The sequence below is a fragment of the Sphingomonas sp. PAMC 26617 genome (assembly GCF_000242835.1).
Lineage (GTDB): Bacteria > Pseudomonadota > Alphaproteobacteria > Sphingomonadales > Sphingomonadaceae > Sphingomonas.
Map to the genome: position 1 here is coordinate 1,856,726 of NZ_JH594425.1, position 109,667 is coordinate 1,966,392.

General features: G+C 67.3%; 120 protein-coding genes and 1 other RNA gene (1 of these 121 cut by a window edge). 69 read left to right on the top strand and 52 right to left on the bottom strand.

Annotated features, from left to right (window positions below):
* Window positions 1-621: 621 nt before the first annotated feature.
* Window positions 622-973: a transfer-messenger RNA gene (ssrA, locus tag RH91_RS21580) on the bottom strand.
* Window positions 974-1,031: 58 nt separating this feature from the next.
* Here ssrA and RH91_RS08135 point away from each other — a divergent pair.
* The gene (locus tag RH91_RS08135) at window positions 1,032-1,463 is read left to right on the top strand and encodes an RrF2 family transcriptional regulator (protein ID WP_010162171.1); all 432 of its coding nucleotides are present in this window, start codon (window positions 1,032-1,034) and stop codon (window positions 1,461-1,463) included.
* Between the two features lie 18 nt (window positions 1,464-1,481).
* Here the strand turns inward: RH91_RS08135 and mscL are convergent, their stop codons facing one another.
* Window positions 1,482-1,910: a large conductance mechanosensitive channel protein MscL gene (mscL, locus tag RH91_RS08140; protein ID WP_010162172.1), complete on the bottom strand. Its 429-nt coding sequence runs from the start codon at window positions 1,908-1,910 to the stop codon at window positions 1,482-1,484.
* A gap of 82 nt (window positions 1,911-1,992) precedes the next feature.
* Here mscL and RH91_RS08145 point away from each other — a divergent pair, with 82 nt between their 5' ends.
* Genes RH91_RS08145 through RH91_RS08160 form a run of 4 tightly spaced genes read left to right on the top strand, consistent with a single transcriptional unit; the run spans window position 1,993 to window position 4,709 of the window.
* Window positions 1,993-2,589 (top strand): LemA family protein, encoded by a 597-nt coding sequence (locus RH91_RS08145; RefSeq protein ID WP_010162173.1) that lies wholly within the window; start codon window positions 1,993-1,995, stop codon window positions 2,587-2,589.
* Window positions 2,590-2,614: 25 nt separating this feature from the next.
* Window positions 2,615-3,517 carry a TPM domain-containing protein gene (locus RH91_RS08150; protein WP_029623703.1) on the top strand — a complete coding sequence of 301 codons (903 nt, stop codon included), beginning with the start codon at window positions 2,615-2,617 and terminating at the stop codon, window positions 3,515-3,517.
* Window positions 3,517-4,200, top strand: a complete 684-nt coding sequence (locus RH91_RS08155) for a TPM domain-containing protein (RefSeq protein WP_010162176.1) — start codon at window positions 3,517-3,519, stop codon at window positions 4,198-4,200. Before RH91_RS08150 ends, RH91_RS08155 begins: the two co-directional genes overlap by 1 nt.
* Complete coding sequence (locus RH91_RS08160) at window positions 4,197-4,709, top strand: NUDIX hydrolase (RefSeq protein ID WP_010162177.1); 513 nt, start codon at window positions 4,197-4,199, stop codon at window positions 4,707-4,709. The genes RH91_RS08155 and RH91_RS08160 overlap by 4 nt, the downstream gene beginning before the upstream one ends.
* 116 nt (window positions 4,710-4,825) lie before the next feature.
* Here the strand turns inward: RH91_RS08160 and RH91_RS08165 are convergent, their stop codons facing one another.
* Window positions 4,826-5,107 (bottom strand): ETC complex I subunit, encoded by a 282-nt coding sequence (locus RH91_RS08165; RefSeq protein WP_010162178.1) that lies wholly within the window; start codon window positions 5,105-5,107, stop codon window positions 4,826-4,828.
* Between the two features lie 9 nt (window positions 5,108-5,116).
* Window positions 5,117-7,648 carry an ATP-dependent helicase HrpB gene (gene hrpB, locus RH91_RS08170; protein ID WP_010162179.1) on the bottom strand — a complete coding sequence of 844 codons (2,532 nt, stop codon included), beginning with the start codon at window positions 7,646-7,648 and terminating at the stop codon, window positions 5,117-5,119.
* Window positions 7,649-7,779: 131 nt separating this feature from the next.
* On the opposite strand from hrpB, the gene RH91_RS08175 reads away from it, so the two are divergent.
* The gene (locus tag RH91_RS08175; RefSeq protein WP_010162180.1) at window positions 7,780-8,754 is read left to right on the top strand and encodes a cation diffusion facilitator family transporter; all 975 of its coding nucleotides are present in this window, start codon (window positions 7,780-7,782) and stop codon (window positions 8,752-8,754) included.
* 58 nt (window positions 8,755-8,812) lie between these two features.
* Here the strand turns inward: RH91_RS08175 and RH91_RS08180 are convergent, their stop codons facing one another.
* Both RH91_RS08180 and RH91_RS08185 read right to left on the bottom strand, forming a co-directional pair.
* Window positions 8,813-8,965 carry a Flp family type IVb pilin gene (locus tag RH91_RS08180; RefSeq protein WP_010162181.1) on the bottom strand — a complete coding sequence of 51 codons (153 nt, stop codon included), beginning with the start codon at window positions 8,963-8,965 and terminating at the stop codon, window positions 8,813-8,815.
* Between the two features lie 107 nt (window positions 8,966-9,072).
* Window positions 9,073-10,089, bottom strand: coding sequence for a polyprenyl synthetase family protein (locus tag RH91_RS08185; protein WP_010162182.1), 1,017 nt, complete (start codon window positions 10,087-10,089; stop codon window positions 9,073-9,075).
* 105 nt (window positions 10,090-10,194) lie between these two features.
* Here RH91_RS08185 and RH91_RS08190 point away from each other — a divergent pair, with 105 nt between their 5' ends.
* From RH91_RS08190 to RH91_RS08195, 3 genes are all read left to right on the top strand, one after another.
* Window positions 10,195-10,479: a chorismate mutase gene (locus RH91_RS08190; RefSeq protein WP_010162183.1), complete on the top strand. Its 285-nt coding sequence runs from the start codon at window positions 10,195-10,197 to the stop codon at window positions 10,477-10,479.
* 555 nt (window positions 10,480-11,034) lie between these two features.
* A complete protein-coding gene (locus RH91_RS22325) occupies window positions 11,035-11,712 on the top strand; it encodes an energy transducer TonB family protein (protein ID WP_157136881.1) in 678 nt (225 codons plus the stop codon).
* A gap of 217 nt (window positions 11,713-11,929) precedes the next feature.
* Window positions 11,930-13,222, top strand: a complete 1,293-nt coding sequence (locus RH91_RS08195; protein WP_010162184.1) for a sugar MFS transporter — start codon at window positions 11,930-11,932, stop codon at window positions 13,220-13,222.
* A 49-nt stretch (window positions 13,223-13,271) separates the two neighbouring features.
* Here the strand turns inward: RH91_RS08195 and RH91_RS08200 are convergent, their stop codons facing one another.
* From RH91_RS08200 to RH91_RS08210, 3 genes are read right to left on the bottom strand one after another with little or no spacing between them, the layout of a single operon-like run.
* On the bottom strand, window positions 13,272-13,739 hold the full coding sequence (locus RH91_RS08200; RefSeq protein ID WP_010162185.1) for a RidA family protein: 468 nt from the start codon (window positions 13,737-13,739) through the stop codon (window positions 13,272-13,274).
* Window positions 13,740-13,764: 25 nt separating this feature from the next.
* The gene (locus RH91_RS08205; RefSeq protein WP_010162186.1) at window positions 13,765-14,385 is read right to left on the bottom strand and encodes a hypothetical protein; all 621 of its coding nucleotides are present in this window, start codon (window positions 14,383-14,385) and stop codon (window positions 13,765-13,767) included.
* Window positions 14,382-14,675 carry a DUF3572 domain-containing protein gene (locus tag RH91_RS08210; protein ID WP_010162187.1) on the bottom strand — a complete coding sequence of 98 codons (294 nt, stop codon included), beginning with the start codon at window positions 14,673-14,675 and terminating at the stop codon, window positions 14,382-14,384. The genes RH91_RS08205 and RH91_RS08210 overlap by 4 nt, the downstream gene beginning before the upstream one ends.
* 39 nt (window positions 14,676-14,714) lie before the next feature.
* On the opposite strand from RH91_RS08210, the gene RH91_RS08215 reads away from it, so the two are divergent.
* Entirely contained in the window at window positions 14,715-15,077 is a 363-nt protein-coding gene (locus RH91_RS08215) for a response regulator (RefSeq protein WP_010162188.1), read from the top strand.
* 217 nt (window positions 15,078-15,294) lie between these two features.
* Here the strand turns inward: RH91_RS08215 and rpmG are convergent, their stop codons facing one another.
* Complete coding sequence (gene rpmG, locus RH91_RS08220) at window positions 15,295-15,462, bottom strand: 50S ribosomal protein L33 (protein ID WP_010162189.1); 168 nt, start codon at window positions 15,460-15,462, stop codon at window positions 15,295-15,297.
* Window positions 15,463-15,647: 185 nt separating this feature from the next.
* Between rpmG and RH91_RS08225 the strand changes: the two genes are divergently transcribed.
* Together RH91_RS08225 and RH91_RS08230 are read left to right on the top strand one after the other, a co-directional pair.
* A complete protein-coding gene (locus RH91_RS08225; protein ID WP_232283438.1) occupies window positions 15,648-15,941 on the top strand; it encodes a hypothetical protein in 294 nt (97 codons plus the stop codon).
* 24 nt (window positions 15,942-15,965) lie between these two features.
* Window positions 15,966-16,514 (top strand): TMEM165/GDT1 family protein, encoded by a 549-nt coding sequence (locus RH91_RS08230; protein WP_232283439.1) that lies wholly within the window; start codon window positions 15,966-15,968, stop codon window positions 16,512-16,514.
* A gap of 107 nt (window positions 16,515-16,621) precedes the next feature.
* Here RH91_RS08230 and RH91_RS08235 read toward each other — a convergent pair whose 3' ends face one another.
* The gene (locus RH91_RS08235) at window positions 16,622-17,446 is read right to left on the bottom strand and encodes a metallophosphoesterase (protein WP_029623704.1); all 825 of its coding nucleotides are present in this window, start codon (window positions 17,444-17,446) and stop codon (window positions 16,622-16,624) included.
* Window positions 17,447-17,531: 85 nt separating this feature from the next.
* Between RH91_RS08235 and RH91_RS08240 the strand changes: the two genes are divergently transcribed.
* From RH91_RS08240 to pip, 3 genes are read left to right on the top strand one after another with little or no spacing between them, the layout of a single operon-like run.
* Window positions 17,532-19,121 (top strand): cisplatin damage response ATP-dependent DNA ligase, encoded by a 1,590-nt coding sequence (locus RH91_RS08240; protein WP_010162193.1) that lies wholly within the window; start codon window positions 17,532-17,534, stop codon window positions 19,119-19,121.
* Window positions 19,122-19,175: 54 nt separating this feature from the next.
* Window positions 19,176-20,471, top strand: a complete 1,296-nt coding sequence (locus tag RH91_RS08245) for a metal-dependent hydrolase family protein (protein WP_010162194.1) — start codon at window positions 19,176-19,178, stop codon at window positions 20,469-20,471.
* A 51-nt stretch (window positions 20,472-20,522) separates the two neighbouring features.
* The gene (gene pip, locus RH91_RS08250; protein WP_010162195.1) at window positions 20,523-21,476 is read left to right on the top strand and encodes a prolyl aminopeptidase; all 954 of its coding nucleotides are present in this window, start codon (window positions 20,523-20,525) and stop codon (window positions 21,474-21,476) included.
* A gap of 311 nt (window positions 21,477-21,787) precedes the next feature.
* On the opposite strand, the gene RH91_RS23460 is transcribed toward pip, so the two are convergent.
* Entirely contained in the window at window positions 21,788-22,612 is an 825-nt protein-coding gene (locus RH91_RS23460) for a cold-shock protein (protein WP_029623705.1), read from the bottom strand.
* Between the two features lie 395 nt (window positions 22,613-23,007).
* Between RH91_RS23460 and RH91_RS08260 the strand changes: the two genes are divergently transcribed.
* The 7 genes from RH91_RS08260 to RH91_RS08290 all read left to right on the top strand — a co-directional run bounded on the left by RH91_RS08260 (window position 23,008) and on the right by RH91_RS08290 (window position 29,506).
* Entirely contained in the window at window positions 23,008-23,628 is a 621-nt protein-coding gene (locus RH91_RS08260; RefSeq protein WP_010162198.1) for a ribonuclease D, read from the top strand.
* Window positions 23,621-24,256 (top strand): LPS export ABC transporter periplasmic protein LptC, encoded by a 636-nt coding sequence (lptC, locus tag RH91_RS08265; RefSeq protein ID WP_010162199.1) that lies wholly within the window; start codon window positions 23,621-23,623, stop codon window positions 24,254-24,256. The genes RH91_RS08260 and lptC overlap by 8 nt, the downstream gene beginning before the upstream one ends.
* A 5-nt stretch (window positions 24,257-24,261) precedes the next feature.
* A complete protein-coding gene (locus RH91_RS08270) occupies window positions 24,262-24,798 on the top strand; it encodes an LptA/OstA family protein (protein ID WP_010162200.1) in 537 nt (178 codons plus the stop codon).
* A gap of 228 nt (window positions 24,799-25,026) precedes the next feature.
* Entirely contained in the window at window positions 25,027-25,749 is a 723-nt protein-coding gene (gene lptB / locus RH91_RS08275) for an LPS export ABC transporter ATP-binding protein (protein WP_010162201.1), read from the top strand.
* A 25-nt stretch (window positions 25,750-25,774) separates the two neighbouring features.
* Window positions 25,775-27,280, top strand: a complete 1,506-nt coding sequence (gene rpoN, locus RH91_RS08280) for an RNA polymerase factor sigma-54 (protein ID WP_010162203.1) — start codon at window positions 25,775-25,777, stop codon at window positions 27,278-27,280.
* Window positions 27,281-27,440: 160 nt separating this feature from the next.
* Window positions 27,441-28,613: an acyltransferase family protein gene (locus RH91_RS21250; RefSeq protein ID WP_157136883.1), complete on the top strand. Its 1,173-nt coding sequence runs from the start codon at window positions 27,441-27,443 to the stop codon at window positions 28,611-28,613.
* Between the two features lie 266 nt (window positions 28,614-28,879).
* Window positions 28,880-29,506, top strand: coding sequence for a PEPxxWA-CTERM sorting domain-containing protein (locus RH91_RS08290; protein WP_037478639.1), 627 nt, complete (start codon window positions 28,880-28,882; stop codon window positions 29,504-29,506).
* A 111-nt stretch (window positions 29,507-29,617) separates the two neighbouring features.
* Here RH91_RS08290 and RH91_RS08295 read toward each other — a convergent pair whose 3' ends face one another.
* Complete coding sequence (locus RH91_RS08295) at window positions 29,618-29,935, bottom strand: hypothetical protein (protein ID WP_232283440.1); 318 nt, start codon at window positions 29,933-29,935, stop codon at window positions 29,618-29,620.
* Between the two features lie 181 nt (window positions 29,936-30,116).
* On the opposite strand from RH91_RS08295, the gene RH91_RS08300 reads away from it, so the two are divergent.
* A complete protein-coding gene (locus RH91_RS08300) occupies window positions 30,117-31,172 on the top strand; it encodes a lactonase family protein (protein ID WP_010162207.1) in 1,056 nt (351 codons plus the stop codon).
* A 111-nt stretch (window positions 31,173-31,283) separates the two neighbouring features.
* Here the strand turns inward: RH91_RS08300 and RH91_RS08305 are convergent, their stop codons facing one another.
* On the bottom strand, window positions 31,284-32,282 hold the full coding sequence (locus RH91_RS08305; RefSeq protein WP_029623708.1) for a ligase-associated DNA damage response exonuclease: 999 nt from the start codon (window positions 32,280-32,282) through the stop codon (window positions 31,284-31,286).
* Window positions 32,283-32,399: 117 nt separating this feature from the next.
* Between RH91_RS08305 and RH91_RS08310 the strand changes: the two genes are divergently transcribed.
* Window positions 32,400-32,819, top strand: a complete 420-nt coding sequence (locus RH91_RS08310) for a hypothetical protein (RefSeq protein WP_010162209.1) — start codon at window positions 32,400-32,402, stop codon at window positions 32,817-32,819.
* 179 nt (window positions 32,820-32,998) lie between these two features.
* Entirely contained in the window at window positions 32,999-33,307 is a 309-nt protein-coding gene (locus RH91_RS08315) for a hypothetical protein (RefSeq protein ID WP_010162210.1), read from the top strand.
* Here RH91_RS08315 and RH91_RS08320 read toward each other — a convergent pair.
* Complete coding sequence (locus RH91_RS08320) at window positions 33,304-33,993, bottom strand: TMEM175 family protein (protein ID WP_010162211.1); 690 nt, start codon at window positions 33,991-33,993, stop codon at window positions 33,304-33,306. The two genes, RH91_RS08315 and RH91_RS08320, sit on opposite strands and share 4 nt — an antisense overlap.
* Window positions 33,994-34,094: 101 nt before the next feature.
* Here RH91_RS08320 and hslV point away from each other — a divergent pair, with 101 nt between their 5' ends.
* Both hslV and hslU read left to right on the top strand, forming a co-directional pair.
* Entirely contained in the window at window positions 34,095-34,646 is a 552-nt protein-coding gene (gene hslV / locus RH91_RS08325) for an ATP-dependent protease subunit HslV (RefSeq protein WP_029623709.1), read from the top strand.
* 84 nt (window positions 34,647-34,730) lie between these two features.
* Window positions 34,731-36,029, top strand: a complete 1,299-nt coding sequence (gene hslU / locus RH91_RS08330; RefSeq protein WP_010162213.1) for an ATP-dependent protease ATPase subunit HslU — start codon at window positions 34,731-34,733, stop codon at window positions 36,027-36,029.
* A gap of 149 nt (window positions 36,030-36,178) precedes the next feature.
* Here the strand turns inward: hslU and RH91_RS08335 are convergent, their stop codons facing one another.
* The 8 genes from RH91_RS08335 to RH91_RS08370 form a co-directional block, all read right to left on the bottom strand.
* Window positions 36,179-36,556, bottom strand: a complete 378-nt coding sequence (locus RH91_RS08335; RefSeq protein ID WP_010162214.1) for a hypothetical protein — start codon at window positions 36,554-36,556, stop codon at window positions 36,179-36,181.
* Window positions 36,553-36,960, bottom strand: coding sequence for a hypothetical protein (locus RH91_RS08340; RefSeq protein ID WP_232283441.1), 408 nt, complete (start codon window positions 36,958-36,960; stop codon window positions 36,553-36,555). Before RH91_RS08340 ends, RH91_RS08335 begins: the two co-directional genes overlap by 4 nt.
* A 49-nt stretch (window positions 36,961-37,009) precedes the next feature.
* On the bottom strand, window positions 37,010-37,744 hold the full coding sequence (gloB, locus tag RH91_RS08345) for a hydroxyacylglutathione hydrolase (protein ID WP_010162216.1): 735 nt from the start codon (window positions 37,742-37,744) through the stop codon (window positions 37,010-37,012).
* Window positions 37,744-38,160: a VOC family protein gene (locus RH91_RS08350; RefSeq protein ID WP_010162217.1), complete on the bottom strand. Its 417-nt coding sequence runs from the start codon at window positions 38,158-38,160 to the stop codon at window positions 37,744-37,746. Before RH91_RS08350 ends, gloB begins: the two co-directional genes overlap by 1 nt.
* A gap of 313 nt (window positions 38,161-38,473) precedes the next feature.
* On the bottom strand, window positions 38,474-39,232 hold the full coding sequence (locus tag RH91_RS08355) for a tetratricopeptide repeat protein (protein ID WP_010162219.1): 759 nt from the start codon (window positions 39,230-39,232) through the stop codon (window positions 38,474-38,476).
* The gene (locus RH91_RS08360) at window positions 39,229-39,954 is read right to left on the bottom strand and encodes an alpha/beta fold hydrolase (RefSeq protein ID WP_010162220.1); all 726 of its coding nucleotides are present in this window, start codon (window positions 39,952-39,954) and stop codon (window positions 39,229-39,231) included. Before RH91_RS08360 ends, RH91_RS08355 begins: the two co-directional genes overlap by 4 nt.
* A 146-nt stretch (window positions 39,955-40,100) precedes the next feature.
* A complete protein-coding gene (locus RH91_RS08365) occupies window positions 40,101-40,343 on the bottom strand; it encodes a DUF6356 family protein (RefSeq protein WP_029623710.1) in 243 nt (80 codons plus the stop codon).
* Between the two features lie 11 nt (window positions 40,344-40,354).
* A complete protein-coding gene (locus RH91_RS08370; RefSeq protein WP_010162222.1) occupies window positions 40,355-41,761 on the bottom strand; it encodes a glutamate ligase domain-containing protein in 1,407 nt (468 codons plus the stop codon).
* A gap of 46 nt (window positions 41,762-41,807) precedes the next feature.
* Between RH91_RS08370 and RH91_RS08375 the strand changes: the two genes are divergently transcribed.
* The 4 genes from RH91_RS08375 to infC all read left to right on the top strand — a co-directional run bounded on the left by RH91_RS08375 (window position 41,808) and on the right by infC (window position 46,939).
* Window positions 41,808-42,623 (top strand): LD-carboxypeptidase, encoded by an 816-nt coding sequence (locus RH91_RS08375; protein WP_010162223.1) that lies wholly within the window; start codon window positions 41,808-41,810, stop codon window positions 42,621-42,623.
* Window positions 42,624-42,760: 137 nt separating this feature from the next.
* A complete protein-coding gene (locus tag RH91_RS08380; protein ID WP_010162224.1) occupies window positions 42,761-44,008 on the top strand; it encodes a methyl-accepting chemotaxis protein in 1,248 nt (415 codons plus the stop codon).
* Window positions 44,009-44,167: 159 nt separating this feature from the next.
* A complete protein-coding gene (gene thrS / locus RH91_RS08385) occupies window positions 44,168-46,174 on the top strand; it encodes a threonine--tRNA ligase (RefSeq protein ID WP_010162226.1) in 2,007 nt (668 codons plus the stop codon).
* A gap of 261 nt (window positions 46,175-46,435) precedes the next feature.
* Window positions 46,436-46,939, top strand: a complete 504-nt coding sequence (infC, locus tag RH91_RS08390) for a translation initiation factor IF-3 (RefSeq protein ID WP_232283442.1) — start codon at window positions 46,436-46,438, stop codon at window positions 46,937-46,939.
* Between the two features lie 127 nt (window positions 46,940-47,066).
* Here the strand turns inward: infC and RH91_RS08395 are convergent, their stop codons facing one another.
* Window positions 47,067-49,811 (bottom strand): [protein-PII] uridylyltransferase, encoded by a 2,745-nt coding sequence (locus RH91_RS08395; RefSeq protein ID WP_010162228.1) that lies wholly within the window; start codon window positions 49,809-49,811, stop codon window positions 47,067-47,069.
* 76 nt (window positions 49,812-49,887) lie between these two features.
* On the opposite strand from RH91_RS08395, the gene RH91_RS08400 reads away from it, so the two are divergent.
* The gene (locus RH91_RS08400) at window positions 49,888-50,775 is read left to right on the top strand and encodes an ion channel (protein ID WP_010162229.1); all 888 of its coding nucleotides are present in this window, start codon (window positions 49,888-49,890) and stop codon (window positions 50,773-50,775) included.
* 67 nt (window positions 50,776-50,842) lie between these two features.
* Entirely contained in the window at window positions 50,843-51,532 is a 690-nt protein-coding gene (locus tag RH91_RS08405) for a GNAT family N-acetyltransferase (RefSeq protein ID WP_010162230.1), read from the top strand.
* Window positions 51,533-51,706: 174 nt separating this feature from the next.
* On the opposite strand, the gene mutS is transcribed toward RH91_RS08405, so the two are convergent.
* Together mutS and RH91_RS08415 are read right to left on the bottom strand one after the other, a co-directional pair.
* Window positions 51,707-54,280 (bottom strand): DNA mismatch repair protein MutS, encoded by a 2,574-nt coding sequence (gene mutS, locus RH91_RS08410; protein WP_029623712.1) that lies wholly within the window; start codon window positions 54,278-54,280, stop codon window positions 51,707-51,709.
* A 257-nt stretch (window positions 54,281-54,537) separates the two neighbouring features.
* On the bottom strand, window positions 54,538-55,287 hold the full coding sequence (locus tag RH91_RS08415; protein ID WP_010162232.1) for an SDR family oxidoreductase: 750 nt from the start codon (window positions 55,285-55,287) through the stop codon (window positions 54,538-54,540).
* A 168-nt stretch (window positions 55,288-55,455) separates the two neighbouring features.
* Here RH91_RS08415 and RH91_RS08420 point away from each other — a divergent pair, with 168 nt between their 5' ends.
* Complete coding sequence (locus RH91_RS08420) at window positions 55,456-57,714, top strand: NADP-dependent malic enzyme (RefSeq protein WP_010162233.1); 2,259 nt, start codon at window positions 55,456-55,458, stop codon at window positions 57,712-57,714.
* 9 nt (window positions 57,715-57,723) lie between these two features.
* Here the strand turns inward: RH91_RS08420 and RH91_RS08425 are convergent, their stop codons facing one another.
* Complete coding sequence (locus RH91_RS08425; RefSeq protein ID WP_232283443.1) at window positions 57,724-59,271, bottom strand: hypothetical protein; 1,548 nt, start codon at window positions 59,269-59,271, stop codon at window positions 57,724-57,726.
* A gap of 311 nt (window positions 59,272-59,582) precedes the next feature.
* On the opposite strand from RH91_RS08425, the gene RH91_RS08430 reads away from it, so the two are divergent.
* Window positions 59,583-60,200, top strand: coding sequence for a retropepsin-like aspartic protease family protein (locus RH91_RS08430; protein WP_010162235.1), 618 nt, complete (start codon window positions 59,583-59,585; stop codon window positions 60,198-60,200).
* Between the two features lie 26 nt (window positions 60,201-60,226).
* Here RH91_RS08430 and RH91_RS08435 read toward each other — a convergent pair whose 3' ends face one another.
* The gene (locus RH91_RS08435; protein ID WP_010162236.1) at window positions 60,227-60,769 is read right to left on the bottom strand and encodes a CHAP domain-containing protein; all 543 of its coding nucleotides are present in this window, start codon (window positions 60,767-60,769) and stop codon (window positions 60,227-60,229) included.
* 214 nt (window positions 60,770-60,983) lie between these two features.
* Here RH91_RS08435 and RH91_RS08440 point away from each other — a divergent pair, with 214 nt between their 5' ends.
* Window positions 60,984-61,430 carry a hypothetical protein gene (locus RH91_RS08440; RefSeq protein WP_010162237.1) on the top strand — a complete coding sequence of 149 codons (447 nt, stop codon included), beginning with the start codon at window positions 60,984-60,986 and terminating at the stop codon, window positions 61,428-61,430.
* A 39-nt stretch (window positions 61,431-61,469) separates the two neighbouring features.
* Here RH91_RS08440 and RH91_RS08445 read toward each other — a convergent pair whose 3' ends face one another.
* Together RH91_RS08445 and RH91_RS08450 are read right to left on the bottom strand one after the other, a co-directional pair.
* Window positions 61,470-62,912: an MFS transporter gene (locus RH91_RS08445; RefSeq protein WP_010162238.1), complete on the bottom strand. Its 1,443-nt coding sequence runs from the start codon at window positions 62,910-62,912 to the stop codon at window positions 61,470-61,472.
* Window positions 62,909-63,742, bottom strand: coding sequence for an SDR family NAD(P)-dependent oxidoreductase (locus tag RH91_RS08450; RefSeq protein ID WP_010162239.1), 834 nt, complete (start codon window positions 63,740-63,742; stop codon window positions 62,909-62,911). The genes RH91_RS08445 and RH91_RS08450 overlap by 4 nt, the downstream gene beginning before the upstream one ends.
* Before the next feature lie 157 nt (window positions 63,743-63,899).
* On the opposite strand from RH91_RS08450, the gene RH91_RS08455 reads away from it, so the two are divergent.
* Both RH91_RS08455 and RH91_RS08460 read left to right on the top strand, forming a co-directional pair.
* Window positions 63,900-65,045 (top strand): acyl-CoA dehydrogenase family protein, encoded by a 1,146-nt coding sequence (locus RH91_RS08455; protein WP_010162240.1) that lies wholly within the window; start codon window positions 63,900-63,902, stop codon window positions 65,043-65,045.
* Window positions 65,046-65,258: 213 nt separating this feature from the next.
* On the top strand, window positions 65,259-66,047 hold the full coding sequence (locus RH91_RS08460) for an SDR family oxidoreductase (RefSeq protein WP_010162241.1): 789 nt from the start codon (window positions 65,259-65,261) through the stop codon (window positions 66,045-66,047).
* A 139-nt stretch (window positions 66,048-66,186) separates the two neighbouring features.
* Here RH91_RS08460 and msrB read toward each other — a convergent pair whose 3' ends face one another.
* The 4 genes from msrB to RH91_RS08480 form a co-directional block, all read right to left on the bottom strand.
* The gene (gene msrB / locus RH91_RS08465; RefSeq protein WP_010162242.1) at window positions 66,187-66,678 is read right to left on the bottom strand and encodes a peptide-methionine (R)-S-oxide reductase MsrB; all 492 of its coding nucleotides are present in this window, start codon (window positions 66,676-66,678) and stop codon (window positions 66,187-66,189) included.
* A 79-nt stretch (window positions 66,679-66,757) separates the two neighbouring features.
* On the bottom strand, window positions 66,758-68,005 hold the full coding sequence (locus RH91_RS08470) for a cytochrome P450 (protein WP_010162243.1): 1,248 nt from the start codon (window positions 68,003-68,005) through the stop codon (window positions 66,758-66,760).
* A 31-nt stretch (window positions 68,006-68,036) separates the two neighbouring features.
* On the bottom strand, window positions 68,037-69,296 hold the full coding sequence (locus RH91_RS08475; protein WP_010162244.1) for an ABC transporter permease: 1,260 nt from the start codon (window positions 69,294-69,296) through the stop codon (window positions 68,037-68,039).
* Entirely contained in the window at window positions 69,293-70,216 is a 924-nt protein-coding gene (locus RH91_RS08480; RefSeq protein ID WP_010162246.1) for an ABC transporter ATP-binding protein, read from the bottom strand. Before RH91_RS08480 ends, RH91_RS08475 begins: the two co-directional genes overlap by 4 nt.
* Before the next feature lie 36 nt (window positions 70,217-70,252).
* Here RH91_RS08480 and queG point away from each other — a divergent pair, with 36 nt between their 5' ends.
* A complete protein-coding gene (queG, locus tag RH91_RS08485) occupies window positions 70,253-71,452 on the top strand; it encodes a tRNA epoxyqueuosine(34) reductase QueG (protein WP_029623713.1) in 1,200 nt (399 codons plus the stop codon).
* Between the two features lie 476 nt (window positions 71,453-71,928).
* Here the strand turns inward: queG and RH91_RS08490 are convergent, their stop codons facing one another.
* The 3 genes from RH91_RS08490 to RH91_RS08500 are packed head-to-tail and all read right to left on the bottom strand — an operon-like array spanning window position 71,929 to window position 73,253.
* Window positions 71,929-72,294, bottom strand: coding sequence for a hypothetical protein (locus RH91_RS08490; RefSeq protein WP_010162248.1), 366 nt, complete (start codon window positions 72,292-72,294; stop codon window positions 71,929-71,931).
* The gene (locus RH91_RS08495; RefSeq protein ID WP_010162249.1) at window positions 72,291-72,971 is read right to left on the bottom strand and encodes an EI24 domain-containing protein; all 681 of its coding nucleotides are present in this window, start codon (window positions 72,969-72,971) and stop codon (window positions 72,291-72,293) included. The genes RH91_RS08490 and RH91_RS08495 overlap by 4 nt, the downstream gene beginning before the upstream one ends.
* Before the next feature lie 51 nt (window positions 72,972-73,022).
* Window positions 73,023-73,253 (bottom strand): hypothetical protein, encoded by a 231-nt coding sequence (locus RH91_RS08500; protein ID WP_442852543.1) that lies wholly within the window; start codon window positions 73,251-73,253, stop codon window positions 73,023-73,025.
* Window positions 73,254-73,405: 152 nt separating this feature from the next.
* Here RH91_RS08500 and crcB point away from each other — a divergent pair, with 152 nt between their 5' ends.
* The 6 genes from crcB (at window position 73,406) to RH91_RS08530 (ending at window position 77,295) form a co-directional block, all read left to right on the top strand.
* On the top strand, window positions 73,406-73,780 hold the full coding sequence (gene crcB / locus RH91_RS08505) for a fluoride efflux transporter CrcB (RefSeq protein WP_026046763.1): 375 nt from the start codon (window positions 73,406-73,408) through the stop codon (window positions 73,778-73,780).
* Window positions 73,777-74,898 carry an RluA family pseudouridine synthase gene (locus RH91_RS08510; RefSeq protein ID WP_010162252.1) on the top strand — a complete coding sequence of 374 codons (1,122 nt, stop codon included), beginning with the start codon at window positions 73,777-73,779 and terminating at the stop codon, window positions 74,896-74,898. The genes crcB and RH91_RS08510 overlap by 4 nt, the downstream gene beginning before the upstream one ends.
* Before the next feature lie 160 nt (window positions 74,899-75,058).
* Entirely contained in the window at window positions 75,059-75,658 is a 600-nt protein-coding gene (locus RH91_RS08515; RefSeq protein ID WP_037478647.1) for an FMN-binding negative transcriptional regulator, read from the top strand.
* A gap of 52 nt (window positions 75,659-75,710) precedes the next feature.
* A complete protein-coding gene (locus tag RH91_RS08520) occupies window positions 75,711-76,388 on the top strand; it encodes an HAD-IA family hydrolase (RefSeq protein ID WP_010162255.1) in 678 nt (225 codons plus the stop codon).
* Complete coding sequence (locus RH91_RS08525) at window positions 76,385-76,606, top strand: hypothetical protein (RefSeq protein ID WP_010162256.1); 222 nt, start codon at window positions 76,385-76,387, stop codon at window positions 76,604-76,606. The genes RH91_RS08520 and RH91_RS08525 overlap by 4 nt, the downstream gene beginning before the upstream one ends.
* Window positions 76,603-77,295, top strand: coding sequence for an ATP12 family chaperone protein (locus RH91_RS08530; protein WP_010162257.1), 693 nt, complete (start codon window positions 76,603-76,605; stop codon window positions 77,293-77,295). Before RH91_RS08525 ends, RH91_RS08530 begins: the two co-directional genes overlap by 4 nt.
* 152 nt (window positions 77,296-77,447) lie before the next feature.
* On the opposite strand, the gene gmk is transcribed toward RH91_RS08530, so the two are convergent.
* From gmk to RH91_RS08550, 4 genes are all read right to left on the bottom strand, one after another.
* Complete coding sequence (gene gmk, locus RH91_RS08535) at window positions 77,448-78,104, bottom strand: guanylate kinase (RefSeq protein ID WP_029623714.1); 657 nt, start codon at window positions 78,102-78,104, stop codon at window positions 77,448-77,450.
* Between the two features lie 47 nt (window positions 78,105-78,151).
* Complete coding sequence (locus tag RH91_RS08540) at window positions 78,152-78,373, bottom strand: hypothetical protein (RefSeq protein ID WP_010162259.1); 222 nt, start codon at window positions 78,371-78,373, stop codon at window positions 78,152-78,154.
* Window positions 78,374-78,458: 85 nt separating this feature from the next.
* Window positions 78,459-79,844 (bottom strand): class II fumarate hydratase, encoded by a 1,386-nt coding sequence (fumC, locus tag RH91_RS08545; protein WP_010162260.1) that lies wholly within the window; start codon window positions 79,842-79,844, stop codon window positions 78,459-78,461.
* 46 nt (window positions 79,845-79,890) lie between these two features.
* A complete protein-coding gene (locus tag RH91_RS08550) occupies window positions 79,891-80,373 on the bottom strand; it encodes an SspB family protein (protein WP_010162262.1) in 483 nt (160 codons plus the stop codon).
* 71 nt (window positions 80,374-80,444) lie between these two features.
* On the opposite strand from RH91_RS08550, the gene hisB reads away from it, so the two are divergent.
* The 9 genes from hisB (at window position 80,445) to RH91_RS08595 (ending at window position 86,398) form a co-directional block, all read left to right on the top strand.
* Window positions 80,445-81,032, top strand: a complete 588-nt coding sequence (gene hisB / locus RH91_RS08555; protein ID WP_010162263.1) for an imidazoleglycerol-phosphate dehydratase HisB — start codon at window positions 80,445-80,447, stop codon at window positions 81,030-81,032.
* Between the two features lies 1 nt (window position 81,033).
* Window positions 81,034-81,348 carry a YciI family protein gene (locus RH91_RS08560; RefSeq protein WP_010162264.1) on the top strand — a complete coding sequence of 105 codons (315 nt, stop codon included), beginning with the start codon at window positions 81,034-81,036 and terminating at the stop codon, window positions 81,346-81,348.
* The gene (gene hisH, locus RH91_RS08565; protein WP_010162265.1) at window positions 81,345-81,950 is read left to right on the top strand and encodes an imidazole glycerol phosphate synthase subunit HisH; all 606 of its coding nucleotides are present in this window, start codon (window positions 81,345-81,347) and stop codon (window positions 81,948-81,950) included. The genes RH91_RS08560 and hisH overlap by 4 nt, the downstream gene beginning before the upstream one ends.
* Window positions 81,947-82,681: a 1-(5-phosphoribosyl)-5-[(5-phosphoribosylamino)methylideneamino]imidazole-4-carboxamide isomerase gene (hisA, locus tag RH91_RS08570; protein ID WP_010162266.1), complete on the top strand. Its 735-nt coding sequence runs from the start codon at window positions 81,947-81,949 to the stop codon at window positions 82,679-82,681. The genes hisH and hisA overlap by 4 nt, the downstream gene beginning before the upstream one ends.
* A gap of 244 nt (window positions 82,682-82,925) precedes the next feature.
* Window positions 82,926-83,693, top strand: a complete 768-nt coding sequence (gene hisF / locus RH91_RS08575; protein WP_010162267.1) for an imidazole glycerol phosphate synthase subunit HisF — start codon at window positions 82,926-82,928, stop codon at window positions 83,691-83,693.
* Between the two features lie 143 nt (window positions 83,694-83,836).
* Window positions 83,837-84,010, top strand: a complete 174-nt coding sequence (locus RH91_RS08580) for a hypothetical protein (RefSeq protein ID WP_157136884.1) — start codon at window positions 83,837-83,839, stop codon at window positions 84,008-84,010.
* A 32-nt stretch (window positions 84,011-84,042) separates the two neighbouring features.
* Complete coding sequence (locus tag RH91_RS08585) at window positions 84,043-84,366, top strand: phosphoribosyl-ATP diphosphatase (protein WP_010162268.1); 324 nt, start codon at window positions 84,043-84,045, stop codon at window positions 84,364-84,366.
* Window positions 84,367-84,376: 10 nt separating this feature from the next.
* The gene (locus RH91_RS08590) at window positions 84,377-84,754 is read left to right on the top strand and encodes a histidine triad nucleotide-binding protein (RefSeq protein ID WP_010162270.1); all 378 of its coding nucleotides are present in this window, start codon (window positions 84,377-84,379) and stop codon (window positions 84,752-84,754) included.
* Window positions 84,755-84,844: 90 nt separating this feature from the next.
* Entirely contained in the window at window positions 84,845-86,398 is a 1,554-nt protein-coding gene (locus RH91_RS08595) for an amino acid permease (protein ID WP_010162271.1), read from the top strand.
* A gap of 239 nt (window positions 86,399-86,637) precedes the next feature.
* Here RH91_RS08595 and RH91_RS08600 read toward each other — a convergent pair whose 3' ends face one another.
* From RH91_RS08600 to RH91_RS08630, 7 genes are all read right to left on the bottom strand, one after another.
* A complete protein-coding gene (locus RH91_RS08600) occupies window positions 86,638-87,636 on the bottom strand; it encodes an adenosine kinase (protein WP_010162272.1) in 999 nt (332 codons plus the stop codon).
* A gap of 124 nt (window positions 87,637-87,760) precedes the next feature.
* The gene (locus tag RH91_RS08605) at window positions 87,761-88,327 is read right to left on the bottom strand and encodes a glycine zipper 2TM domain-containing protein (protein WP_029623717.1); all 567 of its coding nucleotides are present in this window, start codon (window positions 88,325-88,327) and stop codon (window positions 87,761-87,763) included.
* Window positions 88,328-88,443: 116 nt separating this feature from the next.
* On the bottom strand, window positions 88,444-88,872 hold the full coding sequence (locus RH91_RS08610) for an OsmC family protein (protein ID WP_010162274.1): 429 nt from the start codon (window positions 88,870-88,872) through the stop codon (window positions 88,444-88,446).
* A gap of 75 nt (window positions 88,873-88,947) precedes the next feature.
* A complete protein-coding gene (locus RH91_RS08615) occupies window positions 88,948-89,271 on the bottom strand; it encodes a glycine zipper 2TM domain-containing protein (protein WP_010162275.1) in 324 nt (107 codons plus the stop codon).
* A 170-nt stretch (window positions 89,272-89,441) separates the two neighbouring features.
* The gene (locus RH91_RS08620) at window positions 89,442-90,371 is read right to left on the bottom strand and encodes a bifunctional riboflavin kinase/FAD synthetase (protein ID WP_010162277.1); all 930 of its coding nucleotides are present in this window, start codon (window positions 90,369-90,371) and stop codon (window positions 89,442-89,444) included.
* A gap of 33 nt (window positions 90,372-90,404) precedes the next feature.
* On the bottom strand, window positions 90,405-91,580 hold the full coding sequence (locus RH91_RS08625) for a dipeptidase (protein WP_010162278.1): 1,176 nt from the start codon (window positions 91,578-91,580) through the stop codon (window positions 90,405-90,407).
* An 87-nt stretch (window positions 91,581-91,667) separates the two neighbouring features.
* Window positions 91,668-92,138 carry a dihydrofolate reductase gene (locus RH91_RS08630; protein WP_010162279.1) on the bottom strand — a complete coding sequence of 157 codons (471 nt, stop codon included), beginning with the start codon at window positions 92,136-92,138 and terminating at the stop codon, window positions 91,668-91,670.
* A gap of 220 nt (window positions 92,139-92,358) precedes the next feature.
* Here RH91_RS08630 and RH91_RS08635 point away from each other — a divergent pair, with 220 nt between their 5' ends.
* Window positions 92,359-93,003 (top strand): tetratricopeptide repeat protein, encoded by a 645-nt coding sequence (locus tag RH91_RS08635; RefSeq protein ID WP_010162281.1) that lies wholly within the window; start codon window positions 92,359-92,361, stop codon window positions 93,001-93,003.
* A 20-nt stretch (window positions 93,004-93,023) separates the two neighbouring features.
* Here the strand turns inward: RH91_RS08635 and RH91_RS08640 are convergent, their stop codons facing one another.
* On the bottom strand, window positions 93,024-93,827 hold the full coding sequence (locus RH91_RS08640; protein ID WP_010162282.1) for a DUF2189 domain-containing protein: 804 nt from the start codon (window positions 93,825-93,827) through the stop codon (window positions 93,024-93,026).
* 92 nt (window positions 93,828-93,919) lie between these two features.
* Entirely contained in the window at window positions 93,920-94,387 is a 468-nt protein-coding gene (locus RH91_RS08645; RefSeq protein WP_010162283.1) for a TspO/MBR family protein, read from the bottom strand.
* A 77-nt stretch (window positions 94,388-94,464) separates the two neighbouring features.
* Here RH91_RS08645 and RH91_RS08650 point away from each other — a divergent pair, with 77 nt between their 5' ends.
* From RH91_RS08650 to RH91_RS08665, 4 genes are all read left to right on the top strand, one after another.
* Window positions 94,465-95,445, top strand: coding sequence for an ATP-binding protein (locus RH91_RS08650; protein ID WP_010162285.1), 981 nt, complete (start codon window positions 94,465-94,467; stop codon window positions 95,443-95,445).
* Window positions 95,442-97,247: a magnesium chelatase subunit D gene (locus RH91_RS08655; protein ID WP_010162286.1), complete on the top strand. Its 1,806-nt coding sequence runs from the start codon at window positions 95,442-95,444 to the stop codon at window positions 97,245-97,247. Before RH91_RS08650 ends, RH91_RS08655 begins: the two co-directional genes overlap by 4 nt.
* A complete protein-coding gene (bchO, locus tag RH91_RS08660; protein WP_010162287.1) occupies window positions 97,244-98,116 on the top strand; it encodes an alpha/beta fold hydrolase BchO in 873 nt (290 codons plus the stop codon). Before RH91_RS08655 ends, bchO begins: the two co-directional genes overlap by 4 nt.
* A gap of 100 nt (window positions 98,117-98,216) precedes the next feature.
* Complete coding sequence (locus RH91_RS08665; protein WP_010162288.1) at window positions 98,217-98,408, top strand: hypothetical protein; 192 nt, start codon at window positions 98,217-98,219, stop codon at window positions 98,406-98,408.
* Here RH91_RS08665 and RH91_RS08670 read toward each other — a convergent pair.
* Window positions 98,355-99,065, bottom strand: a complete 711-nt coding sequence (locus RH91_RS08670; protein WP_232283444.1) for a hydratase — start codon at window positions 99,063-99,065, stop codon at window positions 98,355-98,357. The genes RH91_RS08665 and RH91_RS08670 overlap by 54 nt on opposite strands.
* 122 nt (window positions 99,066-99,187) lie before the next feature.
* Window positions 99,188-100,750: a 1-hydroxycarotenoid 3,4-desaturase CrtD gene (gene crtD, locus RH91_RS08675; RefSeq protein ID WP_010162290.1), complete on the bottom strand. Its 1,563-nt coding sequence runs from the start codon at window positions 100,748-100,750 to the stop codon at window positions 99,188-99,190.
* A gap of 80 nt (window positions 100,751-100,830) precedes the next feature.
* Here crtD and RH91_RS08680 point away from each other — a divergent pair, with 80 nt between their 5' ends.
* The 10 genes from RH91_RS08680 to pufC all read left to right on the top strand — a co-directional run.
* Window positions 100,831-101,970, top strand: coding sequence for a methyltransferase (locus RH91_RS08680; RefSeq protein WP_010162291.1), 1,140 nt, complete (start codon window positions 100,831-100,833; stop codon window positions 101,968-101,970).
* A gap of 72 nt (window positions 101,971-102,042) precedes the next feature.
* The gene (gene bchC, locus RH91_RS08685; RefSeq protein ID WP_010162293.1) at window positions 102,043-102,969 is read left to right on the top strand and encodes a chlorophyll synthesis pathway protein BchC; all 927 of its coding nucleotides are present in this window, start codon (window positions 102,043-102,045) and stop codon (window positions 102,967-102,969) included.
* Window positions 102,966-103,949 carry a chlorophyllide a reductase iron protein subunit X gene (locus RH91_RS08690; protein ID WP_010162294.1) on the top strand — a complete coding sequence of 328 codons (984 nt, stop codon included), beginning with the start codon at window positions 102,966-102,968 and terminating at the stop codon, window positions 103,947-103,949. The genes bchC and RH91_RS08690 overlap by 4 nt, the downstream gene beginning before the upstream one ends.
* Before the next feature lie 73 nt (window positions 103,950-104,022).
* Window positions 104,023-105,531: a chlorophyllide a reductase subunit Y gene (gene bchY, locus RH91_RS08695; RefSeq protein ID WP_051116680.1), complete on the top strand. Its 1,509-nt coding sequence runs from the start codon at window positions 104,023-104,025 to the stop codon at window positions 105,529-105,531.
* Window positions 105,532-105,664: 133 nt separating this feature from the next.
* A complete protein-coding gene (bchZ, locus tag RH91_RS08700; RefSeq protein ID WP_010162296.1) occupies window positions 105,665-107,110 on the top strand; it encodes a chlorophyllide a reductase subunit Z in 1,446 nt (481 codons plus the stop codon).
* A 124-nt stretch (window positions 107,111-107,234) separates the two neighbouring features.
* Window positions 107,235-107,396 carry a light-harvesting antenna LH1, beta subunit gene (gene pufB, locus RH91_RS21585; protein WP_010162297.1) on the top strand — a complete coding sequence of 54 codons (162 nt, stop codon included), beginning with the start codon at window positions 107,235-107,237 and terminating at the stop codon, window positions 107,394-107,396.
* Window positions 107,397-107,427: 31 nt separating this feature from the next.
* Entirely contained in the window at window positions 107,428-107,610 is a 183-nt protein-coding gene (gene pufA / locus RH91_RS08705; RefSeq protein ID WP_010162298.1) for a light-harvesting antenna LH1, alpha subunit, read from the top strand.
* 127 nt (window positions 107,611-107,737) lie between these two features.
* Window positions 107,738-108,577: a photosynthetic reaction center subunit L gene (gene pufL / locus RH91_RS08710; RefSeq protein WP_010162299.1), complete on the top strand. Its 840-nt coding sequence runs from the start codon at window positions 107,738-107,740 to the stop codon at window positions 108,575-108,577.
* 12 nt (window positions 108,578-108,589) lie between these two features.
* Entirely contained in the window at window positions 108,590-109,564 is a 975-nt protein-coding gene (gene pufM / locus RH91_RS08715) for a photosynthetic reaction center subunit M (RefSeq protein WP_010162300.1), read from the top strand.
* Window positions 109,561-109,667: the 5' portion of a photosynthetic reaction center cytochrome PufC gene (gene pufC, locus RH91_RS08720; protein WP_010162302.1), read on the top strand. It continues 991 nt past the right edge of the window; only the first 107 of its 1,098 coding nucleotides appear in the window; its start codon is at window positions 109,561-109,563; its stop codon lies beyond the right edge, outside the window. Before pufM ends, pufC begins: the two co-directional genes overlap by 4 nt.

Below are 109,667 nucleotides of genomic sequence, written 5' to 3' on the forward strand. Positions count from 1 at the left end.
CCGTCATGCCGGGTTCGTCCCGGCATCCACCGTGGCGCGCATCCTGCGGGCGACGGACGCGAACGCCGGTGGACCCCGGGACAGGCCCGGGGTGACGGGCGTGGGACGGCATTCCCACCGTCATGCCGGGTTCGTCCCGGCATCCACCGCGGCGCGCATCCTGCGGGCAGCGGACGCGAGCGCCGGTGGACCCCGAGAGGCCCGGGGTGACGGTTGTGGGACGGCATTCCCACCGTCATGCCGGGTTCGTCCCGGCATCCACCGTGGCGCGCATCCTGCGGGCGACGGACGCGGACGCCGGTGGACCCCGGGACAGGCCCGGGGTGACGGGCGTGGGACGGCATCCCCACCGTCATGCCTGGTTCGTCCCGGCATCCACCGTGGCGCGCATGCTGCGGGCTACGGACGCGACCGCCGGTGGACCCCGGGACAGGCCCGGGGTGACGGGAGTGGGACAGCATCCCAACCGTCATGCCGGGTTCGTCCCGGCATCCACCGTGGCGCGCATCCTGCGGGCGACGGACGCGGACGCCGGTGGACCCCGGGAGGCCCGGGATGACGGTCGCTTTTGACGATGAATAAGGTGGGGAGCTTCTGTTGCTCGGTGCTCCCCGTACCGCCGGTGTCCGCTTCTGTTGCCCGGTGCGGCCCGAACCGCGCTTAGCTTAGTAACCTAGACCGTGAGGCCTTGAGTTACGCTGCAATCGCGAGTGCTTCGTTATCGTTTGCACTTGTGGTTTTGAGCCTTTTGCAGGTTACTCAGCCCGGGAAAAAACAGCGCTTTTCGAAACACGTCGATCCTGCTTCGGCCCCGTCATGACCGGTCCTGGCTGAAAGCCGTCGGGCCGGTTGTGGTGGAGCCGCCGGGTACTGCCCCCGGGTCCGTTGTATCTATTGCACGCCGCACTTTATCGCCATAGCCGGGCGAACCCGGCAAATCCGATATAGGCATTGTGTCGCGAATGGGAAGCGCACAAAATTGGGTCAGCGCCTTTGACTCGCCACAAAAGCGGTGCATGGGGTAGTGTATCATGCTGACCCAACGTTCCCGCTATGCCCTGCGTGCGATGATGTTCCTCGCTGAAGCGCCCAAGGGCGGCCCGCCCATCCCGATGAACCGCATCGCCGCGAGTGCGAATGTACCGCGAAAGTTTCTCGAGCTGATCCTCGCGGATCTGCGCGAGGCGGGGTTCCTGCACAGCCATCGCGGCAAGATGGGCGGCTATTGCCTGTCGCGCCCGACGCATCTGATTTCGCTCGGCGAGATCATCCGCGTGATCGAGGGGCCACTCGCGTTGGTGCCGTGCGTCAGCCGCACCGCCTACCGCTCGTGCAACGACTGCAAGGATGAGGCAACGTGCGCGATCCGCCACGCGATGATGCGCGTGCGCGACGAGACCGCGCGGATCCTGGATGGAACGAGCCTTGCGGATTCGATCGCCGAGGATCTGGTCGCCGCCTGACGACGGCGACCCGGCGCCTTAACGCCGCTTCAATTCGTCGCGGATTTCACGCAGCAGCGTCACGTCGGCGGGTTCGACCGGCTCGACGGGAACTTCGGGCGGCTTGGGCATCAGCCGGTTCACCGCGCGCACGACCAGGAAGATGATGAACGCGACGATTACGAAATTGACCGCCGCGGTCAGGAACGCGCCGTAGCCGAACAGCGGTACGCCCGCCTTCTTGAGCGCGGCATAGTCCGACGATCCCGCAAGCGCCGCGGGCACCTTGCCGAGCACGAGGAAATAGCTCGAGAAGTCGAGCCCGCCGGTCAGCCGCCCGATCATCGGCATGATCACGTCGTCGGTCAGCGACGTCACGATCTTGCCGAACGCCGCGCCGATGATCACCGCGACGGCGAGATCGAGCACGTTCCCCCGGGCGATGAAAGCCTTGAACTCCTTGAACATCACACGTCCCCAACCGATTTCATTTCGCGTCGCCACCGTACCCCGCTATCATGGCGATGCAAGATCTGGAGGGATCCCCACAATGAACTACCGCACCCTGTTTGTCGCATCGGCTGGTCTGGCACTGTCGGCTTCGCTGTCCGGCTGCGGGCTCAACAGCGTCCCCACGCAGGAAGAAAACGCCAAGGCGAAGTGGGCCGATGTCGAGAATTACTACCAGCGTCGCGCCGACCTGATCCCCAACCTCGTCGCGACGGTGAAGGCTGCTGGCGCGCAGGAGAAAAGCATCCTGGTCGAAGTCACGCAGGCGCGGGCCGGGGCCAACGCGGTCAAGCTGACCGCCGACCAGCTCAACGATCCGGCGAAGGTCGCGGCGTATGAGAAGGCGCAGTCCAACGTCACGCTGTCGCTCCAGCGGCTTCAGGAAGCCTATCCCGAGCTCAAGAGCCAGGCGAATTACGCGACGCTGATGGATCAGCTCGAGGGCACCGAGAACCGCATCTCGACCGCGCGCCATGACTACAATGGCGCAGTGCAGAGCTACAACACCACGATCCGGACCTTCCCCGATGCGATCGGCGCGAAGGTGTTCTACGGCGCGAAGCCGCTGGTGCCGTTCAAGGCGACGACGCCGGGTGCCGAGGCTGCTCCGGCGGTGAATTTCGGCAACGGCAATTGATCGTGGGGCTCAGAGGGCCCGTTTGATGACCATCCTGAAATCGTTCCTGCTCGCGGTGGCGGTGCTGCTTGGCACCGCTGCCGCGGACGCGCAGACCTATCCCAAATTTACCGGGCTGGTGGTCGATGCGGCCAACGTCCTGCCGCCCGCGACCGAGGCGGACCTGAACGCCAAGCTCGAGGCGTTGCAGAAGGATACCAAGCGCCAGCTGGTAGTCGCAACGATCCCCAACCTCGAAGGACGCGAGCTCGAGGAATATGGCGTCGGCCTGGGCCGCGCCTGGGGCGTCGGGTTGAAGGACGCGAACAACGGCGCGATCCTGTTCATCGCACCCAACGAGCCCAAGGGGCATCGCGGCCCCCGGATAGAGGTCGGCTACGGGCTCGAACCGTTCCTCACCGATGCCTTCACCGGTCGCGTGATCCGTGAACAGATGATCCCCAAGCTTTCGCAATCGGGGGATATCCCCGGCGCGATGGAAGCGGGCACCGATGCGCTGATCAAGCAGCTGCGCGCCTCGCCAGAGGAAGCCAAGGCGGAAACCGACGCGGCCGCGGCGGCGTTCGACAAGACTCACCAAAGAGCGCGCAATGGCGGCGGCTTCCCGATCGGGCTGGTGTTCTGGGGCCTCGTGATCGGCTTCGTCCTGCTGACCGCGATGCGTCGGCGGGGCGGCGGTGGCGGCGGCGGGGATGTCGGCGGTGGCGAGCAACGCTATCGCAGCGGCATCGCGCCAGCGATCCTGTGGGGTGCGGCATTGAGCGACTGGGGCGGCCGCTCCGGTGCGGGATCCGGCGGCGGCTGGGGCGGTGGTGGCGGCGGCGACGGTGGCTCCGATGGCGGGTCCGACGGCAGCTGGGGCGGCGGCGGCTTTACCGGTGGCGGCGGTGGGTCGTTCGGCGGCGGCGGCGCATCGGGGGATTGGTGATGGCACGGACCCCGAAACTCACGCGCGAGGACCATGCGCGGGTACTGGCGGCGGTCCAGCACGCCGAGCATGGCACCGATGGCGAGATCGTGACAATCGTTACTGATCGCTCCGATTCCTACGACGATGCCGCATTGCAGGTCGCGCTCCTCGCGATGCTGCTGGTAGTGGCGCTTGCTTCGGTCGATCCGCTGCGGATCGAACTGTGGCTCAGCGGTTTCACGCAGGGGTGGGACGCAGCGCCCGACCCGCGATTGCTGCTCGCCGGGCTGCTGGTGGTGCAGACGCTGGTGTTCCTGCTGGTACGCTGGGCCTTGTCCTACCGGCCGTTGCGGTTCGCGCTGGTGCCCAAGGCGACACGGCGCAGGCGCGTTCGGCGGCGCGCGATCCAGTATTTCAAGGTCGGCGCGGAACGGCGGACCGAGGCACGCGTCGGCATCCTGCTCTACCTTTCACGCGACGAGCGGATGGCGGAGATCGTCGCCGACGAAGGCATCCATCGCGCGGTCCCGGCGGAGCGTTGGGGGGATGCGATGGCGGCGCTGGTGCATGAGACGCGCGCCGGGAACCCGGGGGCGGGGATGGCCGCCGCGGTCGAGCGGATCGGCGCGATCCTTGCCGAGAGCTTCCCCAAGACCGAAACCGACCGCAACGAACTTCCCGACAGGCTGATCGAATTATGACCGTGGAGACCGTCTGGGCGGGCAAGTACATCAAGGTCATCAAGGACGGCACCTGGGAATATGTCTCGCGCGCGCGCGGGATCGAGGCGGCGGTGATCCTCGCGATCGACGACGGGCATGTCCTGCTGGTCGAGCAATATCGCGTGCCGCTCGGCAAGGCGTGTCTCGAGCTGCCGGCGGGCCTGGTCGGCGACGAGGAAGCGGGCGAGAGCGTGCTTGATTCGGCGGGGCGGGAGCTGGAGGAAGAAACGGGCTATCGCGCCGAGACCGTCGACTCGCTCGGGTTTTTCCATTCGTCGCCGGGGATGGTGTCGGAAGGCTTCACGCTCGTTCGCGCGCGCGGGCTTCGCCAGATTGGCGATGGCGGCGGGGTCGAGGGCGAGAACATCACCGTCCACCGCGTTCCGGTCGCGAATATCGCGGCGTTTGTCGCGGCCAAGCGCGCGGCGGGGGTGGCGATCGACGTAAAGCTGTTGCTGCTGCTCGGCGCGGGGATGCTGGCGAACTAGCGTCCGTTAGCCTCAACCCGACCTTGGGCGGACAGGCCTACACGTCGTCCCGCATCGGTCGTCTGAACGTCCGAAGTCCTGAAGCACCCGGTACGACCGCCGAAGTAGCGCGCTGTTTACCGGAAGTTGTCCGCGTAGCTCTGCAGCTTCAAGGTCCGCTCGGGCGCGGCGGCGATCGTGAAGGCAAGACCCTCGCGCTCGGCATAGGCGACCGCGGCTTCCTGCGTCGGGAAGGTCAGGCGAAGCTGATCGCGCGTGTCGCCCGAACCGGCCCAGCCGGTCAGCGGGTCGGGCCGCTTGGGCTCGGCGGGCGCGAAATCGAGCACCCAGATCGTGGTGCGGGCACGCCCGGAGGACATGGCGTTCTTGGGGCGCTGATAGATTCGGGCGGTCGACATGGGGTCTCCTTATCGTGCTTCGCGCGCGCGCGCATCTGCGTTTTTCGTCCGGAGCGTCGCGGATGCCGCGGCGGGGTCGTCGGGCCACGGATGCCGTGGATAGCGCCCACGCATTTCGCGCGCGACATCGGCCCAGCTCCCCGCCCAGAAACCAGGCAAGTCGCGCGTCGTCTGGATCGGACGTCCGGCGGGCGAGGTGAGGCTCAGCACCAGCGGCACGCGCCCGCCGCCGACCATCGGATGCACCGCAAGCCCGAACAGCGCCTGCGGCCGCAGCTCGACGCGCGGGCCGCCCTCGGCGGCGTAATCGATCGCATGGCCGCTTCCCGCCGGGCTGTGGAAGTGCGTCGGCGCGAAGCGGTCGATCAGCGTCAGCGCGTCCCAGCCGATCACCCCGCGGAGCGCATCAGTCAGCGCGCCCGAGTCGATCGCATCGAGTCGTCGCTTGCCCTCGAGCAGCGGGACCAGCCATTCGTCCGCGCGCGCCAGCAGCGATGCGTCGTCGAGCGCAAGCGCCGCACCGCCGTGCGCCGCAGCGAAGGCGGCGCGATGCCGCAGCGCCTGCGTGGCGTCGCTCCACGGCAGGCGGTCGAGCCCGTGCAACGTGATCCCAGCGAGCAGCGCGGCGGCAATGGCCTCGGGGTCGGCGTTCGAATCGGGGCCGCTCGATAGCCGCAACGCGCCGAGCCGCCGCTCGCGCTTCGCCACGACGCCGCCGGTCGCGGGATCGAACGTCACGTCGCGGTGGACCGCAATCCGGTCTCCGAACAACGTCTCGATCGTGGGCAGGTCGATGACGGCGGCGGACAGGATACGCGCGCCCGAGGCGAGCCCCTGCGTTTCGGCGACCGCGAGCCATTCGGCGCGGGCGAGGCTCGAGGTCGGGTCGAGCTTGAACCCGCGACCTCCGACGGAGGCCCATGCCTCGCCGGATGAGTCGCGCCGGCGGGCGATCCGGTCGGGGAAGGCGAGTGCGATCGCGATGGCGGTTTCATGTTCGCGGTCGCCTGTGGGGGAGGGGGCTGTTTCGGAACGGTGCGTCTGCGGCGGCCCCTCTCCCCGACCCTCTCCCCGGGGGGGAGAGGGAGAAAGCGACGTCCAGCGCCTGGCCAGTTTGCGGCCTGCTTCCGCGCGTTGGCCGCGTTCGGTGTGCCAACGGCGTCGGCGGGTGGCGAGATCGACGTCGTTGCCGCCGAGCCCGCGCTCGCCCAGCAGCACCGCGACGTCCGCCGCGATTGTGGCGAGGCCGAGTGCCCCGGCGCGTACCAGCATATGCCCCAATCGGGGCGCGAGCGGCAGGCGCGCGATTGCCGTCCCGTGCGGCGTCGGACGGCCATCCGCGTCGATCGCGTCCAGCGCCAGCAGCCGTGCGCGCGCTTCCTGCACCGCCGCCTCGCTCGGCGGATCGAGCCATGCCAGCGCACGCGGATCGGTGAGCCCCCACAAGGCGCAGTCGAGCGTCAGCGCGGACAGGTCCGCCTCCAGGATCTCGGGCGGGTCGAACCGCGGCAGACCGGCGGTCGCGGCTTCCTCCCACAGGCGATAGGCGACGCCCGGCCCCTGCCGCGCGGCCCGCCCGGCACGCTGCGTCACCGCCGCCTGGCTCGCGCGCTCGGTGACGAGCCGGGTCATCCCCGCCGCGCGATCGTAGCGCGGGCGACGCGCGAGCCCCGAATCCACCACGACGCGGATGCCGTCGAGGGTCAGGCTGGTTTCGGCGATCGACGTCGCGAGCACGACCTTGCGCGCGCCATCGCGGTCGGGCGCGATCGCGGCGCGCTGCGCGGCGGGGTCTAGACTGCCGTGGAGCTTGTGGAGGATGATCCCCGCGCCAAGCCCGTCGAGCCGTTCGGCGGTGCGTTCGATCTCCGCGACGCCGGGCAGGAACGCGAGCACCCCACCGCTTTCCTCGCGAAGCGCGAGCCGGATCGCGGCGGCGACCGAGTCCTCGATCCGCTGCTCGCCCGCGCGGCCGAGATGGCGCAGCGTCAGCGGAAACATCCGCCCTTCGCTCTCGACAACGGGCGCGTCGCCCATCAGCCCCGAGAAGCGCGACCCGTCGAGCGTCGCCGACATCGCGAGCAGCCGCAGATCGGGGCGCAACCCGCCCTGCGCATCGAGCGCGAGCGCAAGGCCGAAGTCGCTGTCCAGACTCCGTTCGTGGACTTCGTCGAACAGTACCGCCGACACGCCGCCCAGTTCGGGATCGTTCTGGATCCGCGCGACGAAAATCCCCTCGGTCACCACCGTGACGCGGGTCGCCGCCGACCGTTTCGAATCCATCCGCGTGGCATAGCCGAAGGTCTTGCCGACCGGCTCGCCCGCCTGCGCCGCCATCCGCTCGGCCGCGGCGCGCGCGGCGAGGCGGCGGGGGGAGAGCAGCAGGATCTCGCCGGTGCACCACGGTTCACCAAGCAGCGCCGGGGCGACCGCGGTGGTCTTGCCCGCGCCGGGCGGTGCCACCAGCACGGCGTTGGCGCGGGTGCGCAACGTCTCGAGCAGCGACGGCAGGACGGCATGGATGGGGAGGGCGACGGTCACGTTGCCTCCCTACCGCAGGATCGCGGGTTTGGAACGTGCGGCGTTGCGATGACGTCTTTGTCATCGCCGGCGTCCTAGTATCTCACGAACACGCGATGCTAGGCGGCTGGAATTGGAAGCGGAGTAAAGACATGGCGGGTCACGGCCATTCGCATAGCGGGCACGATCACGGACACGGCCATGGGGGGCACAGCCACGGCCATGGCGGCCACGGGCACAGCCACGCGCCCGCGAGCGGCCATGACCGTGCGTTCGCGGTCGGGATCGCGCTCAACCTGAGCTTCATCGTCGGCGAAGTCGTGTTCGGGCTGATGGCGCATTCGGTGTCGCTGCTCGCGGACGCGGGGCATAATCTGTCCGACGTGCTCGGGCTCGGCGCGGCATGGGCGGCAATTGCGCTAGGGCGGCGCTCGCCGTCGAAGCGGTTTACCTATGGGCTCAAGGGCTCGACGATCCTCGCTGCCTTGCTCAACGCGCTGCTGCTGCTCGTCGCGCTCGGCGCGATCATGCTCGAAGCGGTGCAGCGGCTTGCGGTGCCAGCGCCGGTCGACGGGCCGCTGGTGGCGTGGGTCGCGGGCGCGGGGATCCTGATCAATGGCGTCACCGCGCTGATGTTCCTGCGCGGCAGCGCGGGCGACCTCAATATCCGCGGCGCCTATCTCCATATGGCGAGCGACGCGATGGTGTCGGCGGGGGTCGTCGTTTCGGGGCTGCTGATCTGGTGGACCGGGGCGATGTGGCTCGACCCCGTCGTCAGCATCGTGATCGCGGTGCTGATCTTCCTGCAGACCTGGGGGCTGCTGCGCGAATCGGTCGAGATGTCTCTGGCAGCCGTCCCGCGCGGGATCGATTCGGATGCGGTCTGGGCGGACTTGCAGGAGCTTCCCGGTGTCGCGCGCGTGCATCACGTCCATATCTGGCCGATGAGCACGACCGAGACCGTGCTGACCGCGCATCTGGTGATGCCCGGGGGGCATCCGGGTGACGCCTTTCTCGACTCGGCGCGCGGCATGCTGAAGGAGCATTTCGGCATCGGTCACGCGACGTTGCAGGTCGAGCTGGCGACCAGCGATACGGACGCTCATGCGGGGTGCCCAGTCGACTGACCCCGTCGACTGACCCCGTAGAGAGACCGGGCCGCACGCGCTGGTCAGCGCGGCGGGGTTACGGTTCAAGCCCGGACGAGACGTTCTGGAACGTGCTGGACACCTTGGCACCCAGCGACTGCATTCCGGTAATCGCGGCGATCGCCATCAGCGCTGCGATCAGACTATATTCGATTGCAGTCGCGGCGCGAGAATTGGTCCAGAGTTTCATGCTCTTGTCCCCCAAGGCGGTTGGCCCTGACAGGAATGACGCGAAACCCCTGAAGCATCGTGAGCGGCCGCCCCCGGGAAACTACGGTAGCGTTCCGGGGCAGGCGCTCAATACGCCCGCGCGACCGCGAATTCGACGGCTTCGATCATCGCGTTCTTGGCCTGGCCGTTGGCGAAACCGCCAAGCGCATCGATTGCGCGCTGCCCGTAATGCCGGGCGCGCGCGAGCGTATCCTCGACCGCTCGAGTCGAGCGGACGAGATCGATGGCGCGTGCGAAGTCCTCGTCGCGGTTGCGATGCCCCTCGATCGCGGCCTTCCAGAAGGCGCGATCCTCGGGGTTGCCGCGCGCATAGGCGAGGATCACGGGGAGCGTCGCCTTGCCCTCGCGGAAGTCGTCGCCCGCATCCTTGCCCATCGTCCCCGCGTCGGAGACATAGTCGATCGCGTCGTCGACAAGCTGGAACGCGATTCCGAGGTTGCGCCCGTAGGAATCGAGCGCAAGCTCCTCCGCCTCGGGACGCTCGGCGACCACCGCGGAGACGCGGCAGGCGGCGGCGAACAGCGCGGCGGTCTTCGCGCCGATGATATCGAGATAGCGTTCCTCGGGGGTGTCGACCCGGCGCGCGGCGGTGAGCTGATTTACTTCACCCTCGGCGATGATCGCGCTCGCGCCCGAGAGAATACCGAGCACCTTGAGCGAGCCGTCTTCGACCATCAGCTCGAACGAGCGGCTGAACAGGAAATCGCCGACGAGCACGCTCGCGGGGTTGCCCCAGATGAGATTGGCGGTGCGCTTGCCGCGACGCAGGTCCGACCCGTCGACGACGTCGTCATGAAGCAGCGTGGCGGTATGGATGAACTCGACCGCGGCGGCGAGCCGGTGATGCCGCGTGCCGGTGTAGCTCAGCAGCCGTGCGCTCGCGAGCGTCAGCATCGGGCGCATGCGCTTGCCGCCGCCCGCGATCAGATGCCCGGCAAGTTCGGGGATCAGCGGGATCTGCGATTGCATGCGCGACAGGATCACGGCGTTGACCATGTTCATGTCGCCCGTGACAAGCTGGACCATCGGTTCGAGCGATGGAGTGGGCCGTGTGTCGCCCAGGCGGTGGATCGTGGCGGTCATCTGCGGTGCGATGTGGCCGTGCTGCGGCGCAAACGCAACCCTTTGCGGGTTGCGCTGTGCGTGGGGGTCGACCAAAAAGGCGTCTCACGGGATAGGAGCACGCTGGTGTCCGACGAAACGCTCAGCGGATATCGCCAGAGCATCGACAATATCGACGCCGCTCTGGTGTTCCTGCTCGCCGAACGGTTCAAGGTGACCAAGGCGGTCGGCAGCTACAAGGCACGGACCGGACTGCCCCCCGCCGACCCGGGTCGCGAGGACGCACAGATCGCGCGGCTGCGCGGACTTGCGCACGATGCCCAGTTGGATGCGGATTTCAGCGAGAAGTTCCTGCGGTTCATCATCGACGAGGTGATCCGGCATCATGAGCGGGTGCGGGAGGCGGATTAGGGCGGGGGCGTCGCGCGAGCGGTTACGTGATTCCCACTAACTCGCGACGCTGACACACTACAGGTGCGGCAACCGCTTCCTTGCCCTGCTTGCTTTTGGGCAGCAAAGCGGAACGATCGGAAGCGCTCACGTGCGGACATCGGTCGGTTGGTCAGTCTTGTCCGATGATAACCCGTAACCATGCAATTAGCTGGTTCGCCTCGCTTCTTAGTGGATGCAGTCTTGTCCGAACGACACTGCCGCATAACTTCAAGATGCCCGCGAAGCGCGCACCGCGTTACAGCGCTGCGGTACCGCACCAAATAGCATTACGGGGATGGTCGACGAGGATAACACGTTTTTCATTGGGCGAAACGCTGTTGATTCGTCTCCGTTGCCTGAAACAGGGTTCAGGTTTGTCATCGGATGGGTCGAATATCTCAGATTAAGGTTTGGTCCTATCGGATGTTAAGCCAGTGCTCGGTAACGTCATGATTCCGACAAAGCTGGACGTTAAAAAATTGATTATATGCACCGTGGATATAACCAATTTATATTGGAGAGGGGCAATTTTAGATGTTTCTTTTGGCTTTCATTGTTTGGAAATTGGCGATCACCCCTTTGCCGCAGGCAAATAATGGCATTGGACCGAAGCCTATAGGGGGTGCCGGTTCATTGTTCCGCGTTGGAGATATACCAGTATCCGGAGTACGTATGAACAGAGACACGGTGCGTATTGCCCTCACAATTGACGCGGACGGTTCACCAATTTCGTGCAAAATTATTATCTCAAGTGGCAATCGAAACCTTGATGAAACTACGTGCCTTTCCTCTCTGAAACGAGGTCATTTCATTCCAGCACGAGACGAGGAATTAACACCAATCACAAGTGTGTGGCCCACAACAGTCAAATGGGGTGAGTCCCATCCTCATCTTGAGGAGCAAATCAACGCGTCGGATATAGTTCTGACCGTCAGTAAGCTTCCTACAGGCAGCCTTTTGCCGGTGGAGGTCAGAGAAATCATCGATAGCAAAGGTAATCAGCGCAGTTGCTCATCCAACGAAGCATCGCTGTATCTACCTTATGAATCCTTGGCTTGCAACATGCTGGCGAAGTTGCAAGGTCGTGCCGAAAAGGATCGGTCGGGAAGACCTGTAAAAACCATGGTAATTAGTCGGGTATTATTCACTTCCACCCCTCTCGCTATTGCGTCGTCGGGAGCTGGACGAATATTTAGGATAACTGACAGGTAATATGCAGGTGCAATGTCGCGGTACGCATGCTCGATGATGGCATAAAATTTGGCCTTACAGCTATTCACCATCTTCTGCCATCAACGGGCGGGGAGCCGACGCCCCAACCACCCTCCCAAAACGCAATCGCGCTGTACCCGCGCGCGAAGCGATGGCAGACGGTGCCGCGTCTTCCGACCAATGCGCCACCCGCATCGGTCCGCACCAGGAGTAGCTGATGGCCTTGAATCCCGGCGGATCGTCCGCCCAAGCACCCGCCGCGGGGGATGCCGACAAGGGCGTCAACGCGCCCGACCTGCAGGTCTTCGTCTTCGCGCTGTTCTTCATCTTCGGCGGGATCACCAGTCTCAACGACGTGATCATCCCCAAGCTCAAGGACCTGTTCACGCTTAATTACGGTCAGGCGCTGCTGGTCCAGTCGGCGTTCTTCGCGGCCTATTTCGTCTTCTCGCTGCCTGCCGCCGCGATCGTGCGCAAGCTCGGCTACATGCAGACCGCGTCGGTCGGGCTGCTGCTGATGACGCTTGGCTGCGTGCTGTTCATCCCGGCGTCGTCGTCGGGGACGTTCATCGTCTTCCTGATGGCGCTGTTCGTTCTCGCGATCGGCATCACCACGGTGCAGGTCGTGGCCAACCCGCTGATCAGCCTGCTGGGTGCGCCAAAGACCGCATCGAGCCGGCTCACCTTCGCGCAGTTCTTCAACTCGCTCGGCACCACGATCTTCCCGATCGTCGGGTCGATCCTGATCCTCGGCAATCTCGCCAAGGTTGATTCGAAGACGCTGACCGGCGCCGCGCTCGACGCGCATCGCACCGCGGAGACGCAGGTCGTCGTCCACACCTATCTGGGGCTCGCGATTGCGCTGGTGCTGGTCGCGGTCGTCGTGTGGTCGCGGCGCAAGCGATTGCCGCATACGGTCGAGCAGCATGGCAGCATCCTCCAGGCGTTCGAGTTGCTCAAGCGCCCGCGCTTCGCGTTCGGGACGGCGTGCATCTTCCTCTATGTCGGCGCCGAAGTCGCGATCGGGTCGCTGATCGTCAGCTATCTCGAGCAGCCCACCACCATGGCGTTCGATCCGGTCACCGCGGGCAAGCACGTTGCCTATTACTGGGGCGGCGCGATGGTCGGGCGCTTCATCGGCGCGTTCGTGCTGCGCGTGGTCTCGCCGGGTAAGGTGCTGGCGGGCGTCGCGATCGGCGCGATGGCGCTGATCGCGCTGTCGACGCACAGCACCGGCGCAATCGCCGGCTGGTCACTGCTCGCGATCGGGCTGATGAACTCGATCATGTTCCCGACGATCTTCAGTCTGGCGAGCGAAGGGCTCGGCGCACGCGCGGCGGAGGGGTCGGGGATCATCGCGACCGCGATCGTCGGCGGGGCAATCGTGCCGCCGCTGACCGGGGTGCTGGCGGATAACTCGACGCTGCAGTTCGCACTGCTGGTGCCTGCGCTCTGCTATCTGGTGATCGCAGGCTACGGCATCTTCACCCGCAAGCCGTCGGTGGCCTGACGGGGGTCGGCGCGGCTCGCTCCCGGAGGAGCGGGTCGCGCCAAAACAATTACGGCATCGAGATCTGGACGATCGCGTCGATCTCGACCGCGGCACCAAGCGGCAGCGCCGACACACCGACCGCGCTGCGCGCATGCTTGCCGGCTTCGCCGAACAGCTCGACCATCAGGTTCGACGCGCCGTTGGCGACCTTGGGCTGATCAGTGAACTCCGCAGTCGAATTGACGAACACGCCGAGCTTGACGATCCGCTCGACCCGGTGAAGCCCGCCGAGCGCCGCCTTGATCTGCGCAACCAGCATCAGCGCGCACGCCTGCGCGGCTTCCATCCCGCCGTCGATGTCGACCGAATCGCCGAGCCGACCCGTGATCAGCGCGCCGTCCTTGAACGGCAATTGCCCCGAGATGTGCAGCAGCCCGTTGACCTCGACCGTCGGCACATAGGACGCGACCGGCGCGGCGGCAGCGGGGAGGGTAAGGCCGAGCTCGGCAAGCTTGTGGTCGATACGGTCGGTCATGGAAGGCTCCTGGGAATGAACGGGGTCAGGCCGGCTGGCCGGCAGCAAAACGGTCCGCGATCCAGCGTTCCGCGACCTGCCAGTCGTCGATGCGGATATGCGCATCGGGGGCGGGGGGAACGTTGGGCGCAAGGCTCGGCTCGGAAACCATGTGGACGCGGTGGACGCCCGGCGCGTGCTTGGCGACCGAGCTGTGGTGCATCGCGAGATCGTCGACGAAGACGGTGACCGGATCGCCGAACTCGGCGACCAGCCGCGCGACCGGATCGCCCTTGCCGCCCTGGTTGGTCTCGACCCGATACGCCATGTCGTGGCCGAGCAGCTGCGCGATGCGTGGTTCGCGGTTGTGATCGCCCAGATTGGTGAGGATCACGACGTCGGCCACCTTCGACAGTGCGGCGAGCGCCTCGCGCGCGTGCGGGACGAGCGTCTGGCGGCCCATTTCGTTCGGGAAGAACCCGTCGAGCAATTCCCACATCTCGTCCCGCGTCGGCGGCGGCGCGCCATTGCGGCGCGACATGCTGTTGGCGAAATCGCCGCCCTCGATCGCGAAATCGATATCGTGCGCCTCGCGCAGCCAGACGCCGAAATGCCGGACCATATGGAGCAGCACTTCGTCGCAATCACAGATCAACAGGCCCTTCACGCATAGTCTCCGGTATCGGTCGGGCCATCGAGCGCGGCATGCGCCCGGGCCAGGTCTTCGGGGCGCACGTCGAGGCCGTCGGCGCAGGCGATCAGGTCGGGTTCATGCGCGAGCAGGAACGCCAGCGTCGCGGACAGGACCGCGGGATCGCTTGCGCGCGCGCGCAGGTCGGACGGGGTCAGGCCGGTCACGTCGAGCAAGCGCAGCGCACGCTCGGGCTCGGCCAGTGTCCATACCAGCGCACGGAGCGCAAGCTCCGACGGATCGTTGTTTGTCACGGAGGGGCGCATTGCGTATGAGGAGGTCCCATGGACGATGAAAGCTCGGGCGTGGCAAAAAGGGTGCTCGTTGTCGAGGACAACGAACTCAACCTCAAACTTTTCTGCGACCTGCTGGAGGCGCACGAATATGCGACCGAAGGCGTGCGCGACGGGCGCGAGGCGGTGGTCCGCGCGCGCGAGTTCCGCCCTGACCTGATCGTGATGGATATCCAGTTGCCGCATGTCAGTGGCTACGACCTGATCCTGCAACTGAAGGCGGACCCGGTGCTCCGGTCGATCCCGGTGATGGCGGTGACCGCTTATGCCGGCCGCGAGGACGAGGAACGGATCCGCGCGGCGGGGGCGGATGCCTATGTCTCCAAGCCGATCTCGCTGATCCGCTTCGTCGATGCGGTGGCCGCGTTGCTCTAACTGCTCCCCATCCGTTCGTTTCGAGCGGAATCGAGAAACCGGCGCTGTGCCCGGTTTCTCGACTACGATCGAAACGAACGGGCAGAGGGGCGTTCGGGAAAGACACCAACTCGCGAGACGATCCATCCCGCCAGGCCACGCAAAAAAGCCGCAAGGCTATCGCTCGCGGCTTTCGGCCAAGGGCGGACCCCCGGCAAAGGCAAACCGCAAAAGCGGTTTACTTGATCTTGGCTTCCTTGAACTCGACGTGCTTGCGCACGACGGGATCGTACTTGCTGAAGCTCAGCTTCTCGGTCTTGGTACGCGGGTTCTTCTTCGTGGTGTAGAAGAAGCCAGTGTCCGCCGTGCTGACGAGCTTGATCTTGACCGTGGTCGGCTTTGCCATGACCTGAATTCCTGTGATCTGAAAATGCAAAAGCGGCGAACCGGTCGCCGCTCTTAAGCGCTGTCCGATGGCGGATGCGGCGGCCGATGTCAAGTCGGCTGTGGCATATAGGCGTGACCGTCGCGGTCTTTAACGCGACCTTTACGGGCGCTGCCGCATCCGGCCGTGCAAGGGAGTATCCTGCCATGATGCCAGCGTCCGTCATCGAATCGCCCGACCCCGCCGCGCTTGTCGAGCGGGTGACGCGAGTCGCGGCATGTGCCGGAAATCTGCCGTTTTCAGCCCTCGAGGCAGAGCTGGCGGCGATACGCGCGGCGGCCCTCGCCTGTGGTCATTTCCCTGCCGTTTCGGTGGCGCAGGCCATCTCGGCCGCGCTGGAGCGTGGCGAGCGTGGCGCACTCGTGAATGCGTGGCTGGGTGTCCTGCGCGACGCGGTTCTTCCCGGACGCCCCGTGCAGCGCATGCGACTCGCTAGCTGATTCGCGCCCCCAATGGATGCACTGATGGCCGCGCTGGTCGTGGCGTTGATGGTTCAGGCTAGCGACCGCACCGCGCTGACCAGTGCGCTGCTGGGGACGCGTTATGCCGGCAAGGGCGGCGTTCTCGTGGGGCTGGCGCTCGCGCTCGCGCTGGGCAATGCGGCGGGGGCGGTCGGCGGATGGCTGATCGCGCCGCTTCTCTCGCCCCAGGCTGCGGACCTGCTCGTCGCGCTGGCGATCGTTTCGGCGGGGACAAGCGCGCTCTGGCCGATCCGGCTGCGGGCGCTGCCGGGGCGTTACGGTGGCTTCGCGACGGCACTGTTCGCGGTCGGTCTGCTTGCCATCGGGGATCGCACCCAATTCGTCACCGCCGCGCTCGCCGCGCGGACGCCCATGCCCGCGCTTCCGGCGATCGGCGCGACGCTGGGGGCGCTGGCGGTCAACATTCCGGCAGTAATGCTGGGAGAGCGTAGGATCCGCCGCCTGCCACTGACGGCGATCCGGCTGGGGGCCGCGGGTTTGCTGCTGTTGAGCGGGACGTTCCAGGCGCTCTCGGCGCTTCGGTTGATCTAGCGGCTCGCTTTCTGCCGGCGAGGGCGGGCGGAAGACTGGCGCTGCCACGCTGCGCGAGGGCAATCGCGCGCTGATCGAGAGCGATCGCAAGGGCTGAACGAGATCGCTCAGCGCGTCGCCGGGCCGAGGGTCAGCAACCAGAGATCCGGGGGCGCGTTGACGCGAAACGGGACGATGCTCGTGCCCACGCCTGCGGTGACGAGCGTGATGCCGCGCGACGTCCGGGAGATCCCGCACCGGTAATTCGACGCGGCGACGGCATTGGTCAGCCCGAACGGTTCGAGATCGACCTGACCGCAATGCGTGTGGCCGACCAGCTCAAGCGTGATTCCGCCGTCGAGCAAGGCGGTGCTGCTGCTGTGCGACAAGGCGATCGGAATCCCGGGCAAGAGCCGCACCGCCGCAAGCGTCTTCGGGATATCCTGACGGCCATGCAGAAGGTCGTCGATCCCCGCGATCGTCAATCCGCCACGCGCGACCGCTTCGTTGCGTAGAACACGGATTCCCGCAGCCCGAAGTGCGCGAAGGATGATGGCGGGGTCGGTATCATAATCATGGTTCCCCATCACCGCGACGATGCTGAGCGGCGCGCGCAATGCCGCAAGCGGCGCGACCAGGTGCGGCGCGAAGATGCGCGCGGGCTTCGCCCGATGCCCCGCGATATAGTCGCCCGCGAGCAGCACCAGATCCGGCTTCAGCCCGTTGACCTGTCCCACGATCCGCCGCAGCCGCGCGGCATCCATCGACTCATTGCCAATATGGATGTCGCTGAGCACGGCGACGCGAACCGGGGCGATGCTGCGGGGCCAGTCCCGAAACCCGATCTGGCCGCGCCGCACGATTGGATCGATCCGCGCATTGTGATGCGCCCACGCGAACAGCGCGACCGCGACGATCATTCCCAGCAGGAGGCAGGAGCGCAGGAAAGCCATGCCGCGCGCCTAGCGGGATGCCGGCATTACCGCCACCGATGATACCGCTGGCGGAACAACCGGCGGAAGATCATGTTGTGACACGATGCGGGCTTTTGCGGACCTTCTCGACCGGTTGATCTATACGCGGTCGCGCAACGCCAAGCTGCGGCTGATCGTCGATTATCTGCGCGTAACGCCCGATCCGGACCGCGGCTGGGCGATGGCGGCGCTGACCGGGGAACTTGACCTGCCCGGCGTGAAGCCCGCGGTGATCCGCGCGCTGATCGAGGCGCGGGTCGATCCGGTGCTGTTCCGGATGAGCCGCGACTATGTCGGCGATACCGCCGAAACGGTCGCGTTGCTGTGGCCCACCCCGCCGGGGACGGTGGTCGAGGCGCCGCTCGGCATGGCGGACGCGGTCGAGCGACTGGCGAAACTGTCGCGTTCGGATACGCCCGCGGTGCTCGGCAAGATGCTCGACCAGCTCGATTCGGACGAGCGCTTCGCGTTGCTCAAGATGGCGACCGGTGCGCTGCGGATCGGCGTGTCGTCGCGGCTTGCCAAGACCGCGCTGGCGCAGGCGTTCGACCTCGATGTCGAGGCGGTCGAGGAAGTGTGGCACGGGATCGACGCGCCTTACACCGCGCTGTTCGACTGGGCAGAGGGCCGCGGCGCGCAGCCGACTGCCGCCGATGTGCCGGTGTTCCGTCCGTTCATGCTCGCGCATCCGCTCGAGGACGGGCGGGTCGATCTCGCGGACTATGCGGCGGAATGGAAATGGGATGGGATCCGCGTCCAGATCGTCCATGTCGCAGGCGAGACCCGGCTCTACAGCCGCACCGGCGACGACATTACCGCGAGTTTCCCCGAGGTGGCGCGCGACTTCACGACCGTTGGCGCGGTCGACGGCGAGCTGATGGTCAAAGGTGACGCGCAGGGTTCCGCGACCGAAGAGGGCGGGGCGGCGAGCTTCAACGCGCTGCAGCAGCGGTTGGGGCGCAAGCTGGTGTCCGCCAAGATGCTCGCGGAATCGCCCGCGTTCGTCCGGCTGTACGACATTCTCTTCGATGGCGACGAGGATCTGCGTCCGCTCGGCTGGACCGAGCGGCGCGCGCGGCTGGAAGCGTTCGCCGGGCGGCTCGACCCCGAACGGTTCGACCTCAGCACCGTGATCGCGGCGGACGATTTCACCGCGCTCGAAGCGATCCGCGCCGGCGCACGCGACGGCGCGATCGAGGGGGTGATGCTCAAGCGGCGCGATTCGCCATACCTCGGCGGGCGCAAGACCGGGCTGTGGTACAAATGGAAGCGCGACCCGCTGACCGCCGATTGCGTAATGATGTACGCACAGCGCGGCAGCGGCCGACGTTCGTCCTTCTACAGCGACTATACCTTCGGCTGCTGGACCGAAGACGGCACGCTGCTCCCGGTCGGCAAGGCCTATTCCGGGATCACCGACGAGGAATTGAAGCAGCTCGACAGCTTCGTCCGCAACCATACGACCGGGCGGTTCGGCCCCGTGCGGGAAGTCGACAAGACGCTGGTGCTCGAGATCGCGTTCGATTCGATCCATGAATCGAAACGCCACAAATCGGGGGTGGCGATGCGCTTCCCGCGGATCGCGCGGATCCGCACCGACAAGCCCGCCGCCGAGGCAGATACGCTCGAGGGGCTCAAGCGGCTGATCACGTGACCGCTCGACACCCGCCCATGCGCTGATAGTCTGCCCGCACCAGGGGAGAACACGATGCGCAAGACGATGATCGCGGCGATGGCCGCGCTGTTGGCAAGTACGGCAGCCAATGCCGAGACGTTCGCGATCCAGGCGGGGCATGTGATTACCGACGCGGCAAAGCCCGCGCGGGGTGCGTCGACCGTGATCGTCACCGACGGCAGGATCGTCCGGATCGAGGACGGGGCAACCGCGCCTGCGGGGGCGACCGTGGTCGACCTGCGCGACAAGACCGTGCTGCCGGGGCTGATCGACGTTCACGTGCATCTCACGAGCAATTCGGGCGAGCCATGGTATCAGGGGCTGACCCCGAAATATTCCGAACCCTATGCGGCGACGGTCGGCCTGCGCAATGCACTCGTCACCGCGCGCGCCGGGTTCACCACCGTGCGCGATCTCGGCGGACCGCCGCTTGCGAGCGTCGCGATGCGCGACGCGATCAAGGAAGGTGGCTTCCCGGGGCCGCGGATTCAGGTCGCCGGCCCGGCGCTGTCGATCATCGGCGGGCATGGCGATTCGACCGTCGGGCTCGCGCCCAACCTTCGCGCGGCGATCGAGGCGACGGGCGAGCAATTCTGGGTCTGCACCGGCCCGCTCGAATGCGGGAAGGCGGTCCGCAAGATCGCCGCTTACGGCGTCGACGTGATCAAGTTCCACGCGACCGGCGGGGTGCTCGACGATGGCAAGATCGGTCTCGAACAGCATTTCACCGACGAGGAGATGAAGGCGATCTGCGACACCGCGCACCAGCTCGGGCTCAAGGTCGCGGCGCATGCGCATGGTGCGAAGGGGATCGGTGCGGCGGTGCGTGCCGGGGTCGATTCGATCGAGCATGGCACTTATGCCGACGACGCCGACGTCGCGCTGATGAAGACGCGGGGGACTTATTATGTCGGCACGCTGATGGCGTTCAGCGGGCTACAACTGTATCTCGGCAAGGGCATCTACACCGCCAATACCGAGGCGAAGGCGCGGCAGACGCTGCTGGTATGGGGCAAGGCGCTCAACCGCGCGTACAAGGCGGGGGTGCCGATCGCGCTCGGCACCGACGCGGCGGTCTTCCCGCATGGCCGCAACGGCGAGGAAATCGGACTCATGGTCAGCAAGGGCGGCATGACCCCGCGCGATGCCTTGATCGCGGCGACCAAGGGCGGGGCGGACCTGCTGGGGCTCGCGCGCGAAACAGGGACGCTCGAGCCGGGCAAGGCGGCGGACCTGATCGCAGTGACGGGCGATCCACTGGTCGATCCGGCCGCAGTGACGCATGTCGCCTATGTGATGACCGAGGGGCGCGTGGTGCCGATGCGGTAGGGGGCATCGGGGGCGTTTGCCAGCGGCAACCGCACCCGTTACGCTTGGCCAATGACCGACCTCCGCGAACTTTACCCTGAAATCGAACCCTATACGAACGGGATGCTCGACGTCGGCGACGGGCACCTCGTCTATTTCGAACGCTGTGGCACCCCCGGGGGCACCCCCGCCATATTCCTCCACGGCGGCCCGGGCGGCGGCATTTCGCCCAGCCATCGCCGCCTGTTCGATCCCGCACGCTACGACGTGCTGCTGTTCGACCAGCGCGGGTGCGGGAAGTCCACGCCGCATGCGGCGCTCGAGGCGAATACGACGTGGCACCTCGTCGCCGATATCGAGCGCTTGCGCGAGATGGTGGGGGTCAAGCAATGGCTGGTGTTCGGCGGGTCGTGGGGATCGACGCTGTCGCTGGCCTATGCGCAAACCCATCCCGAACGGGTCAGCGCGTTGATTTTGCGTGGGATCTACACTGCAACACCCGCGGAGATGCGCTGGTATTATCAATTCGGCGTGTCGCAGATGTTTCCTGAGAAATGGGAGCGCTTCCTCGCCCCGATCGCGCCGGCGGACCGCGGCGACATGCTGCGCGCCTATCACCGGTTGCTCACCGGCGATGATTCCGTCCGCCAGCTCGACGCGGCAAAGGCGTGGACGATCTGGGAGGGGGAGACGATCACCTTGCTCCCCGACGCGGCGATGTCGGCGGCGTTCGGCGACGGACATTTCGCGCTCGCCTTCGCGCGGATCGAGACGCATTTCTTCGTTCACGACTGCTGGCTGGAGGATGGGCAATTGCTGCGCGACGCCGGGCGGCTAGCGGGGATTCCGGGGACGATCGTCCATGGCCGGTACGACATGCCGTGCCCGGCGCATTACGCCTATGCGCTGCACAAGGCGTGGCCCGAGGCCGAGTTCCACCTGATCGAGGGGGCGGGGCATGCCTATAGCGAGCCGGGCATCCTCGACCAGTTGATCCGCGCGACCGATCGGTTCGCGAACGGGTAACGGGCCGATACCGCCATTCGGTGCGCGTTCGGAGGAGGGGGTGCCGTTCGGAACGGGCGCTTCCCGGGCGAAGGCCGGGGCGTAGGAGAGAGGCCCGTGGTAACCGAGTGGTGCCCTTTGCTTTCCGACGGTCCGCTACTGGGCCCTGCCTTCGCCGGGGAAGCGCATGGGGTGCAGCACTTTTCTGCCTCATCCCCCACGGGGGGCGGCGCGTCACCATCGAACCACGGCACACATCCACCAAGCAAAGAAAAACCCGGCAGGCGGAAGGCCTGCCGGGTTTTTTCATAACCCGTATCGGTGCGTAAGACTTACGCGATCGACGTCAGGTTGACCGCAGCCATCTTGCCACGACGGTCGACTTCGAGTTCGAACTCGAGCCGGTCACCCTCGTTGAGCGAGGTCATGCCGCCACGCTCGACAGCCGAGATGTGAACGAACGCATCGGGCTGTCCATCGTCGCGCTGGATAAAGCCGAAGCCCTTCATCGCGTTGAAGAACTTGACCGTACCGGTCGCCTTTTCACCGGTCAGCGAGCGCTGCGGCGCGCCACCGGGAGCGGGACGACCACCAGGAGCCGCTGCATCACGCTCACGCGGGGGACCGCGGTCGGTGACGGCCATCGGCTCGCCGTCGATCTTGAGATCGGTTGCGGAGATACGGCCACCGCGATCGACCAGCGTGAAGCCAAGCGGCTGGCCTTCGGCCAGACCGGTCAGGCCAGCCTGTTCGACTGCCGAGATGTGAACGAACACGTCCTCGCCGCCGTCATCGCGAACGACGAAGCCGAAACCCTTCTGGCCGTTAAAGAACTTAACGACGCCCGTGCCTTCGCCGACAACCTGCGGGGGCATCCCGCGACCGCCGCCGCCGCCGGCACCACCGCCGAAGCCGCCGCCACCGCCGCTGCGGAAGCCACCACCGCCGCCGCCGCCACCGCCGAAGCGATCACCGCCGCCACCGCCGCCGCCGCCGAAACGATCGCCACCGCCGCCGAACCGGTCGCCGCCACCGCCGAAACGGTCACCGCCACCGCCACCGAAGCCGCTGTCGAAGCCGCCGCTGTCGCCGAAACCGTCGCGCTTGTCGCGCCCGCGCCCGCCACGATCGCCGCGGCGTCCTTTATCGAAACTCATGCCCTGTTCGTCTTCCCGCTTCGTCCGACCTCATTATAACAACCATTGCATCGGACGAAAGACGCAAGGCCCTGTGCACCAAACCAATCGTGCCACCGACTCGTGTTAGCTTAATTTTCGATGCGCTGCGAACAAATTCGTCCAAAATGGGGCACAGTTCGTACCGATCTTGCGCGACCGTTGCACGCACAGCACAGCCGACCCGACGCAAGGGCCGTCTTTTTGAACGTTCGCCTTGATCCTGAATGGGGTAGGGGCGTTCCTTCGGCGCGACGGAATGCCGGAAAACTGGCAGGAGATTGCCTGCGGGCCCCTGAAAAATCCTGTCGCTTTCCGGATCCGGTGGACGCGTTGCAGGCATTGAGCATCGCGCCATTCGCCGCTAGGGCCGGACGATGAGCGTAACCCTGCACGAAGAAGACATTCCCGCCGACCTGTTCGCGCCCGGCGCCGACATTGCGGTCGATACCGAGACGATGGGTCTCATCACCCCGCGCGACCGGCTTTGCCTGGTCCAGCTGTCGGACGGCGGACCGGACGAACATCTCGTCCGCTTTGGCCCGGAAAGCAATTATGCAGCCCCCAACCTGCGCGCGCTGCTCGAGGATCCGGACCGGACCAAGCTGTTCCACTTCGCGCGGTTCGATCTCGCGGCGATCAGCCATTACCTGCAGGTCGAGGCGTCCCCGGTCTATTGCACCAAAATCGCTTCGCGGCTGATCCGGACCTACACCGACCGGCACGGCCTGAAGGAATTGGTCCGCGAACTGCTCGGGCAAGATATTTCCAAGGCGCAGCAATCGTCCGACTGGGGTGGCCCGGTGCTGAGCGACGCGCAAAAGGATTACGCCGCTTCGGACGTCCGCTTCCTCCATGCGCTGCGCGAGGAGCTCGACCGGCGACTCGCACGTGAAGGGCGTACCGCGCTCGCGCAGGCGTGTTTCGAGTTCCTGCCCGCCCGCGCCGAGCTGGACCTGGCGGGCTGGCCCGAGACCGACATCTTCGCGCATGCCTGACGCCGGCGCGATCCTCGACAGTCGGCGGCGCTGGGCCGCGCCCGGGAGCAGCCACGACCGGACGGTCGCGGTGCTGCGAGTCGCGCTGCCGGTCGCGATCGGCATCATGGCGGCGTTCGTCGTCGTGCTGCCGCTGTATGCCGGGGGCGACGTCAGCTTCCTGCTGGACAAGAACAAGGTCGAGGTCGCGCGCGAACGGATCCGTATCCAGTCCGCGACGTATCGCGGGCAGGACGACAAGGGGCAACCGTTCGCGGTCAACGCCGGGTCGGCGGTGCAGAAGAGTTCGGCCGAGCCGATCCTGCGGCTCAACAAGCTTTCCGCGCAGATCGGGCTCACCGACGGTCCCGCCAATGTCGTCGCGGATCGCGGGCATTACGACATGGACGCCCACCAGGTGGTGATCGACGGCCCGCTTAAGGTCGACAGCACCGGCGGCTATCACCTCACCACGCAGGACGCGACGCTCGATCTCAAAAGCAAGACGCTGAAAAGCGGCGGCGCGGTGACCGGCACGGTGCCGCAGGGGACGTTCAGCGCGAACCAGATGAACGCCGATCTCGAGACCCATGTCGTCAAGCTCGACGGCAATGCGCGCTTGCGGATCGTTCCGGTAAGGACGAGATAGCCTCCATGCGCCGTACCCTGACCCTGCTGACCCTTTCGTTTGCGCTTGCAAGCCCGGCATTCGCGCAGGGCCGCAACTCGCAGGCGCCGATCAACCTCAACGCCGATCACATCGAGCTGCAGGACAAGGCGAATCGCGCACTGTTCACCGGTAACGTGGTGGTCAAGCAGGCCGAGATGACGTTGAACGCGCAGCGCATGACGGTGAGCTACGCCGGGCAGATCAGTACCGGTGCCTCGCCCGAGGCGCAGCGGATCGATGCGTCGGGCGGCGTCGTCGTGACCCGGCCGACCCAGACCGCGCGGAGCAACTTTGCGGTCTATGATCTCAAGAAGGGCGTCATCACGATGCTCGGCGCGGTGACGCTGATCCAGGCAGGGAACACCGTCAACGGCGGGCGGCTGACGATCAACCTCGATACCGGGCGCGCGATCATCGACGGGTCTTCGGTCGGCGGCGGCGGTTCGTCGGGCGCTCCGGGGACGACGACGAGCAGCAACGGGCGCGTGTCTGGAACGTTCTCGGTCCCCAAGCGCAACTGATCCGGCGCAGCCTGCGCGCGATCCGCCCCGTCGCGCTTTCCAGTCTGCATCGATTGCAGTAGATACCGCGCAGGCCATGCATTGCGCATGCACGAAGCTTGCCAGTCGCCGCCCGGTAACGCTTCGGTAAGATCGAAATGCGAGCAGGGACCCGCAATGACCGATACGCTGACGCCAACCCCGGGCCTGACGCTCGACACCGCGCCGCCGATCGCGGAAGCGCCGGTGATGAACGGCCTGTCGGTCGTGTCGATCGCCAAATCCTATGACAAGCGCCCGGTACTGACCGATGTGTCGGTCTCAGTCGGCAAGGGCGAGGTGGTCGGGCTACTCGGCCCCAATGGCGCGGGCAAGACGACCTGCTTCTATTCGGTGATGGGGCTGGTGAAGCCCGATTCGGGCCGGATCATGCTCGATGGCGAGGATATCACCGGCCTGCCGATGTATCGCCGCGCGATCCTGGGCCTCGGGTATCTGCCGCAGGAAACGTCGATCTTCCGCGGCATGACGATCGAGCAGAACATCCTCAGCGTGCTCGAACTCGCGGTGCCCGACGCGGCCGAGCGCAAGGTGCGGCTCGATACGCTGCTCGAGGAATTCGGGCTGACGCGGTTGCGCGAGTCCCCGGCGATGGCGCTGTCGGGCGGCGAACGCCGCCGCGCCGAAATCGCGCGCGCGCTGGCCGCCAACCCGTCGATCATGCTGCTCGACGAGCCGTTCGCCGGCATCGATCCGCTGTCGATTGCGGATATTCGCGACCTGATCATCCAGCTGAAGCAGCGCGGGATCGGCGTGCTGATCACCGATCACAACGTCCGCGAGACGCTCGAGATCGTCGACCGCGCCTATATCATCTATGACGGCCGCGTGCTGTTTACCGGTTCGCCCGAGGAACTGGTCGCGGATGCCAATGTGCGGCGGCTGTACCTGGGCGAAGGCTTCTCGCTGTGATGTCCACCGGAGCCGTCCGCCAGCGATGAGCCTCGCGCCACGCCTCGACCTGCGCCAGTCGCAATCGCTGGTGATGACGCCGCAGCTGCAGCAGGCGATTCGCCTGCTTGCGCTGTCGAACCTCGAGATCGAAGGGTTCCTCGCCGAGGAGATCGAACGCAACCCGTTGCTCGAGGCGGGCGAATCGAACGACGACGGCCCGACGCAAGAGCGCGAGGTCGAGAGCGCGCCACGTGACGAACCCGCCCCCGCCGACGAATTGTTGATGCAGGGCGGAGACTCGGGTGAGGCTGGGCTCGATGTCGATTTCACCGCCGAGAGCTTCCACCACGACAGCGTTGCGGACCAGCCCGGCGGGGCGGGGATGGACGGTGCGCTCGGGCTCAACGGCGCGAGCAGCGGCGGCACGGGGAGCGAGGACGGCCCCGACCTCGATGCCTTTGCCACCACTACGCTGAGCCTTGCGGATCATCTGCTCGCGCAGGCGGGGACCGCGGTCGACGGCGCCGATCTTTTCATCGCGGCGCACCTGATCGACCAGATCGATGACTGCGGCTATCTGACCGCGCCGTTGCTCGACATCGCGACCCGGCTTGGCGTCTCTCTCTCCCGGGTCGAGGCAGTGCTTGCGACCATCCAGACGTTCGACCCGACCGGCGTCGGCGCGCGCGATCTCGGCGAATGTCTCGCGCTCCAGGCACGCGAGGCGGATCGCTACGACCCGTGCATGGCGCGGCTGCTCGAGCATCTCGACCTGCTCGCGCGCGGCGATCTCGGTCGGTTGCGGCGGATCTGCCATGTCGACGAGGAAGACCTTGCCGACATGATCCGCGAACTCCGCGGCTATGACCCCAAGCCCGGCTGCCGGTTCGGCGGAGAACCCTCGCAGCCGGTCGTCCCCGACCTGTATGTCGCGCAGCGCAAGGACGGCTGGGGGATCGAGATCAACGCCGCGACGCTGCCGCGCGTGCTGGTCAACCGGACCTATTATGTCGAGCTCTCGGCGGCGCGCGGCGACAAGGCGTCCAAGGCGTGGCTCGGCGAGATGCTCGCCAGCGCGAACTGGCTGGTCAAGGCGCTCGACCAGCGGCAGCGCACGATCATCAAGGTCGCAAGCGAGATCGTGAAACAGCAGGAGGCGTTCTTCCTCCACGGCGTCGCGCATCTGAAACCCATGACGCTGCGCCAGGTGGCGGAGGCGATCGAGATGCACGAATCGACCGTCAGCCGGGTGACGAGCAACAAATATCTCTCGTGCGCGCGCGGGCTGTTCGAGTTGAAATATTTTTTCACCTCCGCGATCCAGTCGTCGGACGGCGGGGATGCGGTGTCGGCGCAGGCGGTGAAGTCCGCGATCCGGGCGCTGATCGCGGGCGAGGGCGATGCGATCCTGTCGGACGATACGCTGGTCGAGCAATTGAAGGCCAAGGGCTTCGACATCGCGCGCCGCACCGTCGCCAAATATCGCGAGGCGCTCGGCATCGGCAGCTCGGTCCAGCGCCGCCGTGCGCGCGCGCTTGGGGCTGGTTGAGGGCTGACCCCGGGGCAGATTTCCCCGGGATCGCGGTCCTGCCGATTCGAAGGAAACCTTTGGCCATTGCGCGGTAAGAAAGCGCAGGGGGAAGACTCCCTCCCCGAAATATGCGATGTGCCCAAGGTAACAGGCAGTGAAAACGCTCGGGGGCAATTTCATGGCAAGTACCGAATTGGCAAAGGTTCGAACGCTTATTGGTCCGACCGGTACTCGGTTGTCTTGGAAGGCATTGTTTGCGCAGCCGTTACGCGAGACGCAGCACCTGTTTGCGATCGATATTGCCCGGGGCCTCGGTGCGGTATCGGTGTTGTTCTGGCACTATCAGCATTTCTTCTACCACGGCATATCAAAGGCGGGCGTCGTGCCGGGCGAGCATGTGCCGCTGTCGTCGGTGTTCGGATTATTGTACAGGCACGGCGGTCTGGCGGTTCAGTTCTTCTGGCTCGTTTCGGGTTTCGTGTTTGCCGCGACCTATGTCGGGCGCTCGGTTTCGGCACGCGCGTTCTTTCAGGCACGATTTGCGCGCTTGTATCCGCTTCACGTCATTACCTTGATCGTCGTCGCGGTGTTGCAGGTCATCAGCATGCGTCTGGTCGGGCACGCGCAGATCAATCCCTTCAATGATGCATATCACTTTGTCCTGAATCTGTTCTTTGCGTCCTCATGGGGCCTCGAGCAGGGGCCGTCCTTCAACGGGCCGATTTGGTCAGTGTCGGTGGAGGTTCTTGTTTATGGCGTGTTCTGGATCTGTCTTTCTCGCCTATTCAAAGTCGGGATCGTTTTTCCCCTCGCGATCGTGATGGGCGGGATTGCAGTCCGCCTGTTCGTGCCGTTGGGGGACCCGAAGTTGATCGATGAATGCGTGATATTCTTTTTCACCGGAACGGCGATCTACGTGATCTATCGCGCGTTTCAGACAAGACCGGTCGCGCTGGCGCTATCCGCCCTGGGCGTGACACTCGTGGGCGCGATCGGCATGCAATTTAGTGACTTGAGTCGGACGATGGGAGGTCTGGTGCTGCTGTCCGGGTTGCTCGTTGCCGTCTGTGCGCTGGAGGCATCGCCCTACGGACGGCGTCTGGAACGCTTGCGCTGGATCGGCGACAACACCTACGGCACCTACCTGTGGCATGTTCCAATCCAGATCACAGCCCTCACGATCATGGACTATAAGGGGATCAGCCATTCGCTTGCCGAGAACCCGCTGTTCCTCGTCGGGTATCTCGCGATCACCGTCTTGTTTGCGCGATTTTCTTATCTTTACTGCGAACTGCCGCTCCGAAACCGGCTGCGTCCAAAGCCCCGCCAAGCCGGGCTTGCTATCCGCTGATCGTCCGCAACGTCTACAGGAGCGGGCATCTGGTCTGGCCTGGTTGGGCACGCAACAATGGGCCAGCGCACCCGCGCAATATCGTCATCCCGTGTTCGACGCCGGTGAACCGTGGCCATTCCGCGACGACTGTCACCGCGGCTTACACCCGGTTTTGTCGGAAATGGTTAATTTGGCGTGAATCCAAGCTTGGCACGCAGATTGCTAGGATTCTCGCGGCAGGTTCGACCAACAGGTCCGCAACCGCTGGGTAGATAGGAGATAGTATGCGTAACGTTAAGCTTATGTTGGCAGCCGCAGTATCCGTGGCCGCGCTCTCGGGTACCGCACAGGCAGCAACCATCGTCGGTGCAACCGTTACTGGTCCGTCGGGCACTGTCTGGACCACCGAGGCGAACAATTACTACGCGCTGTTCCTGCAGGGGAACAACACGACGACGTACGTCAACCCCGGCCGTACGATCGCCCTCCCGGTTTCCGCCACTGGCGGCATGATGCAGTTGCTCGTTGGCGAAGGCTATCGTGCAGGCGAGACGATCAACTCGGACGCGACTTACAATCTCTCATTGCGCTTCGACGGCGGCCAGACGCTGAGTGGTCTCTACACGGTCGCAACCAACTCGTTTCTGGGTGGCAGCGCGTTCACCGAGGGCAGCACGACCTACTCGCTGACCAACTTCTTCTACAATCGCGGCCGGGCGGACCTCGTCCAGGGTTATACCGCAACGCCGGGCGGTGACCCGCTCGACTACAACGGCAGCTTCACGGTTTCCGCAGTTACGGCTGCCGTTCCGGAGACGGCAACCTGGGCAATGATGCTCGCAGGGTTCGCGATGATCGGTGCGGGCGTCCGCTCGCGCAAGAACCAGTCGGTTCGCGTTACCTACGCCTAAGCCGTAAGGACACCTTACGCGCAGGGCCGCCGACCTTACTGGGTCGGTGGCCCTTTGCGTTTGTCACACGAGACATCCGTCCGGACCACGGCGCGGTGTCATCTGTCGGGATCAACCCGTCAGCCGTTTGCGGTTGGCGCGCACGGTGCTCGCATAGTGGCGGATGATTCGCTTGGTCGCGGTGGCGGGGGTGCTGCCAAGCCCTCCCGACACCATCGTGCGATGCAGTTCCGCGGCGGCGGCGACCTTTTCTTCCAGCATCAGACGGGCTTCGGCCCGGCTGGCGGCATTGCCCGCTGGTCCGGCCATCATGTGTTGATAGACCCGCAGGCCGATGACCGCGGACGCTTCCATTCCAAGCGTCCACGCCTCGATACCGATTGCGGGCCAGGGATTGCTCGGCGGGGTAACACGGGATTTGCGGGGCATTCGTCGCGCTCCTTCAAGCTGTGGCGCACACCGGTCAAACGTCTCGGCGGCTGTTTCGGACCGCGGTGCGCGAAAAGACAGTGGACGGTCGACCAGCGCGGCTGCACGCGGCGATCAGGATCCGTTTCCAAAGCGATCCCCCCGATTGGCGTGGGGAGGGGCAATCCCCTATGGGGCCGATATGACCGGACCGCTTTGCACGATCTCCCTTGCTGCCGGAACGTATCGCGGCGGTGGTGGGCGTGGTCTCTGCACGCTAGAGCGCGATACGGCCGGAACCTGGCGCATTGGCCCGGCCTATCCCGCCGCCTCCAACGCCTCGTTCAGCGTGTTCTCACCCCGGCACCGGCTTCATTACATCGTCGAGGAAGATGCGATCGGGCGGGTTGGCGTCCATCGGCATGGCGACCAGGGCTGGGAAACGCTCGCGGTCGTCCCGGCCGGTGGGGGTGCGCCGTGCCATATCGCGCTCGATCGGGAGGGAACCCTGCTCGCGGTCGCCAATTACGCGGGCGGGAGCGTCGCGCTGATCCGACTCGATCCGGATACCGGGCTGCCCCGCGGGGAGAACCAAGTCCATGCCAATCAGGGATCCGGCCCGAACGCGGCGCGGCAGGACGCGCCGCACGCGCATTGGGTCGGGTTCAGCCCCGATCGGCGCTGTCTGTACCAGACCGATCTCGGGACCGATCACCTGCTCGCCTTCGGCATTGCCGCCGACGGCACGCTCGGGACGCCGCGAGTCGCCTTCGCCGCCCCGCCCGGATCGGGGCCGCGGCACCTGGTGCTGCATCCCCGCCTCGCGCATCGCGCGTATCTCGCCAGCGAACTTTCCAATACGCTGACGACGCTGGATCGGCATGACGACGGGACGTTCGGGGCGACGGAGACGCTATCGACCCTGCCTGCGGCGTGGCACGGCGATTCGATCCTCGCCCATCTCGCGATCAACGCGGCGGGCACCCAGCTTTACGTCTCGAACCGCGGGCATGACAGTATCGCGGTCTTTGCGCTGGACGGCGACGGCCGCCCGACGCTGCTCGAGCATGTCGCCAGCGGTGGGGCGTCGCCGCGTTTCTTCCTGTTGCTCGAGGCGGCGAGGGTGATGGTCGTGGCGCACGAGCGCGCACAGACCGTCACGGTGCTGTCCCTCGCGGCGGATGGGCGGCTGACGCCGACCGACGTCGTATTGCCGATCCCGGGGGTGGGGTATGTGCTCGAGACGGATCCGACCTAGTATCTCCGGAGTCACCCAAAGCTCGTTTCAGGGGCCACCGCGCCGCAAGTCCGGTCCGTGCCAACTGCCCGGTGGATGTTGCAACACGTCCGGCATGGAGCCTTGGGCGGCCTAGTCGTCCTCGTCCTCATATCCCACCAGAGCGAGCGCCCGCGCCTTCATCTGGCGCGTGGCGCACCAATGGACCAGCGCATCCTCGCGCCCGTGCGTGACCCACACTTCCTTGGGCGCGATCTCGGTCAGCGTCTTGGTCAGTTCGTCCCAATCGGCGTGATCACTGAGGATCAAGGGCAGCTCGACCCCGCGCTGGACCGCACGTTGGCGCACCCGCATCCAGCCCGACGCCATCGCGGTGATCGGATCGGGCAGGCGACGCGACCAGCGATCCGCCAGCGCACCCGGCGGGGCGATCACGACATGGCCCATCATCTCGGCCTTGGCTGCGGTGGTTGCCGGACGCAGCTCGCCCAGGTCGACACCATGCGCCTGGTACAACGCGCACAACCGCTCGAGCGCGCCATGGATATAGATTGGCGCAGCGTGGCCGCGCACGCGCAGTTCGGCGATCACGCGCTGCGCCTTGCCGAGCGCATAGGCCCCGACCAGCACGCACCGATCGGGATTGGCGTGGAGCGCGGCGATCAGCTTGTCGATCTCGTCGCCGGTGTCGGGGTGGCGAAACACCGGCAGCCCGAACGTCGCTTCGGTGATGAACACGTCGCATTTCACGGGCTCGAACGGCGTACACGTCGGGTCGGGGCGGCGCTTGTAATCGCCCGATACGACGATCCGCTCGCCGCGATATTCAAGCAGGATTTGCGCCGAGCCAAGCACGTGCCCAGCGGGCACGAAGGTCGCGCGGACGTCGCCGAAATCGTGGGACTCGCCATAAGCGACCGGATGCCCGGCCTGCGCGCCATAGCGTGCGTCCATGATCGCGAGCGTCTCGGGGGTGGCCCACACCGCACCGTGGCCGCCGCGCGCATGGTCGGCATGGCCGTGAGTCACCAGCGCACGCGGCGTCGGCTGCGACGGGTCGACCCACACGTCGGCGGGTTTGACATGAATGCCATGGGGTTGCGGATCGATCCAGTCGCCGAGCTTTGCCATTGTGACGATGTGGGGCCGCAACCGCCCGAACGCCATATCGGATCATCCGTTCGTCGGGAAAAGCAACCAATGGCGCATCCGCGCATTACCCTAGCGTAACGAACAGGAGGCTTTCGGATGCGCGCACTCACTCTCGGCCTATTGGCTGCATCGACCTTGATCGCTGGTTGTGACGAATATGGCGGGCGTCCGGGCGGCTATGGCGACAACCGCTATGCGCAATATGACTACGATCGTCCCGATCCGTCGTACAACGGCTATGACGCGTCGCGCTATTACCGCGAGGATCGCCGCCATTATCAGGAGCGGCGCCTGGCCGAGAACGACCGCGTCTATCGTGGCAGTGACGGCCGTTATTACTGCCGTCGCAACGATGGTACGACCGGTCTGGTCGTCGGCGGGATCGCTGGCGGCGTGCTCGGTGCTGCGATCGCCCCGGGCGGCTCGGGCCTTCTGGGCGCGCTGATCGGCGGCGCCGGTGGCGCGCTGGCGGGCAAGGCTATCGACAAGAACGGCAGCGACAACCGCTGCCGCTGATCGGACGACCGGCGCGGTGCCCTTCGGGCGCCGCGCCACCGTCCGGGCCGGAACGCTCGCTGTGGTCAACCGTTGACGGTCGACTTCCAACACGAGTGCGAACCATGCCCAAGACTCACAAGCATTTCCCAAAAACATCGCCCGAGGCGACCCCCGCCAAGACGCGCGCGCCCCGGCCAATGACTGCCAGCACTGCCTGGTCGATCGGCGCGGTTGCCCTTGCGGCGGGTGCCGGGGTTGCGGCGTTCCTCTCCCGCGGACGCATTTCGGCCCTGTTGTCGAAGACGTCGGACGAGGGCCATGTCCCGACCGACCTGCTCGACCCCAAGCGCAACGCGGACGATCGTGCGATCGCGGATTTCCGCCCCGACATGTCCGCCCCGATGACTGCGGCGGAACGGGAGGCGCTTCGGCCCGCGACCGGTCCGGCCCCGTCGCTGGTGGCGGATCGCGGCACGATGAACACGCAGACCAGCGCTGCCAATTAAACCCGAGGGTGGCCGCCACCTTCGGCGGTCACCGTCGCCGTGGCGCGCCCGCTGCGCCCAGGTTCGAACCGGTGGCGCACGATCCTTCGGCTCACTGCCTGGAACAGCGGGATCGTCAGCAGGCCGGCCTGGCTGAACCGCGCATCGACAAACGCGATCGCGAGCGACAGCAGCGCCCCCAGGACCACCCCGAGACTACGATTTCGTGCCAGTGCGATGTCGACTCGCGGAACGTCCTCCCGCACCACTCCCGTCATCGTCGCGAGTCGCGTCAGGCGTAGACTCAGCAACCCGCTGACGATCAGCGTCACGGCATAGACGACCGACGGCACGAGCATCCCGGCATTGGCGCTCATGAACGCAGTCGAAAAGGGCAGGAAGACGATCGCGCACAGCAGCGCCAGATTGGGGCCGATCAACGCGTCGGAATAATGCCCGGCCAGTCCGAAGGCGCGATGATGCCCCGCCCAGAAGGCACCGATCACGAAGAAGCTGACGAAGAAGCCGATGAAGTTCGGCAACAGCTGCACCAGCGCATCGACATAGTCCTGCCACGGCGACCCGTAGGGCAGATGTGGCGGGTGGACCTCGATGATCAGCAGCGTGATCGCGATGGCGAACACCGCGTCGGAAAAGAAGACCATCCGTTCCAGCGGATGGTCGGGTTGGTGTCCGGCCTGGTTCATTCTCGATTTGCCCCTCTGTTCCCGTCGCTTATCCACGAGCGAAGGCAATCCGCGCAAGCGACCGATTGCACCGTGCGGACCTGCGCCCCATATCCCGCTCCATGAGTGGAAACGAAACGGTGTGGCACGGCACCACGATCCTGTCCGTGCGTCGCAATGGTCGTGTCGTCGTCGCCGGGGACGGTCAGGTGACGCAAGGCCAGACGGTAATGAAACCCAATGCGAAGAAGGTCCGGCGCCTCGGCGACGGTTCCGTCATCGCCGGATTTGCCGGCGCGACCGCGGATGCCTTCACGCTGTTCGAGCGGCTTGAGCGCAAGCTCGAGCAGCATCACGGGCAGCTGCTGCGCGCCGCGGTCGAGCTGGCGAAGGACTGGCGGACCGACAAATACCTGCGCAACCTCGAAGCGATGATGATCGTCGCCGACAAGGAGGTGACGCTGATCCTGACCGGTAACGGCGATGTGCTCGAGCCTGAAGCGGGCGTCGCGGCGATCGGCTCGGGTGGCAATTACGCGCTCGCCGCCGCGCGTGCGCTGGTCCATTACGAGGCGGATGCCGAGACGATCTGCCGCAAGGCGATGGCGATCGCGGCGGAGGTCTGCGTCTACACCAACGACCGGCTGACCGTCGAAAGCCTCGAAACGAACTGAGCCATAAAGCCCCTCCCCTGAAGGGGAGGGGCTTAAGAGAGACCCCAACCCCTTCCCCGAAGGGAAGGGGCTTGAGAGAGACCCATGATCGACTCCCTTACCCCCAAGGCCATCGTCCGCGCGCTCGACGCGCATATCATCGGCCAGGCCGATGCCAAGCGCGCGGTCGCGGTCGCGCTGCGCAATCGCTGGCGCCGGCAGCGGCTGGGCGATGACCTGCGCGACGAGGTGTCGCCGAAGAACATCCTGATGATCGGGCCGACCGGCTGCGGCAAGACCGAGATCAGTCGCCGTCTGGCCAAGCTTGCCGACGCGCCGTTCATCAAGGTCGAGGCAACCAAGTTCACCGAGGTCGGCTATGTCGGTCGCGACGTCGAGCAGATCGCGCGCGACCTGGTCGAGGAAGCGGTGCGGCTTGAGAAGGAGCGGCGCCGCAGCGCGGTCAAGGACAAGGCGGAGGAAGCCGCGCTTGCGCGGCTGCTCGACGCGCTGACCGGCAAGGGCGCGAGCGAGGCGACGCGCGAAGCGTTCCGCCAGCGTCTGCACGACGGGCATCTGCGCGAGACCGAGATCGAGATCGAGCTCGAGGCAGCGCCCAACATGCCGTTCGAAATGCCCGGCGGCGGCGCGCAGATGATCAACCTGTCCGAGATGATGGGCAAGGCGTTCGGCGGCGGCGGGCAGTTGAAGCGCCGCAAGCTGACCGTGCCGCAGGCGTGGGACAAGCTGGTCGAGGAAGAGGCCGACAAGCGGCTCGACCAGGACGAGGTCGGCCGCGCCGCGCTCGCCGATGCCGAGGCGAACGGGATCGTCTTCCTCGACGAGATCGACAAGATCGCGGTGAGCGACGTGCGCGGCGGTTCGGTCAGCCGCGAAGGCGTCCAGCGTGACCTGCTTCCGCTGATCGAAGGCACCACGGTCGCGACGAAATACGGACCGATGAAGACCGACCACGTCCTGTTCATCGCAAGCGGCGCGTTCCACGTCGCCAAGCCGTCCGACCTGCTGCCCGAGCTGCAGGGACGGTTGCCGATCCGGGTCGAGCTGAAGGCGCTGACCGAGGATGACTTCGTCGCGATCCTGAGCGACACCAAGGCGTCGCTCACTCAGCAATATGTCGCGCTGATCGCGACCGAAGGCGTCACGATCAGCTTCACCGACGACGGGATCCGCGCGATCGCGAAGATGGCGGCGCTGGTCAACGGCGATGTCGAGAACATCGGCGCGCGGCGGTTGCAGACGGTGATGGAAAAGCTGCTCGAGGACATCAGCTTCAACGCCGAGGACCGCGGCGGCGAGACGGTCACTGTGGATGCGGCCTACGTCGAGACGCACCTCGCCGGGATCGCGCGCAACACCGATCTCAGCCGGTTCGTGCTGTAGGGAAATGCCCTATCCCGTCACCTCAGGCGTGAGCGCGGGTGGCGGGGGAGGGGGTAGCGATCCCTGGCGCTCGCATGGCCGCCCGGGACCTGGCCCCCGTCCGTTCGATCCAACCGGACGGACGGCTGCCCTAAAAATGGCAAGCGGCCTTATCGCGACGCTTTGACCCGGCTCCATGGGACGAACACGCCCAGCCGGCACCGCGGCCCCGGAATGCCGATCCCGCCGCGCTGGAGCGTATAGAAGCTGTCGTCGCGGCATAATTGCCCGCCCCGGATCTCGGTCACGATCACGGCATCGTCGTCGAGCCCCGGGCAGGACGCGGGCAAATCGTTGCGCCAGATCCGCGGACCGTCGCGGTACAGCAGGACATGATCGTTGACCGCCTGCGGTGTCAGTTGGCGGCTGGAGGACAGGCAGGTTTCCGACTTGCCCGGACTGCGGCCCGCGAGCGCCTTGTCGAGATCACGTGTGTCTGACGTCGTTGTCGCGCCCATTGCGAGCATGGCAAGCGCGACGCGGATCATTGCTTCCGGTACCGCACGAACTCCCCGAACGTGCAACTGCCGCTCGGCATGCGCGAGACGAGGTCGACCGTCTGGATGATGTCACCGCGACACAGCTGCCCGGTATAGCTGCGCGTGACGATCGCGTCGCCTCGCCGCAGGCCGAAGCAGCCTCCGCTCGTATCGGTCCGGTAAATATCGTTCCGGTTGAGCTTGTAGAGGATCGTGTCGCCAACGCGCGCCGAGTCACTGCTCCGGCCGAGCGGCATGCATTGCTGCGGCTTGCCCGGGGTCAGGCCGGCAAGCTGCTTGGCAAGTTCAGTGCGGTCCTTTTCGGCGTCGCGCGCGCGGCGTCCGCCGTCATCAGCGAACAGGCTGGAGCTTCCAGCGACAAGCAACAGGAGCGGTACGGCAAAACGAACCATCGTCGTCATCCTCTTCCAACACTCTCCCCCACCGCAATCCTATCACGCTTCAGCCGCGAAAGGCATCCTTGGCGGCACGTCGATCGGCGAACTGTTCCACCGAGGTCGCGCGGAGGAACGGGTTGGTCGCGCGTTCCGCGCCGATCGTCGTCGGGACGGTCGCCTCGCCCGCGGCGCGCTGTGCCTCGACCGCATGTAGCCGGTCGGCGATCGCGCGATTGTCGGGCTCGGCAATCACCGCATAGCGCCCGTTCGACACAGTGTATTCGTGCGCGCAATAGACGATCGTCTCATCGGGCAGCGCGGCGAGCCGTTGCATGTTGCCGAACATCTCCGCGGGACTGCCTTCGGTCAGCCGTCCGCAACCCATGGCAAACAGCGTGTCGCCGCTGAACAGCAGCGCATCCTCCGCCATGTGGAACACGATATGCCCCGCGGTATGCCCGGGCGTTTCGATCACGGAAGCGACATGATTGCCGATCCGCACGCTGTCGCCTTCGCGCAGCCCGGTATCGAGCGTCGGGATCCGCTCGGCTTCCGCCGCTGGACCGCTGACCTCGGCGCCCAGCGCCTTGATTTCGGCGTTCCCGTCGGTGTGATCGAAGTGCCAGTGCGTGTTCCAGATCTGCGAGATCGTCCAGCCACGCTGCGCCGCTGCGGCGATCACCGGCGCGGCCTCGCTCGGGTCAACGACGACCGTCTCGTCCGAGACGGGGTCGTGGATCAGCCAGACATAATTATCGCTGAGCGCGGCGACGCGGACGATCTCCAGATCGGTTGCCATCACCAGACGCCGGTGTTCGGCATCGATGCCCACGGCTCGGCCTTCGGAAGCGGGTCGCCCGCCTGGAGCAGTTCGATCGAGATGTTATCGGGGGTGCGGACGAACGCCATGTTGCCGTCGCGCGGTGGGCGGTTGATCGTCACGCCCGAATCCATCAGCCGCTGGCAGGTCTCGTAAACGTTATCGACGCGGTACGCGAGATGGCCGAAATTGCGGCCGCCCTCATAGGGTTCGGGATCCCAATTGTGGGTCAACTCGACCTGCGCGTCGTGATCGCCGGGTGCCGCGAGGAAGATCAGCGAGAAACGGCCTGCTTCGTTGTCCATCCGGCGGACTTGCTCGAGCCCGAGGACCTTGAAGAAGTCGATCGTCGCGACCGGATCGGTGACGCGGATCATGGTGTGGAGGTATTTCATCGTGCTGGGGCTCCCGTGCGGTTGCCTCGTCAGATAGGGGCGCGGCGGTTGGTCTGCCACCCTGGGGAGCGGTTCAATTCTGTTTGCTTCCCCGGCGAAGGCGCGTTCGAAGCCGGAATCTTTGCGAAACCTGTATCCAGCGTCACCCTGAACTTGTTTCAGGGTCCACCGCGGTCCAAGTCCGGTCCGAGCCCGCTGCACGGTGGATGCTGAAACAAGTTCAGCATGACGGCAGTTGGGATTAGCCTAGGTGGCCGTCACGGTGGCGGGACGCGACCGGCGATAAGGTATTCAGCCACGCCGCCGTGCGCTGTTACGGCGCGCCGTTGAACTGTTGCAGCGCCATCGCCGCGGCCTTGCCCGAGGGGCTGTCGGGGCGGAGGTCGACCGCCTGCTGCCACGCGGTGCGCGCGTTGGCGGCGTCGCCGGACTTGGCCGCGATGTTGCCGGCTTCGAGCTGGACGTCGCTGTCATCGCCGCCGAGCCGGAGCGCCTCGGCGATGTCCTTCTTGGCGCGCGGCATGTCGCCCTCGCGGCGGGCGAGCGTGGCGGAGAGCAGCCATGCGAGCGGGTCGGCGGGGACTTCGGTCAGTGCCCGGTCGAGATCATCGCGCGCGCCTTCGCTGTCGCTCGCGGCGACCAGCGCGCGCGCGCGGTCGAGATGTGCTTCGCCGAGTGGCATCCCGGTCAGCGATCCGCTCGCGATCGCGGCGTCGAGTGCGGCACGCGCCTTGGTCGCGTCGCCCGCTGCGAGCCAGGCGTTGCCCGCCTGCGCCCAGTAATTGGCACTGCGCGTGTCCTTCGCCTTTTCAGCGGCGGTCGCTGCGGACTCGAACGCTGCGGAGGCGGCGGGCCAGCGTTGTTCGCGGCTGTACGCCATGCCGAGGCACTGGCTTGCTAGGAAGCCGCCGCCGGCGATCTTCCACTGGCCCGCTTCGGCCTCCGCGCCCGCCGGGTCGCTGTTCGCGCGGTCGAGGCAATGCTCGTAGCGCGTTCGTTCGGTGGAGGCGGGGCCGACCTGGGCGGGCCCCATCGGAACGGCGGCAGCTTGGGCGAGGAGGAACAAAATCATACGGCGGGGGTCACATCCTCGATCGCCTGGATCAGCCGCGCGATATCGGTGTCGCGCGACAGGCGGTGGTCGCCGTCCTTGATCAACGTCACCTGCACATCGGCTGAACGGACCAGCTCGGCGAGCCGGACGGTGCGGTTGTACGGGACCTCGGCGTCGGCCATGCCCTGCACGAACCGCACCGGGCAATCGATCGCGATCCCGCCCGCCATCAGCCGGTTCGCCTCGCCCGATTGCCAGAAGGCGCGGGTGTAGACGGTCGGCTCGGCGGCATAATGCGAGGGACGTTCGAGCCGTCCGTCCGAGAGCAAGGCAAGCTTGTCCTCGGTGCTGAAGCCCCAGTCGGTAAAGTCGGGCGCTGGCGCGACCCCGACCAGCGCGGCGACCTTCGCCGGATGATCGCGCGCGACGAGCAGCATCAGCCACCCGCCAAGCGACGATCCGACGAGGATCGCGGGACCGGTGACAAGCTGGTCGAGCACGGTGAGCACGTCGTCACGCCAGTCGGCGAGCGTCTGGTCCGCGAACGCGCCTTCGCTCTTGCCGCAGCCGCCATAATCGAACCGCACGAACCCGCGCCCGCTCGCGACCGCCCACGCCTCGAGCGCCATCGCCTTGCTGCCGGTCATGTCCGAGCCGTAGCCCGGGAGGAAGACGACCGTCGGACCAGTGCCTTTGGTGCGATGGAAGGCGAGGCGGGGGCGTTCGGTGGGAGTGGTCATTGGGGTACTCGCGGATGGGGGAAGGCGTGGTCTCGCCGACCGTCGTTCTCCCGCGCAGGCGGGAGTCCGGGGTTACGGGCGTAGTGCCTCGCAACCCTCGGTCCCGGCCCTCGCCGGGGAACTAAGGCGTTGAATAGTAAGCCGCGTCAGATCACGTAATCGACGCTGCGCACCTGTGCGACTTCACCGCGTTTCACCACCATCTGGCGGTGAAGTTTGGCGACTGTCTTGCTCCCGCTGGTCTTGCACCACGCCGGGACGAACGCATGGACGACCGCGCCAAGGCCGCCGACGATCATCGTGACCCCGAAGCGCGAGGCGACACCGAAATGCTCGGTGTAGCTTTCGCCGACGGTGGCGGGATGGTCGAGGAACAGGCGGCGGATCATGAGCATCTCCTTCAGGCGGCAGGCACGCCGGGTTTCGCGGCAATCCGCGCCAGCAGGTCGACGGCGAGCTGGCTGAGCGTATCGTCGCGTGCCCCCATTACCACGATCCGGTCGCCGGGGCACGCCTGCTCGACCAGCCAGCTTGCGGCATCGGCGCGATCGGGGATGTGGCACGCGCGCGCGCCGATCCCGGCGGCGATGTCGGCGCTGGTCACTTCGCGCGAAACGGTGCCGCCCTGATAGACCGGGTCGGGCAAGACCAGCCGGTCGTCTTCGCCGAGCTGCGCCTGGAACATCGCGATCAGTTCGTGCCGCATCACCTTGAGCGGCCCGTAGCCGTGCGGCTGGAACAGCACGAGCAACCGGCCGGGGAAGGCATGGAGCGTCGCCAGCGTCGCGGCGATCTTGTCGGGATTGTGCCCGAAATCGTCGATCACGGTGATGTCGCGCGCTTGGCCGACCCGCTCGAACCGGCGCTTGAGGCCGGTGAACCCCTCGATCGCGCGGATCGCCTCCTTGAGCGGCACCCCCGCCGCGCGCGCCGCGCCGAGTGCCGCGAGCGCGTTGGAGACGTTGTGCGCGCCGGGCACCGACAGCCGCACCCGCTGCGTCTCCCCCTTCGCGACGAGATCGAAGGTGATCGCGGACGGGGCGGGGACGAGGTTGGTCGCGCGCAAATCCGCGCTCTGGTCGATCGCGAACGTCACCAGCCGCGCGGGGTCGAGCCCGCGCGCCAGCGCCGCCGCTTCGGGATCGCCGACGTTGAGGATCGTCGACTCCGCCTTCTCTGCGAATGCCGAGAACAGCGCGCGCAGTTCCTCGAGCGACTTGTGGTCGAGGCTGACGTTGTTGAGCACCGCAATCTTCGGCTGGTACAGCGCGATCGAGCCGTCGCTTTCGTCGACTTCGCTGACGAACGCCGCGCCGTCGCCGACCAGCGCGCTGGCGAAGGGGGCGTCGTCGCGTACAAAATTCTTCATCACCGCGCCGTTCATCACGGTCGGGTCGCGCCCGCAGGCGTGGAGGATCCAGCCGATCATCCCCGTCACGGTCGATTTGCCGCTCGTCCCCGCGACGCCGATCGGCAGCGTGCTCGCGTTGAACAGGGAGGCGAGCAGTTCGGGGCGGCTCAGCCGCGCCGCCCCGACGCGCTCCGCCGCGACGATGTCCGCGACGCTCGCTTCGACCGCGGCCGAGGCGACGACGATCTGCTCGGCCGAGGTGACGCCCGAGCCGTCCTGCGCGAACAGCGTGACGCCCTTGGCGGCGAGGTCATCGAACTTGGCGGGCAGGCGTCCGGCGTCGAGCGTCCGGTCCGAACCCGCCACGGTCGCGCCGCGCCCGGCGAGGATCATCGCGAGCGGCATCATCCCGCTGCCACCAATGCCGACGAAGAAGTAGGGTTTGCCGTTGGTCATCAGGCGGGGCTATCGCGGGTCAACGGAAATCGCCACGGGAAATGTGATGAAGATCGGAGTGGTGGCCCCCGCGCGGGGGATCGACGCGGCGCTCGCGGCGCGCGCGCAGGGGCTGGCGGCGGTGGCCGCGCCCGAGGTCGATCTGGTGTTCCATCCGCAATGTTTCCTGTCCGAAGGGCATTTCGCAGGCTCGGACGCGGCACGTGCCGCCGCGTTCGTCGAGATGGCGAACGATCCGACGATCGACGCCTTGTGGTTCGCGCGGGGCGGCTACGGGTCGAACCGGATCCTGCAGGCGGTGATCCCCGCGCTCGGCGAGGCGGCGCGGCGCAAGACGTATCTTGGCTTCTCCGACATGGGGTTCCTGCTCGGCGCGCTCTACGCCGCGCGGATCGGGCGGCCGGTCCACGGGCCGATGGTGTCGACCGCGGGAAGCGGGGACGGCGGGGTCGGGTTCACCCGCGCGTTGCTGTGGCTCACGAAGAAGGACCGGTCGGTGCTCGAGCCCGGGCTCGACGGGCGGCCGGCGGCGGCGTTCAATCTCGCGATCCTGACCGGACTGATCGGCTCGCCCTGGTTGCCCGACCTGACCGACCACGTCCTGATCGTCGAGGAGGTCTCCGAGCCCTTGTACCGGATCGACCGCATGCTGTTCACGATGGCGCATGCGACGCAGTTGAAAGGGATTGCCGGGGTACGGCTCGGGCAGATCACCGAGGTGCAGGCGAACGAGCCCGAATTTGGCGAGACGATCGAAACGATGATTACGCGCTGGTGCGGCGAGATGCGCGTGCCGTATCTCGGGCGCGCCGAGATCGGCCATTATCGCGGCAATCGCGTGGTGCCGTTCGGCGTCGCCTGACGCGAAAAAAATTCCCTGCGCGAAACGTGCGGTAGCTCCGCTTTCTATGATGGGGGCAGCGTGGCGTCGCACGCCGTCCTACAGCGCGGGGTTATCCTATGAATTGGTTTCGGGCCGATGCGCCTATCCGTTTGAAGATGTTGGTATCGTACGGCACGTTCGTGGCGTTGCTGGGGGCGGTGACGCTGGCGACCGCGCTGTTCCCGCCATCGGTTTCGGTGTGGGTCGCACTGGGTGCGACCGGGGTCGGCGTGGTGCTGGCGCATCTGTTCCGCGAAGCGGTGTGCGTACCCTATGTCGCGACGGTGGTGCGGATGGAGGGGCTCGCCGCGGGCGACCTCGATACGCCGATCGACTTCACCGACTACAAGGATTGCGTCGGGCGCATGACCAAGGCGATGGGCACGTTCCGCGCGACCGCGCAGGAGCAGCAGCGGCTCAACGCCGAATTCGAGGTCAATTCTCAGATCATCCAGCGGCTGTCGGGCAATTTCGATCGGCTGTCGAACTGCGACCTGACCGCCGATATCGTCGAGGACTATCCCCCGGTCTATCAGCCGCTCAAGGCGGCGTTCAACGACGCGCTCGAGAATTTGCGCACGCTGCTCGGCTCGGTCATGGCGAGCACGGGCAATATCCAGACCGGCTCGACCGAAATCGCCCAGGCCGCGAGCGACCTCGCGCGCCGCACCGAAGGCAATGCGGCGAGCCTCGAGCAAACCGCCGCCGCGATCCAGCAGGTCGATGCGCGGCTCAAGGCGACCGCGCGCGCCGCGACGCAGTCGGTCGAGACGTCCGAACAGGCGAAGACCGCGGTCCAGACCGGGCGCGAGCGCACCGACGTCGCGGTTCAGGCGATGACGCGGGTGCTCGACAGCGCGAAGGGCATCGACGACGTGATCGAGGGGCTCGACAAGATCGCGTTCCAGACCCGCGTCCTCGCGATGAACGCAGCGGTCGAGGCCGGACGCGCGGGCGATGCCGGGCGCGGCTTCGCGGTCGTCGCGGATCTCGTCAGCGCGCTCGCGATGCGCGCCGAGGAAGAGGCGAAGCGCGCGCGTGACCAGTTGAGCGTGACGCGGCTCGACATCGGCGCGGCGGTGGATGCGGTGCAGGAAGTCGACAGCGCGTTCGGCGTGATCCTCACCTCGGGCGAGCAGGCGGCGCGGCTGGCCGAGCAGATCGCCAACGACAATGCCGCACAGGCGAGCGCGATCAGCGAAGTCAGCAGCGCGGTGCATGAAATGGACACCTCAACCCAGCAGAATGCCGCGATGGTCGAGCAGACCTCGGCGGCGGCGCGCAACCTGACCGAAGTGGTCGTCCAGCTTGCCGAACAGGCCGACCGGTTCCAGGTCGAGCCTGCGCGGCGCGCCTACGCCTGAGGGGGCAGGGCATCCCGGGCCTGTCCCGGGGGGACGGCCTCGTTTGCGGGCACACCGCGACAGACCCATGATAGGGTGACGGAACACGCGCGCTTGCCTATATCGGCGCACCCGGCTTAAGCCGCGGGTTCCCTTCATCCACGGAAAGACCCTGTCCTCATGTCCGCGCTGTTCCGCATCTCGCTACCCGACGGTTCCGTCCGCGAGGTAGCCCCGGGGACTACGCCGGCAGACATCGCCGCGGCGATCGGCCCGGGTCTCGCCAAGGCGGCGATCGCCGCGCGCGTCGATGGCGAGCTGCGCGACATCATGCGCCCGTTCGATGGTGACAGCGCGCTCGCACTCGTCACCGCGCGCGACGAGGCGGATGCGCTCGAACTCGCGCGGCATGATCTCGCGCATGTCATGGCGGAAGCGGTGCAGCACCTGTTCCCCGGCACGCAGATCACCTTCGGCCCGGCGACCGACGACGGCTTCTATTACGACTTCGCCCCCCCCAAGATCAACGGCAAGGATCGTCCGTTCACCGACGACGACCTGCCCGCGATCGAGGCCGAGATGCGCGCGATCATCGGGCGCAACGAGCCGTTCGTCCGCGAAGTGTGGAGCCGCGAGCAACTGATCGAGACGTGGCAGCAGCAGGGCGAGACGTTCAAGGCCGAATGGGCCGCCGAGCTTCCCGATGGCGAGGAACTGACGATCTACCGTCAGGGCAAGTGGCTCGACATGTGCCGCGGTCCGCACATGGTCTCGACCGGCAAGCTCGACCCGAACGCGTTCAAGCTGACGCGCGTGTCGGGTGCCTATTGGCGCGGCGACCAGAAGAACGCGATGCTCAGCCGCATCTACGGCACCGGCTGGCTCAACAAGAAGCAGCTCGACGCGCATCTCACGATGCTCGAGGAAGCGGGCAAGCGCGACCATCGCAAGATCGGGCAGGAAATGGACCTGTTCCATCTCCAGTCCGAAGCGCAGGGCTCGGTCTTCTGGCACCCCAAGGGCTTCATCCTGTGGCGGCAGTTGGAGGCGTACATGCGTCGCCGGCTCGACGCGGCGGGCTATGCCGAGGTGAAGACCCCACAGCTGATGGACGCGCGCCAGTGGGAACAGTCGGGCCATTGGGGCAAGTATCGCGAGAACATGTTCGTGGTGCCCGACGAGATTCCGAACACCGAGGATGACGCCGCGGTGTTCAGCGGCACCGCCGACCTGATGGCGCTAAAGCCGATGAATTGCCCGGCGCACGTGCTGATCTTCCGCCAGGGGATCAAATCGTATCGCGACCTGCCGATCCGCATGGCCGAATTCGGTTGCTGCCATCGCAACGAGCCGCACGGCGCGCTCCACGGCATCATGCGCGTCCGTCAGTTCACGCAGGACGACGCGCATATCTTCGTCCGCGAGGATCAGCTCGTCACCGAGGTCCAGCAATTCTGCGAGCTGCTCGACAGCGTATACCGCGACCTCGGGTTCGAGGACTATGCGGTCAAGCTGGCGCTGCGCCCCGAGAAGCGGTTCGGCACCGAAGAGATGTGGGACCAGTCGGAGGACGAGTTGCGCAAGGCAGTGCTCGGGTCGAGCCTAAGCGAGTCGATCAAGGCGAAGTTCGAGGAACTGCCGGGCGAGGGGGCGTTCTATGCGCCAAAGCTCGAATTCCATCTGACCGACGCGATCGGGCGGACGTGGCAGGTCGGCACGATCCAGTCTGACCGTGTCCTGCCCGAGCGACTCGACGCTTCATATGTTGGTGCCGACGGCGAGCGGCATCGCCCGATCATGCTTCACCGCGCGATCCTGGGGACGTTCGAACGCTTCATCGGCATCCTGATCGAGCATCACGCCGGGCGCTTCCCGCTGTGGCTGTCGCCGGTGCAGGCGGTCGTCGCGACGATCGTGTCCGACGCCGACGATTATGCGCGGGAAGTGGCCGAGAAGCTCAAGGCGGCGGGAATCCGGGTCGAGACCGATCTGCGCAACGAGAAGATCAACTACAAGGTGCGCGAGCATTCGCTGGCGAAGGTTCCCAACCTGCTCGTCGTCGGCAAGCGCGAGGCCGAGGAAGGCAAGGTCGCGCTGCGGCAATTGGGCAGCGACCGGCAGCAGTTCCTGACGCTCGACGACGCGATTGCGATGCTGACCGAAGCGGCCAAGGCGCCGGACCTGTAATGCCTGCGCGCTTAGCCCCTCCCCTTCAGGGGAGGGGTTGGGGTGGGGCAGTCCCAAGCGCTACGCTCGGTGAGACACTTCCCCACCCCCAGCCCCTCCCCTGAAGGGGAGGGGAGTTCACGACGAAAGACGCCCCCGCCCGGATCGTCACATCCTGCACGAGCGCATCTTTCGTTTTCCCCCGAAAACCCCTATATACGACTGTCAACGACCAGAGGAGCTACACCTATCCGACCCCCGATGAACCGCCAGGCGCCGCCGATGAATGGCCCTCGCTTCAATGAATTCATCCAGTCCGCCAAGGTCCGCGTGATCGACCAGGACGGCGAGAACCTTGGCGTGATGTACACGCGCGAGGCGATGGAGCAGGCGCGCGAGGTCGGTCTCGACCTGGTCGAGGTGTCGCCCAACGCCGATCCGCCCGTCGCGAAGTTCCTCGATGTCGGCAAGTTCAAGTACGAGGCGCAGAAAAAGGCGAACCTCGCGCGCAAGTCGCAGAAGACGCAGGAGATCAAGGAGATCAAGATGCGTCCGAACATCGATGACCACGATTACGACACCAAGATGAAGAAGGTGCTCGAATTCATCGACGAAGGCGACAAGGTCAAGATCACGCTCCGCTTCCGCGGCCGCGAGCTCAGCCACGGCCAGCTCGGCATGGCGCTGCTCCAGCGCGTCCAGGCCGACGTGACCGAGACCGCCAAGGTCGAGGCCTATCCGCGCATGGAAGGCCGTCAGATGCTGATGGTGCTCGCGCCGAAATAACGACCGATGTGCTTCCCCGGCGAGGGCCGGGGTCCAGCAAGACGGGCGGGGGATCGAAGCGCAGCGCGCGGTCCCCAAACCTGCGCTACTGGGCCCCGGCCCTCGCCGCGGAAACGAAGGATTTGGGTTAAGCCGCCTCCACCAGCCGCTCCCCCGCCGCCGCGCTGAGCAGGCGCCGCTCGATCGTACGCAAGCGGCTCCCGGCCCCGATTTTCTCGCCCGTCAGATCGGTGAGATAAAACGTATCGACCGCGCGCTCGCCATAGGTCGCGACATGCGCCGAGTGGATCGTCACCTTCGACTGGAACAGCGCATGCGCCAGCTGGTGGAGCAATGCGGGCCGGTCGCGCGCGTTGACCTCGATCACGGTAAAGCGGTTCGACGCCTTGTTGTCGATCAGCACGTTGGGCGCGATCGGAAACGCCTCAGCGCGCGTCCGTGGCAACGGCTTCGCCAGCAGCCGGTCGACCAGCTTGACGCGGTTCGCCAGCGCGTCCTCGATCGCTTTCTTGAGGCGAACGAGCTGGCCGTCCTCGTCGAACGGCCGTCCGACCGGATCCTGCACCAGGAAATTGTCGAGCGCCATGCCGTCGCGGGTGGTGTGGATCCGCGCGTCGATGATGTTCCCCCCGGCAATGCTGATCGCGCCCGCGATCCGGTAGAACAGCCCGGGATGGTCGGCCGCATAGACGGTGACGAGCGTCGCGCCGCGTTCGGGATAGACCCGCGCCGCGATCGACAGCGCGGTCTCGCCTGCCTGCGCGATCAGCGCGGCATTGTCGGCGATGACGTCTTCAGGCTCGGCGACCCAATAGGGTTCGGGCAATTTGGCGACGAGTGCGTCGAACGTGGCATCGCTCCACTGTAGCGCATCCCGGAGCGCGATCTGCTTGGCGGCGATCCGCTCGGTCCGGCCCTTCTGCTTGTGGCCGAGCCGAAGCACTTCCTCGGCCGATTCGTACAGGTCCGAGAGCAACTGACGCTTCCACCCGTTCCACACGCCGGGGCCGACCGCGCGAATATCGACCACGGTCAGCACCAGCAGGAGCCGCAGTCGCTCGGGGCTTTGCACCACGGCGGTAAAATCGAGGATCGTCTTGAAGTCCGACAGGTCGCGCTTGAACGCGGTCGCGGACATCAGCAAATGCCAGCGCACCAACCACGAAACCGTTTCGGTTTCCGCCGGACTCAGCCCCAGGCGCGGGGCAAGCCGTTCGGCAACTTCGGCCCCCAGCACCGAATGGTCCCCACCGCGCCCCTTAGCGATATCATGGCACAGCACCGCGACATACAGCGCGCGGCGCGAGACGATCTGCTTGAGCAGCGCGGTGCACAACGGATGGTCCGCCGCGAGGATGCCGCGTTCGATCCGCGCGAGCAGCCCGATCGCGCGGATCGTATGCTCGTCGACGGTATAATGGTGGTACATGTCGAACTGCATCTGCGCGACGACGCGGCCGAAATCGGGAACGAAGCGGCCGAACACGCCCGTCTCGTTCATCCAGCGCAGCACCGTCTCGGGGTCGCGGTGGCTGGTCAGCACGTCGAGGAACAAGGCGTTCGCGGTCGGATCCTGCCGGATCTCGTCGACGAGCTTCGCATCGCGCGACGCCGCGCGCATCGCGAGCGGGTGGATCTCGAGCTCGTGCTTGTCGGCCAGCGCGAACAGCTCGATCAGCCGTACCGGTTTTTCCGCGAGGAAATCGTCCGAGGGTAGCGCGAGCCGCCCGCGCACCAGCGTGAACCCGTTGAGCTTGCGCGGCGAACGCCGCAGCACCGGGAAACCGAAGCGCCGCCCGCGCGCTGCGAACTTCTCGTCGAGATGCGCGAGGAACACCCCCGTCAGGTCGCCCGCGGTGCGTGCCTGGAGGAAGTAATAATGCATGAACCGCTCGACCTTGGATTTGCCGGGGCGGTCGGCGAAGCGCATCCGCTCCGCGATCTCGCGCTGGAGGTCGAAGGTGAGGCGGTCCTCGGCGCGGCCCGAAATCGCGTGGAGGTGACAGCGCACCGCCCACAGGAAATTTTCGGCGCGGTGGAACTGGCGATATTCGTCGCGGCTGAGCAGCCCCGCCTCGACCAGCTCGCCCGGCTCGGTGACGTTGTAGGCGTACTTGCCGATCCAGAAGAGCGTGTGCAGGTCGCGCAGGCCGCCCTTCGCCTCCTTGACGTTCGGTTCGACGACGTAGCGCGTGTCCCCCATCTTGTGATGCCGCACGTCGCGCTCGGCGAGCTTGTCGGCGATGAACTGACGCGCGGTATCGGCCTGGACCTCGGTCTTGAAGCGCTGTGCCGCCTCGTCATACAGTGTCTGATCGCCCCACACGTAGCGGGCTTCGAGCAAGGCAGTGCGGATCGTCACGTCGCTCTTGGCCTGTCGCACCATCTCGTCGAGCGAGCGGCTGCTGTGGCCGATCTTCAGGCCCATGTCCCACATGGTGTAGAGCATCGCCTCGATCACCTGCTCCGCCCAGGGCGGCTGTTTGCCCGGGGTGAGGAAGCCGACGTCAATGTCCGAATAGGGTGCCATCTCGCCGCGCCCATAGCCGCCCACCGCGATGATCGTAATGCGTTCGCCGGTGGTGGGGTTGGGGTTGGGGTAGATCCGCTGGACCATGAAATCATAGAGCAGCCGTAGCAACTGATCGACCAGAAACGCCTGTGCCGCCGCGGCTTCCAACCCGCGCGAGGGATGTTCGATCAATCGTCGCCCGATCTCGGCGCGCCCCGCGTCGAGCGCCTGTTTGAGCAGCGCGAACGCGCCGGCACGCAGCGTGTTAGCGTCCCCTTCGAGTGCGGTGAGCGCGTCGGCGACGGTGCGCCGGTCGATGATCGAACGGCGCTGCGGAAGGGATTCAAAGCGAGGTGGCATTTTCGATAGATAGGATGTGCGTCATCGAACGTCACGCGGCTTGACGGACTCGCGCGCTTGGCCAAGGCTTGTTGCCATGACCAGACCCGCACGGCGCCAGATCATCCAGATAGGCGGGTTCCCCGCGGTGAAGACGGGTGCGCCGTCGCCCTATGCCGATCTCTATTACTGGGTGATGGAGATGAGCTGGCCGTGGTTCATCGCACTCGTCTCGGCGAGCTTCGTCGCGATCAACCTCGTGTTCGGGACCCTCTATGCGTTGCTGCCGGGCGCGATCGGGACGATGGAGCCGGGGTCGGTGATCGACGGCTTCTTCTTCTCGGTCGATACGCTGGGGACGGTCGGGTACGGCGTGATGGCGCCGGTGACGCGGCTTGGCCACGCGATCGCCGCGGTCGAGATCCTGACCGGGCTGTTCTTTTCGGCGACGATCACCGGGCTGATCTTCGCGCGGTTCGCGCGCCCGCGTGAAAGCCTGCTGTTCAGCGACGTCGCGGTGATCGGGCGGTATCAGGGCAAGCGCGCGCTGATGGCGCGAGTCGCGTCGAAACGCTCGCGGCCGCTCGCCGACGTGACCGCGCAAATGAGCTGGCTGGAGCTGGTGCATGTCGGCGACGGTCGCACCTTCCGGCGGCTGAGCGAGTTGCCGCTGGTGCGCAACCAGAACCCGATGCTCGGGCTCGCATGGACCCTGGTACACATCCTCGACGACGACAGCCCGGTCCTTGCCGCGCTCGCGGACGATCGCGACCGATTCATGCTGACCCTGTCGCTCAGCGGGATCGACACCTTGCTCGCCAGCCAGTCGCTGGGCGGAAAGCGCTATGCCCGCGAGACGGTGCTGATCGATCACGAGTTCGTCGACGTGATCAGCGACGAGAATGGCACGACCCACCTCGACCTCCGCCTGCTGCACAAGACCGTGCCGATCGCGGACGCGGTGCTCACGATCGATGCGGCGTGAGCGGGCGGCGGGGTTTGGCGGCAAGGCATGGGATGCGGGCGACATCCGGTCGTGGTGAGGAGATGGCATGACCGACACACCCAGCCCGACCCCGCTCGACCGCCCGATCTGGCATAGTCTGACCGGACGGCAGGCCGCCCTCGCACTCGGCGATGCGCGCGCGGTGCGGTTCCGCCCGGAGGTCAATCTGTTCGGCGAGGCGGCGGACGATTCGCCCGAGTCATCGCGCGCGCTGGTCGGATTGATCGAGGACGGTGGGACGCTCGGGTTGCTCGGGGTCGGCGCGGCGGTGGCGTTGCCGGGGACGGTCGTGGTGTCAGAACGGCGGCTGAACCAGATGGTCGCGACCCGGCTGCATAGGACGTCGCACGCGCTGGATATCGTGCCGCTGGGGGATGCCGACGCAGCCGAGATGCTGGCGCTCGCGACGCTGACCGCGCCGGGACCGTTCTTTGCGGCGACGCATCTGCAGGGCGGCTATATTGGCGTGCGGCGCGGCGGCCGGCTGGTCGCGATGGCGGGCGAGCGGATGAAGGTGCCGGGGTTCAGCGAGATCAGCGCGGTATGCACGCATCCCGACCATCGCGGACAAGGCTTCGCGCGGGCGTTGATGGAAGCAGTGATCGCGCCGTTGTTGGAGCGCGGGGAGGGGGTGTTCCTGCACACCTATCCCGACAATCCGGCGGTGGGTTTGTATCGCGCGCTGGGGTTCGAAGTGCGGCGCGAGATGACGTATACGGTGGTGGCGCGGGGGTAATTTCCGGACCAGAGCTTCCTCCCCCCATTCGTCATTCCCGCGAAGGCGGGAATCTATTGATACTAGCGGTTCGTAAGACGTGCACCGTCAGCCAGTATGGATCCCCGCCTCCGCGGGGATGACGGATGGGGAGGGTGCGCCCCCTCCCCCGCCAGTGTGCAAACCGGAACCACGCTACCCCCGCGCCAATCCCTTCAACCGGTACAGCGTCTCCAACGCCTCGCGCGGGGTCAGCGCGTCGACGTCCAGCGCCTCCACCTCGGCGCGGATCGCGTCGCATTCCTCTTCCTCCGCCTCGATCGCGGCGGCGAACAGCGGCAGGTCATCCAGCCCCGCCGCCAGCCCGCCGGTCTTGGCGCGCCCCGCCTCGAGCTTCGCCAGCACCGCCTTGGCGCGCGAGATCGTCACCGGCGGCAGCCCCGCGAGTCGCGCCACCGCCAGACCGTAGGACCGGTCCGCCGGCCCCTCGGACACCTCGTGCAGCAGGACCAGCTCGCCCTTCCACTCGCGCGCGCGGACGTGGTGGAGCGTCAGCGCCTCGCAGCGCTCCGCAAGCCGGGTCAGCTCGTGATAATGCGTCGCGAACAGGCAGCGGCAGCGATTGTCGTCGTGGATCGCCTCGACCACCGCCCAGGCGATCGCGAGCCCGTCATAGGTGGAGGTCCCGCGCCCCACTTCATCGAGGATGACGAAGCTGCGCGGTGTCGCCTGCGCGAGGATCGCGGCGGTCTCGACCATCTCGACCATGAAGGTCGAGCGCCCGCGCGCGAGATTGTCCGATGCGCCGACGCGGCTGAACAGGCGGTCGACCAGCCCGAGCGTCGCGGCGGTCGCGGGGACGAAGCTCCCCGCCTGCGCGAGCACCGCGATGGCGGCGTTCTGGCGCAGGAAGGTCGACTTGCCGCCCATGTTCGGCCCAGTGACGAGCCACAGCCGCGAATCCTCCGACAGGCGGCAGTCATTGGCGACGAAGCGTTCGCCGCGCTTCGCCAGCGCATCCTCGACCACCGGGTGTCTACCGCCCGTAATATCAAAACAGGCGTGGTCGACCAGCTCGGGCCGCGCCCAGCCGCCTTCGCAGCCACGTTCGGCGAGCGCCGCTGCGACATCGAGCCGAGCAAGCGCGTCCGCTGTGGCCGCGATCGCCTCGCGCCGGTCGAGGGCGGCGGCGACCAGATCCTCGAGATGCGCCGCCTCAGCCGCGAGCGCATGCGCGCCCGCCTGCGTCACCTTGGCGGCGACTTCGTGGAGTTCGGGCGCATTGAAGCGCACCGCGCCCGCCATCGTCTGGCGGTGGATGAACCCGCTGTCGGGCTTCATCAGCCCGTCCGCCGAGCGCGCCGGCACTTCGATATGATAGCCGAGCACGCCGTTGTGGCGGATCTTGAGCTGCGCCACGCCGGTGCGGCTGCGGAACTCCGCTTCGAGCGCGGCGATCGCGCGTCGCCCGCCCGCGCCCGCATCGCGCAGATCGTCGAGCGCGGCGTCATAGCCCGCCGCGATATAGCCGCCGTCCGATGCATCGATCGGAGGCGCAGGAACGAGCGCGCGCGTCAGCAAGTCGATCAGCGCGCCATGCCCGCGCAGGCGGGGGGCGAGGTCGGTGAGCAGCGCAGGCGGCGCGGCGATGGTGCCGAGCCGCTCGCCAAGCCGCCACGCGCCGTCGAGCCCGTCGCGCAACTGCCCGAGATCGCGCGGGGAACCGCGCCCCGCCGCAAGCCGCCCGAGCGCACGCCCGATATCCGCCATGCTGCGAAGGGTGCCCCGGAGCGACTCGCGCAGGCCGCTGTCGTCGCTCAGCAAGGCGACGAGATCGAGCCGCGCCTCGATCGGTCCGCGCTCCATCAGCGGCGCGCCGATGTCTGCGCCGAGCAGCCGCGCGCCCGCTGCGGTCACGGTCCGGTCGATCGAATCGAGCAGGCTGCCCTTGCGCGCGCCGGTGGTGGTCTGGGTGAGCTCGAGGCTTTCGCGCGTCGCCGCGTCGATCGCCATGTGCTGCGCGCTCGCGCCAAGCCGGGGCGGGCGCAGGAACGGCATCGCGCCCTTGGCGGTGTGGTCGAGATAGGCGACGAGGCCCCCCGCCGCCGACAGCGCGGCGCGGTCGAACTGCCCGAATCCGTCGAGCGTCGCGACCGCGTAGAGCGCCTTGAGCCGCGCCTCGCCGCGTGCGCTGTCGAACTCGGCGCGCGGGCGGAGCATCGTCGCCAGCTCGGCAAAGTGGCTATCGTCGCACACGATCGTCTCGGCGGGGGCGAGGCGGGCGATCTCCGCGCCCAGCCCCGCGGGATCGCACGCGATCAGCTCGAACCGGCCGGTCGAGATATCGGCGGCGGCGATCGCGACTCCGCCGCCCGCCTCGCCGATCGCGACGCACCAATTGGCGGTGCGCGCGTCGAGCAACGCTTCCTCGGTCAGCGTGCCCGCTGTCACCAGCCGGACAATTGCGCGCGAAACCAATGTCTTGCCGCTGCGCTTCTTGGCTTCGGCGGGGCTCTCGGTCTGCTCGGCGATCGCGACCCGGTGCCCCGCCTTGATCAGCCGCGCGAGATAGCCGTCGGCGGCATGGACCGGTACGCCGCACATCGGGATCGGCACGCCGTGATGCTCTCCGCGCGCGGTCAGCGCGATGTCGAGGCAGGCGGCGGCGATCTTCGCATCATCGAAGAACAGCTCGAAGAAATCGCCCATCCGGTAGAACAACAGGCAATCGGCCGCCTCCGCCTTGAGCGTCAGATATTGCGCCATCATCGGCGTGGGGGCGGCGGCAGTCGGGGCAGGGGCGGGAGAAGCGGCGGGCATTGCCGCTGGGTAGCGAAGAAACCGCCGCGCGTCATGGGGCAGATGTACGGGGGATCCCAGAGCAGGGTCTTTCTGCTTCCGTCATGCTGAACTTGTTTCAGCATCCACCGCGCAACGGGCTCGGACCGCCTTTGCGGAGCGGTGGACCCTGAAACGAGTTCAGGGTGACGCCGGGTGGGTTTGACCATCCGGCGCCCCTTCCACGCTTATTCGCCGTTGAGCATCGCGAAGACCGAATCGTACCGCCCCTCGCGCTCGGCATCGCGCAGGAACCTCACGCGCTCGACCGTATTCTCCGGCCCCGCGGGATTCGCCTCGAGCAGCGCCATCGTCTCCGCGATATAGGCATCGAGCGGCATCGAATTGGGGTTGGTCGCCTGCCCCGGCATCAGGTCGGTCGCGACCGCGGGCGGGGCGATCTCGATCACGTCGATCCCGAGCCCGGCCACCTGCGATCGCAGCGACTGCGACCAGCTGTGGATCGCCGCCTTGGTTGCCGAATAGGTCGGCGTGACGACCAGCGGTACAAACGCCAGCCCGGACGAGACGGTCAGGATCGCGGCATTCGCCTGTTTGCGCAGGTGCGGGAGCAGCGCCGCGGTCAGCCGGATCGGGCCGAGCAGGTTGGTCGCGATCATCGCCTCGGCATCGGTCGGGTCATAGCGGTCGGCCGCCATGTTCTCGGGCCGCATGATCCCGGCGTTGTGAATCACGGCGTTGAGCGCGGGATGATCCGCGACGACCTGCGCCGCGAAACGCGCGATGTCCGCCGCGTCCGCGACGTCGAGCAGGGCCGTGGCAATTCCGGGCAGGTCGCGGGCGAGCGCCGCGAGCGGTTCCGCGCGGCGGCCGGCAACGATCACCCGATTTCCCCGCGCGTGAAACTGTTCGGCAAGCGCACGGCCGATCCCCGAGCCGCCGCCCGTGATGAGAAGGGTGTTACCGGTCGTCTTCATGCTGCGTCTCCTGCGCGACTATCGCGCTGCAGATATGGCCTGGATGGTCTATCACAAGGCCGACCTGCCTGCCTCGCGCGCCAGCCTCGATCGCCGTAGCGTCGACTGAAGGCGTTCCCATCCGGGCAAACTCTGCTTAAGGCAGCGCTATTCAGGAGTGCGCCCCCCATGTCCGAAGAATCAAACGTCCAGTTTTCCGAGCGCGAGGCGCTGTTGTTCCACTCGGAAGGGCGGCCCGGCAAGATCGAGATCATCGCGTCCAAGCCGATGGCGACGCAGCGCGACCTGGCGCTCGCCTATTCGCCCGGGGTCGCGGTCCCGGTGCTGGCGATCGCCGCCGATCCGAGCCTTGCCTATGATTATACCGCCAAGGGCAATCTCGTCGCGGTCATCTCCAACGGGACCGCGATCCTCGGGCTGGGCAATCTCGGCGCGCTCGCGTCCAAGCCGGTGATGGAGGGCAAGGCCGTCCTGTTCAAACGCTTCGCCGACGTCGACGCGATCGACATCGAATTGAAGACCGAGGACCCGGACCGGCTGATCGACGCGATCGAGCTGATGGAGCCGAGCTTCGGCGGCATCAACCTCGAGGACATCAAGTCGCCCGAATGCTTCATCATCGAGCAGTCGCTGCGCGCCAAGATGAATATCCCGGTGTTCCACGACGACCAGCACGGCACCGCGATCATCTGCGCGGCGGGCCTGATCAACGCGCTGTTCCTGACCGGGCGCGACATCAAGACGACCCGGGTCGTGATGAACGGCGCGGGCGCGGCGGCGATCGCCTGCGCCGAGCTGATCAAGACGATGGGCCTGCCGAGCGACCATCTGACGATGATCGACCTGGGGGGCGTGATCTATCAGGGTCGCGAGGACATCAACCAGTGGCAGTCGGCGCACGCCGTCAACACGACCAAGCGGACCCGCGCCGAGGCGCTTGACGGCGCGGACGTGTTCATCGGGGTTTCGGCGGCGGGCGCATTGCCTGCGCACGAGCTGATGAAGATGGCGCCCAAGCCGATCATCTTCGCGATGGCGAATCCCGATCCCGAGATCACGCCGCCCGAAGCCAAGGCGGCGCGACCCGACGCGATCATCGCCACCGGGCGTTCGGATTTCCCCAATCAGGTCAACAATGTCCTGTGCTTCCCGTTCATCTTCCGCGGCGCGCTCGACGTGCGCGCGACGACGATCAACGACGAGATGAAGCTTGCCGCCGCGCGCGCGCTGGCGGCGCTCGCGCGGCAGCAGGTGCCCGAGGAAGTCGCGGTCGCGTACGGCGTGCACCACACCTTCGGCCCCGAATATATCATCCCGACGCCGTTCGATCCGCGGCTGATGGAGATCATCCCCGTCGCGGTCGCCAAGGCGGCGATGGATTCGGGCGTCGCGACCAAGCCGATCCTCGACCTCGATGCGTATCGCGAGAAACTGAAGGCCCGCCTCAACCCGACGACGTCCGTGCTGACGCTCGCCTATGAAGGCGCCAAGGCGCATCCCAAGCGCGTGCTGTTCGCCGAAGGCGAAGAGGAAGTCGTGTTGCGCGCGGCGATCGCGTTCAAGGATGGCGGTTACGGCACGCCAGTGCTGGTCGGGCGCGACGACGTCCCGGACCGGCTGCGCTCGCTCGGCGTCGCCGATCCCGACAGCTACGAATTGCACAACAGCCGCAATTCCCCGCTCGTCCCGCGGATGGTCGATTTCCTGTACGAACGCCTTCAGCGGCGCGGTTATCTGCGCCGCGATTGCGAGCGGATGATCAACCAGGATCGCAATATCTTCGGCGCGGTGCTGCTCCAGCTAGGCGAAGCGGATGCGATGATCACCGGCATCACGCGAACCTATGCGCACACGATGCGCGAGATCCGCCGCGTGATCGACCCGGCGGAGGGGCGCACCCCGTTCGGGATCCACCTGATGGTCGGGCAGAGCCACACCGTGTTCATGGCGGACACCACCGTCAACGAGCGCCCGACCGCCGAGGAACTCGCCGACATCGCCGAGCAGACCGCGCTGGTCGCGCGCCGGATGGGGCATGAACCGCGCGTCGCGTTCCTCAGCTATTCGACCTTCGGCAACCCCGAGGGCAATTGGCTCGACAATATCCGCGCCGCGGTCGGCGTGCTTGACGGGCGGCAGGTCGGGTTTGAATATGAGGGCGAAATGGCCCCTGACGTCGCGCTCAACCCCAAGCAGCTCGCGAACTACCCGTTCGCGCGGCTGTCGGGGCCAGCGAACGTGCTGATCATGCCGGGCCTGCAATCCGCCAACATCTCCGCCAAATTGCTGCGCGAGCTTGGCGGCGACGCGGTGATCGGGCCGATGCTGGTCGGCATGGAAAAGTCGGTCCAGATCGCGCCGATGACCTCGACCGCGAGCGAACTGGTGACACTCGCGGTGCTGGCGGCGGGCGGAATCGCGCGCTGAGCGACTCCGTCAGGTGGCGGACACCGGTGCTGGTGTCCGCCGGGGCGGGAGCGGGGCCGCCCTGAAATCGTCCAGGCCGGGCGCGTAGCGTTCGGGCAGGTCGCGGCCCAGTTCCAGATAGACCCGCCGTATGTCGGGCCGGTTCTCGATCCGGCGCAACATGGCGTCCTCGAGCGACACCGGCGGCAAATGGTTCGCCTTGGCGTATCGCGCCGCAGCCAGGCTGACCAGCGTTTCGGTATGGTCCTGCTGCTGCACGCGTTTCAGCCACCATTGCGCCTGCTCCTCGACCGAGCCCAGACATGCGACGGCGAGGTTCTGGGCGCCGAGATTGCCCCGGTACAGCGCATCCAGCCGTTGGTGTTCGGCAACCGCCTCGGCGTGCTTTCCCCGCCCCTCCAGCGCGCACGCGCGCAACGCGACGAAATAGCCCATCGTCGCCGGGCTCTCCACGTGGTCACTGGTCGGCATATGGTGGTCGAGAACGTCGATCGCGCCGGCATAATCGCGCACGAACAGCAGATGCCTGACGAGGTTCGGCGTGATATTCTCGCTTCCGACGGCAAGTGGAGCCGGAACGTCCAAGGCGGCGCGCATCCGCTTGATGGCCTCGGCGTGCTTGCCCTGCTCGGCCAGCCAGCGCCCCTGATGCATGATCGCCATGTTGCGGTCCCACGCAGTATCCGGCGTGGCCGGGGTCAACAGCCATTCGTCGATGAGAGCGATCGCCTCCCGGTCGTGGCCCGTCTCCACCAAAGCGTCGGCAAAGCGCAGCCGCGCCTCGTCCGTGTTCGAAATCTCGAATGCGGCGCGGGTCGCGGACAGTAGCGCGCGCCGCTGGACCGACAGGTCGCTGCCCGCCCATTGTTCGATCGCGGGCCCGATCGGCGCGAACTTGCGATCGATCAGCATGGCAATCCCGTCGCTCGGCGAAAGGATCGTCGGCAGGAGTTGCGTCGCGCCCGCCGTATCGGCGGCGCGCAACCGGTTCACGATGGCGATCGTGGTGTATCTCGAGAGCGTGGAAGGGTCGTTTCGCGGGTATCCGGCGGCTACCAGCCCGGCGATCAGGTCGTTCGCGACGCTGCCTCGGTCGATGTACCGGAGCTGCCGGTCGATGGTGCCCATTGTTCCGGGGTCGACCGCATCGAGCCCGGACGCATGCTGGGCGGCGGCGTGCATCAACAGCCGTGCGGCTTCGACCGGTCGCTGGTGGGTCGATTCGTCGAGAGCGATCGGAATCAGGACATTCGGGTCGTCCGGACGCAATTGCCGGCATTGGTCATACCCCGCTCGCGACTCCGTCGCGCGTTCCATCGCGTCCAGCAGGGCCGCGCGCGTGCACACCACCTGACCGCGAAACGCGGTCGGTTGTGGCAGCAACGCCAGCGCGCGATCGAGGATAGCCAGACCGGCCGCCTGACTCGGCGCCGTGCCATATTGAGCGAGCACCGGCAGTGCAGACTGTTCGCTGGGGAGCGGCTGGGGATCTGTCTGTTGTCCCCAGGCAACACCGATGTTTGCCGTCGCCGCCAGAACAACCAGAAGAGAAATCATGCGCACGTCGTGGTGTCCCCTTTGCCACGGGATGATCGTGCGATGGTGCCTGACCGTTGAGTTCGCAGCAATATCCCGTTGTCGTTCAAGGCCGATCGCTAGCCTGCCCCGGCGCGGGACGTGGTCGATCCCGGTGCGAGCGGGTGGCCGGCCTGTCCCGCGCGCTCGGCAGCGCCGCGATGGTTTGAGTGTCGGCACCTCCGCCGGATCGCCAACCCGCGGGGTCGAGCGGCCGCGTGCGGCGAGGGAATAGCGCGAAGGGGCCGTGGCCCGGTCTTTCGAAAGCCCGGGCGGGTTCTTATCTTCGGGGCGTGAACGCGCTCCCTGACCTTGGCGGCCACGCGCCGCTGTATCTCCTGATCGCCGGTGTCGTCGCGGTGATGATCGTCGCGCGGCGGGTGCCGTTCATCGGTCGGCTGGTGTCGTTCGCGTTCACCGCCGGGTCGATCGTGCTGGTGCTGGTGATCCTGTCCGAACGCGCGCAGTTCGACCCGATGTTCGCGCGGATGGCGCAGCGCTTCCAGATGGGGCAGCAACAGGCGGTCGGCGGCGAAACGCGAGTCAACATGTCGCCCGACGGGCATTTCTGGGTGCGCGTAAAGATCGGCGATTACGAGAAGCGGATGCTCGTCGACAGCGGCGCGACCGTCACCGCGCTCAGCGCCGATACCGCCGCCGCGGCAGGGATCGAACCGCGCGATGCGATGATGCCGGTGATGATGCAGACCGCCAACGGCACCGTCGCCGCGCAAACCGCGACCGTGCCCGAGATCCGGATCGGCAACGTCGTCGCGCGCGACGTGCCGGTGGTGGTGTCCCCCGCCTTTGGCGACATGAACGTGGTTGGGATGAATTTCCTGTCGCGCCTGAAATCGTGGCGGGTCGAGGACGGGGTGCTGATCCTGCAGCCGCATCACCCGCAGGGGTGAGCGAGCGGCCGCTGGTGCGGGCCGCCTCAGAAGCTGACCGTCGTCCCCATGTCGAGCGACGCGAGCACGATCGGCGCCTTGGTCTCCTGCTCGACCGCATCGTCGCCGGTCGGGGCGTGATCGGAATAGATGAAGCCCTTGGTCGGATAAGCCGAGGTGCCGAGGTCGCCCTGCGGACCGTACCAGACCTTGACCATGCTCCAGTCGCCGTTCGGCGAAACGTCGATCGCGCGGACGTCGCGCTCGATCCCGCCGCGGTGCGACCAGTTGGCGTGAGTCAGCAGGACTTCGCGGTCGCTGACGACTTCGCTGACCATCGCGACATGGCCGAGGCGCATCCGGTTGGTTGCGGTGAAGGCGAGGACCGCGCCGACCTTGGGGGCATGGCCGCGCGCATAATGGCCGGCGGCCTGCGACCACCAGGTGTTCGCATTGCCGCGGATCTCGATCCCCGAAATCTGCCGGGCGTAGGGCGCGCACTGCCAGAACTGCGCCATCGCCGGGGTCGCCGTCATCAGGCCGCACGCGACCATCAGCGCAAAGCACGCTGTCAAAGCCTTGAAATTCATGGGACCCCCACGGTCTTGAAACTGGTCTAGGTCGTCGTTGATCCTGTCAAAGCAGGTCGCAGGCCGCATGAAAACCCTTGCTCCCCGATGAACGGAACCTTTTCCGATGAAGCGAGTTGGGCGCGCGATGACTGCCATTTCGCGGCCTGCCGACAGCCCCGCGAAACACGATCCTGCTCGCCAAGCGGCTGGATCGGGGCTAGGAATCATTGCCATGAACCGAACCGCTACGGCGTTATGCCTGCTGCTTGCCGCCTGCTCGCCCGGCGGAGGATTCGGCAACGATGCGGGCCTGTACGATACCAACACCACCGCGCCCGCGCCCGGCGTGCAACCGGTCCAGATCGGCGAGGGCGGCTCCGCGTTCCAGGCGTGCGCGGGGCTGGGCGAGGTCGTCAACCTGTCGCCCGGCGGCGAGGCGTATCTCCCCTTGCGCGCCGCCCCCTTCGCGGAGGCGGACGAAGTCGCGCGGCTCGGCGCGGGAACGCGGGTGTTCCGCTGCACGCGCTCGCTCGACCAGCGCTGGCAGGGGATCGTCGTGGTGCCCGCCGATGGATCGGAGTGCGGCGTCGCCGCTCCGATTGCCGCTCCACGGCCTTATGCCGGGCCGTGCAAGTCGGGCTGGGCGCTGACCGGGTTCATCCGGCCGATCGCGGGTTAGGGCTATCCGGGGGGTAAGAACGCGGCGGGCACCCGGCGGTCACGCCGCCGAACTCGCCCGCAACCGCGCATCATGCTCCGCCCGCCCGAACGGGAAGCGCGCGTAGCAAAGCCCCGCCGCGACGTAGAACCCCAGCTCCAGCACCACGAACACCACGGTCAGCCGGTCGATCGTCGCGACCGGCACCAGCCCCGGCTTTGCCCCCGCCGGAAACGCCGCGAACGCGAGGATCCGCCCCGCGACGAAGATCCCGAGCCCGCCGACCAGCTTCTGCACGAAGAACCCGCCCGCGAAGAACACGCCTTCGGAGCGCTTGCCTGTGCGCACCTCCGAATCCTCGACCACGTCGGACAACATCGCCGCGCCGAGGATGAACGCCGAAACCCCGCACGCGGTATTCGCGGCGAAGATCGTCAGCAGCACCGGGAGCAGCAGCGGCGACCCGGGCTCGGGGAACACCCCTGCGAACCGCAGCAGATACGGGGCTGTCAGCAAACATCCCGCGCAGAAGGACAGCGCCATCGCGCTGCGTGGCTTGTCCCCGCCGCGCGTCAAGGCCGGCGCGAGGAAGAACGCGCCGAGCGCCCCCGCCATCAGCGCGATCGACAGGTAATTATAATCCCCCTGCGCGAACACCCAGACGAACTGGTACATGTACAGCGAGAGCGCGAACGAGATGCCCTGCGCGGTATACGCGAACAACCCCGCCGCCATCAGCCACAGGAACCCGCGGTTCCACACCGTGCGCCCGAAATCGCGCAGATGCTCCGCGAACGTCTCGTCCGAGCGCGGCACTTGCGGCAATCGCGGGATCTCCGGGTGCAGCCCGACCGAGGAGACGAGGATCGACGTCGCCATCACCAGTGCCGCCACGACCGCCATCCGGGAATAGCCATCCGCGTTGAGCGTCCCGACCGGATGCGTCGCATCGGGGACGAGAAAGACGCCATAGGCCAGCGCGAGCATCGCCAGCCCGCCACCCCAGCCGAACAGATAGCGATAGGAGAACAGCCGAGTCCGCTCGTCATAATCCGCGCTCAACTCGGGACCGAGCGCAGCGCCCGGGATCTCGAACATCGACAGCGCGACCCGCACCAGCAGCGCGCTGCCGAACACGTAGAGCAGCATCGCGCCCTGCGACAGGGCGGGCGGGTTCCACAGCAACAGCCACCCGATCGCGACCGGCAGCGCAGAGGCATACATCCACGGATGCCGCCGCCCCCACCGCCCGCGCGTATGATCCGACAGATAGCCGACCAGAGGATCGACGAACGCCTCGACCACCAGCGCCGCCATGATCGCGAGCCCGACCGACGCGGCGGGCAGGCCGATCACCTGATTGTAGAACAACAGCAAGAAGGTCGCGAAACCATTGTCCTTGACGCCATATGCGATCGACCCGATCCCGAACGACAGACGGCTCCGCGCCGACAGCCGCCGCGCGGGGGGCGCGACGAGCGGCCCGACCGAGCCGGGGGTCACGAAGCGAACGCTTCCAGTGCAGCGAACATCGAGGGGGCCTTGGGGTCCCAGCTGTGCCGCGGGCCGATCGTCAGCCCGCCATCGACCACGATCCGCGTCCCCGTGACGAACGATGCATCCTCGCTTGCGAGATAGGCGACCGCCGCCGCGATATCGTCCGATGTCCCCGCGCGCTGGAGCGGCTGCGCCTGCGCCGCCGCCTGGCCGATCATCCCGTTCGCCAGATCGCGCTTCTCGCCTGCGATGCCGAGCGCGGAGGTGAAGATGTTGGTCGTGATGAACCCCGGGCACACCGCATTGACGCGAATCCGGTGCTGCGCGAGATCGGCGGCGGCAAGCGTGGTGAGGTGGAGCACGCCCGCCTTGGCGACCGAGTAAGCGGTCGGCGCGGCGCCGGTCTGGAGCGCCGCCACCGACGACGTATTGACGATCGCCCCGCCGTGCCCGCGCGCGATCATCAACGGAGCGGCATAGCGGATCCCGAGCGCGACCGAGCGCAGCAGCAGTGCTTGCGTCCGGTCCCAATCCTCGGGCGAGATCGCATCGATCGACTCGCGCGATCCGCCAGCGCCCGCATTGTTGAACACCACGTCGAGCCCGCCCGCGGCATCGGCGGCGTGCATCAGCGCCTCGATCTCACCCGCCTGGAGCACGTCGGTCCGCTGGAAGTGGATTCGCCCGTTCGACGTGTCGGCGACTTCCGCGCCGCCCGCCTCGTCGATGTCGCCGATCCAGACTTCGGCACCCTCGCGTGCCAGCCGAAGCGCGGTTGCGCGGCCGATCCCCGAGGCCCCGCCGGTGACGACGGCCCGCTTGCCCGCAAAACGCATCCTGCTCTCCTGTACTTTTGGTCATACTAGTACGGGGGTTTAGCTGGTCAATGCGCCACGTTGATGATGATTTTGGAATTTCGGGTTTGCGGGCGGCGGCGGTTTGCGGCATCGCCGTCGGAACGACTTCGCCCCCAGTTACGATGCGAGAGGATTCATGGCACTCGACCCCGAAACCTTCGATGCGCTGATCGACACGGTTCGCCGGTTCGTCGCCGAACGGCTCCGCCCGCTCGAGGCGCAGGTCGAGGCGGATGACGCGATCCCCGCCGACGTCGTGCAGGACATGCGCGAGATGGGGCTGTTCGGCCTGTCGATCGATGAAGCGTATGGCGGGCTCGGGCTGACGATGCTCGAGGAAGCGCGCGTCGCGATCGAGCTTGGTCGCACCACGCCCGCGTTCCGCTCGACCTTCGGGACCAATGTCGGAATCGGCAGCCAGGGCCTTGTGATGGCGGGAACCCCCGAGCAGAAGGCGGCATGGCTGCCGCGCATCGCGAGCGGCGAGATCATCACCAGCTTCGCGTTGACCGAGCCCGAAGTCGGAAGCGATTCGGGCGCGGTGAAGACGCGCGCGACCTTCGACGGGCAGGCGTATCGGCTGTCGGGGACGAAACGCTACATCACCAACGCCGACAAGGCCGACCTGTTCACCGTGATGGCGCGCACCGGCGAACAGCCCGGCGCGCGCGGCGTGTCCGCCTTCCTCGTCCCGCGCGATCTTGCCGGGGTCAGCATCGGCGAGCCCGAGAAAAAGATGGGGCAGAAGGGCGCGAAGGTCGCCGACGTCCATTTCGACGATGTCGTCGTGCCGGCGGAGAACCGGCTCGGGGCGGAGGGCGAAGGCTTCAAGATCGCGATGCGCGTGCTCGATCGCGGGAGGCTGCATATCTCGGCGGTGTGCGTCGGCGTGGCCGAGCGGCTGATCGCGGATTGCGTCGCTTATGCGACCAGCCGGACGCAATTCGGCAAGCCGATTTCGGAGCATCAGTTGATCCAGGGGATGCTCGCGGATTCGAAGACCGAGGCGCTGGTCGCGCGCGCGATGGTGCTCGAGACCGCCGCCGCGAAGGATGCGGGCAAGGACGTGGTGATGGAATCCGCCGCCGCCAAATATTATGCGAGCGAGATGGTCGGCCGCGTCGCCGATCGCGCGGTGCAGATCTTCGGGGGTGCAGGCTATATCGCGGATTACGGGATCGAGCGGCTGTACCGCGACGTCCGGCTGTTCCGCATCTACGAGGGCACCAGCCAGATCCAGCAGATCATCATCGCGCGCGAGACGATCAAACGGGGGGGGTAAATCTCCCTCTCCCCGCTTGCGGGGAGAGGGTCGGGGAGAGGGGCAGTCCGGCAACAACCAGCGATAGGGTCGTGGAGAGACTGCCCTCTCCCCGGCCAGTTTTGTGGAACGGCGGGAGCGAAATGCCCCCGGCATTCCGCAGGTCGGGTCCGGGGGACCCGACCGACCCGCCGTTCCACAAAACTCCCGCAAGCGGGAGAGGGAGAAGAAATTATGGACACGACCAACCTGTTCCGGCTCGACGGCCGCATCGCACTCGTCACCGGGGGCTCGCGCGGGATCGGCAAGATGATCGCGGCGGGCTTCATCGCGCAAGGCGCGACCGTCTATATTTCGGCGCGAAAGGCCGAAGTCTGCTTCGAAACTGCCGCCGAACTGGGCGAAAATTGCATCGCGTTGCCGCAGGACGTGTCGACCGTCGCGGGCTGCAAGGCGCTCGCCGCGCAACTCGCCGAGCATACCGACCGGCTCGACATCCTCGTCAACAATGCGGGTGCCGCCTGGGGCGAGCCGTTCGAGGCGTTCCCGGAAAAGGGCTGGGACAAGGTGATGGACCTCAACGTCAAGTCGCCCTTCTTCCTGACGCAGGCGCTCCACGAACCGCTCAAGGCCGCCGCGAGCGCAGGCCGCCCGGCCAAGGTGATCAACATCACCTCGATCGACGGACAGCGGCTAAACCCGTGGGAGACCTATAGCTATCAGGCGTCGAAGGCGGCGCTGATCTATCTCACCAAGCGGATGGCGGCGCGCCTTGTGACCGACCACATCAACGTCACCTCGATCGCGCCGGGTGCCTTTGCCAGCGAGATGAACAAGGCCGCGCGAGACCATGGCGAGGCGATCGCGCGGAGCATCCCTGCCAAGCGCATCGGCGTCGACGAGGACATGGCGGGTGCCGCGATCTACCTTGCGAGCCGCGCGGGGGATTATGTGGTCGGCGACACGATCACGGTCGACGGCGGGCTGGTCCACGCCGCGCTCGGAACGAGCATCGACGCCTGAGAGCTGCGGCGCGTCGCCGGGAGAAGGAGAGAAATACTGTCCGACCCCGGGGACGCCGCCGCATCACCCCCTGCGGGGCACGCAAAACACACGTCTCACGTTTCGCGAGACTCCGTCGGGAAGCGGTGTGTCTGGACCGTTACGCCTTGCCCGGCGCGAACGTCATGCCTGCGCCGTTCATGCAATAGCGCTTGCCGGTCGGCTTCGGGCCGTCGTCGAACACATGCCCGAGATGCCCGCCGCAGCGGCGGCAATGGACTTCGGTCCGCGCCATGCCGAACGACCCGTCGACCCGGGTCCGCACCGCATTCGGCAGCGGTGCCCAGAAGCTCGGCCAGCCGGTGCCGCTGTCGAACTTGGTCTTGGAGGTAAATGCCGGCAGTGCGCAGCCGCCGCAGGAAAACGTCCCCGCGCGATGCTCGTTGTTGAGCGGGCTCGTATAGGGCGTCTCGGTCCCTTCGCGGCGCAGGATCTGATAGGCGGCGGGCGACAGCTTTTTCTTCCACGCGGCGTCGCTGAGGGTGACTTCGAACGTCTCGGGCGGGCTCGCGGTCGCGCCCTTGCAGCCGAACAGCGCGAAGGCGGCGACGCCCGATCCGGCGAGCGTCAGGAAATGGCGGCGGTCATGCATCGAAAAATGTCCTGCTCGGTAACGGGGGCCGTTGCACCCCATGTGGGAGTTACGCGCCCCGTCGCCAAGCGGACGCAGCTCAATAGCGGGTGATCTCGACCGGCAGCTTGCGATAGCCGTGGACGAAGCATGCCGAGACCCGCTCGGGCGCGCCGAGCATGTTGACCCGCATCCGCCGCTTCGCCATTTGCTCGAGCAGCACCGAAACCTGCAGCTCGGCGAGCCGCGCGCCGACGCAGCGATGGATGCCGTGCCCGAAGGCGAGGTGGCGGCGCGCATTGGGCCGGTCGACCAGGATGCGGTCGGCATCCTCGAACACGCTCTCGTCGCGATTGGCGGAGATGTACCAGAGGATCAGTTTGTCCCCCGCGGCAATCCGCTGGCCTTCCAACTCGGTATCGGTGGTGGCGGTGCGGCGCATGTGCGCGAGCGGGGTCTGCCAGCGGATGATTTCCTGCACCGCATTGTGGATCAGCCCGGGGTCCGCCTCCAGCTTCGCGCGCGTTTCCGGGAACTGGTCGAGCCCGTAGGCGACCGCGCTCATCGTGTTGCGCGTCGTGTCGTTGCCGCCGACGATCAGCAGGATCAGGTTCCCGAGGAACTCCAGCTGGTCCATTTCCGCCATCGCGTCGGAGTGGATCATCATCGAGATCAGGTCGGGGGTGGGTTCCTTGCCGACCTTGTCGTTCCACAGCTTCTGGAAATAGCCGCCGCATTCATACATGTGCTGCAACCGCTGCGCGCGCAGCTCGGCGGTCTTGACGAGTTCGACATCGCCCGCCCAGTCCGACCAGAAGGTGAGCTTGCGGCGGTCCGCCCAGGGAAAGTCGAACAGGATCGCGAGCATCTGCGTGGTCAGCTCGACCGCGACGCGGTCGACCCAGTCGAACGGGGTGTTCCAGTCGAGCCCGTCGAGGATCTCGGCGGTGCGCGCGCGGATGGTTTCGGTCAGCCGCACCATTTCGGAAGGGGTGAAGGCGGGGGCGACGGTGCGGCGCTGCCCGGTGTGCTTGGGCCGGTCCATCGCGATGAACATCGGCATCTTCACGTCGCCGCGATCCTCGATGGAATCGGCGATGGTGATCCCGCCCGCCTGGCTGGAATAGAGATCGGGGAGCGATTCGACCGCGACGATCGGCTTGTAGCTCGACACCGACCAATAGGCCCCGAAGTCCGAATGTTCGACACGGTGGACCGGGCTGGTCGCGCGGAGTTCGCGGAACGGCGCGTGCCACAGGTCGTCGCGGTACAGCTCGGGTCGGCTGACATCGAAAGGGTCCACCGGCATCACGCTGACGGGGTCCGACTCGATCGCTGCGGTCGCCATAGGCTCTCTCCCTTTTTGGGGAAGAGAACCTCTAACTGACACCCATGTCAACAGCGTTCTCCTGGACGGCCCGGCGGCGCTTCCAGCGGAAGCTCCCGCTCCCCGATTGCAGCACGCCACGCCGGAACGCGCGGACCCCGATGGCGATGAAGATCGCGACCCACAGCGCCTGCCACAGCAAGGCGAGCACGTGGACGCCGAGGCTCGCCGACTGCGCCGCGCGGCCCGCCATGTAATAAGGCGAGCTAAGCGGGAAGATCGCGGCGAAGGTGCTGATCCAGCTGTCGGGCTTCGACACCGCGACCGCGCCGAGCCCGAACATCGCGACCTGGATCAGCGTGATCGGGAGCGACAGCAACTGGATTTCGCGGACGCTCGCCGCCTGCGCGCCGACCCCGAGGAAGACCGCGCCGAGCAGCATGTACGCCATCGTGAAATAGGCGAAGAACAGCAGCGTGAACAGCGGCAGGCCGATCGTCGGGGTCAGTCCGGAAAGGCCCGTCGCGAAGGTCGGCGGGAGCAGCAGCGTCGCCTGGCTGAGCAGCGTGCCCCAGAACAGCAGGAACAGCACCGCGACCCCGAACGTGCCGAGCAGCTTGCCGAAGAACACCGATTCGAGCGGGACCGCGGCGGCGAGCACCTCGATCACCTTGTTGCCGCGCTCCTCCGCAACCCCGCTGACGACCTGCCCCGCGAGCAGCAGCGTGAGGAAGAACAAGGCGAACACCGCGAAGAAGCCCGACGCGTTCGCGCCGCGCAGCGACGAGGTGCGCCGGGAGACGATCGTCTTGGTTACGGTGCTGAGCGGAGCCACGCCGCTGCGGTCGGCGCGCAGCATCTGCTCGGCGAGCGCGGCGAGATAGTCGCCCGCGCGGGCACTCGTCGGAGTGTGGAGTACCTGCGGTGTGACGAGCGGGCCGTAGAGCACCGCCACGACATCGATCCGCGTGTCGTCGAACCGCGCGCGCGCCTGCGCGGCCGGGTCGGCGCCCGGCGCTTCGGTCTGGAGCAGCGGCGGTGCCTCGTCCGGGTTGCGGTAGAGCTGCCGCAACCGCAGGTCGAGCGCGGCGATATCGGCGCTGCGTGCCGGGTCGACGATCGCAACGATCCGCGTCTTGGCGTCCGCGCCCTTTTGCGCGGCATCCGCGCCAAGCCCGCCGATCGCGCCGAACGACCCCATCACCACCGGCGCGAGCAGGAAGATCAGGAAGGTCGGCGTGAACACCGTGGCGACGAAGTCGCGCCGCGCGATCGTCCAGATCTGGCGGAGCAGGATGCGGAACCGGCTCATTGCTTGCCCTCTAGCGCGGCCTTGCCGACGACCTTGACGAACACGTCGTGGAGCGATGGCCGCTCGATCGACAGGCCCGAGATGCCATGCCCCGCGGCGATCAGCGTGGCGAGCACGCGCTCGACCCCGTCGTCGGGAACGGTGAAGCGCCAGCCATCGCCGACATGCTCGGCATCGGCGGGGAGGTGCGCTGCGACGCCTGGGTCGTCGCGCGTCGGGGTGTAGAGCGCGCGCATCGGGAGCAGCGCCCGCGCATCGGCGACCGTTCCCTCGAACCGGCGCTTGCCCCCCGCGATGATCGCGAGCCGGTCGCACAGGCGTTCGGCGTGCGCCATCACGTGTGTCGAGAACAGCACGGTCGCGCCACGGTCGCGCTCGGCGAGGATCAGCGCCTCGAGCCGTTCCTGGTTGACCGGATCGAGCCCCGAAAACGGTTCGTCGAGCACGAGCAGGTCGGGCTGGTGGACGACCGAGCCGAGCAACTGGACGAGCTGCGCCATCCCCTTCGACAATTTGCGGATCCGCGTGTCGACCGCATGGCCGAGCCCCGCCGCCTCGAGCAGCCCGACCGCGCGCCTGCGCCCGGTCTTGAGATCGAGCCCGCGCAAAGCGCCCATGAACGCGATCGCATCCTTGGCGCGCATCGCGGGATAGAGCCCGCGTTCCTCGGGGAGATAGCCGACCCGGTCGCTCACCTCGCGCGGGCGATCATGCCCGAGCAGCGTGCGGCTTCCCGCGTCGGGTTCGATGATCCCGAGCAGCATCCGCAGCGTCGTCGTCTTGCCCGCGCCGTTCGGCCCGAGCACCCCGTAGATCGCGCCCTTCGGCACGACGATGTCGACGCCGTCGACGACGCGTCGCCCGCCGAACAGCTTGACCAGCCCCGATGCGTCGACCGCGCGTTCCTGCCCCAACGCCAATTCCCCCGATAGCCGTCCCCGTGGTAGCGGGGTGTGATGCAGGAAGACAAGACGCTGTTGCAAAGGCTTCAGGCGAAAGCGGCCGAATTCGGCTTCGTCGCCTGCGGGGTCACGCGCGCCGATGCCGCACCGCAGACTGCCGCGCGGCTGCGCGAATGGCTCGATGCCGGGCTGCACGGCGGGATGATCTGGATGGAGGAGCGCGCGCATCAGCGCCATACGCCCGCATCACTGTGGCCCGAAGTGCGCAGCGTGATCGCGCTGGGGATGAGCTATGCGCCCAAGACCGACCCGCTCGCACTGGCGGGGGAGGGCGGGATCGGGCGGATCTCGGTCTATGCGCAGGGGGGCGATTATCACGACGTGGTCAAGCGCGCGCTCAAGGCGCTCGCGCGCTGGCTGGTGGCGGAGGTGCCGGGAACCGACCTCAAGGTGTTCGTCGATACCGCGCCCGTCATGGAAAAGCCGTTGTCCGCCGCGGCGGGGCTGGGGTGGCAGGGGAAGCATACCAATCTGGTCAGCCGCGAGCATGGCTCGTGGCTGTTCCTGGGGGCGATCTATACGACGCTCGAGGCGGAAGTGTTCGAGGACGATACGCCTCTCTACTCTTCTGCTTCCCCGGCGATGGCCGGGGCCCAGTCGAGGGCCGATCATGGCGAAGCGCAGCGCTTGATATCCAGCGACATCCCTACTGTGCCCCGGCCTTCGCCGGGGAAGCAGGAGGAGGGGGAGCGCAAGGAAGCCCGCGTCATCGACCGTTGCGGATCGTGCGACGCGTGCCAGCGCGCCTGCCCGACCGATGCCTTCCCCGCGCCCTACCGGCTCGATGCGCGGCGGTGCATCTCGTATCTGACGATCGAACATGCAGGGCCGATCCCGCATGAATTCCGCGCCGCGATCGGCAACCGTATCTATGGCTGCGACGATTGCCTCGCGGTGTGCCCGTGGAACAAGTTCGCCGAAAGCGCGGCGGCGAACCGCGCGTTCCTGCCGCGCGCGGAGCTGGTCGCGCCCGCGCTGGGGGATCTGCTCGCGCTCGACGATGCGGGGTTCCGGCAGGTCTTCTCGGGCTCGCCGATCAAGCGGATCGGGCGCAACAAGATGATGCGCAACTGCCTGATCGCGGCGGGGAACAGCGGCGATCCCGGGCTGGCGGGGCCGGTGCGGGCGTTGCTCGATGACCCGGATCCGGTGGTGGCGGAAGCCGCGGCATGGGCGCTGGAGCGCCTTACTTAGCCCCTCCCCTTCAGGGGAGGGGTTGGGGTGGGGGAGTGCAGCAGAACGCGTTCTCTGCGAGGCACCGCCCCACCCCCTACCCCTCCCCTGAAGGGGAGGGGCAAGAAGGGGCAAACCGCCTGCCTGAAGGGGCGGGAAGGAGGCCTAAAGCCCCTCCCCTTCAGGGGAGGGGTTGGGGCGGGGGAGTGCAGCAGAACGCGTTCTCTGCGAGGCACTGCCCCACCCCCGACCCCTCCCCTGAAGGGGAGGGGCAAGAAGCGTAAAACCCCTCCCCTGAAGGGGAGGGGCAAGAAGGGTCAACCCGCTTCCCTGAAGGGGCGGGAAGGAGGCCTAAAGCCCCTCCCCTTCAGGGGAGGGGTTGGGGTGGGGGAGTTCAGCAGAGCGCGTTCTCTGCGAGGCACTGCCCCACCCCCTACCCCTCCCCTGAAGGGGAGGGGCAAGAAGAAGGCCGCCCTTGAACGCTTCCTCCGCCCCCTCTACTTCCGCCGCCCGATCTGCAACGCCCCCACGCAGCTCGCGCGGTCGATTGGCGAGCCGTCGGTCTGGCGCGTGTCGAGATAGGTCACCACCGGCTCGCCATTGCCCTTGGGGTAGAGATACGTGTCGAGCACGCAGGTCGCGTTGCTGAACTGGAGTTTGCGCGCGGTGCCCTCGCGCACGTCGGCGAGCGGCGTGCCGAACATCCGCGTCAGGCTCGCCGCGGTCGCGCCGACGACCTGGCCGAGCCCGGTCCCGGCGGGAATCGGGATCAGCGGCGCGCGCGAGGTCTGGACACTGGGCGTCGCCGATACGCAGCCGCCGAGCAGCGCCAGCGCAATCGCGGATCCGGCGAGTTTTGTCATGCGGAACGTCCTTCGTGGAACAGATGCGTCGCCATCGCCGCGCCGAGGATCGGCGCGAACAGGTTGAGTACCGGAACCATGAACAGCGCGGTCCCCGCAACCCCCAGCGCGAACCGCTCGACCGCACCGGTCTTGCGCCAGTCTCGCATCAGCGCAGACGGGATGTGGCGCGCCGCGACCATCTGCCCGAGGTCGAGCCCGAGCAGCCAGCCGTTGACGAGGAAGAACAGCAGCCACGTGCCCACCCCGGTGACGAGCAGTGCGACATAGATCGGCGCGAGCGCGAAATTGACGAGGATCGCGCGGCCCGCCGAGCGCAGCCCGAGCCCGATCCCGCGCGCGGTCGAGACGTTGCGCGCGGTCGCGAGGGCTGCGGGATAATGCCGCGCCTCGACCGCGATCACGACGTCATCCGCGAACGCGCCCATTACCCCGATCGCGATCGCGCGGAACAGCAGCCAGCTCAGCCCGAACGCCGCGAGCAATGCCGCCGCGCCGAGCAGCCCACCCGCGGTCGAATCCCATCCCCAGCGCGCGGCAAGCCGTGCCGCGGCATACCATAGGGCTGCGCCAAGCACGGCGATCAGCAGGACGGTGACGAGGAGCGACTTGACGAACACCGCAAGGATCTTGCGGTCGCCAAGCTGGCCGAGCGACAGGAGGAAGGCACGCAACATGGGCAGCGTCTAGCGCAGATCCGCCGCGACAGGAATTGCGGTCCTGCTGCGTCAGATCAGCCCGCCGCCGAGCATCAGGCGGACCACCGCGACGATCAGGACGAAGATGTTGAAGTTGCGCCCGCTCCTGTGCCCCGACAGCAGGCCGAGAACCACGCCGACGACCGCGATCGGGATCGCGAGATAATTGGCGATCCCGAAGAAGGGGATCAGCCCGACGAGCGCGACCGGCAGCGCGCACAGCCCGCACAGAACCGAAACGATGTTTACGATCATACCCATCTCAGCAACATGATGAATGGGGAATGGTTGCGCAAGGGCAACGTCCGTTTGAGGATCGGGATCGACGCCGATCCGGTCGCGAACGACAGCGCCTGATCCCGCGTTCCGCTGCCGGGGTGACGAAGGCGTCATTCCACGCTAACGCAGCCGCAATGGTTCAGCTATTTCTTGTCATGGCGGGCGGTGCTGTCGGCACCGCGGCGCGCTATCTCGTCGGGCGTGGCGCGGTCGCCGCGTTCGGCCCGCTCTTTCCGTACGGCACGCTTGCGGTCAACCTCATCGGCGGGTTCGCGATGGGCGTGCTGATGGGCGTGCTCGCGCGCGTCGGCGGCACCGAGAATACGCGGCTGTTGCTCGGCGTCGGGGTTCTCGGCGGCTTTACAACCTTTTCTTCCTTCTCGCTCGAGGTCGTGACGATGGTCGAGCGCGATGCGTGGATGACCGCGCTCGGCTACGTCCTTGCGTCGGTCCTCGGCGCGGTGCTGGCGCTGTTCGCCGGCCTCTGGCTTACCCGGATCGCAGCATGACCACGAAAACTCCCGAAAAACCCAGCAAGGCCACCAGCGACGTCCGCCAGTTCAGCGTGGGTGCCGACGATGACGGGATCCGGCTCGATCGCTGGTTCAAGCGGCATCTGCCCGACACGAGCTATACCACGGTCGCCAAATGGGCGCGCACCGGGCAGCTCCGCGTCGATGGCGCACGCGCAAAGCCCGGCGACCATGTCGTCGCCGGCCAGGCGATCCGCGTGCCCCCGGCCGAGCCGGTGCGCGTCGACGCCCCGGTCAAGCGCGAGCGTCCGCCGCTGAGCGACGACGAGATTACCTTCGCGCGCGAAATGGTGATCCACCGCGATGCGCAGGCGATCGTCCTCAACAAGCCGCCCGGTCTCGCGACGCAGGGCGGGACCAAGACGATCGAGCATGTCGACGGTCTGCTCGATGCGTTGCAGGACGACATGGAGGGCCGCCCCAAGCTGGTCCACCGGCTCGACAAGGACACGTCGGGCGCGCTGCTGATCGCGCGGACCGCGCGCGCGGCGGCGTATTTCTCCAAGTCCTTCTCCTCGCGGACCGCGCGTAAGACCTATTGGGCGCTGGTCGTCGGCGTGCCGTCGATCGAGGACGGGATGATCGAACTGCCGATCGCCAAGCAGCCCGGCACCGGCGGCGAGAAGATGCACGTCGACGAGAAGGAAGGCAGCCCCGCCCGTACGCGCTACCGCGTGATCGAGATGGCGGGGACGACCACCGCGTGGCTCGAGCTGATCCCGCACACCGGGCGCACGCATCAGCTGCGCGTCCATCTCGCGGCGATCGGGCATCCGATCGTCGGTGACGGCAAGTACGGCGGGCAGGCTGCGTTCCTGACCGGCAACATCTCGCGCAAGATGCATCTGCACTCGCGCCGGATCCGGATCGACCACCCCGACGGCGGCGCGATCGACGTCCAGGCCGAACTGCCGACGCATTTCTCCGAGAGCCTCAAGCAGCTCGGGTTCGACGAGATGCTGGGCAACATGATGCCGCTCGAATCGCCCCCGCCGCCGAGCCGTGAGGTGAAAAAGCAGCAAGCACGCCAGCACGCCAAGACCTACCGCAAGGATCGCAAGGGCGAACGGCGGCGGCGCGGTTCGGCGACGTGAGCGGGATCGGACGGGTTACGATCGACCGTCACCCCGGGCTTGTCCCGGGGTCTACCGCTGAACGTTTCCCCGGAGCCGTTGGACGAGCTGCACGGTGGCCCCCGGCACGAGGCCGGGGTGACGGGACGGTGTGCGCGGCTGCGCAGGCACCGTTCGGCTGATGCATCCCGATCCGGCCTTTCGCTGGGAGGATCGCACCGCGATGCGCGCGCTCGTGGGCGAACTCGGGTTTGGCACGCTGTTCGCGGCAACGCCGGACGGTCCGCGCGTGGCGCATATTCCGGTGGTCTGGTGCGATGACGACACGCTTGCCTTCCACGTCGCGCGCGGCAACGGCATCGCGCGGCATCTCGACGGCGCGACGGGGCTGTTCGTGGTTCAGGGGCCGGACGGTTATGTGAGCCCCGACTGGTACGGCCTCGGCCCCGATCAGGTGCCGACGTGGAATTACGTCGCGGTCGAACTGGAAGGCCGCATGGCGAGGCTCGACCACGACGGGCTGGTCGATCAGGTCGACCGGGTGTCGGCGCTGCAGGAGGATCGGCTCGCGCCCAAGACGCCGTGGACCCGCGCGAAGATGGACCCGGCGCTGTTCGACCGAATGACGCGCGGGATCATCGGGTTCACGCTCACCGTGCAGGCGTGGCGGGGCACGACGAAGCTCGGGCAGAACAAGCCGGAAGCGGCGCGCTTGGCGGCGGCGGACGCGATCGAGGCGGCGGGCCGTCGCGGGATCGCGCATTGGATGCGGAACGCATGATGCACCTAGCATCGCATCCCCTTGCGCCCTTCGGCGGAGAAGGAAGCTTATCATGACAAGAATACTCTCCCCCGCCCGCCTCGCGCTGTTCGATTGTGACGGCACGCTGGTCGACAGCCAGGACAATATCTGCCGATCGGTCGAGGAAGCGTTCACCGGCGCAAAGCTCGTCGCGCCCGATCGCACGGCGATCCGTCGGATCGTGGGGCTGAGCCTGGTCGAGGCGATGCAGATGCTGCTCCCCGAAGGCGACCCCGCGCTGCACCGCAGCCTGGCCGACGATTACAAGGCGGCGTTCTTCAAGATGCGGACCTCGGGCGCGATGAGTGCGGAGCCGCTGTACGACGGCATCCTCGATGTGCTCGATCATCTTGCCGCGGACGGCTGGAAGCTCGGCGTCGCGACCGGCAAGTCCGACCGGGGCCTTGCGCATATCCTCGCGCATCACGGGATCGCCGCGCATTTCATCACGCTCCAGACCGCCGACCGCCACCCGTCCAAGCCGCATCCCTCGATGATCGAGACCGCGATGGCGGATGCGGGCGCGGTGCCCGAGACGACCGTGATGATCGGCGACACCAGCTACGACATGTTGATGGCCCGCGCGGCGGGGACGCGTGCGCTGGGGGTGGCGTGGGGCTATCACCCGGCGGAGGAACTCACCGACGCGGGCGCGCATGCTGTCGCGGTGACGGTCGCGTCGCTCCCCGGATTGATGGCACCCCGATGACCGACCCCGATACCACCGCGCGCAACCGCTATTTCACGATGATCGGCACGCGGCTGCTGGGGGTGGCGGGCGCGTTGCTCGGGCTGATCCTGATCGCGCGCGGCGATTCGACCGTGCCAAAGGCGATCGGCACCGCGCTGGTGATTTCCGCACTGTTGCTGATCGCGATCGTCCCGCGCGCGCTTGCGCGGCGCTGGCGGAGTCCGGAGCAACCATGAAGCGGTTCTGGAAAGAGGTCGCGGTCGATGCCGAGCGCGGGATCCGACTCGACGACCGCCCGCTCCGCACGCCGGGGCGCGTGCCGCTGACGCTGCCGACCGCGGCACTGGCGGAAGCCGTTGCGGACGAATGGCGTTCGGTCGAGGAGGGGGCGGAAATCGACCCGCGCGCGATGCCGCTGACCGGGCTGGGCAATGCCGCGATCGACCGCGTCGGCGCGGACCCTGCCCTGTTCGCCGCAGGCCTTGCGCAGTACGGCGAGAGCGACCTGCTTTGTTACCGCGCGGATTCCCCCGAGGATCTGGTCGCGCGACAGGCGGCGGCATGGGATCCGCTGCTCGACTGGGCGCGGGCGCGCTACGACGTGCATATCGAGGTCGCGACGGGAATCCTGCACCGCGCGCAGCCTGTGGTGACGCTTGCGCGGCTGGCGGAGGCGATTGCGGCGCGCGATGCGTTCACGCTGGCGGCGCTGTCGCCGGTGGTAACGATCGGGGGCTCGCTGATTGCGGCGCTCGCTTTGGTCGAGCAGGCCGCGACTCCGGAACAGGTGTGGGACGCGGTAACGTTCGACGAGGAATATCAGGCGGAACGCTGGGGGCGCGATCCGCTCGCCGAGGCGGGAATCGCCGCGCGGCGGCGTGACTTTGGGGGTGGCGTGCGGATGCTGGAGTTGCTGGGGGGGTAAGCTGGGTGGCTATGGCCACCCCCTCACCGTCATCCCCGCGGAGGCGGGGATCCATACTGGCTGACCACGCAGTACGCGACCGACGGCGCTAATGGATTCCCGCCTGCGCGGGAATGACGGAAGAATTGGGAGTGTCGCCCCGCAAACCGCCCTTACTTCTCCGGCAGCCGGCGAATAAACCCGATCATCCCGCGCTGGCGCGAGCGCTTCAGCCGTTCCGCGGTCAAAATCGTCTGGACGCACTCGTAGCAGTCATCGAGATCGTCGTTGACCAGCACGTAATCATAGCCGTCCCAATGGCTCACCTCGGCGAGCGCGCGGTCCATGCGGCGGTCGATGACCTCCTGCGAATCGGTCGCGCGCTTCTCGAGCCGGTCGCGCAGCGTCTTGAGACCGGGCGGCAGGATGAACACGCGCACCACGTCGCCGCCCGCGAGCTGGAACAATTGCTGCGCGCCCTGCCAGTCGATGTCGAACAGAATGTCCTGTCCGTTCTCGAGATCCTTGAACACGGTGTCGCGCGGGGTGCCGTAGCGCTCGTCGAACACCCGCGCCCATTCGAGGAACTGGTCGTCCTCCGCCATGTGACGGAAGGTTTCCTTGTCGACGAAATGATAGTCCTTGCCTTCGACTTCGCCTTTTCGCATCGGGCGGGTCGTGTAGGACACTGACATCTTGAGCTTGTTGTGCTCTTCCTTGAGCAGGCGATTGGCGATCGTCGACTTGCCCGCGCCCGAAGGCGAGGACAGGACGAACATCAGTCCGCGGCGTTTGAAGCTCTTGGGCTGGGAAGAACGATGGTCGGGCATGCCCGCTAGTGGCGCGGGCACGGGGTATGCGTCAACCCATCCGACGTTCAGCGCTGCGCGGCATCCGTGCCGAATACGCCGTCCTTGAGCTTGCCGATGCCGCGCAGGACGAACCAGCCGGTCGCGAAGGTAAGCGCGAGCGGGATGATCGCGGTGATCACCTTGGCCGCGATCGCGCCCTCGATGGCACCGTCGATGCTGCTGTCGTCGCCGCTGGACCCGTCGATGGCTGCGCCGATGGCGGCGCCGATGAGTCTCGTTACGGTCATGATAGTCTCCTTTGTCGGGAGCGGTAGCGTTCGGGCGCGACGTTGGTTCCAAATGGGTTCCGGCCTGCGCCGGAACACCGCGCGATCAGACCATGGTTTCGGGCCGCACCAGCCGGTCGAACGTCGCATCGTCGACCAATCCGAGCGCATGCCCCGCCTCGCGCAGCGTCAGGCCCTCGTGATGCGCGTGCTTGGCGATCTTCGCGGCATTGTCATAGCCGATCTCGGGCGCGAGCGCGGTGACGAGCATCAGCGAGCGGTCGACCAGCTCGGCGATTCGCGCCTCGTCGGGTTCGATCCCCTCGACGCAGCGTTCCGCGAAGCTTTCCATCGCGACCGCGAGCAGATCGATCGAGCGGAGCAATGCCGCGCCGAGCATCGGCTTGAACACGTTGAGTTCGAGATGGCCCTGCAAGCCCCCGATCGTGATCGCCTGGTGGTTGCCGATCACCTGGGCGGCGACCATAGTCAGCATCTCGCACTGGGTCGGGTTGACCTTGCCCGGCATGATCGAACTGCCCGGCTCGTTCTCGGGCAGGTGCAGCTCGCCCAGCCCCGAACGCGGGCCGGAACCTAACAGGCGGATGTCATTGGCGATCTTGGTCAGCGCGACCGCGAGCGTATTGAGCGTCCCCGACAATTGCACGATCGGATCGTTCGACGCGAGCGCCTCGAACGGATTCTGCGCGGGGTGGAACGGCAGGCCGGTGATCTCTGAAATCACCAGGCAGATGTCGCGCGCGAACCCTTCCGGCGCGTTGAGCCCGGTGCCAACCGCGGTCCCGCCCTGCGCGAGCCGGTTGGTGCCATGCGTCACCGCCGGGTCGATCCGCCGACGGCAGCGGTACAATTGGTTGGCGTAGCCCGAGAATTCCTGCCCGAGCGTGACCGGCGTCGCATCCTGCAGATGCGTCCGTCCGATCTTGACGATCCCGCTCCAGGCGCGTGCCTTGGCGTCGAGTGCTGCATGCAGCCGGTCGAGCGCGGGGAAGAGGCGTTGGGTCACGCCGATCGACGCGGCGATATGCAGCGCGGTCGGGAAGCTGTCGTTCGACGACTGGCTCTTGTTGACGTGATCGTTCGGGTGGACTGGCGTCTTGCCGCCGCGCGTGCCCGTCAGCTGCTCGTTGGCGCGCCCGGCGATCACCTCGTTGACGTTCATGTTGGTCTGGGTGCCCGACCCGGTCTGCCAGATGACCAGCGGGAACTGATCGTCGAGCGTACCCGCCGCGACTTCGGCGGCGGCCGATTCGATCTGTTCGGCAATGTCCGCGGGAAGCCCGTGCGCGCGGTTCACCCGCGCGGCGGCCTGTTTCACGATTCCGAGCGCATGGACGATCGCGAGCGGCATCCGCTCGGTCGCGGGGAAGGGGAAATTCTCGATCGAGCGCTGTGTCTGCGCGCCCCAATAGGCGCTGGCCGGAACCTCGACGGGGCCGAGCGAATCGGTTTCGGTACGGGTGTCGGTCATCGCCAGTCTCCATTGCCCCCGCTCCCATCAGCGGGGACCGGAGGGCTTATTTCTTGCGCTTGAAATCCACCGCGACGACGTTCGACCCGTCCTCGATCGGGGTTGCGGTCGGGCCGTCATTCTCGGCTTCCTCGTGCGGTTCGGGGCCCTCGGGGCCTTCCGCCGCCTGGAAGCGCAGCTCGAAATTGACCGCGGGATCGCTGAACCCGGTGATCGCCGAATAGGGGATCACCAGCTTCGACGGCACCTGGTTGAAGCTCAGGCCCACCGAGAACTTCGTCTCGTCGACCAGCAGATCCCAATAGCGGTTCTGCATGACGATCGTCATCTCGTCGGGGAACCGCTCCATCAGCCGGGTCGGAATGTCGACGCCGGGGGCCTGGGTCTTGAAGGTGATGTAGAAATGGTGCTCGCCCGGCAATCCGCCGCTTTCGGCAACCGAACCGAGGACGCGGCCCACCACGGCACGCAGCGCTTCCTGGACGATATCGTCATAGGGAATCAGGCTATCGGGAAGACCATCACTCATCTGCCCTTGGGTAGCGCCCTTTGCTTTCGGGTCAAGATTGCACGGGTGTAAAGAACCGTTATGGGAAGGCGATGCGCACCGCCACGATCTTCCGCCGCACCAGCGAAACCTCGATCGACGTCACCGTCAACCTCGATGGCACTGGCCGCTACGCCGTTTCCACCGGGGTCGGCTTCTTCGATCACATGCTCGAACAGCTCTCGCGCCATTCGCTGATCGACATGGACATCAAGACGGTCGGCGATCTTCATATCGATCAACATCATACGGTGGAGGATACCGGACTCGCGATCGGCGAGGCGGTGCTCAAGGCGCTGGGCGAGAAACGCGGGATCCGCCGCTATGCCGACGCGCTGTCGCCGATGGACGAGACGCTGACGCGCGTCGCGATCGACATTTCGGGCCGGCCGTATCTCGTGTGGAAGACCGCATTCTCGCAGAAGCGCTTGGGCGAGATGGATACGGAAATGTTCGAACATTTTTTCCATTCTTTCGCGCAGACCGCGGGGGTCACGCTGCACATCGAGACGCTGTACGGCAGCAACAACCACCACATCGCCGAGGCCGCGTTCAAGGGCGTTGCGCGCGCGTTGCGCGAGGCGGTCGAGATCGACCCGCGCAAGGCCGACGCGATTCCCAGCACCAAGGGAACGCTCTGAGATGGCGGGCGGGTTTCGCGCCGACGGTCCGTTGTGCCTGATCCTGCTCGATTATGGCGAATCGGTCGAGGCGGTCGATGCGCAGATGCCGCATCACGTCGCGTGGCTGGAGAAGGGGTTCGCGGAAGGCGTGTTCCTCGTCGCCGGACGGCAAAACCCGCGTACCGGCGGGGTGATCGTCGCGCGGGGGCAAAAGGCCGAGGCGGAAGCGCTGGCCGCGACCGATCCGTTCGTCACCGGCGGCGTCGCGACCGCGCGCGTGATCCAGTTCAACGCGAGCTTTGCCGCGCCCGAGATCGCGGCGTTGCTGGCATGACGCTCGCGCTGATCGATTATGGCGCGGGCAACCTCCATTCGGTCGCCAATGCACTCAAGGCGGCAGGGGCGCTGGATATTGTCGTCACCGCCGACCCGGCTGCAGTGGCAAAGGCCGATCGGATCGTCCTGCCGGGCGTCGGTGCGTTCGGCGCCTGCGCGGCGGCGCTCCGCGCGGTAGACGGGATGGTCGAGGCGCTCGAACGGCGCGTGCGGGGGGAGGGCGTGCCGTTCCTCGGGATTTGCGTCGGGATGCAGTTGATGGCGGAGACCGGGGAGGAACTCGGCACTCATGCCGGGCTTGGCTGGATGCGCGGCACGGTCCGCCATCTCGCGCCCGCCGATCCCGCCGCCAAGGTGCCGCACATGGGCTGGAACGACGTGGTGCCGAGCGTCGCGCATCCGCTGATCGTCCCGGGCGAAGCGTATTTCCTCCACTCCTTCGCATATGACGGGGCGGATGTGATCGCGGGCACCGACCATGCCGGGCCGGTCACCGCCGCGATCGGGCGTGACAATATGCTCGGCGTGCAATTCCACCCCGAAAAGAGCCAGCGTTATGGGCTCGACCTTCTCACCCGCTTCTTGAGCTGGAAACCATGAGCCTGATCGTCTTCCCCGCCATCGACCTCAAGGCCGGCCAGGTCGTCCGCCTCGCCGAGGGCGATATGGACCGCGCGACGGTCTATGGCGACGACCCCGCCGCGCAGGCGATGGTGTTCGCGCAAGCCGGCGCGGAGCATCTCCACGTCGTCGACCTCGACGGCGCGTTCGCCGGGGAATCGGTCAATGGCGATGCGGTCCGCGCGATCGTTTCGCAGTTTCCGGGGCATGTGCAGCTTGGCGGCGGGATCCGCGACCGGGCGGGGATCGAGCGCTGGTTCGACCTCGGCGTGTCGCGCGTCGTGATCGGGACGGCGGCGCTCGAAAACCCCGAGCTGGTGCGCGAGGCCGCGGGCGATTTCCCGGGCGGGATCGTCGTCGCGGTCGATGCGCGCGACGGGTTCGTCGCGACCAAGGGCTGGGCGGATGTGTCGAGCGTCGAGGTGATCGACATGGCGCGACGGTTCGAGGATGCGGGCGTCGCGGCGTTGCTGTTCACCGACGTCGGGCGCGACGGGATGCTCAAGGGCTGCAACGTCGAGGCGACGGTCGATCTCGCGCGGAACGTGCGGATCCCGGTGATCGCCAGCGGTGGCGTGAAGGGGATTGCCGAGATTCACGTGCTTGCGCTGCATAACCGGGATGGGGTCGAGGGCGTGATCACGGGACGGGCGTTGTACGACGGCCGGCTCGACCTGGCGGCGGCGCTGGCCGTGGCGAAGGCGGCGTGAGGGGGGTGGGTTTTCTCCCTCTCCCCGCTTGCGGGGAGAGGGCCGGGGAGAGGGGCAGTATCGAGCGCAGCGCTGCTGGACTCCCCCACCCCAACCCCTCCCCTAAAGGGGAGGGGCTTTTTAGCGTGCGCAACACACTCATTCCCCTCCCCTTCAGGGGAGGGGTTAGGGGTGGGGCCGTGTCTCACCGAGAGGCTGGCTTGGTGAACGCCCCCGCATTACCGAAACGCGCGCGGCTTTCCGCATGACCGTCCGTGCACGCGTCATCCCCTGCCTCGACGTCGCGAACGGCCGCGTCGTCAAGGGCGTCAACTTCGTCGAGCTGCGCGATGCGGGCGACCCGGTCGAACAGGCGCGCGCCTATGATGCGGCGGGCGCGGACGAACTCTGCTTCCTCGACATCACCGCGAGCCATGAGGCGCGCGGGACGATCCTCGACGTCGTGCGGCGGACGGCGGAGGTGTGTTTCATGCCGCTCACCGTTGGCGGCGGGGTGCGCTCGGTCGAGGATGCGCGCGCGCTGCTGCTCGCGGGCGCGGACAAGGTCGCGGTCAACAGCGCGGCGGTCGCGCGGCCCGAGCTGGTCGGCAAGATGGCGGACCGGTTCGGCAGCCAGTGCGTCGTCGCCTCGGTCGATGCGCGGCGCGTCGCGGACGGGTGGGAGGTGTTCACCCACGGCGGCCGACGCGCGACCGGGATCGACGCGGTCGCACATGCGCTGCGGCTGGCCGAGCTCGGGGCAGGGGAGTTGCTCGTCACCTCGATGGATCGCGACGGGACGCGGGGTGGCTATGATCTCGCGCTGATCCGCACGATCGCGGACCGGGTCCGCGTGCCGGTGGTGGCGAGCGGTGGGGTCGGCGGGCTTGGCGATCTCGTCGCCGGAATTGCCGAGGGGCATGCGAGCGCGGTGCTCGCGGCGTCGATCTTCCACTTCGGCGAGGCGAGCATCGCCGACGCGCATGCCGCGCTCGCGGCGGCGGGAATCCCGGTGCGGCGGCCGGTGGCGTGAGGCCTCCGTCGCGAAACCACCCCGGCAAAGGCCGGGGCCCAACGGCCAAGCGCCTGCTATCAGGGTGGCGTCCCGGGTTTCACGAACCTGCGCGATTTGGCCCCGGCCTCCGCCGGGGTGGTGCGGCATTTGCAGCTTTGATCGTGACGATGCCAGCGAGCCTGAACGCGACCTCCACCCCGCACAGCGGTGTCGTCACCCCGCGCACCGGCCCCGCGCTTTCCGACATCGCGCTGTTCGTGCTCGCGGCGTTCGGCGTGTTCGTCGTCCGCCGCGCTTTGCGCAAACGCTTCACCAAGCGCCCGCCCAAGGATTGACGCGAAAGCGCAACTGCGCCAGCCCGGACCGCATGGCCGAAGACCCCATCGATACGCTCGCCGCGACGATCCTTGCCCGCAAGGGTGCCGATCCCGCGACCTCCTATACCGCGAGCCTGTTCGGCAAAGGCCGCAGGAAGATCGCGCAGAAGGTCGGCGAGGAAGCGGTCGAAACCGTTATCGCCGCGCTGACCGAGGACCGAGCGGCACTGGTCGGCGAGGCGAGCGACCTCGTTTTCCACCTGCTCGTGCTGCTGGCGGATTGCGACGTCTCGCTCGACGACGTTCGCGCCGAGATCGCGCGGCGCGAAGGCATGTCCGGAATCGCCGAAAAGGCCGCGCGCGCCAATCCTTGAGGAGAGCATCATGCCCGTCGACGCAACGCTACCCTATGACGACCAGAACATCTTCGCCAAGATCCTGCGCGGCGAGATTCCGGCCAAGCGCCTGTACGAGGACGCTTTCGCGATCGCCTTCCCCGACATCAACCCGCAGGCCCCGACGCACATCCTGGTGATCCCCAAGGGGCCCTATGTCTCGTGGGACGATTTCAGCGCGCGCGGCACCGACGCGGAGATCGCGGGCTTCGTCCGCGCGGTCGGCACCGTCGCGCGCGATGCGGGGCTGGTGACGAGCGGCTACCGCCTGCTCGCGAACGCCGGACCCGATTCGCTGCAGGAAGTCCCGCATCTGCACGTCCACATTTTCGCCGGGCGTGCGCTCGGGCCGATGCTCGCGCGCTAAGGCTCTTGCGCGAGGGCGATTTGCGGCTAGGCTCGCGCACAATCATTGCGCGGTGCCAAAGCCCGCCAAACTCCCGGGAGAATCCATCGCATGCTGTTTGGGCGTATCAAGTCTCTCGACGCCATTCTTGCGACTGCTGAAAAGAAATCGCTGCACCGCACGCTCGGCTGGTTTCAGCTGACGTTGTTCGGGATCGGGTGCGTCATCGGCACGGGGATCTTCGTGCTGACTGCAGCAGGCGCGCAAAAGGCCGGTCCCGGTCTCATGCTCGCCTTCGCGATCGCAGGCGCGATCTGCATCGTCGCCGCGCTTTGCTATGCCGAAATCGCCGCGATGATCCCGGTCGCCGGGTCCGCGTACACCTACACCTATGCCTCAATGGGCGAATTTCTCGCCTGGACGGTCGGCTGGGCGCTGATCCTCGAATATGCGGTCGCCGCCAGCGCGGTCGCGGTCGGGTGGTCGGGCTATTTCTCGGGCACGATCCTGCAACATACGTTCGGCATCCATTTGCCCGCCTATCTCTCGGCAGGGCCGCTCGCGCTCGGCGGGGCTCCCGGCGGGCTGATCAATCTGCCCGCGGTGGTGATTTCCTTTCTGGTCACCTGGCTGCTGGTGATCGGGACGAGCGAGAGCGCCAAGGTCAACGCGGTGCTGGTGATGATCAAGATCGCCGCGCTGCTCGTCTTCATGTTCCTGACGGTACCGCGGATCGACCCCGCGCAGTTCAATCCGTTCCTTCCCGCCGGCCTGTTTGGCGGCTTCGGCACCGGCGTCGGCGCGGTCGGCGCGGCGGCGACGATCTTCTTCGCCTATGTCGGTTTCGATTCGGTCTCGACCGCAGCCGAGGAAACCAAGAACCCGCAGCGCAACGTGCCGATCGGGCTGATCGGCAGCCTGGTGTTCTGCACGGTCTTCTACATCGTCGTTGCGGCGGGCGCGATCGGGACGATCGGCGGCCAGCCGATCATGGGCCCGAACGGCATTCCGTTCCCGACCGGATCCGAGGAACTCGCGCGGCAGTGCGCGATGGCGGAACATGCCGGCAAGCTGGTCTGCTCGAACGAGGCGCTTGCACACGTCCTGCGCCAGATCGGCTTCGGCCCGATCGGCAACATGCTCGGCTATGCCGCGTTCATCGCACTTCCCTCGGTGATCCTCGTGCTGCTGTTCGGCCAGACCCGCATCTTCTTCGTGATGAGCCGTGACGGGTTGCTGCCGGCGGCCTGGAGCAAGGTCCACCCGAAGTGGAAGACCCCGCATATCGTGACGATGATCACGGGGTGCGCGGTTGCGCTGGCGGCGGCGTTCCTGCCGGTCGGTCAGCTTGCGGATTATGCCAATGCCGGGACGCTCTACGCGTTCATGATGGTGGCGATCGCGCTGCTGGTGCTGCGCAAGGTCCAGCCCGACCGCAAGCGCGCGTTCCGCACGCCGTTTGCCTGGGTGGTCGCGCCGCTGACGATCGTCGGGTGCCTGTTCCTGTTCTTCAACCTGCCGCTGGTGGCGATGCTGGTGTTGCCGGGCTGGGGCGTGATCGGGCTGCTGATCTACTTCCTCTACAGCCGCCAGCGCAGCCATGTGGGGCGCGGGATCGACGATCCGGAAGAGGCGGAACTGGCGGGGATGCCGAAGCCGCGGTGATCGTTTCGAGATCCGTACCAAAAAGGCCGGGGAGCGATCCCCGGCCTTTTTTGTGCTTTTTTCTTAAGCCCTTCCCCTTCAGGAGCGCCGGGTGAACAGCGCCCCGCGCTGTTCAGGTCATGCCGGGGGCATGACCGACCCGGCGCTGGGTTGGGGTGGGGAAGTGCCTCGCAGAGAGGTGGACGTGCTGTACTGCCCCACCCCCAACCCCTTCCCTGAAGGGGAGGGGCTTAAGAAAGTCAGCCCAGCTTCGACGCCACCAGCGCCTTCAAGTCCACCTGCGCGCGTGCGCCGTAGTGCGAGATGATCTCCGCCGCGCAGATCGCGCCCATCTTGAGCGACGCCGCGACGTCCTTGCCCTGCGCCTGGCCGCGCAGGAAGCCCGCCGCGAACAGGTCGCCCGCGCCGGTCGTGTCGACGACACGCTCGATCGGCTCGGCCGGAACGCTGACGGTTTCGCCGCCGGAAACCGCGATCGCGCCGTGCTCGCTGCGCGTGACGACCAGCATCGGCACTTCCGCCGCCGCCGCCGCGACCGCCGCGTCGAAATCCTGTGTGTCCATCAGCGCGGTGATCTCGGCCTCGTTGGCGAACATGATGTCGATGAGACCGTCGGCCATCAGCTTGCGGAAGTCGCCGCCGTGGCGCGAGATGCAGAACACGTCGCTGAGCGTGAACGCGACCTTGCGGCCCGCCGCGCGCGCAACGTCGATCGCGGCGCGCATCGCCTGGCGCGGTTCCTCCGGATCCCACAGATAGCCTTCGAGATACAGGATCGCGGCACTCGCGATCAGGTCACGGTCGAGCGCGGCCTCGGGGAGGAACTGCGATGCGCCGAGGAAGGTGTTCATCGTGCGCTGGCCGTCGGGGGTGACGAAGATCAGGCATCGCGCGGTCGTCGGGTCACCGTCGCGCGCGGCGGTGGTGAAGTCGATCCCGACCGTGCGGATGTCGTGCGCGAAGATGTCGCCGAGCTCGTCGCTCGCGACTTGGCCGATGAAGCCGCACTTGCCGCCCATCGCCGCGATCCCCGCGACGGTGTTCGCCGCCGAGCCGCCGCTTGCCTCGATCCCCGGGCCCATCTTGGCGTAGAGCGCGTCGGCTTCCTCGGGCGAGAACATGAGCTGCATCGAGCCCTTGGTCATCGCGGCTTCGGCAAGGAACGCGTCGTCGGACTGCGCCAGTACGTCGACGATGGCATTGCCGATCGCGACGACGTCATAGGTGGGCTCGGTCACAGGCAATCTCCGGTTGTGCAAAGGTTGCCGCGCCGTACCGGGGTGCCGGGATACGCGCAACCGCCACGCGGAAAGGCCCGACGCTTTCGCGCCGGGCCTCCCGGAACCGTCAGATCAGGTCAGCTTAGCGGCAGACGACGTTGCCGCGATCGACCGACTGGCCGAGCAACGCACCCGCGCCGCCACCGATCAGCGTGCCGAGCAGCCGCGAACCACCGCCCGCGATCGTGTTGCCGAGCGCGCCGCCCGCGAGACCGCCGATGATCAGGCCGGTCGTGCCGTCGCCACGGCGGCAGTAATAACGGTTGTCGCGCCCGCGATAGATGCGGTCGTTGCGGGTCAGGCGGCGCGGCTGGTAATATTGGCCATCGCGATAATAGTTTTCGGCGTAATAGGCGCGCTGCCCATTCTCGTAGCGATTGTAATCATAGTTGCGATACTGGCGCCAGTCGCGGTTCTGGTTGCGATCCCGGTTGCGGTCGCGCTGGGCGTCGCGCACGTCGCGGCGGTAATCCTGGCGTGCGTTGCGGACATCGCCACGCGAATCGGCATTGCGGACGTCCTGGCGATAGTCGCGCTGCGCGTCGCGGACATCCTGGCGATATTCGCGGTTGGGGTTGTCCTGCGCGGTGGCGGGCAACGCGCTCAGGGCCGTCGTCGCGATTGCCACTGCCATAAAGAACTTACGCATTGAAGAGAACTCCTCGGATCAAATCCATATCGTGGATCAATCGGGAGAACACATGGCCGATGCGGAAAGTTGCGTGAACGGAAAACTACGTACCGTTCACGCAAGTGTCAGGAATATCAGGCGTTAAGGCTATGTGTTAAAGTAATTTCGGCGTTAAGCACTTTCGATACCGGGCAATTCGCCTTGGCGCCGGCTGCGATTTCCTCGAACTTGGCGGGATCGATCCCGGCGATCGTCGCCTTGAGGTCGAGCGCGGAACGCGTGATCGTGAACCCGTCGCCATCCTTGTCGAGCGTGACCTTGGCGGTCGTCTCGAGCTTGCCGTCGGCATACCCCTCCTTGGCGAGCGCGAAGCTCAGCGCCATTGTGAAGCAGCTCGCGTGCGCGGCGGCGATCAGCTCCTCGGGGTTGGTGCCGGGGCCTTCCTCGAAGCGGCTGTTGAAGCCGTATTGCGTGTCCGAAAGAATGCCGGACTGGGTCGAGACATGGCCCTTGCCGTCCTTGCCAAAGCCTTCGTAGGTGGCCGAGCCGCTGCGTGTGGTCATCGTCATTCTCCTGGACGTGAAAAAGCGCGAGCCCTTGCGGGCCCGCGCTGGATATAGGGTCGATATTTCGGGATTTTAGCGGCAGCGGCGATCCGCGGTCATCGACCGGTCGATCGCACGGCCACCGAACGCGCCGGCAACGCCACCGAGCACGGTGCCGAGCGTCTTGTCGCCACGCCCCGCGACCTGGTTGCCGAGCAGCGCGCCGCCGACGCCGCCGACGAGCAGGCCGGTCGTGCCGTCCGAATGGCGGCAGTAGCGGCGACCGTCACGGCCCTGATAGACACGCGGCTTGTAGCGGCCATGATGCTCGCGCGCGGCCGCCTGGGTGGTCGGGACCGCCATGGTGGCGGGGATGACGAGCGATGCGGCGCTGAGCGCCATCAGGAACGTACGCATTCTATTACTCCCAGTTACGATCTTTGCTCTGGATCAATTCCATAGCAGTAACGATACGTAGTTAGGCGGGGTTGCATGAACCTGAAACAACCTCGCGTTCAGCTTTGCCCGGCATTGCCTTCCGGGTGCCGGGGACTTGCGCTCGTCTTGGTTAACCGGTGGGCCGCAGTTCAGGCGGTGGCGAGCAACGTCCGCGCGCGCGCGCAATCGGCGTCCATCTGCGTCGTCAGCGCCTCGAGCGAGTCGAACTTCGCTTCGGGGCGTAGATACTCGACCAGCGCGACCTCGAGCGGTTGCCCGTACAGATCCTCGGAAAAATCGAAGAAGAACGGCTCGAGCAGCTCCTTCGGCGGGTCGAAGCTGGGCCGGATCCCGAGGTTCGCCGCGCCGTCGACGACACGCCCGTCCGCCAGCATACCGCGCACCGCATAAATGCCGTAGGCCGGGCGCACATAGCCGCCCATGTCGAGATTGGCGGTGGGATAGCCGATCGTACGGCCGAGCTTGTCGCCGTGCTGGACGACCCCCGCGATCGTGAAGGCGCGCGTCAGCAGCCGCGCCGCGCCCCGGGGATCGCCCTGCTGCAACAGCTCGCGGATCCGGGTCGAGGACACCGGTTCACCGTCGAGCGTCACCGGATCGACCGTATCGACCGAAAAACCATGCATCGCGCCGAACGTCGCGAGCGCCGCGACCGAGCCGCTGCGCGCCTTGCCGAAGGTGAAATCCCCGCCGGTCACGACCCCGCCGACGCCCAGCGCCGCGATCAGCCGTTCCGCGACGAACGCTTCCGCATCCAGCGCCGCGAGCGCAGCGTCGAAGCGGAACACCACCATCGCATCCGCGCCCGCCTCCGCGAACCAGCGTTCTCGCTGGTCGAGCGTGCTGAGGCGGAACGGCGCGCTGTCGGGGACGAAATGGCGGATCGGATGCGGATCGAACGTGCCGACCAGCGCGGGACGCCCCTCGGCACGCGCGCGGGCGACCGCACGGCCGACCACGGCCTGATGCCCAAGGTGAAATCCATCGAAATTGCCGAGCGCGATGATCCCGCCGCGCAAGCGCTCCGGAACAACCGAGCCGCCGTCGAGCCGCTCCATGGGTGCGCCTATAAGCGGGCCGGGCCGACTGCGCTAGGCGGCTTTGTCGGGAACGATCCCGGCGCGGAGCACGCGCAGCACGTTGCCGCCCATCACCTTGGCGACATCCGCATCGCTGAACCCACGATCGAGCAGCGCCTGAGTGATCGCGACGATCTGCCCCGAATCGAACCCGGTCGTCACCGCGCCGTCGAAATCCGATCCGAGCCCGACGTGATCGATCCCGACGAGGTCGCGCACATGCGCGATCGCCGCCGCCGCGGCTTCGGGCCGGGTCGAGCAGATCGCGGCATCCCAATAACCGATCCCGACTACCCCGCCGGTCCGCGCGACGCCGCGAATCTCGGCGTTGGTCAGGTTGCGGTTGACCTTGCAGGTCGCCTGCACCCCGCCATGGCTCGCCACCACCGGGCGGCGCGCGATCGCGAGGACCTCGGCGATCGTCGCGTGGCTTGCGTGCGCGATGTCGACGATCATCCCGAGCGCCTCCATCCGCCGCATGACCTGCCGCCCGAGCGGGGTCAGCCCGCCCTTCGCCTCGCCGTGCATCGATCCCGCCACGTCATTGTCGAAGAAATGCGCGAGGCCCGCCATGCGGAAGCCAGCACCATATAGCGTGTCCAGATTGACGAGCTTGCCCTCGAGATCCTGCAGTCCTTCGATCGACAGCATCGCGCCGACGACCTTCGCCCCCTCGGCGCGGTCCGCGAGCAGCCGGTCGAGCTGTGCCGACGAGCGGATCACGCGCAACTGGCCGTTGGAGGCGGCGGCATAGCGGTCCAGCTTCTGGGCGTGCCACAGCGAGCGCTGGAGCAGCGACGTCCAAGTGCGCGGCGGTTGCAGATCGGCGATCGTCAGCGCGGTAATGGTGTCGGTGTTGGCCGGGTTGGCGTCGTAATTCTGGTTCGCCGGGGTCTTGGTGACCGACGAAAATATCTGCAGCGCATAATTGCCCTTGAGCAGGCGGGGGAGATCGACCTGCCCCTGGTGCGCGGGGGCGAGCAGGCTGCGTTGCCAGAGCAACGTGTCGGCATGCATGTCGGCGACCTGCAACCGCGCATGGAGCGCCTGCGCCCGTGGCGAGATGCGGAGGGGGACCGGCTCGACCGTGTTCATCCCGCGTTCGATGAGCCCCGGAGCGAGCACGAAGAACAGGATCGCCCCGATCGCGACGAGGCCGAGCACGGCCCCCAGGATCTTGCGCAGCATCGTCACTCTCCGGCCCGCCGGGCTGTGGTCGCCCGATCTGGGGGACGGTATGCGGCGCGCCCGACACCGGGACAAGCCCGGCGGCGGTCAGGGTCTTGCGAGCGTGACGAAGCTGTAGGCGGGTCGGCCGTCGTCTGCGGGATTCGCTGCGCGCGCGATTTCTTGCCAGCCTTCGAAGCGCGGAACGACCACGTCGCCATCGGGCGTGGCATGGACTTTGGTCAGCTCGATCCGGTCGGCGCGCGGTTCGAACAGCGCGAAGATGTCCGCGCCGCCGATGACGGCAATCTCCCCGGTCCCGGCGAGGGCGATCGCGTCCGCGATCGTGTGGACGACCTCCGCGCCGGGCGCGGACCAGCGCGGGTCGCGCGTCAGCACGATGTGGCGACGCCCGGGCAGGGGGGACGGGAAACTCTCGAATGTCTTGCGCCCCATGATCATCGGCTTGCCGATCGTCAGCGCCTTGAACCGCTTGAGGTCGGCGGGGAGGTGCCACGGCAGCGCGCCGTCGCGGCCGATCACGCCATTGTCGGCGCGCGCGAGGATCAGCGTGATCATGGCGGGTCTCCTGCTGCGGAGGGCGGGTTGCCGTTCGCGCAGGTGCGATAGCGGTCGGGGTGGACCGGGGTCGATTCCTATTTCGTCCCCAGGCGCGGAAAGGGGGCGAAGGCTTTCCGGGGAAGTGACAACGCATCCTGACACGTCGGGGTGTAGCGTTGCCCGCCGTTCCGGCGTAGCTTTCGCAAATGCTGCTGCCCAGCGCTTCGGGGGAACGCTCATGAACCTGCTTGTCCTCGCCGCATTCGGATCGGGTGCCGCAGCGCTGCTGTCGGTTCTCGGCGTGGCGCGGCGGTTGTGGATGATCGTCGGCGCCGCGCTGCTGCTCGGGGCGACCGGCTTCGCGGTGCAAAGCACCCGCCACCAGCCCGGCAAGCCGGTCGCCGCCGACGTCGACCCGATCACGGTCGATCCCGGCATGATCGCATTCCGCGCGGCGGTGTTCGCGCCGTCCGCGGTCGACGACCTCGCGCTGGCCAGCGCCGACGGGCGGCTGCAGTCCGGCGATACACGGGCTGCGGCGGAGGGGCTCGCGCGCGACCTCCTGCTGCGCCCTGACGATGCGACCTTGTGGACCGCCTATGGCTATGCGCTCGCGCTCCACGATCATGCCGTGTCCCCCGCGGCGAAGGTCGCGTTCCGGCGCGCGGTGGCGCTGGCGCCGCATACCCCCGGCCCCGCCTTCTTCCTCGGCATGGCGTATGTCGATGCCGGCGAATTTGCCGCCGCGCGGCCTTATTGGAGCTATGCGCTGTCAGTGACGCCGCGCGACGCGCCGTACCGTGGGGACATCGCCGAGCGGATCGCGGCGATCGACCAGTTCCGCACGATGACGGCGGCGGCGCAACGCACCGGCGAGCGGTAAGGCGCGACCGGCGCGCTCGCTCAGCGCACCACGAGCCGGGTATAGAGGTGCCAGGTCGCATAGCCGAGCCACGGCAGCACCACCGCCAGCCCGATCGCCGCGGGGATCATCCCCAGCAGCATCAACCCCGCGACTCGCATTCCCCAGCCAAACACTTCGCGCGGATTCTCGCGTACCGCCTTCAGCGACGTGCGCACCGCGGTCGCGGCGTCGACCGGCGTATCCACGACCATCGGGAAGGACACGACCGCAAGCACCAGCGTCGCCACCGCGAACCCCGCGCCCGCGAGATTGCCGAGCACGATCAGTTCCCAGCCCTCGGCTGTGGTGAACAATCGTCCGAACACGTCGCCGACCGTCATCGGTGCCAGTGCGCCGAGCGTCGCCTGGTAGATCGCATAAGCGACCGCGAGCCACGCAACGAACAGCATTGCGATCCCCAGTGTCAGCAGCGCGAGCGGCGTGCGGCTGCGCCCATTGAGCGGGTCGAGGAAATGCCACCAGCTCGAGTCGCGGCCTTCCTCGCGACGCCGTGCGAGTTCGTAGAAGCCCGAGGCGACCGCCGGCCCCGCGATCGACAGCCCCGCGACGAGCGGGAAGAGCAGCGGCAGCAGCGGCGCGTTGAAGCTGAACAGCACCGCGACGAAACAGACGATCGGATAGAGCAGCCCGAGAAAAATCAGGTCGCCGCGCTTCTCGGTGAAATCGCGCCAGCCCTCCGCCAGGGCCCAGGTGAGATCGCTCGCGCTGATCCGCCGGATCTCGGGGAGATCGGGGGCAGCAGCAGGCGTAGCGGCGGCGTTGGCGTTCCACGTGGTGGGCATGGCGATTTCCTCTCGAGTGGTGCGTCTTTCCTTCTTGTCGGTCTGGGGATCATACGCCTGTTCGGGCGTGCGGACAAATCAGCGGGTGGAGATCAAGCGAAGGGGCCGTTGAGCCGTACGATCGACCAGTTGAGGACCGCGGCGAAGCTGACCCACAGGAAGTAGGGTACGATCAACAGCGCGGCGAACGGCGATATCGGGGCCAGCCCGACCAGCAACGCGACCAGCGATCCCCACAGGAACACCACTTCGCCCAGCGCCCAGTCGGGCCGCTTGAGCGCGAAGAACAACGGGCTCCACAGGAAATGGCACAGCGCGTTGACCGCGAACAGGATCACGACCGAGGTCCGCGCGGCGGAATCGGGCGCGGCGGTCCAGGCGATCGCGGCGGACCAGGCGGCGAGCCCGAGGATGACGGTCCACGCCGGGCCAAACAGCCAGTTGGGCGGCTGCCAGGACGGCTTGCGCAAATTCTTGTACCATTCGCCGATCGGCGTCGCGAGCCCACCGACGACGAGCAGGGCGATGGCGCACGCGCCGGAGACATAAAGCGGGTTCATTTAGCATATTTGGTGGCAACGCGCGCAAAACGCCAGTGTCCACTTGCCGGGTGTCAAGCGCATGATACACTGAGGGCATGCGAGCGGCTTTTCCCTTTTCGGCGATCGTCGGCCAGGACGAGATGAAGCTCGCGCTGCTGCTCGCGGCGGTCGATCCACGGATCGGCGGGGTGATGGTGTTCGGCGATCGCGGGACCGGCAAGTCGACCGCAGTACGCGCGCTGGCGGCGTTGCTGCCGCCGATGCCCGCCGCGCTGGCGGGCTATCATCCCGACGGCGCACCGCCGCTCGCTGCAAAGGCAACCGTCGCCGTCCCGTTCGTCGATCTCCCGCTTGGCGCGACCGAGGACCGCGTGGTCGGCGCGCTCGATCTGGAGCGGGCGCTTGGGGCGGGGGTCAAGGCGTTCGAGCCGGGGCTGCTCGCGCGTGCCAATGGCGGGTTCCTGTATATCGACGAGGTCAACCTGCTCGAGGATCACATCGTCGACCTGCTGCTCGATGTCGCGGCGTCGGGCGAGAATGTCGTCGAGCGCGAGGGGCTTTCGGTGCGGCATCCGGCGCGGTTCGTGCTGGTCGGCAGCGGCAACCCCGAGGAGGGCGAGCTCCGCCCGCAATTGCTCGATCGCTTCGGGCTGTCGGTCGAGGTGCGCACGCCGCAGGACCTGGCGAGCCGGGTCGAGATCCTCAGGCGCTGCGACGCGTTCGAGCGGACGCCCGAAGCCTTTGCCGAAACGTGGCGGAGCGCGGAGAAGAAGACGCTCAAGCGGATCGCGCGCGGCCGCGCCGGGCTTGCGGAGGTAGTCGTGCCCGATCCGATGCTGGCGCGCGCCTCGACGCTGTGCATGGCGGTCGGCGCGGACGGGTTGCGCGGCGAACTGACGCTGATCCGCGCGGCGCGGGCACTGGCGGCGCTCGACGCCGCGGGCGCGGTCACCGCCGACCATATCGCGCGGATCGCGCCGCTTGCGCTGCGGCATCGGCTGCGGCGCGGGGTGCTCGACGAGACCGGGTCGACCGTGCGGATCGAGCGCGCGCTGGACGAACTGGCGGCGGCATGACCGACGCGCCTTCGGCGCTGGACGATGCGCTGCTGGCGGCGCGGTTGTGCGCTATGGATCCGGTCGGTCTCGGCGGGATGATTTTGCGCGGCGGGGGTGACATGCGCGACGACGTGGTGGCGGCGCTCCATCCGGCCTTGCCCGACGGCGCGCCGCTGCGACGGATTCCCGCGCACGTTGACGACGAGGCGTTGCTCGGCGGGCTCGATCTCGGCGCGACGCTCGCGCTCGGGCGACCGGTGCGGCAACTCGGGCTGCTGGCGGCGGCGGATGGCGGCTTGGTGGTGCTGCCGATGGCGGAGCGGATGACCGACGCGACCGCCGCGCGACTCGCGGGCGTGCTCGATGCGGGCGTGGTCGACGGGGCGGCGGTGCGCGTCGCGGTGGTCGCGCTCGACGACGGGGTGGAGGACGAAGCGCCGCCGCAGGCGCTGGTCGAGCGGCTGGCATTTCGGATGGATCTGTCGGGGTGTCGCCCGACTTCCGCTTCCCCGGCGAAGGCCGGGGCCCAGTCGAGGGACAATTCTGGCGAAGGAATGCGCCTAGTTACTACGACCTGCGCGACTGGGCCCCGGCCTTCGCCGGGGAAGGATGCGGTCTGTTTGTCACCATTGCCGCAGGATTCGCAGATGCCTGAAGAGAGACTTGGTGCGGAAATACCGACGTCCGACCCATTTGCCATCCTCGCCGCAACCGCACTGGCGCTCGGGATCGATTCCGCCCGCGCGCCGCTGTTCGCGCTCCGCGCCGCGCGCGCCGCCGCCGCGCTTGCCGGGCGCGATGCCATCGCGGACGAGGATCTGTTGCTCGCGGTCCGGCTCGTCCTCGTGCCCCGCGCGACCCGGCTGCCCGCGCCGCCCGAAGCCGACAGCGCGCGCGAACCCCCGCCGCTACCCCCCGAAAGCGACTCGGGCGAGGAGGAGCAGGGCACGCTCGAGGCCCCCGAAGACGTCATCCTCGAAGCCGCGCTCGCCACGCTCCCGCGCGACGTGCTCGAACAGCTCGCGGCCGGGCGCGGGCGGCGTAGCGCGAACCGCGCGCGCGGTGCCGGCGAACGCCGCAAGTCCGCGTTGCGCGGCCGCCCCCTCGCGTCGCGCGCGGGGCTCCCGCGCGGTGGCGTGCGCCTCAGCCTGATCGATACGCTGCGCGCCGCCGCGCCGTGGCAGACGCTGCGCGCGCGCGGCGACGGCGCGATCCGGATCCGGCGCGACGACCTGCGCATCCGCCGGTTCGAGACTCGCAGCGAAACACTGACGATCTTCGCGGTCGATGCATCGGGGTCGGCGGCGGCGGCGCGGCTGGCGGAGGCGAAGGGCGCGGTCGAGCTGTTGCTCGCCGAGGCCTATGTAAAGCGCGCGCAGGTCGCGCTGATCGCGTTTCGCGGGGTTGGTGCGGAACTGTTGCTCCCGCCGACGCGCTCGCTGACCCGCGCACGGCGTGCGCTCGCGGCGCTGCCGGGGGGCGGGGGGACGCCGCTCGCCGCCGGGCTCGACGCCGCGCGGCTGCTGGCGGAAGCGGCGCGCGCGCGGGGACGGACGCCGTTCCTCGTCGTGCTGACCGACGGCCGCGCCAACATCGCCGCCGATGGCAGCGCGGTCCGTGACCGCGCCGAGCAGGACGCCGAACAGGCCGCGCGCGCGATCGGCCAGACCGGAATCAGCGCGGCGTTCGTCGATACGTCCGCGCGGCCCCGCCCCGAGGGCGCACGACTCGCGCTGGCGATGGGCGCGCGCTACCTCCCGCTGCCGCGCGCCGATGCGACGGCGATGCACCGCGCGGTCGCCGCGGTGCAGGCGGCATGAGCGCGCCGCGCTGGTCGGTCGAGGGGCGCGACTGGCCCAATCGCGCCGCCAGCCGGTTCGTCGAGAGCGGGCGAATCCGCTGGCATGTCCAGCAGATGGGGGCGGGGCCGGTCGTGCTGCTGCTCCACGGCACCGGCGCGGCGACGCATAGCTGGCGTGGGCTGCTGCCGCTGCTCGCGGAGCGTTTCACCGTCGTCGCGCCCGATCTGCCGGGGCATGGCTTCACCACCGGGCGTCCGGTCGGCGGGCTCGCGATGCCCGCGATGGCGCGCGCGGTCGGCGATCTGCTCGGCACGCTCGGGGTCGCGCCCGATTTCGTCGTCGGGCACTCGGCGGGGGCGGCGATCGGGGTGCGAATGGTGCTCGACGGGCTGGTCCGGCCGCGCGGTGTAATCGGCCTCAACCCGGCGCTGACGCCGTTCCCGGGGCTTGCCGCGCAACTGTTCCCGACGCTCGCGCGGATGCTGTTCGTCAATCCGTTCGCGCCGCATATCGTCGCCGCGATGGTGCGCGGGCCCGGGGATGCTTCGGCCTATGTCAAACGCGCGACGGGGTCACGGATCGACTCGGCCGGGGTCGATTTCTACCGGCGGCTGTTCGCGACGTCGGATCATGTCGCAGGCGCGATCACGATGATGGCGGCGTGGGACCTCGACACGTTCGCGCGCGACGTGCCGCGGCTCCGCGTGCCGACGCTGCTGGTGCACGGCGCGGCGGACTCGGCGATCCCGTTGGCGTCGGTAAAGGCAGCGGCGGCGCTGATCCCCGACAGCCGGATCGAGGTTTTGCCCGGGCTCGGTCATCTCGCGCATGAGGAAAAGCCCGCCGAGGTTGCGGCGCTGATCGCAGGGTTCGCAGGGAAGGAATGACGCTCCCCTACCACCCGTTCGTTTCGAGCGTAGTCGAGAAACCTCCGCTGTGCCGGGTTTCTCGTCTTCGCTCGAAACGAACGGGAAGCGGGTGAATAGCATGATCGCCGCCAACCCCGGCCTCGTCGGACTGCTCGACATGGCGATCGTCGGCGTGCCCACGATCGTCTTCATCATCTGGCAGCTCGTCTCGATCAACCGCGAGATCGCGCGCGACAAGGTTCGGAAAGACGACGACTCACCAGAAGGCGCGCGGCATCCGGTAGGGGAGCATCGACTGGACGACCGGTGAGCGGAACCGCCCGAGCGACAGGCTCTCGTGCACCGCGCGGACGGACTCGCCGAACAGCCGGGTGTCGAGTGCCGAGCGCGCGTAGAACGGCGCGTCGATCCACGTCTTCGCCACGCGCGGCACCGAACCCGGATCGGCGCGAGTCGCCCGCGCCACCAGCCACCGCGTCCGCGGCAGCACCACGCGCGGTGGCGGCGCGACGTCGTGCCAGCGCCCCTGCCGGTCGAACTTCAGCGCAAGGTCGAACGGCGCGCCGTTGCGGCGACGCCCCTCGTACAACACCGCGACGTCGGTCTTGAGATGCGCGCGCGCCCAGTGCCAGTCGTCGAACCCCGCCTCGAGCGGTTCGTCGCCGAAGTTCGAATCGAAATAGCCGTCCCCCGACCAGCGCACGTCCGGGTGCGTCATCTCCACCTCGACTCGCGCGCGCGGTGCGACCGGATGCCAGCGGTGGCGCGCGTCGGGATCGAGCGCGAAGGCGGTCGTCCCGATCATCTCGGGCCGCACCCGCACCGTGCCGCGCACCGGATAGGGCAAGGGCGCGGAAATCTCGGCGATGTCGATCACCAGCGTATCCCCGTCCCAGCTGAGCGCGCTCGGCCCCACCGCGAAATGATCCGCATCGCGCCGCACGCGCTTTTCGCCGCGCTCGGTCATCGCCCACGCCCCCCCGCGCGGGCCGCACAACGCCACGTTGATCGCGCAGTGATTGTCCGGCCGCCCGCGCCCCGACAGTTTGTAGTAAGGCGAGAAGACGCTGCCGACGAACGCGATGATCGTCAGGCCGAAGCGACGGTCCGCGCTGAACGCGTCGACATACCACCAGGCATAGCCACCGGGTGGGACGACACCGTCGAAGCGCGGTCCCTGAGCAGGGAGTCGACGGCTAGGCGGGCGGACAAGGCCGCCATCGGGACGCCCGCGCCCGGATGGGTACTCCCGCCCGCGCAATAGAGCCCAGGGATCCGAGTCCGGCTGCCGGGGCGCCGGAAGGACGCCGCCCACCCGTGCGAGTCCGGTCCATAAAGGGCTCCACCCGTCCGTGGGAACAGCCGGTGGAAGTCCTGCGGCCGGGTCAGCACCGTTGCCGCTTCCGGCAGATCGAGCGTCAGGCCCGCGCGGGTGAGCGTTGCGTGCATCGACTGAGTGCATTGGTCCGTCTCCGCTTGGGTGAGGGGATGGGTGTCGCCGGTGGGGCTCGCGTTGACGATGATCTGGAAGCGTTCGGGGCCGGTGCGCGGCGCGGCGTCGCGCGCGTCGCGGTCCTGCGCGCAGACGTAGACGCTCGGGTCGTTCGCCAGCCGCCCGCCCGCGAGCGCGCCGAACTCGGCGGCTGAGTCGCGCGAGAAGAAGACGTTGTGCCGCACCAGCGGAAAGCCCTCGGCAGTCCCGCGCGCGCACCACACCAGCGCCGACAACGAGCGTCGCGCCGGCGGTTGCGCCGCGACCGCATGCCGCACGCCTGCGCCGAACGCGCCGCCCGCCAGCGCGGCAGGATCGGCGTTGCACACCACCGCGCCCGCCGCGATCCGTTCGCCCGACGCGAGCACGACCCCCGCCGCCCGCCCGCGCTCGACGAGGATCTCGGCGACCGGCGCGCCATAGCGAAAGGTCGCGCCGTTGCGCAGCGCCAGCGCCTCGAGCGCTAGCGCAAGGCGGTGCATCCCGCCCTCGATCAGCCACACCCCCGCTGCCTCGACATGCGCGATCAGCATCAGCGTCCCCGGACACTGAAACGGCGACGACCCGCAATAGGTCGCATAGCGCCCGAACAACTGCCGCAGCCGCGGATCGCGGAAATGGTCGCCGAGCGCGCGCCACAGCGACTCATACGGGCGGATCCGGTTGAGATCGGCAAAACCGCGCCACCCGAGCCGCCACGTCAGCCCGAGCGGGTTGGTCTGTGGTAACTGCAGGAATGGCCGGTCGAGCGTCTCGAAGATCCGCTGCGCCTCGGCGCGGAATGCGCGATACCCCGCCGCCTCGCGCGCGCCCGCAAGCGCGCCGATCGCCGCCTCGCTCTCGGCCGGATCGGCGAACAGGTCGAGCCGGTCGTCGCCCCACGCATGGCGCGCGAGGATCGTCGCGGGGGTGAGGGTGAGATGCGCGTCGAGCGATGATCCGCACGCGTCGAACACCGCATCGAACACGTGCCGCAAGGTGAACACCGTCGGCCCCGCGTCGATCGCCGCTCCCCCGGCATGGACCGCGCGCAGCTTGCCGCCGGGGGTGGGGGCAGCCTCGACCACCGTCACCGCCATCCCCTGCGCCGCAAGCAGCGCCGCGCTGACGAGCCCCCCGACTCCAGCCCCGATGATGACGGCATGGTCCTGCGTTGCCACCGGCCTTCTCCACGACAGTTGACCGCGACCCCTTTGGTGTCCAATCAAATGGACACAAGGTGTCGTCCAGATTGGAAAGCATGTCAAAGGACTATCTGCATCGGATGCGCGGAACCTGGATCGGCTGGCGCAACGCCATTCTGTCCTCCCCACGGTTTCAGGACTTTGCCGCGCGATGCTGGCTGACCCGCCCGGTTGCGCGCGCGCGCGCGCGAGGGCTGTTCGATCTCGTCGCGGGGTTCGTCTACGCGCAGACGCTTGCGGCGTGCGTCGAGCTCGGGCTGCTCGACCTGCTGGCGGAAGGCCCGCTGGAGACCGGGGTGATCGCGCGCCACTGCGACCTGTCCCCCGACTCCGCGTTGCGCCTGCTGCGCGCAGCGGCATCGCTTGGGCTGGTCGAACCCTTTGGCGCGGCATGGGTCCTCGGCAGCAACGGCGCGGCGCTGCGCGGGAATGGCGGCATCGCCGAAATGGTCGCGCACCATCACCTGCTCTATGCGGATCTCGCCGATCCCGTGGCGCTGTTGCGACGCGGCGGAGGGGGCGGGGCACTCGCGGGCTTCTGGCGCTATGCCGAGCATCCGGGCGATGGCGATACGGCTGCGGTCGACGCCTATTCGCGGCTGATGGCGGCGTCGCAGCCGCTGGTGGCGGCGCAGATCCTGCGGTCCTATCGCTTCGCGCAGCATCGCCGGATGCTCGATGTCGGCGGCGGGGAGGGGCGGTTCGTCGAGTCGGTCGGCAACCACGTATCCGGGATCGACCTCGCCGTGTTCGATCTCCCTGCGGTCGGCGCGCGGGCGCAGGCCCGACTCGCCGCCGCTGGCCTTGGTGCGCGAACGACGGTCCACGGCGGGAATTTCCTGCTCGATCCGCTCCCTGCCGGACACGATTTGATCACGCTGGTCCGCGTGCTGCATGATCATGACGATGCGCCCGCTCTGGCGTTGCTGCGCGCGATCCATGCCGCGCTGCCCCCCGGCGGCACGCTGCTGATTGCAGAACCGATGGCGGGCACGCGCGGCGCAGAGCCCGCGGGCGACGCCTATTTCGGCCTGTATCTGCTCGCCATGGGGTTGGGGCGACCCCGGACTCCCCGCGAAATCCACGCGATGTTGCGCACCGCAGGCTTCGCCACGATGCGGACGCTGGCAACCGCGATGCCGCTGACCTGCCGGGTCATCATTGCACGCCGCCAATCAGGCGACATAAAGGATTGACAACTAAAAGTGTCCAACTAAGCTTACACTCAAGACGAGCCGTAGTGGCATTGTCGTCCGGGGAGAAGCGCGGTGGAAACACTGGCAGTGGTATTGGAGGCGCCTGAACGGCTGGTCCTTCGTCCGCTCGCGCTGACCGACCTGGGTGCCGCCGACGTCCTGATCGACGTCGCCTGGAGCGGGATCAGCTCGGGCACCGAGAAACTGCTGTGGTCGGGCCGGATGCCTGCTTTCCCCGGCATGGGGTATCCGCTGGTTCCGGGGTATGAATCGGTCGGGCGGATCGTCGATGCCGGGGCGGAGGTGCGCGGGCGGATCGGCGAATGGGTCTTCGTCCCCGGCGCCAATTGCTATCAGGACGCGCGCGGATTGTTCGGGGGAACGGCTGAGCGCGTCATCCTGCCGTCGGCGCGCGCGCTTCCGGTCGCCGAATCGCTCGGGGCGGACGGGATTCTCACTGCGCTGGCGGCGACCGCCTATCATGCGGTGGCGGGGGGCAATCCGCCGGATCTGGTGATCGGGCACGGGATCGTCGGGCGGCTGGTCGCCCGGATCGCGGTCGCCTGCGGCGCGCCTGTACCGACCGTGTGGGAGACCAATCCGGACCGGCGCGACGGTGATGGTTACGCCGTGATCGACCCTGCGCACGACGACCGTCGCGATTATGCGACGATCTGCGACGCGAGCGGCACGCCCGACATTCTCGACACCGCGATCCCGCGGCTCGCGAAGCGCGGCGAGATCGTGCTCGCGGGGTTTTACGACCGGCTGAGCTTCGGCTTCCCGCCTGCCTTTCAGCGCGAGGCGCGGCTGCGCATCTCCGCCGAATTTACCCCCGCAGACGTCGCCGCGACCCATGCACTGGTCGACTCCGGCGCGCTGCGGCTCGGCGGGCTGATCAGCCACGTCCGCCCGGCGACCGAGGCGCTCGACGCCTATCCCGCCGCCTTTGGCGACCCGGACTGTCTCAAGATGGTACTCGACTGGAGGGCTGCATGACGATGCTCGATCCCGGACCGCTGCGGCAGGAAGCCGAGCACGAACCGGACCCGGTCCCGACCGGCCCGGTCACCAAGGAAACGCAGATCATCGCGATCTACGGCAAGGGCGGCAGCGGCAAGTCGTTCGCGCTGGCGAACCTCAGCTACATGATGGCGCAGCAGGGCAAGCGCGTGCTGCTGATCGGGTGCGACCCCAAGAGCGATACGACCTCGCTGCTGTTCGGCGGCAAGTCGACCCCGACGATCATCGAGACCAGCTCGCGCAAGAAGCTTGCGGGCGAGGAGATCGGGATCGAGGACGTCTGCTTCCAGCGCGACGGGGTGTTCGCGATGGAGTTGGGCGGGCCCGAAGTCGGGCGCGGCTGCGGCGGACGCGGGATCATCCACGGGTTCGAGACGCTCGAGAAACTCGGGTTCCACGAATGGGGGTTCGACTATGTCCTGCTCGATTTTCTGGGCGACGTGGTGTGCGGCGGCTTCGGCCTGCCGATCGCGCGCGACATGTGCCAGAAGGTGATCGTGGTCGCGTCGAACGACCTGCAGTCGCTCTACGTCGCCAATAACGTCTGCAAGGCGGTCGAATATTTCCGCAAGATGGGCGGCAATGTCGGCGTCGCGGGGATGATCCTCAACAAGGACGACGGCACCGGCGAGGCGCAGGCGTTTGCCGCGGCAGTCGGCATCCCGGTGCTGACCGCGATCCCCGCGAACGAGGACATCCGCAAGAAAAGCGCGAATTACCAGATCATCGGCAAGCCCGGCGGGCAATGGGCGAGCCTGTTCGAGGAGCTTGCGGTCAACGTGGCGGAAGCCCCGCCGCTGCGGCCGTCGCCGCTCGACCAGGACGGGTTGCTCGGGCTGTTCTCGGCGGATGTGACGGGGGCGGATTATGCGCTGAAACCTGCGAGCCAGGCGGACATGCGCGGCGTCGCGTACGTGACGAAGCCCACGCTTGAGGTCGTGTACGATGCCGTCTGAGGCTGGCCTTCCTTCTAAGCCCCTCCCCTTCAGGGGAGGGGTTGGGGGTGGGGCCGTGCCTTCTTCCAGCGGCATGCCTGCTGAACTGCCCCACCCCAACCCCTCCCCTGAAGGGGAGGGGCTAAAATGTTCGAACGGCACCACCCTCCGCGAAGCCGCAGAAATCGCCGGAAAATCCGACATCCTAGCCCGCTACGACGCCGACTACCCCAAAGGCCCGCACGACCAGCCCCAATCCATGTGCCCAGCCTTCGGCTCGCTCCGCGTCGGGCTCCGCATGCGCCGCACCGCCACCGTCCTCTCGGGCTCGGCCTGCTGCGTCTACGGCCTCACCTTCACGTCGCATTTCTACGGCGCGAAACGCAGCGTCGGCTACGTCCCTTTCTCGTCCGAGACGCTGGTGACGGGCAAACTGTTCGAGGACATTCGCGACGCGGTTCATCAACTCGCCGACCCCGCGCTGTACGACACGATCATCGTCACCAACCTCTGCGTCCCCACCGCAAGCGGCGTGCCGCTGCAATTGCTCCCCGACCAGATCAACGGGGTGCGGATCATCGGGATCGACGTTCCCGGCTTCGGCGTGCCGACGCATGCCGAGGCGAAGGACGTCCTCGCCGGCGCGATGCTCAGCTATGCGCGCAAGGAGGCCGAGAGCGGCCCCGTCGCCGCGCCAAAGCAACGCCCGGACCGGCCGAGCGTGACTCTCCTTGGCGAGATGTTCCCGGCTGACCCGCCAGGAATCGGGCTGTTGCTCGAACCGTTGGGCCTTGCGGCCGGCCCGGTCGTCCCGACCCGCGAATGGCGCGAGCTGTACGTGGCGCTCGATTGCGCGGTGGTCGCGGCGATCCACCCCTTCTACACGGCGAGCGTCCGTGAGTTCGAAGCGGCGGGGCGCACGGTCGTCGGGTCGGCCCCGGTCGGCGCGGACGGCACCGCGGCGTGGCTCGACGCGATCGGCGCGGCCTGCGGGATCGCGCAGGACAAGGTCGATGCGACGAAGAACCGCTTCCTCCCCGCGATCCGGGGCGCGCTGTCGGCGCGGCCGATTGCTGGGCGGATCACGGTGTCGGGCTATGAAGGCTCCGAACTGCTCGTCGCACGACTGCTGATCGAGAGCGGCGCGGACGTGCCGTACGTGGGCACCGCCTGCCCGCGCACCCCCTGGTCCGAGCCCGACCGCGACTGGCTGGTCAGCCGCGGCGTCCGCGTCCAGTATCGCGCGAGCCTCGAGCAGGACATCGCCGCGGTCGAGCAATTCGGCCCGGATCTCGCGATCGGCACCACGCCCGTCGTCCAGCACGCCAAGCAAAAGGCGATCCCGGCGCTCTATTTCACCAACCTCATCTCGGCGCGCCCGCTGATGGGGCCGGCGGGGGCGGGGAGCCTCGCGCTGGTGGTGAATGCAGCGCTCGCCAACCAGGCGCGCTTCGACAAGATGACCGCCTTCTTCGAGGGGGTGGGCACCGGCGCGACCGCTGGCGTGTGGGAAGACACGCCGGTCGAGCGGCCCGAATTCAAGGCGAAATACGCCGCCAAACGCATCGCTGCCGCCAAGGCCGAAGAAAGCGTGGGGGTATGAGCCGCCCTCTTTCCCCCCGTCACCCTGAACTCGTTTCAGGGTCCACCGCGCAGCACTGGCAGACTGCCATTGTTGCGAGCTGGATGCTGAAATAAGTTCAGCATGACGGCATGTTGGTGTGCGGAGGCCAGCAATGACCCTCATCCTCGATCACGACCGCGCAGGCGGTTACTGGGGCGCGGTTTACGCGTTCACCGCGATCAAGGGCTTGCAGGTCATCATCGACGGCCCGGTCGGCTGCGAGAACCTCCCCGTCACCTCGGTCCTCCACTACACCGACGCACTCCCGCCGCATGAACTCCCGATCGTCGTCACCGGGCTCGGCGAGCAGGAGCTGGGCCGCGACGGGACCGAAGGCGCGATGAAGCGCGCCTGGGCGACGCTCGATCCGGATCTGCCTTCGGTGGTGGTGACGGGCTCGATTGCCGAGATGATCGGCGGCGGCGTCACGCCCGAGGGCACCAATATCCAGCGCTTCCTGCCGCGCACGATCGACGAGGACCAGTGGCAGTCGGGCGATCGCGCGCTGACCTGGCTATGGACTCAGTTCGGGCCGAAGAAAGTCCCCGCGCCGCGTCCGCTCAAGGAAGGGCAGCGCCCACGCGTCAACATCATCGGGCCGATGTACGGCAGCTTCAACATGCCCTCCGATCTCGCCGAGATCCGCCGCCTGATCGAAGGTATCGGCGCCGAGGTCGGCATGGTCTTCCCGCTCGGCAGCCACCTCGCCGACGTCCGCAAGCTCGCCGACGCGCACGCCAACGTCTGCCTCTACCGCGAATTCGGACGCGGGCTGTGCGAGGCGCTCGAGCGCCCGTATCTCCAGGCCCCGATCGGGCTCGAAAGCACCACGCTGTTCCTGCGGAAGCTCGGGGAAATCCTCGGGCTCGATCCCGAGCCGTTCATCGAACGCGAGAAGCACACCACGATCAAGCCGTTGTGGGATCTTTGGCGCTCGGTCACGCAGGATTTCTTCGGCACCGCGAGCTTCGGGATCGTCGCAACCGAGACCTATGCGCGCGGCATCCGCCATTTCCTCGAGACCGACATGGGGCTCCCCTGTCACTTCGCCTTCGCGCGCTCGGCCGGGGTCAAGCCGAACAATCAGGCGGTGCTCGATGCGATCCGCAGCAATCCGCCGCTGATCGTGTTCGGCAGCTTCAACGAACGCATGTACATGGCCGAGACCGGCGCGCGCGGCGTCTATATCCCCGCGAGTTTCCCCGGCGCGGTGATCCGGCGGCACACGGGCACCCCGTTCATGGGCTATGCCGGTGCGACCTACCTGATCCAGGAAGTGTGCAACGCGCTGTTCGACGCGCTTTTCCACATCCTCCCGCTCGCCGGGCAGCTCGACCAGGTCGAGGCGACGCCGGCACGGATCGAGCGCGACGTCGCGTGGGACGACGACGCCAAGTCCGCGTTCGACGCGGTGATCGAACGCGAGCCGGTGCTCGTCCGCATCTCCGCCGCCAAGCGAATCCGCGACGCCGCCGAACGCGGCGCGCGCCGTGCGGGCGAGGCGTCGGTCAGCGCACATCGCCTGGCGCACGCGATCAGCGAAAGCCGTGGCGGATGACCCGCGCCGCGCCCAGCCTTCCCGCGAATGCGCGGACACCCGATCCCCACGGCAGCCTGCCGCGCGGATGCAGCCGGGGAGCGCTTCCAACGCTCCTGTTGGTCGTCACCAAGGAGACGGAGCAATGAGCGACAAACGAGACGAGCGATTCGGACCAGGAACCTATCTGACCCCCGAAGAAGCCAAGGAATTCCACAAGATCTTCATGACCAGCTTCGCGCTGTTCACGGCGATCGCGGTCGTCGCGCACATTTTGATGTGGACGTGGAAACCGTGGATCAACTGATTGCCCGACATCATCGAGAGGAACCCACACCATGTGGAGAATTTGGCTGATTTTCGATCCGCGACGGACGCTCGTCGCGTTGTTTTCCTTCCTGTTCGTGCTGGCGCTGCTGATTCATTTCATCCTGCTCAGCACCGACAAGTTCAACTGGCTCGACGGACCGCACCACGCACCCGCGGCGGCCAGCGCACCGGCGGCACCGCCCGCGCAGTGAAGCGTATCGTTTCAGGATGACGGGGCCAGGACAGCGGTTCCCGTCATCCTGAACCCGATGGACCGTGCCCCGCGCCCAGGTCGCGCGCCCAGGTCGCGCGCGACGTGCGGGGGAGGAGGGAGTCGTCATGGCGTTGCTGAGTTTCGAACGGAAATATCGCGTCCGCGGCGGCACGCTGCTCGGCGGGGATCTTTTCGATTTCTGGGTGGGACCGTTTTACGTCGGCTTCTTCGGGGTGACGACCGCGATCTTCTCGCTGCTCGGCACGGGACTGATCGTCTACGCCGCCTCGCTCGGGCCGACGTGGAACATCTGGCTGATCAGCATCGCGCCGCCCGACCTGTCCTACGGGCTTGGGCTGGCGCCGCTGCGCGAAGGCGGGTTCTGGCAGATCATCACCATCTGCGCGGTCGGGTCGTTCGTGTCCTGGGCGCTGCGCGAGGTCGAGATCTGCCGCAAGCTCGGGATCGGCTATCATGTCCCGATCGCGTTCGGGGTCGCGATCTTCGCTTATGTCTCGCTGGTGGTGATCCGGCCGTGGCTGCTCGGCGCGTGGGGCTTCGGCTTTCCGTACGGAATTTTCAGCCATCTCGATTGGGTGTCGAACACCGGCTACCAATATCTCCATTTCCATTACAATCCCGCGCATATGCTCGCGGTGAGCTTCTTCTTCACCACCACGCTCGCGCTGGCGCTGCATGGCGGGCTGGTGCTCTCCGCGGTCAACCCCGCGAAGAACCCCGACGGGTCGCAGGGCGAGGTCAAGTCGCCCGAATATGAGGACGCCTTCTTCCGCGATACGATCGGCTATTCGATCGGGACGCTCGGCATCCACCGGCTCGGGCTGTTCCTCGCGCTGAGCGCGGGGTTCTGGAGCGCGATCTGCATCATCATCTCGGGGCCGCTGTGGACTCGCGGCTGGCCCGAATGGTGGACGTGGTGGCTCAACCTGCCGATCTGGTCGTGAGGGGGAAAGACGATGGCACGCTATCAGAACATCTTCACCCAGGTGCAGCTGCGCGCCGCACCCGAAATGGGTCCGCTGCTCGGGCCGTATGATTTTCCACGGCTCGGCAAGCCCGGCTATTCCTATTGGATGGGCAAGATCGGCAATGCGCAGATCGGGCCGATCTATCTCGGCGGGCTCGGCATCCTGTCGCTGATCTTCGGCTTTCTCGCGTTCGAGATCGTCGGGCTCAACATGTGGGCGTCGGTCGGCTGGGATCCGGTTCAGTTCGCGCGGCAACTGCCGTGGCTCGCGCTCGAGCCGCCGGGGCCGGAATATGGCTTCCAGCTGTTCGTCCCGCTCGCCAAGGGCGGCTGGTGGCAGCTTGCCGGGTTCAGCATGACGACCTCGGTGCTGCTGTGGTGGCTGCGGACGTTCCGTCGCTCGAGGGCTTTGGGGATGGGGACGCACGTCTCCTGGGCGTTCCTCAGCGCGATCTGGTTGATGGTCGTGCTTGGCTTCATCCGCCCGATGCTGATGGGAAGCTGGGCGGAAGCCGTGCCGTTCGGCATCTTCCCGCACCTCGACTGGACCGCGGCGTTCTCGATCCGCTACGGCAACCTCTTCTACAACCCGTTCCACTGCCTCTCGATCGTGTTCCTCTACGGCTCGACGTTGCTGTTCGCGATGCACGGCGCGACGATCCTCGCGGTCGGGCGCTATGGCGGCGAGCGCGAGATCGAGCATATCACCGATCGCGGCACGGCGGCCGAGCGCGCGGCCTTGTTCTGGCGCTGGACCATGGGGTTCAACGCCACGTACGAATCGATCCATCGCTGGGCCTGGTGGTTCGCGGTGCTGACCACGCTGACCGGCGGGATCGGGATCCTGTTGACCGGTACGGTGGTCGACAATTGGTATCTGTGGGCGATCCAGCATGGCTATGCTCCCAATTATCCGGGGCCTGGCGTGGTCGATCCCGCCACGCTTCCGGGAGCACCACGATGAGCGGCCTTGGCAGGACCCTAGCGCTGGCAGGGCTGATCGGCGCGAGCGTCTCGCTCGGCGGGTGCGAGCTCGGTCCCAAGGATACGCAGCAGACCGGGTTTCG

Bases quoted from the DNA above. Each gene is read 5' to 3' on its own strand.
- RH91_RS08380 (WP_010162224.1), top strand. From the start codon at position 42,761: ATGTTGGTATCGTACGGCACGTTCGTGGCGTTGCTGGGGGCGGTGACG.
- RH91_RS23460 (WP_029623705.1), bottom strand. From the start codon at position 22,612: ATGAGTTTCGATAAAGGACGCCGCGGCGATCGTGGCGGGCGCGGGCGC.
- RH91_RS08420 (WP_010162233.1), top strand. From the start codon at position 55,456: ATGTCCGAAGAATCAAACGTCCAGTTTTCCGAGCGCGAGGCGCTGTTG.
- RH91_RS08195 (WP_010162184.1), top strand. From the start codon at position 11,930: ATGGCCTTGAATCCCGGCGGATCGTCCGCCCAAGCACCCGCCGCGGGG.
- RH91_RS08185 (WP_010162182.1), bottom strand. From the start codon at position 10,089: ATGACCGCCACGATCCACCGCCTGGGCGACACACGGCCCACTCCATCG.
- RH91_RS08150 (WP_029623703.1), top strand. From the start codon at position 2,615: ATGACCATCCTGAAATCGTTCCTGCTCGCGGTGGCGGTGCTGCTTGGC.
- RH91_RS08310 (WP_010162209.1), top strand. From the start codon at position 32,400: ATGCGCGCACTCACTCTCGGCCTATTGGCTGCATCGACCTTGATCGCT.
- RH91_RS08540 (WP_010162259.1), bottom strand. From the start codon at position 78,373: ATGACCGTAACGAGACTCATCGGCGCCGCCATCGGCGCAGCCATCGAC.
- RH91_RS08590 (WP_010162270.1), top strand. From the start codon at position 84,377: ATGCCCGTCGACGCAACGCTACCCTATGACGACCAGAACATCTTCGCC.
- RH91_RS08135 (WP_010162171.1), top strand. From the start codon at position 1,032: ATGCTGACCCAACGTTCCCGCTATGCCCTGCGTGCGATGATGTTCCTC.
- pufM (WP_010162300.1), top strand. From the start codon at position 108,590: ATGGCACGCTATCAGAACATCTTCACCCAGGTGCAGCTGCGCGCCGCA.
- RH91_RS08425 (WP_232283443.1), bottom strand. From the start codon at position 59,271: ATGATTTCTCTTCTGGTTGTTCTGGCGGCGACGGCAAACATCGGTGTT.
- bchY (WP_051116680.1), top strand. From the start codon at position 104,023: ATGCCTGCTGAACTGCCCCACCCCAACCCCTCCCCTGAAGGGGAGGGG.
- gloB (WP_010162216.1), bottom strand. From the start codon at position 37,744: ATGGCAACCGATCTGGAGATCGTCCGCGTCGCCGCGCTCAGCGATAAT.
- RH91_RS08295 (WP_232283440.1), bottom strand. From the start codon at position 29,935: ATGCCCCGCAAATCCCGTGTTACCCCGCCGAGCAATCCCTGGCCCGCA.
- RH91_RS08240 (WP_010162193.1), top strand. From the start codon at position 17,532: ATGCGGGCTTTTGCGGACCTTCTCGACCGGTTGATCTATACGCGGTCG.
- RH91_RS08495 (WP_010162249.1), bottom strand. From the start codon at position 72,971: ATGTTGCGTGCCTTCCTCCTGTCGCTCGGCCAGCTTGGCGACCGCAAG.
- RH91_RS08300 (WP_010162207.1), top strand. From the start codon at position 30,117: ATGACCGGACCGCTTTGCACGATCTCCCTTGCTGCCGGAACGTATCGC.
- RH91_RS22325 (WP_157136881.1), top strand. From the start codon at position 11,035: ATGTTTCTTTTGGCTTTCATTGTTTGGAAATTGGCGATCACCCCTTTG.
- RH91_RS08320 (WP_010162211.1), bottom strand. From the start codon at position 33,993: ATGAACCAGGCCGGACACCAACCCGACCATCCGCTGGAACGGATGGTC.
- RH91_RS08155 (WP_010162176.1), top strand. From the start codon at position 3,517: ATGGCACGGACCCCGAAACTCACGCGCGAGGACCATGCGCGGGTACTG.
- RH91_RS08605 (WP_029623717.1), bottom strand. From the start codon at position 88,327: ATGCGTAAGTTCTTTATGGCAGTGGCAATCGCGACGACGGCCCTGAGC.
- bchZ (WP_010162296.1), top strand. From the start codon at position 105,665: ATGACCCTCATCCTCGATCACGACCGCGCAGGCGGTTACTGGGGCGCG.
- pufA (WP_010162298.1), top strand. From the start codon at position 107,428: ATGTGGAGAATTTGGCTGATTTTCGATCCGCGACGGACGCTCGTCGCG.
- infC (WP_232283442.1), top strand. From the start codon at position 46,436: ATGAATGGCCCTCGCTTCAATGAATTCATCCAGTCCGCCAAGGTCCGC.
- RH91_RS08335 (WP_010162214.1), bottom strand. From the start codon at position 36,556: ATGATCCGCGTCGCGCTTGCCATGCTCGCAATGGGCGCGACAACGACG.
- RH91_RS08175 (WP_010162180.1), top strand. From the start codon at position 7,780: ATGGCGGGTCACGGCCATTCGCATAGCGGGCACGATCACGGACACGGC.
- RH91_RS08530 (WP_010162257.1), top strand. From the start codon at position 76,603: ATGAAGCGGTTCTGGAAAGAGGTCGCGGTCGATGCCGAGCGCGGGATC.
- msrB (WP_010162242.1), bottom strand. From the start codon at position 66,678: ATGCATGACCGCCGCCATTTCCTGACGCTCGCCGGATCGGGCGTCGCC.
- rpmG (WP_010162189.1), bottom strand. From the start codon at position 15,462: ATGGCAAAGCCGACCACGGTCAAGATCAAGCTCGTCAGCACGGCGGAC.
- RH91_RS08145 (WP_010162173.1), top strand. From the start codon at position 1,993: ATGAACTACCGCACCCTGTTTGTCGCATCGGCTGGTCTGGCACTGTCG.
- RH91_RS08225 (WP_232283438.1), top strand. From the start codon at position 15,648: ATGATGCCAGCGTCCGTCATCGAATCGCCCGACCCCGCCGCGCTTGTC.
- RH91_RS08365 (WP_029623710.1), bottom strand. From the start codon at position 40,343: ATGATCCGCCGCCTGTTCCTCGACCATCCCGCCACCGTCGGCGAAAGC.
- hisB (WP_010162263.1), top strand. From the start codon at position 80,445: ATGCGCACCGCCACGATCTTCCGCCGCACCAGCGAAACCTCGATCGAC.
- queG (WP_029623713.1), top strand. From the start codon at position 70,253: ATGCAGGAAGACAAGACGCTGTTGCAAAGGCTTCAGGCGAAAGCGGCC.
- RH91_RS08640 (WP_010162282.1), bottom strand. From the start codon at position 93,827: ATGCCCACCACGTGGAACGCCAACGCCGCCGCTACGCCTGCTGCTGCC.
- bchO (WP_010162287.1), top strand. From the start codon at position 97,244: ATGAGCGCGCCGCGCTGGTCGGTCGAGGGGCGCGACTGGCCCAATCGC.
- RH91_RS08375 (WP_010162223.1), top strand. From the start codon at position 41,808: ATGAAGATCGGAGTGGTGGCCCCCGCGCGGGGGATCGACGCGGCGCTC.
- RH91_RS08200 (WP_010162185.1), bottom strand. From the start codon at position 13,739: ATGACCGACCGTATCGACCACAAGCTTGCCGAGCTCGGCCTTACCCTC.
- RH91_RS08610 (WP_010162274.1), bottom strand. From the start codon at position 88,872: ATGACCACACGCAGCGGCTCGGCCACCTACGAAGGCTTTGGCAAGGAC.
- RH91_RS08625 (WP_010162278.1), bottom strand. From the start codon at position 91,580: ATGCTGCGCAAGATCCTGGGGGCCGTGCTCGGCCTCGTCGCGATCGGG.
- RH91_RS08450 (WP_010162239.1), bottom strand. From the start codon at position 63,742: ATGCGTTTTGCGGGCAAGCGGGCCGTCGTCACCGGCGGGGCCTCGGGG.
- RH91_RS08415 (WP_010162232.1), bottom strand. From the start codon at position 55,287: ATGAAGACGACCGGTAACACCCTTCTCATCACGGGCGGCGGCTCGGGG.
- RH91_RS08680 (WP_010162291.1), top strand. From the start codon at position 100,831: ATGTCAAAGGACTATCTGCATCGGATGCGCGGAACCTGGATCGGCTGG.
- thrS (WP_010162226.1), top strand. From the start codon at position 44,168: ATGTCCGCGCTGTTCCGCATCTCGCTACCCGACGGTTCCGTCCGCGAG.
- RH91_RS08435 (WP_010162236.1), bottom strand. From the start codon at position 60,769: ATGAATTTCAAGGCTTTGACAGCGTGCTTTGCGCTGATGGTCGCGTGC.
- RH91_RS08245 (WP_010162194.1), top strand. From the start codon at position 19,176: ATGCGCAAGACGATGATCGCGGCGATGGCCGCGCTGTTGGCAAGTACG.
- gmk (WP_029623714.1), bottom strand. From the start codon at position 78,104: ATGCCCGACCATCGTTCTTCCCAGCCCAAGAGCTTCAAACGCCGCGGA.
- RH91_RS08470 (WP_010162243.1), bottom strand. From the start codon at position 68,005: ATGGCGACCGCAGCGATCGAGTCGGACCCCGTCAGCGTGATGCCGGTG.
- crcB (WP_026046763.1), top strand. From the start codon at position 73,406: ATGGTTCAGCTATTTCTTGTCATGGCGGGCGGTGCTGTCGGCACCGCG.
- RH91_RS08595 (WP_010162271.1), top strand. From the start codon at position 84,845: ATGCTGTTTGGGCGTATCAAGTCTCTCGACGCCATTCTTGCGACTGCT.
- RH91_RS08510 (WP_010162252.1), top strand. From the start codon at position 73,777: ATGACCACGAAAACTCCCGAAAAACCCAGCAAGGCCACCAGCGACGTC.
- RH91_RS08350 (WP_010162217.1), bottom strand. From the start codon at position 38,160: ATGAAATACCTCCACACCATGATCCGCGTCACCGATCCGGTCGCGACG.
- RH91_RS08460 (WP_010162241.1), top strand. From the start codon at position 65,259: ATGGACACGACCAACCTGTTCCGGCTCGACGGCCGCATCGCACTCGTC.
- RH91_RS08520 (WP_010162255.1), top strand. From the start codon at position 75,711: ATGACAAGAATACTCTCCCCCGCCCGCCTCGCGCTGTTCGATTGTGAC.
- hslV (WP_029623709.1), top strand. From the start codon at position 34,095: ATGAGTGGAAACGAAACGGTGTGGCACGGCACCACGATCCTGTCCGTG.
- RH91_RS08270 (WP_010162200.1), top strand. From the start codon at position 24,262: ATGCGCCGTACCCTGACCCTGCTGACCCTTTCGTTTGCGCTTGCAAGC.
- RH91_RS08360 (WP_010162220.1), bottom strand. From the start codon at position 39,954: ATGACCACTCCCACCGAACGCCCCCGCCTCGCCTTCCATCGCACCAAA.
- RH91_RS08635 (WP_010162281.1), top strand. From the start codon at position 92,359: ATGAACCTGCTTGTCCTCGCCGCATTCGGATCGGGTGCCGCAGCGCTG.
- RH91_RS08260 (WP_010162198.1), top strand. From the start codon at position 23,008: ATGAGCGTAACCCTGCACGAAGAAGACATTCCCGCCGACCTGTTCGCG.
- RH91_RS08165 (WP_010162178.1), bottom strand. From the start codon at position 5,107: ATGTCGACCGCCCGAATCTATCAGCGCCCCAAGAACGCCATGTCCTCC.
- mscL (WP_010162172.1), bottom strand. From the start codon at position 1,910: ATGTTCAAGGAGTTCAAGGCTTTCATCGCCCGGGGGAACGTGCTCGAT.
- mutS (WP_029623712.1), bottom strand. From the start codon at position 54,280: ATGATGGCGCAATATCTGACGCTCAAGGCGGAGGCGGCCGATTGCCTG.
- RH91_RS08160 (WP_010162177.1), top strand. From the start codon at position 4,197: ATGACCGTGGAGACCGTCTGGGCGGGCAAGTACATCAAGGTCATCAAG.
- RH91_RS08620 (WP_010162277.1), bottom strand. From the start codon at position 90,371: ATGGAGCGGCTCGACGGCGGCTCGGTTGTTCCGGAGCGCTTGCGCGGC.
- RH91_RS08665 (WP_010162288.1), top strand. From the start codon at position 98,217: ATGATCGCCGCCAACCCCGGCCTCGTCGGACTGCTCGACATGGCGATC.
- RH91_RS08230 (WP_232283439.1), top strand. From the start codon at position 15,966: ATGGCCGCGCTGGTCGTGGCGTTGATGGTTCAGGCTAGCGACCGCACC.
- pip (WP_010162195.1), top strand. From the start codon at position 20,523: ATGACCGACCTCCGCGAACTTTACCCTGAAATCGAACCCTATACGAAC.
- RH91_RS08650 (WP_010162285.1), top strand. From the start codon at position 94,465: ATGCGAGCGGCTTTTCCCTTTTCGGCGATCGTCGGCCAGGACGAGATG.
- RH91_RS08340 (WP_232283441.1), bottom strand. From the start codon at position 36,960: ATGGTTCGTTTTGCCGTACCGCTCCTGTTGCTTGTCGCTGGAAGCTCC.
- RH91_RS08560 (WP_010162264.1), top strand. From the start codon at position 81,034: ATGGCGGGCGGGTTTCGCGCCGACGGTCCGTTGTGCCTGATCCTGCTC.
- hslU (WP_010162213.1), top strand. From the start codon at position 34,731: ATGATCGACTCCCTTACCCCCAAGGCCATCGTCCGCGCGCTCGACGCG.
- RH91_RS08400 (WP_010162229.1), top strand. From the start codon at position 49,888: ATGACCAGACCCGCACGGCGCCAGATCATCCAGATAGGCGGGTTCCCC.
- RH91_RS08645 (WP_010162283.1), bottom strand. From the start codon at position 94,387: ATGAACCCGCTTTATGTCTCCGGCGCGTGCGCCATCGCCCTGCTCGTC.
- hisA (WP_010162266.1), top strand. From the start codon at position 81,947: ATGAGCCTGATCGTCTTCCCCGCCATCGACCTCAAGGCCGGCCAGGTC.
- RH91_RS08405 (WP_010162230.1), top strand. From the start codon at position 50,843: ATGACCGACACACCCAGCCCGACCCCGCTCGACCGCCCGATCTGGCAT.
- RH91_RS08440 (WP_010162237.1), top strand. From the start codon at position 60,984: ATGAACCGAACCGCTACGGCGTTATGCCTGCTGCTTGCCGCCTGCTCG.
- hisH (WP_010162265.1), top strand. From the start codon at position 81,345: ATGACGCTCGCGCTGATCGATTATGGCGCGGGCAACCTCCATTCGGTC.
- RH91_RS08550 (WP_010162262.1), bottom strand. From the start codon at position 80,373: ATGAGTGATGGTCTTCCCGATAGCCTGATTCCCTATGACGATATCGTC.
- RH91_RS08290 (WP_037478639.1), top strand. From the start codon at position 28,880: ATGCGTAACGTTAAGCTTATGTTGGCAGCCGCAGTATCCGTGGCCGCG.
- pufL (WP_010162299.1), top strand. From the start codon at position 107,738: ATGGCGTTGCTGAGTTTCGAACGGAAATATCGCGTCCGCGGCGGCACG.
- RH91_RS08525 (WP_010162256.1), top strand. From the start codon at position 76,385: ATGACCGACCCCGATACCACCGCGCGCAACCGCTATTTCACGATGATC.
- RH91_RS08670 (WP_232283444.1), bottom strand. From the start codon at position 99,065: ATGACCGAGCGCGGCGAAAAGCGCGTGCGGCGCGATGCGGATCATTTC.
- RH91_RS08475 (WP_010162244.1), bottom strand. From the start codon at position 69,296: ATGAGCCGGTTCCGCATCCTGCTCCGCCAGATCTGGACGATCGCGCGG.
- RH91_RS08490 (WP_010162248.1), bottom strand. From the start codon at position 72,294: ATGACAAAACTCGCCGGATCCGCGATTGCGCTGGCGCTGCTCGGCGGC.
- fumC (WP_010162260.1), bottom strand. From the start codon at position 79,844: ATGACCGACACCCGTACCGAAACCGATTCGCTCGGCCCCGTCGAGGTT.
- RH91_RS08305 (WP_029623708.1), bottom strand. From the start codon at position 32,282: ATGGCAAAGCTCGGCGACTGGATCGATCCGCAACCCCATGGCATTCAT.
- RH91_RS21250 (WP_157136883.1), top strand. From the start codon at position 27,441: ATGGCAAGTACCGAATTGGCAAAGGTTCGAACGCTTATTGGTCCGACC.
- RH91_RS08655 (WP_010162286.1), top strand. From the start codon at position 95,442: ATGACCGACGCGCCTTCGGCGCTGGACGATGCGCTGCTGGCGGCGCGG.
- RH91_RS08690 (WP_010162294.1), top strand. From the start codon at position 102,966: ATGACGATGCTCGATCCCGGACCGCTGCGGCAGGAAGCCGAGCACGAA.
- RH91_RS08515 (WP_037478647.1), top strand. From the start codon at position 75,059: ATGCATCCCGATCCGGCCTTTCGCTGGGAGGATCGCACCGCGATGCGC.
- RH91_RS08455 (WP_010162240.1), top strand. From the start codon at position 63,900: ATGGCACTCGACCCCGAAACCTTCGATGCGCTGATCGACACGGTTCGC.
- RH91_RS08370 (WP_010162222.1), bottom strand. From the start codon at position 41,761: ATGACCAACGGCAAACCCTACTTCTTCGTCGGCATTGGTGGCAGCGGG.
- RH91_RS08630 (WP_010162279.1), bottom strand. From the start codon at position 92,138: ATGATCACGCTGATCCTCGCGCGCGCCGACAATGGCGTGATCGGCCGC.
- RH91_RS08500 (WP_442852543.1), bottom strand. From the start codon at position 73,253: ATGGGTATGATCGTAAACATCGTTTCGGTTCTGTGCGGGCTGTGCGCG.
- RH91_RS08210 (WP_010162187.1), bottom strand. From the start codon at position 14,675: ATGCGCCCCTCCGTGACAAACAACGATCCGTCGGAGCTTGCGCTCCGT.
- rpoN (WP_010162203.1), top strand. From the start codon at position 25,775: ATGAGCCTCGCGCCACGCCTCGACCTGCGCCAGTCGCAATCGCTGGTG.
- RH91_RS08315 (WP_010162210.1), top strand. From the start codon at position 32,999: ATGACTGCCAGCACTGCCTGGTCGATCGGCGCGGTTGCCCTTGCGGCG.
- RH91_RS08615 (WP_010162275.1), bottom strand. From the start codon at position 89,271: ATGCGTACGTTCCTGATGGCGCTCAGCGCCGCATCGCTCGTCATCCCC.
- RH91_RS08235 (WP_029623704.1), bottom strand. From the start codon at position 17,446: ATGGCTTTCCTGCGCTCCTGCCTCCTGCTGGGAATGATCGTCGCGGTC.
- lptC (WP_010162199.1), top strand. From the start codon at position 23,621: ATGCCTGACGCCGGCGCGATCCTCGACAGTCGGCGGCGCTGGGCCGCG.
- RH91_RS08180 (WP_010162181.1), bottom strand. From the start codon at position 8,965: ATGAAACTCTGGACCAATTCTCGCGCCGCGACTGCAATCGAATATAGT.
- RH91_RS08355 (WP_010162219.1), bottom strand. From the start codon at position 39,232: ATGATTTTGTTCCTCCTCGCCCAAGCTGCCGCCGTTCCGATGGGGCCC.
- RH91_RS08585 (WP_010162268.1), top strand. From the start codon at position 84,043: ATGGCCGAAGACCCCATCGATACGCTCGCCGCGACGATCCTTGCCCGC.
- lptB (WP_010162201.1), top strand. From the start codon at position 25,027: ATGAACGGCCTGTCGGTCGTGTCGATCGCCAAATCCTATGACAAGCGC.
- RH91_RS08395 (WP_010162228.1), bottom strand. From the start codon at position 49,811: ATGCCACCTCGCTTTGAATCCCTTCCGCAGCGCCGTTCGATCATCGAC.
- hisF (WP_010162267.1), top strand. From the start codon at position 82,926: ATGACCGTCCGTGCACGCGTCATCCCCTGCCTCGACGTCGCGAACGGC.
- pufB (WP_010162297.1), top strand. From the start codon at position 107,235: ATGAGCGACAAACGAGACGAGCGATTCGGACCAGGAACCTATCTGACC.